The 110,634-nt window shown below is 66.5% G+C and carries 106 protein-coding genes, 2 tRNA genes and 2 pseudogenes (1 of these 110 only partly in view); 73 read left to right on the forward strand and 37 right to left on the reverse strand.

Features of this window, described 5'->3' with window-relative positions; genetic code table 11:
• Positions 1-421 precede the first annotated feature (421 nt).
• From AC3XQU_RS19285 to AC3XQU_RS19295, 3 genes are all read left to right on the forward strand, one after another.
• A complete protein-coding gene (locus AC3XQU_RS19285) occupies positions 422-2,623 on the forward strand; it encodes an NADP-dependent malic enzyme (protein ID WP_489875779.1) in 2,202 nt (733 codons plus the stop codon).
• Between the two features lie 109 nt (positions 2,624-2,732).
• Positions 2,733-3,170, forward strand: coding sequence for a universal stress protein (locus AC3XQU_RS19290; protein WP_489875780.1), 438 nt, complete (start codon positions 2,733-2,735; stop codon positions 3,168-3,170).
• A 12-nt stretch (positions 3,171-3,182) separates the two neighbouring features.
• A complete protein-coding gene (locus AC3XQU_RS19295) occupies positions 3,183-3,644 on the forward strand; it encodes a universal stress protein (protein WP_489875781.1) in 462 nt (153 codons plus the stop codon).
• A 35-nt stretch (positions 3,645-3,679) separates the two neighbouring features.
• On the opposite strand, the gene AC3XQU_RS19300 is transcribed toward AC3XQU_RS19295, so the two are convergent.
• Genes AC3XQU_RS19300 through AC3XQU_RS19310 form a run of 3 tightly spaced genes read right to left on the reverse strand, consistent with a single transcriptional unit; the run spans position 3,680 to position 5,651 of the window.
• Positions 3,680-4,453, reverse strand: a complete 774-nt coding sequence (locus AC3XQU_RS19300) for a slipin family protein (RefSeq protein ID WP_489875782.1) — start codon at positions 4,451-4,453, stop codon at positions 3,680-3,682.
• 2 nt (positions 4,454-4,455) lie between these two features.
• On the reverse strand, positions 4,456-5,340 hold the full coding sequence (locus AC3XQU_RS19305; RefSeq protein ID WP_489875783.1) for an NfeD family protein: 885 nt from the start codon (positions 5,338-5,340) through the stop codon (positions 4,456-4,458).
• An 11-nt stretch (positions 5,341-5,351) separates the two neighbouring features.
• A complete protein-coding gene (locus AC3XQU_RS19310) occupies positions 5,352-5,651 on the reverse strand; it encodes a hypothetical protein (protein WP_489875784.1) in 300 nt (99 codons plus the stop codon).
• Positions 5,652-5,838: 187 nt separating this feature from the next.
• On the opposite strand from AC3XQU_RS19310, the gene AC3XQU_RS19315 reads away from it, so the two are divergent.
• Positions 5,839-7,689: a feruloyl-CoA synthase gene (locus AC3XQU_RS19315; protein ID WP_489875785.1), complete on the forward strand. Its 1,851-nt coding sequence runs from the start codon at positions 5,839-5,841 to the stop codon at positions 7,687-7,689.
• Here AC3XQU_RS19315 and AC3XQU_RS19320 read toward each other — a convergent pair.
• Entirely contained in the window at positions 7,665-9,341 is a 1,677-nt protein-coding gene (locus AC3XQU_RS19320) for a putative bifunctional diguanylate cyclase/phosphodiesterase (protein ID WP_489875786.1), read from the reverse strand. The genes AC3XQU_RS19315 and AC3XQU_RS19320 overlap by 25 nt on opposite strands.
• A gap of 126 nt (positions 9,342-9,467) precedes the next feature.
• Positions 9,468-10,361, reverse strand: coding sequence for a LysR family transcriptional regulator (locus tag AC3XQU_RS19325; protein WP_489875787.1), 894 nt, complete (start codon positions 10,359-10,361; stop codon positions 9,468-9,470).
• Positions 10,362-10,461: 100 nt separating this feature from the next.
• Here AC3XQU_RS19325 and AC3XQU_RS19330 point away from each other — a divergent pair.
• Positions 10,462-10,713, forward strand: a pseudogene (locus AC3XQU_RS19330) (MFS transporter); the annotation flags it as partial.
• On the opposite strand, the gene AC3XQU_RS19335 reads toward AC3XQU_RS19330, so the two are convergent.
• Entirely contained in the window at positions 10,710-11,777 is a 1,068-nt protein-coding gene (locus tag AC3XQU_RS19335) for an SDR family oxidoreductase (RefSeq protein WP_489875788.1), read from the reverse strand. The pseudogene AC3XQU_RS19330 and the gene AC3XQU_RS19335 overlap by 4 nt on opposite strands.
• A gap of 169 nt (positions 11,778-11,946) precedes the next feature.
• Between AC3XQU_RS19335 and AC3XQU_RS19340 the strand changes: the two genes are divergently transcribed.
• Together AC3XQU_RS19340 and AC3XQU_RS19345 are read left to right on the forward strand one after the other, a co-directional pair.
• Positions 11,947-12,366, forward strand: coding sequence for a CopG family transcriptional regulator (locus AC3XQU_RS19340; RefSeq protein WP_489875789.1), 420 nt, complete (start codon positions 11,947-11,949; stop codon positions 12,364-12,366).
• 10 nt (positions 12,367-12,376) lie between these two features.
• Positions 12,377-13,555, forward strand: a complete 1,179-nt coding sequence (locus AC3XQU_RS19345) for an extracellular catalytic domain type 1 short-chain-length polyhydroxyalkanoate depolymerase (protein WP_489875790.1) — start codon at positions 12,377-12,379, stop codon at positions 13,553-13,555.
• On the opposite strand, the gene AC3XQU_RS19350 is transcribed toward AC3XQU_RS19345, so the two are convergent.
• The gene (locus AC3XQU_RS19350) at positions 13,552-14,487 is read right to left on the reverse strand and encodes a methyltransferase (RefSeq protein ID WP_489875791.1); all 936 of its coding nucleotides are present in this window, start codon (positions 14,485-14,487) and stop codon (positions 13,552-13,554) included. The genes AC3XQU_RS19345 and AC3XQU_RS19350 overlap by 4 nt on opposite strands.
• A 177-nt stretch (positions 14,488-14,664) precedes the next feature.
• Here AC3XQU_RS19350 and AC3XQU_RS19355 point away from each other — a divergent pair, with 177 nt between their 5' ends.
• From AC3XQU_RS19355 to AC3XQU_RS19370, 4 genes are all read left to right on the forward strand, one after another.
• On the forward strand, positions 14,665-14,847 hold the full coding sequence (locus tag AC3XQU_RS19355) for a hypothetical protein (protein ID WP_489875792.1): 183 nt from the start codon (positions 14,665-14,667) through the stop codon (positions 14,845-14,847).
• A 50-nt stretch (positions 14,848-14,897) separates the two neighbouring features.
• A complete protein-coding gene (ypfJ, locus tag AC3XQU_RS19360; RefSeq protein ID WP_489875793.1) occupies positions 14,898-15,773 on the forward strand; it encodes a KPN_02809 family neutral zinc metallopeptidase in 876 nt (291 codons plus the stop codon).
• A gap of 179 nt (positions 15,774-15,952) precedes the next feature.
• Positions 15,953-17,137, forward strand: a complete 1,185-nt coding sequence (locus AC3XQU_RS19365; RefSeq protein WP_489875794.1) for a zinc-dependent alcohol dehydrogenase — start codon at positions 15,953-15,955, stop codon at positions 17,135-17,137.
• A gap of 9 nt (positions 17,138-17,146) precedes the next feature.
• Positions 17,147-17,809 carry a hypothetical protein gene (locus tag AC3XQU_RS19370; protein ID WP_489875795.1) on the forward strand — a complete coding sequence of 221 codons (663 nt, stop codon included), beginning with the start codon at positions 17,147-17,149 and terminating at the stop codon, positions 17,807-17,809.
• Here the strand turns inward: AC3XQU_RS19370 and AC3XQU_RS19375 are convergent.
• Positions 17,800-19,050: a PepSY-associated TM helix domain-containing protein gene (locus tag AC3XQU_RS19375; protein ID WP_489875796.1), complete on the reverse strand. Its 1,251-nt coding sequence runs from the start codon at positions 19,048-19,050 to the stop codon at positions 17,800-17,802. The two genes, AC3XQU_RS19370 and AC3XQU_RS19375, sit on opposite strands and share 10 nt — an antisense overlap.
• A gap of 99 nt (positions 19,051-19,149) precedes the next feature.
• On the opposite strand from AC3XQU_RS19375, the gene AC3XQU_RS19380 reads away from it, so the two are divergent.
• Both AC3XQU_RS19380 and AC3XQU_RS19385 read left to right on the forward strand, forming a co-directional pair.
• Positions 19,150-21,303 carry a TonB-dependent receptor gene (locus AC3XQU_RS19380; RefSeq protein WP_489875797.1) on the forward strand — a complete coding sequence of 718 codons (2,154 nt, stop codon included), beginning with the start codon at positions 19,150-19,152 and terminating at the stop codon, positions 21,301-21,303.
• A 104-nt stretch (positions 21,304-21,407) separates the two neighbouring features.
• Positions 21,408-23,189, forward strand: a complete 1,782-nt coding sequence (locus tag AC3XQU_RS19385) for a M4 family metallopeptidase (RefSeq protein WP_489875798.1) — start codon at positions 21,408-21,410, stop codon at positions 23,187-23,189.
• A gap of 12 nt (positions 23,190-23,201) precedes the next feature.
• Here the strand turns inward: AC3XQU_RS19385 and AC3XQU_RS19390 are convergent, their stop codons facing one another.
• Together AC3XQU_RS19390 and AC3XQU_RS19395 are read right to left on the reverse strand one after the other, a co-directional pair.
• A complete protein-coding gene (locus AC3XQU_RS19390) occupies positions 23,202-23,897 on the reverse strand; it encodes a M23 family metallopeptidase (RefSeq protein WP_489875799.1) in 696 nt (231 codons plus the stop codon).
• 38 nt (positions 23,898-23,935) lie between these two features.
• A complete protein-coding gene (locus AC3XQU_RS19395) occupies positions 23,936-24,997 on the reverse strand; it encodes a L,D-transpeptidase family protein (protein WP_489875800.1) in 1,062 nt (353 codons plus the stop codon).
• A 113-nt stretch (positions 24,998-25,110) separates the two neighbouring features.
• Here AC3XQU_RS19395 and AC3XQU_RS19400 point away from each other — a divergent pair, with 113 nt between their 5' ends.
• Complete coding sequence (locus tag AC3XQU_RS19400; RefSeq protein ID WP_489875801.1) at positions 25,111-25,416, forward strand: 2Fe-2S iron-sulfur cluster-binding protein; 306 nt, start codon at positions 25,111-25,113, stop codon at positions 25,414-25,416.
• Between the two features lie 59 nt (positions 25,417-25,475).
• Here AC3XQU_RS19400 and AC3XQU_RS19405 read toward each other — a convergent pair whose 3' ends face one another.
• Both AC3XQU_RS19405 and AC3XQU_RS19410 read right to left on the reverse strand, forming a co-directional pair.
• Positions 25,476-26,810, reverse strand: coding sequence for an NHL repeat-containing protein (locus AC3XQU_RS19405; protein WP_489875802.1), 1,335 nt, complete (start codon positions 26,808-26,810; stop codon positions 25,476-25,478).
• A 111-nt stretch (positions 26,811-26,921) separates the two neighbouring features.
• A complete protein-coding gene (locus AC3XQU_RS19410) occupies positions 26,922-27,824 on the reverse strand; it encodes an alpha/beta hydrolase (protein ID WP_489875803.1) in 903 nt (300 codons plus the stop codon).
• Positions 27,825-27,993: 169 nt separating this feature from the next.
• On the opposite strand from AC3XQU_RS19410, the gene AC3XQU_RS19415 reads away from it, so the two are divergent.
• Both AC3XQU_RS19415 and AC3XQU_RS19420 read left to right on the forward strand, forming a co-directional pair.
• Entirely contained in the window at positions 27,994-28,176 is a 183-nt protein-coding gene (locus AC3XQU_RS19415; protein ID WP_489875804.1) for a hypothetical protein, read from the forward strand.
• Positions 28,177-28,270: 94 nt separating this feature from the next.
• On the forward strand, positions 28,271-28,462 hold the full coding sequence (locus tag AC3XQU_RS19420; RefSeq protein WP_489875805.1) for a hypothetical protein: 192 nt from the start codon (positions 28,271-28,273) through the stop codon (positions 28,460-28,462).
• A gap of 27 nt (positions 28,463-28,489) precedes the next feature.
• On the opposite strand, the gene AC3XQU_RS19425 is transcribed toward AC3XQU_RS19420, so the two are convergent.
• Both AC3XQU_RS19425 and AC3XQU_RS19430 read right to left on the reverse strand, forming a co-directional pair.
• On the reverse strand, positions 28,490-28,903 hold the full coding sequence (locus AC3XQU_RS19425; RefSeq protein ID WP_489875806.1) for a hypothetical protein: 414 nt from the start codon (positions 28,901-28,903) through the stop codon (positions 28,490-28,492).
• 172 nt (positions 28,904-29,075) lie between these two features.
• Positions 29,076-29,267 (reverse strand): hypothetical protein, encoded by a 192-nt coding sequence (locus AC3XQU_RS19430; RefSeq protein ID WP_489875807.1) that lies wholly within the window; start codon positions 29,265-29,267, stop codon positions 29,076-29,078.
• A gap of 153 nt (positions 29,268-29,420) precedes the next feature.
• On the opposite strand from AC3XQU_RS19430, the gene AC3XQU_RS19435 reads away from it, so the two are divergent.
• Positions 29,421-29,558 carry a hypothetical protein gene (locus AC3XQU_RS19435; RefSeq protein ID WP_489875808.1) on the forward strand — a complete coding sequence of 46 codons (138 nt, stop codon included), beginning with the start codon at positions 29,421-29,423 and terminating at the stop codon, positions 29,556-29,558.
• 69 nt (positions 29,559-29,627) lie between these two features.
• The gene (locus tag AC3XQU_RS19440; RefSeq protein ID WP_489875809.1) at positions 29,628-30,005 is read left to right on the forward strand and encodes a hypothetical protein; all 378 of its coding nucleotides are present in this window, start codon (positions 29,628-29,630) and stop codon (positions 30,003-30,005) included.
• A 25-nt stretch (positions 30,006-30,030) separates the two neighbouring features.
• Here AC3XQU_RS19440 and AC3XQU_RS19445 read toward each other — a convergent pair whose 3' ends face one another.
• The 3 genes from AC3XQU_RS19445 to AC3XQU_RS19455 form a co-directional block, all read right to left on the reverse strand.
• The gene (locus AC3XQU_RS19445; protein WP_489875810.1) at positions 30,031-30,252 is read right to left on the reverse strand and encodes a hypothetical protein; all 222 of its coding nucleotides are present in this window, start codon (positions 30,250-30,252) and stop codon (positions 30,031-30,033) included.
• A 129-nt stretch (positions 30,253-30,381) separates the two neighbouring features.
• The gene (locus tag AC3XQU_RS19450) at positions 30,382-33,222 is read right to left on the reverse strand and encodes a bifunctional diguanylate cyclase/phosphodiesterase (RefSeq protein ID WP_489875811.1); all 2,841 of its coding nucleotides are present in this window, start codon (positions 33,220-33,222) and stop codon (positions 30,382-30,384) included.
• A 130-nt stretch (positions 33,223-33,352) separates the two neighbouring features.
• Positions 33,353-34,132 (reverse strand): spermine/spermidine synthase domain-containing protein, encoded by a 780-nt coding sequence (locus AC3XQU_RS19455; RefSeq protein WP_489875812.1) that lies wholly within the window; start codon positions 34,130-34,132, stop codon positions 33,353-33,355.
• 103 nt (positions 34,133-34,235) lie between these two features.
• Here AC3XQU_RS19455 and AC3XQU_RS19460 point away from each other — a divergent pair, with 103 nt between their 5' ends.
• The 4 genes from AC3XQU_RS19460 (at position 34,236) to AC3XQU_RS19475 (ending at position 37,319) form a co-directional block, all read left to right on the forward strand.
• A complete protein-coding gene (locus tag AC3XQU_RS19460; RefSeq protein WP_489875813.1) occupies positions 34,236-34,511 on the forward strand; it encodes a hypothetical protein in 276 nt (91 codons plus the stop codon).
• Between the two features lie 18 nt (positions 34,512-34,529).
• Complete coding sequence (locus AC3XQU_RS19465; RefSeq protein WP_489875814.1) at positions 34,530-35,702, forward strand: GGDEF domain-containing protein; 1,173 nt, start codon at positions 34,530-34,532, stop codon at positions 35,700-35,702.
• An 81-nt stretch (positions 35,703-35,783) separates the two neighbouring features.
• A complete protein-coding gene (locus AC3XQU_RS19470) occupies positions 35,784-36,743 on the forward strand; it encodes a Ppx/GppA phosphatase family protein (RefSeq protein ID WP_489875815.1) in 960 nt (319 codons plus the stop codon).
• Positions 36,744-36,878: 135 nt separating this feature from the next.
• Positions 36,879-37,319: a hypothetical protein gene (locus AC3XQU_RS19475; RefSeq protein WP_489875816.1), complete on the forward strand. Its 441-nt coding sequence runs from the start codon at positions 36,879-36,881 to the stop codon at positions 37,317-37,319.
• 5 nt (positions 37,320-37,324) lie between these two features.
• Here AC3XQU_RS19475 and AC3XQU_RS19480 read toward each other — a convergent pair whose 3' ends face one another.
• The 6 genes from AC3XQU_RS19480 to AC3XQU_RS19505 all read right to left on the reverse strand — a co-directional run bounded on the left by AC3XQU_RS19480 (position 37,325) and on the right by AC3XQU_RS19505 (position 41,779).
• The gene (locus tag AC3XQU_RS19480; RefSeq protein WP_489875817.1) at positions 37,325-37,612 is read right to left on the reverse strand and encodes a hypothetical protein; all 288 of its coding nucleotides are present in this window, start codon (positions 37,610-37,612) and stop codon (positions 37,325-37,327) included.
• A gap of 166 nt (positions 37,613-37,778) precedes the next feature.
• Entirely contained in the window at positions 37,779-38,423 is a 645-nt protein-coding gene (locus tag AC3XQU_RS19485; RefSeq protein WP_489875818.1) for an ABC transporter ATP-binding protein, read from the reverse strand.
• Between the two features lie 12 nt (positions 38,424-38,435).
• Positions 38,436-39,227 (reverse strand): phosphonate ABC transporter, permease protein PhnE, encoded by a 792-nt coding sequence (gene phnE, locus AC3XQU_RS19490; protein ID WP_489875819.1) that lies wholly within the window; start codon positions 39,225-39,227, stop codon positions 38,436-38,438.
• Complete coding sequence (locus AC3XQU_RS19495) at positions 39,224-40,054, reverse strand: PhnE/PtxC family ABC transporter permease (RefSeq protein ID WP_489875820.1); 831 nt, start codon at positions 40,052-40,054, stop codon at positions 39,224-39,226. The genes phnE and AC3XQU_RS19495 overlap by 4 nt, the downstream gene beginning before the upstream one ends.
• Entirely contained in the window at positions 40,054-40,872 is an 819-nt protein-coding gene (locus tag AC3XQU_RS19500) for a phosphonate ABC transporter ATP-binding protein (protein ID WP_489875821.1), read from the reverse strand. The genes AC3XQU_RS19495 and AC3XQU_RS19500 overlap by 1 nt, the downstream gene beginning before the upstream one ends.
• 19 nt (positions 40,873-40,891) lie before the next feature.
• The gene (locus AC3XQU_RS19505) at positions 40,892-41,779 is read right to left on the reverse strand and encodes a putative selenate ABC transporter substrate-binding protein (RefSeq protein ID WP_489875822.1); all 888 of its coding nucleotides are present in this window, start codon (positions 41,777-41,779) and stop codon (positions 40,892-40,894) included.
• A gap of 188 nt (positions 41,780-41,967) precedes the next feature.
• Here AC3XQU_RS19505 and egtD point away from each other — a divergent pair, with 188 nt between their 5' ends.
• The 7 genes from egtD to AC3XQU_RS19540 all read left to right on the forward strand — a co-directional run bounded on the left by egtD (position 41,968) and on the right by AC3XQU_RS19540 (position 47,398).
• Entirely contained in the window at positions 41,968-42,951 is a 984-nt protein-coding gene (gene egtD / locus AC3XQU_RS19510; RefSeq protein ID WP_489875823.1) for an L-histidine N(alpha)-methyltransferase, read from the forward strand.
• Complete coding sequence (gene egtB / locus AC3XQU_RS19515) at positions 42,951-44,177, forward strand: ergothioneine biosynthesis protein EgtB (RefSeq protein WP_489875824.1); 1,227 nt, start codon at positions 42,951-42,953, stop codon at positions 44,175-44,177. The genes egtD and egtB overlap by 1 nt, the downstream gene beginning before the upstream one ends.
• Positions 44,174-45,106 (forward strand): YihY/virulence factor BrkB family protein, encoded by a 933-nt coding sequence (locus AC3XQU_RS19520; protein ID WP_489875825.1) that lies wholly within the window; start codon positions 44,174-44,176, stop codon positions 45,104-45,106. The genes egtB and AC3XQU_RS19520 overlap by 4 nt, the downstream gene beginning before the upstream one ends.
• Before the next feature lie 115 nt (positions 45,107-45,221).
• Positions 45,222-45,452, forward strand: a complete 231-nt coding sequence (locus AC3XQU_RS19525; RefSeq protein WP_489875826.1) for a hypothetical protein — start codon at positions 45,222-45,224, stop codon at positions 45,450-45,452.
• An 18-nt stretch (positions 45,453-45,470) separates the two neighbouring features.
• On the forward strand, positions 45,471-45,980 hold the full coding sequence (locus AC3XQU_RS19530; RefSeq protein ID WP_489875827.1) for a DUF2589 domain-containing protein: 510 nt from the start codon (positions 45,471-45,473) through the stop codon (positions 45,978-45,980).
• A gap of 54 nt (positions 45,981-46,034) precedes the next feature.
• A complete protein-coding gene (locus AC3XQU_RS19535; RefSeq protein ID WP_489875828.1) occupies positions 46,035-46,715 on the forward strand; it encodes a DUF2589 domain-containing protein in 681 nt (226 codons plus the stop codon).
• Between the two features lie 44 nt (positions 46,716-46,759).
• Entirely contained in the window at positions 46,760-47,398 is a 639-nt protein-coding gene (locus AC3XQU_RS19540; protein WP_489875829.1) for a DUF1906 domain-containing protein, read from the forward strand.
• Here AC3XQU_RS19540 and selD read toward each other — a convergent pair.
• The 4 genes from selD to AC3XQU_RS19560 form a co-directional block, all read right to left on the reverse strand.
• Positions 47,391-48,446 carry a selenide, water dikinase SelD gene (gene selD, locus AC3XQU_RS19545; protein ID WP_489875830.1) on the reverse strand — a complete coding sequence of 352 codons (1,056 nt, stop codon included), beginning with the start codon at positions 48,444-48,446 and terminating at the stop codon, positions 47,391-47,393. The two genes, AC3XQU_RS19540 and selD, sit on opposite strands and share 8 nt — an antisense overlap.
• Complete coding sequence (gene senB, locus AC3XQU_RS19550; RefSeq protein WP_489875831.1) at positions 48,430-49,446, reverse strand: selenoneine biosynthesis selenosugar synthase SenB; 1,017 nt, start codon at positions 49,444-49,446, stop codon at positions 48,430-48,432. The genes selD and senB overlap by 17 nt, the downstream gene beginning before the upstream one ends.
• 117 nt (positions 49,447-49,563) lie before the next feature.
• Positions 49,564-51,117: a DEAD/DEAH box helicase gene (locus AC3XQU_RS19555; RefSeq protein WP_489875832.1), complete on the reverse strand. Its 1,554-nt coding sequence runs from the start codon at positions 51,115-51,117 to the stop codon at positions 49,564-49,566.
• 391 nt (positions 51,118-51,508) lie between these two features.
• The gene (locus tag AC3XQU_RS19560) at positions 51,509-52,861 is read right to left on the reverse strand and encodes a transglycosylase SLT domain-containing protein (protein WP_489875833.1); all 1,353 of its coding nucleotides are present in this window, start codon (positions 52,859-52,861) and stop codon (positions 51,509-51,511) included.
• Positions 52,862-53,219: 358 nt separating this feature from the next.
• On the opposite strand from AC3XQU_RS19560, the gene AC3XQU_RS19565 reads away from it, so the two are divergent.
• Positions 53,220-53,795, forward strand: coding sequence for a DUF1415 domain-containing protein (locus AC3XQU_RS19565; protein ID WP_489875834.1), 576 nt, complete (start codon positions 53,220-53,222; stop codon positions 53,793-53,795).
• Positions 53,776-53,994 carry a DUF1289 domain-containing protein gene (locus AC3XQU_RS19570; RefSeq protein WP_489875835.1) on the forward strand — a complete coding sequence of 73 codons (219 nt, stop codon included), beginning with the start codon at positions 53,776-53,778 and terminating at the stop codon, positions 53,992-53,994. Before AC3XQU_RS19565 ends, AC3XQU_RS19570 begins: the two co-directional genes overlap by 20 nt.
• 89 nt (positions 53,995-54,083) lie before the next feature.
• On the opposite strand, the gene AC3XQU_RS19575 is transcribed toward AC3XQU_RS19570, so the two are convergent.
• A complete protein-coding gene (locus tag AC3XQU_RS19575; RefSeq protein WP_489875836.1) occupies positions 54,084-54,593 on the reverse strand; it encodes a DUF1993 domain-containing protein in 510 nt (169 codons plus the stop codon).
• 189 nt (positions 54,594-54,782) lie between these two features.
• On the opposite strand from AC3XQU_RS19575, the gene AC3XQU_RS19580 reads away from it, so the two are divergent.
• Together AC3XQU_RS19580 and AC3XQU_RS19585 are read left to right on the forward strand one after the other, a co-directional pair.
• The gene (locus AC3XQU_RS19580) at positions 54,783-57,977 is read left to right on the forward strand and encodes a bifunctional diguanylate cyclase/phosphodiesterase (protein WP_489875837.1); all 3,195 of its coding nucleotides are present in this window, start codon (positions 54,783-54,785) and stop codon (positions 57,975-57,977) included.
• On the forward strand, positions 57,934-60,246 hold the full coding sequence (locus AC3XQU_RS19585; RefSeq protein WP_489875838.1) for a xanthine dehydrogenase family protein molybdopterin-binding subunit: 2,313 nt from the start codon (positions 57,934-57,936) through the stop codon (positions 60,244-60,246). The genes AC3XQU_RS19580 and AC3XQU_RS19585 overlap by 44 nt, the downstream gene beginning before the upstream one ends.
• A 41-nt stretch (positions 60,247-60,287) precedes the next feature.
• Here AC3XQU_RS19585 and AC3XQU_RS19590 read toward each other — a convergent pair whose 3' ends face one another.
• Positions 60,288-60,707: a thioredoxin family protein gene (locus AC3XQU_RS19590; protein WP_489875839.1), complete on the reverse strand. Its 420-nt coding sequence runs from the start codon at positions 60,705-60,707 to the stop codon at positions 60,288-60,290.
• 100 nt (positions 60,708-60,807) lie between these two features.
• Here AC3XQU_RS19590 and tsaB point away from each other — a divergent pair, with 100 nt between their 5' ends.
• Genes tsaB through AC3XQU_RS19610 form a run of 4 tightly spaced genes read left to right on the forward strand, consistent with a single transcriptional unit; the run spans position 60,808 to position 63,731 of the window.
• Entirely contained in the window at positions 60,808-61,515 is a 708-nt protein-coding gene (gene tsaB / locus AC3XQU_RS19595) for a tRNA (adenosine(37)-N6)-threonylcarbamoyltransferase complex dimerization subunit type 1 TsaB (protein ID WP_489875840.1), read from the forward strand.
• Complete coding sequence (gene rimI, locus AC3XQU_RS19600; RefSeq protein ID WP_489875841.1) at positions 61,512-61,982, forward strand: ribosomal protein S18-alanine N-acetyltransferase; 471 nt, start codon at positions 61,512-61,514, stop codon at positions 61,980-61,982. The genes tsaB and rimI overlap by 4 nt, the downstream gene beginning before the upstream one ends.
• A complete protein-coding gene (locus tag AC3XQU_RS19605; protein ID WP_489875842.1) occupies positions 61,979-62,809 on the forward strand; it encodes a uracil-DNA glycosylase in 831 nt (276 codons plus the stop codon). The genes rimI and AC3XQU_RS19605 overlap by 4 nt, the downstream gene beginning before the upstream one ends.
• A complete protein-coding gene (locus tag AC3XQU_RS19610; RefSeq protein WP_489875843.1) occupies positions 62,793-63,731 on the forward strand; it encodes a DUF1853 family protein in 939 nt (312 codons plus the stop codon). The genes AC3XQU_RS19605 and AC3XQU_RS19610 overlap by 17 nt, the downstream gene beginning before the upstream one ends.
• On the opposite strand, the gene lplT is transcribed toward AC3XQU_RS19610, so the two are convergent.
• Positions 63,732-64,994: a lysophospholipid transporter LplT gene (gene lplT, locus AC3XQU_RS19615; RefSeq protein WP_489875844.1), complete on the reverse strand. Its 1,263-nt coding sequence runs from the start codon at positions 64,992-64,994 to the stop codon at positions 63,732-63,734.
• A 169-nt stretch (positions 64,995-65,163) separates the two neighbouring features.
• Between lplT and alr the strand changes: the two genes are divergently transcribed.
• The 10 genes from alr to phoR all read left to right on the forward strand — a co-directional run bounded on the left by alr (position 65,164) and on the right by phoR (position 75,076).
• Positions 65,164-66,270, forward strand: coding sequence for an alanine racemase (gene alr / locus AC3XQU_RS19620; RefSeq protein ID WP_489875845.1), 1,107 nt, complete (start codon positions 65,164-65,166; stop codon positions 66,268-66,270).
• Positions 66,263-67,639, forward strand: a complete 1,377-nt coding sequence (gene radA / locus AC3XQU_RS19625) for a DNA repair protein RadA (protein WP_489875846.1) — start codon at positions 66,263-66,265, stop codon at positions 67,637-67,639. The genes alr and radA overlap by 8 nt, the downstream gene beginning before the upstream one ends.
• 53 nt (positions 67,640-67,692) lie before the next feature.
• On the forward strand, positions 67,693-68,013 hold the full coding sequence (locus AC3XQU_RS19630; RefSeq protein WP_489875847.1) for a PilZ domain-containing protein: 321 nt from the start codon (positions 67,693-67,695) through the stop codon (positions 68,011-68,013).
• A gap of 503 nt (positions 68,014-68,516) precedes the next feature.
• Positions 68,517-69,554: a phosphate ABC transporter substrate-binding protein PstS gene (gene pstS / locus AC3XQU_RS19635; RefSeq protein ID WP_489875848.1), complete on the forward strand. Its 1,038-nt coding sequence runs from the start codon at positions 68,517-68,519 to the stop codon at positions 69,552-69,554.
• A gap of 107 nt (positions 69,555-69,661) precedes the next feature.
• The gene (gene pstC, locus AC3XQU_RS19640; protein WP_489875885.1) at positions 69,662-70,660 is read left to right on the forward strand and encodes a phosphate ABC transporter permease subunit PstC; all 999 of its coding nucleotides are present in this window, start codon (positions 69,662-69,664) and stop codon (positions 70,658-70,660) included.
• On the forward strand, positions 70,660-71,517 hold the full coding sequence (pstA, locus tag AC3XQU_RS19645; RefSeq protein WP_489875849.1) for a phosphate ABC transporter permease PstA: 858 nt from the start codon (positions 70,660-70,662) through the stop codon (positions 71,515-71,517). The genes pstC and pstA overlap by 1 nt, the downstream gene beginning before the upstream one ends.
• Before the next feature lie 19 nt (positions 71,518-71,536).
• Positions 71,537-72,331 (forward strand): phosphate ABC transporter ATP-binding protein PstB, encoded by a 795-nt coding sequence (gene pstB, locus AC3XQU_RS19650; protein WP_489875850.1) that lies wholly within the window; start codon positions 71,537-71,539, stop codon positions 72,329-72,331.
• 51 nt (positions 72,332-72,382) lie between these two features.
• Positions 72,383-73,084: a phosphate signaling complex protein PhoU gene (phoU, locus tag AC3XQU_RS19655; protein WP_489875851.1), complete on the forward strand. Its 702-nt coding sequence runs from the start codon at positions 72,383-72,385 to the stop codon at positions 73,082-73,084.
• Positions 73,085-73,086: 2 nt separating this feature from the next.
• On the forward strand, positions 73,087-73,773 hold the full coding sequence (locus AC3XQU_RS19660) for a response regulator (protein ID WP_489875852.1): 687 nt from the start codon (positions 73,087-73,089) through the stop codon (positions 73,771-73,773).
• A gap of 10 nt (positions 73,774-73,783) precedes the next feature.
• Positions 73,784-75,076 carry a phosphate regulon sensor histidine kinase PhoR gene (gene phoR / locus AC3XQU_RS19665; RefSeq protein ID WP_489875886.1) on the forward strand — a complete coding sequence of 431 codons (1,293 nt, stop codon included), beginning with the start codon at positions 73,784-73,786 and terminating at the stop codon, positions 75,074-75,076.
• 401 nt (positions 75,077-75,477) lie between these two features.
• On the opposite strand, the gene AC3XQU_RS19670 is transcribed toward phoR, so the two are convergent.
• Positions 75,478-75,780: a hypothetical protein gene (locus AC3XQU_RS19670; RefSeq protein WP_489875853.1), complete on the reverse strand. Its 303-nt coding sequence runs from the start codon at positions 75,778-75,780 to the stop codon at positions 75,478-75,480.
• Between the two features lie 178 nt (positions 75,781-75,958).
• Here AC3XQU_RS19670 and AC3XQU_RS19675 point away from each other — a divergent pair, with 178 nt between their 5' ends.
• The 6 genes from AC3XQU_RS19675 to AC3XQU_RS19700 all read left to right on the forward strand — a co-directional run bounded on the left by AC3XQU_RS19675 (position 75,959) and on the right by AC3XQU_RS19700 (position 83,130).
• Positions 75,959-76,876 carry a patatin-like phospholipase family protein gene (locus AC3XQU_RS19675; RefSeq protein ID WP_489875854.1) on the forward strand — a complete coding sequence of 306 codons (918 nt, stop codon included), beginning with the start codon at positions 75,959-75,961 and terminating at the stop codon, positions 76,874-76,876.
• Positions 76,877-76,897: 21 nt separating this feature from the next.
• On the forward strand, positions 76,898-77,308 hold the full coding sequence (locus tag AC3XQU_RS19680; RefSeq protein ID WP_489875855.1) for a GlcG/HbpS family heme-binding protein: 411 nt from the start codon (positions 76,898-76,900) through the stop codon (positions 77,306-77,308).
• Between the two features lie 323 nt (positions 77,309-77,631).
• Positions 77,632-78,819, forward strand: coding sequence for a glutamine-hydrolyzing carbamoyl-phosphate synthase small subunit (carA, locus tag AC3XQU_RS19685; protein WP_489875856.1), 1,188 nt, complete (start codon positions 77,632-77,634; stop codon positions 78,817-78,819).
• Positions 78,812-82,042, forward strand: a complete 3,231-nt coding sequence (gene carB / locus AC3XQU_RS19690; RefSeq protein WP_489875857.1) for a carbamoyl-phosphate synthase large subunit — start codon at positions 78,812-78,814, stop codon at positions 82,040-82,042. Before carA ends, carB begins: the two co-directional genes overlap by 8 nt.
• Positions 82,043-82,168: 126 nt before the next feature.
• Complete coding sequence (gene greA / locus AC3XQU_RS19695) at positions 82,169-82,648, forward strand: transcription elongation factor GreA (protein WP_489875858.1); 480 nt, start codon at positions 82,169-82,171, stop codon at positions 82,646-82,648.
• Positions 82,648-83,130, forward strand: coding sequence for a DUF4149 domain-containing protein (locus tag AC3XQU_RS19700; RefSeq protein ID WP_489875859.1), 483 nt, complete (start codon positions 82,648-82,650; stop codon positions 83,128-83,130). Before greA ends, AC3XQU_RS19700 begins: the two co-directional genes overlap by 1 nt.
• A 51-nt stretch (positions 83,131-83,181) precedes the next feature.
• On the opposite strand, the gene yhbY is transcribed toward AC3XQU_RS19700, so the two are convergent.
• The gene (gene yhbY / locus AC3XQU_RS19705; protein ID WP_489875860.1) at positions 83,182-83,652 is read right to left on the reverse strand and encodes a ribosome assembly RNA-binding protein YhbY; all 471 of its coding nucleotides are present in this window, start codon (positions 83,650-83,652) and stop codon (positions 83,182-83,184) included.
• Between the two features lie 42 nt (positions 83,653-83,694).
• Here yhbY and AC3XQU_RS19710 point away from each other — a divergent pair, with 42 nt between their 5' ends.
• From AC3XQU_RS19710 to AC3XQU_RS19760, 11 genes are all read left to right on the forward strand, one after another.
• Entirely contained in the window at positions 83,695-84,342 is a 648-nt protein-coding gene (locus AC3XQU_RS19710; RefSeq protein WP_489875861.1) for an RlmE family RNA methyltransferase, read from the forward strand.
• A gap of 217 nt (positions 84,343-84,559) precedes the next feature.
• The gene (gene ftsH, locus AC3XQU_RS19715) at positions 84,560-86,446 is read left to right on the forward strand and encodes an ATP-dependent zinc metalloprotease FtsH (protein ID WP_489875862.1); all 1,887 of its coding nucleotides are present in this window, start codon (positions 84,560-84,562) and stop codon (positions 86,444-86,446) included.
• A 93-nt stretch (positions 86,447-86,539) separates the two neighbouring features.
• Positions 86,540-87,388, forward strand: a complete 849-nt coding sequence (gene folP / locus AC3XQU_RS19720) for a dihydropteroate synthase (protein ID WP_489875863.1) — start codon at positions 86,540-86,542, stop codon at positions 87,386-87,388.
• Positions 87,389-87,412: 24 nt separating this feature from the next.
• Entirely contained in the window at positions 87,413-88,753 is a 1,341-nt protein-coding gene (gene glmM / locus AC3XQU_RS19725) for a phosphoglucosamine mutase (RefSeq protein ID WP_489875864.1), read from the forward strand.
• A 74-nt stretch (positions 88,754-88,827) separates the two neighbouring features.
• Positions 88,828-88,904 (forward strand) — tRNA-Pro (locus AC3XQU_RS19730).
• A gap of 64 nt (positions 88,905-88,968) precedes the next feature.
• A tRNA-Arg gene (locus tag AC3XQU_RS19735) sits at positions 88,969-89,045 on the forward strand.
• A gap of 139 nt (positions 89,046-89,184) precedes the next feature.
• The gene (locus AC3XQU_RS19740; RefSeq protein WP_489875865.1) at positions 89,185-89,517 is read left to right on the forward strand and encodes a DUF5710 domain-containing protein; all 333 of its coding nucleotides are present in this window, start codon (positions 89,185-89,187) and stop codon (positions 89,515-89,517) included.
• A gap of 120 nt (positions 89,518-89,637) precedes the next feature.
• A complete protein-coding gene (locus AC3XQU_RS19745; protein ID WP_489875866.1) occupies positions 89,638-90,591 on the forward strand; it encodes an MBL fold metallo-hydrolase in 954 nt (317 codons plus the stop codon).
• Positions 90,592-91,105: 514 nt separating this feature from the next.
• Positions 91,106-92,404, forward strand: coding sequence for a TonB C-terminal domain-containing protein (locus AC3XQU_RS19750; RefSeq protein WP_489875867.1), 1,299 nt, complete (start codon positions 91,106-91,108; stop codon positions 92,402-92,404).
• A gap of 151 nt (positions 92,405-92,555) precedes the next feature.
• Positions 92,556-93,653: a polysaccharide biosynthesis/export family protein gene (locus tag AC3XQU_RS19755; protein WP_489875868.1), complete on the forward strand. Its 1,098-nt coding sequence runs from the start codon at positions 92,556-92,558 to the stop codon at positions 93,651-93,653.
• 15 nt (positions 93,654-93,668) lie between these two features.
• Positions 93,669-93,818 carry a hypothetical protein gene (locus AC3XQU_RS19760; RefSeq protein ID WP_489875869.1) on the forward strand — a complete coding sequence of 50 codons (150 nt, stop codon included), beginning with the start codon at positions 93,669-93,671 and terminating at the stop codon, positions 93,816-93,818.
• Between the two features lie 140 nt (positions 93,819-93,958).
• Here AC3XQU_RS19760 and AC3XQU_RS19765 read toward each other — a convergent pair whose 3' ends face one another.
• Positions 93,959-95,923: a polysaccharide biosynthesis protein gene (locus AC3XQU_RS19765; protein WP_489875870.1), complete on the reverse strand. Its 1,965-nt coding sequence runs from the start codon at positions 95,921-95,923 to the stop codon at positions 93,959-93,961.
• 411 nt (positions 95,924-96,334) lie between these two features.
• On the reverse strand, positions 96,335-97,285 hold the full coding sequence (locus AC3XQU_RS19770; protein ID WP_489875871.1) for an N-acetylmuramoyl-L-alanine amidase-like domain-containing protein: 951 nt from the start codon (positions 97,283-97,285) through the stop codon (positions 96,335-96,337).
• A 255-nt stretch (positions 97,286-97,540) separates the two neighbouring features.
• Here AC3XQU_RS19770 and AC3XQU_RS19775 point away from each other — a divergent pair, with 255 nt between their 5' ends.
• The 7 genes from AC3XQU_RS19775 (at position 97,541) to AC3XQU_RS19805 (ending at position 104,332) form a co-directional block, all read left to right on the forward strand.
• Positions 97,541-100,504: a TonB-dependent receptor gene (locus AC3XQU_RS19775; RefSeq protein WP_489875872.1), complete on the forward strand. Its 2,964-nt coding sequence runs from the start codon at positions 97,541-97,543 to the stop codon at positions 100,502-100,504.
• A gap of 289 nt (positions 100,505-100,793) precedes the next feature.
• Positions 100,794-100,955 (forward strand): hypothetical protein, encoded by a 162-nt coding sequence (locus AC3XQU_RS19780; RefSeq protein WP_489875873.1) that lies wholly within the window; start codon positions 100,794-100,796, stop codon positions 100,953-100,955.
• 64 nt (positions 100,956-101,019) lie between these two features.
• The gene (locus tag AC3XQU_RS19785) at positions 101,020-101,193 is read left to right on the forward strand and encodes a hypothetical protein (RefSeq protein WP_489875874.1); all 174 of its coding nucleotides are present in this window, start codon (positions 101,020-101,022) and stop codon (positions 101,191-101,193) included.
• A 232-nt stretch (positions 101,194-101,425) separates the two neighbouring features.
• Entirely contained in the window at positions 101,426-101,803 is a 378-nt protein-coding gene (locus AC3XQU_RS19790; protein WP_489875875.1) for a LiaI-LiaF-like domain-containing protein, read from the forward strand.
• Positions 101,793-102,506, forward strand: coding sequence for a LiaI-LiaF-like domain-containing protein (locus AC3XQU_RS19795; RefSeq protein WP_489875876.1), 714 nt, complete (start codon positions 101,793-101,795; stop codon positions 102,504-102,506). The genes AC3XQU_RS19790 and AC3XQU_RS19795 overlap by 11 nt, the downstream gene beginning before the upstream one ends.
• 13 nt (positions 102,507-102,519) lie before the next feature.
• Positions 102,520-103,593: a sensor histidine kinase gene (locus AC3XQU_RS19800; protein ID WP_489875877.1), complete on the forward strand. Its 1,074-nt coding sequence runs from the start codon at positions 102,520-102,522 to the stop codon at positions 103,591-103,593.
• Positions 103,594-103,603: 10 nt separating this feature from the next.
• The gene (locus tag AC3XQU_RS19805; protein ID WP_489875887.1) at positions 103,604-104,332 is read left to right on the forward strand and encodes a LytR/AlgR family response regulator transcription factor; all 729 of its coding nucleotides are present in this window, start codon (positions 103,604-103,606) and stop codon (positions 104,330-104,332) included.
• Here the strand turns inward: AC3XQU_RS19805 and AC3XQU_RS19810 are convergent.
• From AC3XQU_RS19810 to AC3XQU_RS19820, 3 genes are all read right to left on the reverse strand, one after another.
• Positions 104,329-106,605, reverse strand: a complete 2,277-nt coding sequence (locus AC3XQU_RS19810) for an ATP-dependent DNA helicase (protein WP_489875878.1) — start codon at positions 106,603-106,605, stop codon at positions 104,329-104,331. The two genes, AC3XQU_RS19805 and AC3XQU_RS19810, sit on opposite strands and share 4 nt — an antisense overlap.
• Positions 106,602-108,248, reverse strand: coding sequence for a VRR-NUC domain-containing protein (locus AC3XQU_RS19815; RefSeq protein ID WP_489875879.1), 1,647 nt, complete (start codon positions 108,246-108,248; stop codon positions 106,602-106,604). Before AC3XQU_RS19815 ends, AC3XQU_RS19810 begins: the two co-directional genes overlap by 4 nt.
• 102 nt (positions 108,249-108,350) lie before the next feature.
• Positions 108,351-109,148, reverse strand: a complete 798-nt coding sequence (locus AC3XQU_RS19820) for a hypothetical protein (RefSeq protein WP_489875880.1) — start codon at positions 109,146-109,148, stop codon at positions 108,351-108,353.
• 95 nt (positions 109,149-109,243) lie between these two features.
• On the opposite strand from AC3XQU_RS19820, the pseudogene AC3XQU_RS19825 reads away from it, so the two are divergent.
• Positions 109,244-109,795, forward strand: a pseudogene (locus AC3XQU_RS19825) (AAA family ATPase); the annotation flags it as partial.
• Between the two features lie 8 nt (positions 109,796-109,803).
• Positions 109,804-110,634, forward strand: partial view of a type VI secretion system protein TssA gene (gene tssA, locus AC3XQU_RS19830; RefSeq protein WP_489875881.1) — the 5' portion only. 150 nt of this gene lie beyond the right edge of the window; 831 of the gene's 981 nt are visible here — the first part of the coding sequence; it begins with the start codon at positions 109,804-109,806; its stop codon lies beyond the right edge, outside the window.

Genomic DNA, 110,634 nt, shown 5'->3' on the forward strand with positions numbered 1-110,634 from the left:
CGTGGGATTCGAAGCCTCGCGCATATTTGCGCGAGGGCGGCCCGCAGCATGTGGGCGAATCCCACCCTCTCCGCCAGTAGTCATAAAAAAGCTCCCGCACGGGAGCTTTTTTATTGCGTATGCGGAAGGAGTAAGCCGCCTGCGCGGCTTACGCGTGGGGTTCGAAGCCTCGCGCATATTTGCGCGAGGGCGGCCCGCAGCATGTGGGCGAATCCCACCCTCTCCGCCAGGTAGTAACGAGAAGGCTCCCCGATCGGGAGCCTTTTTCGTTTTCGCGTAAAACTCATTTTTTCCGTACGGATATCAAAGCCATCCAATGTGATGGCTTTTCCCGTTTCGTGTTGCAATGATGGCTTTCCGACAGGTAGGCTAGTTGGCAGGCGCAAGGCCGCTCCCGCATCCGACAACGACAGGAGACAAGATGAGCACGGAATCGAGCAACGACGAATCCCGCGACACCCAGCTGCGCGCCGACGCGCTGGAATACCACCGCAGCCCGACGCGGGGCAAGATCGAGGTGGTCGCCACCAAGCCGCTGTCGAACCAGCGCGACCTGTCGCTGGCCTATTCGCCGGGCGTGGCCTATGCCTGTGAGGAAATCGCCGCGGACCCGAACATGGCCGCCGAATACACGTCGCGCGCCAACCTGGTGGCCGTGATCACCAACGGCACCGCGGTGCTGGGCCTGGGCAATATCGGTCCGCTGGCCTCCAAGCCGGTCATGGAAGGCAAGGGCTGCCTGTTCAAGAAGTTCGCCGGGGTCGACGTGTTCGACCTGGAGCTGGACGAAATGGATCCGGACAAGCTGGTCGACGCCATCGCCATGCTCGAACCCACCGTCGGCGGCATCAACCTGGAAGACATCAAGGCGCCCGAATGCTTCTACATCGAGAAGAAGCTGCGCGAGCGGATGAACATCCCGGTCTTCCACGACGACCAGCACGGCACCGCGATCATCTCCACCGCCGCGCTGCTCAACGCGCTCAAGGTGGTGGGCAAGGACATCGGCAGCATCAAGCTGTGCGCCTCGGGCGCCGGCGCGGCGGCGATTGCCTGCCTGGACATGATGGTGCTGCTGGGCGTGAAGCGCGAGAACATTTTCGTGACCGATTCCAGGGGCGTGATCTGGGCCGGCCGCGAGGACAACATGGAAGCCAACAAGGCGCGCTACGCGCAATCGACCGATGCGCGCACGCTGGCCGACATCATGGTGGGCGCGGACGTGTTCCTGGGATGCTCGACCGCCGGCGTGCTCACCGGCGCCATGGTCAAGACCATGGCGGACCAGCCGGTGATCCTGGCGCTGGCCAACCCGGAGCCGGAAATCCGCCCGGAAGTGGCGCGCGCCGCGCGGCCGGACTGCATCGTCGCCACCGGCCGCTCGGACTATCCGAACCAGGTCAACAACGTCCTGTGCTTCCCCTACATCTTCCGCGGCGCGCTCGATTGCGGCGCTACCCGCATCACCGACGAGATGAAGCTGGCCTGCGTCACCGCGATCGCCGAGCTGGCCGAAGCCGAAGCCAGCGACGTGGTGGCCTCGGCCTACGAGGGCCAGGACCTGTCCTTCGGTCCCGAGTACATCATCCCGAAACCGTTCGATCCGCGCCTGCTGGCGGCGATCGCCCCGCGCGTGGCCGAAGCCGCCGCCGCGTCCGGCGTGGCGGCCCGCCCGATCCAGGACATGGACGCCTACCGCGACAAGCTGGCCCAGATGATCTACCACACGGGTTTCTTCATGAAGCCCGTGTTCGCCCAGGCCAAGGCGCATCCGCGCCGGGTCGCGTATGCCGAAGGGAGCGACCGCCGCGTGCTGCGCGCGGTGCAGACCGTGGTGGACGAGGGCATCGCCTATCCGGTGCTGATCGGCGAGAAGGACCAGGTCGAACGCGCGATCCGGGACGCGGGCCTGCGCCTGCAGCCGGACGTCGACTACACGCTGGCCGAGCAGGAAGGCGAGGCCAGCCTGCAGGGCGCGCGCCTGCTGGCGGCGGGGAAGGTCGATGCGCTCATCTGCGGCATGCAGGGCAGCTACGACAGCCACCTGGTGCACGTGCAGGAACAGATCGGCATGGCGCCCGGCGTGGGCGTGCTGGCCGCGATGAATGCCCTGGTGCTGGACAAGTACACGCTGTTCATCACCGATACCTATGTCAACGACCAGCCGACGGCGCCGGAACTGGCCGAGATCGCCCGCCTGGGCGCGGCGATGCTGCGCCAGTTCGGGCTGGAGCCGCGGGTGGCGCTGCTGTCGCATTCCTCGCTCGGCTCGTCCAACCGGCCTTCGGCGCGGCGCATGCGCGAAGCGCGCGCGCTGCTCAGGGAGACGGCGCCGGAGCTGTCGGTGATCGGCGAGATCCACGGCGACGCCGCGTTGTCGGAAGACATCCGCGCGCTCTACCAGATCCCGGACGGCTACGCGGGCAGCGCCAACCTCTTGGTGATGCCGTCGCTGGACGCGGCCAACATCCTGTTCAATGTGCTCAAGGTCGCGGCGGGCAAGGGCGTGACCGTCGGCCCGATCCTGCTGGGCGCGGCCAAGCCGGTGCACATCCTGAGTCCGAGCGCGACGGTGCGGCGCATCGTGAACATGACGGCGCTGGCGGCCGCGGCCGTGGATTGAGGCTCGCTCTGTTGGGCGTTTGATCTGCATCAAATCGCCCACCAATCAGCCAGAACAGACCCGGCGCGTTTCCACTCGAATGTGCACGGGCCGACTTCTGGAGCTTGTCATGTACAAGAGGATTTTGCTGCCAACCGACGGCTCGGAAGCCTCCGGGCGTGCCATCCAGGCCGGCGTCGACTTCGCCAGGAGCGTCGGCGCCGACGTGGTCGGCATGACCGCCACGCCGTCCTTCCATACCTTCACCACCGATGCGGAGATGCTCGAGCAGACCAGGGACGAGTACGCCGTCGCCGGCCGCGAGCGCGCCCAGCGCATGCTCGACGAGGTGGCCGCTGCCGCGCGCGATGCGGGGGTGGCCTGCAGCTGCGTGCAGCTTGAGTCCGACAACCCCTACGAAGCGATCATCTCCACCGCGCGCCAGCACGGTTGCGACCTGATCGTGATGGCCTCGCATGGCCGCAAGGGCGTCAAGGGCCTGCTGCTGGGCAGCGAGACGCAGAAGGTGCTGCTGCACAGCGCCATTCCCGTGATGGTGCACCGCTAGCAGGACCACGCCATGTACAAGCGCATCCTGGTGCCCACCGACGGCTCGTCGATTTCCCTGGGCGCCGCCGATTCGGCGATCGAACTGGCCCGTGCTTTCGGCAGCGAGATGGTGGCGCTGTCCATCGCCGTGCCCGAGCCGGTGTTGCAGTCGCTCGACGGCGCCATGGTGCTCGATCCCGGCCAGCAGGTCGACACACTGCTCGAACGGGCGAACGGCTTTGCCACGGCACTGGCCGCGCGCGCGCAGGCCGCCGGCGTGCAATGCCTGCCCGTCACCGCCTTCTCGCTCGACCCTGGCCTAGCCATCGTCGACGCGGTGCGCGAGCACGGCTGCGACCTGGTGGTCATGGGCTCGCACGGCAGGCGCGGCCTGAGCCGGCTATTGGCGGGGAGCGTGACGCAGGCGGTGCTGGCGTATGCGCCGGTGCCGGTCATGGTCTTGCGGCCCTCGCCGGGGGGCGAGGACGGGTAAACGCGCCCCTTCGTTGCAAGGCGCTTCAAGCGATGCTATTTCGCCGCCGGGCTGCGCGCCTGCGCCGCCACCACGTCCAGCAACTCGATCGGCAGCGGAAACACGATGGTCGAGGACTTGTCGCCCGCGATCGCGCCGAGCGTCTGCATATAGCGCAGCTGCATCGCGCCCGGCTGCTGGGCCAGCACGTAGGCGGCCTGCTGCAGCTTTTCGGAGGCCTGCAGCTCGCCCTCGGCATGGATCACCTTGGCCCGCCGCTCGCGTTCGGCCTCGGCCTGGCGGGCGATGGCGCGCACCATCGATTCGTCCAGGTCGACGTGCTTGATCTCGACATTGGCGACCTTGATGCCCCAGGCGTCGGTCTGGGCGTCGAGCACCTGCTGGATGTCCAGGTTCAGGCGCTCGCGCTCGGCCAGCATTTCGTCGAGCTCGTGCTTGCCGAGCACGGCGCGCAGCGTGGTCTGGGCCAGCTGGCTGGTCGCTTCCATGAAGTTGGCGACCTGGATGATGGCGCGCTCGGGGTCGACCACGCGGAAGTACAGCACCGCGTTGACCTTCACCGACACGTTGTCGCGCGAGATCACGTCCTGGGTCGGCACATCGAGCACGATGGTGCGCAGGTCGACCCGCACCATCTGCTGCAGCACCGGGACGATGATCACCAGCCCCGGCCCCTTCACTCCCCAGAAGCGCCCCAGCTGGAACACCACGCCGCGCTCGTATTCGCGCAGCACCCGGATCGCCGAGGCCAGCAGCGCCAGCAGCAGGAAGAACAGGCCGCCAAGGCCGAGTCCGATACCGGAAAACATCGTCATTCTCCTTTGGTGGGTGCGACGGGGACGACTTCCAGGGTCAGGCCGGCCCGCCCGACCACGTGTACGGTTTGCAGCGGATGCAGCGGCTCGACGCTGACGGCCCGCCACAGCTCGCCTTCGATGCGGACCCATCCTTCCCGGGCATTGCGCACGGCGACATTCTCCACCGCGCACAGCGCGCCGACCAGGCCGGCCGCGCCGCTGGTGACGGGGCGCCGGCGCGTTTTCAGGGCCAGCCGCGCCGTGCCGAACAGGACCAGGGCGCTGGCCACGGCCAGCGTGCCCACCAGGCCGGGCGGCACGCCGTAACCCGGCAGTTCGGTATCGATCAGCATCAGGGCGCCGGCGACGAATGCGGCGACGCCGCCCAGCCCGAGGATGCCGAAGCTGCGCAGGTAGGCTTCGCCGACCACGAAGGCCAGCCCCAGCACGATCAGGGCCAGGCCCGCGTAGTTCACCGGCAGCAGCTGCAGCGCGTACAGCCCCAGCAGCAGGCAGATGGCGCCGATCACGCCCGGCGCCACCGCGCCCGGGCTCATGAATTCGAACACCAGGCCGTAGATGCCGATGGTCATCAGGAGCAGGGCGACGGCGGGATTGGTGATCGCCGCCAGCACGTCGGTGCGCCAGTCCGGCAGGAACTCCACCAGGGCCGCGCCTTTGGTCGCGAGCTGGCGCTCCTGGCCCAGCACGGCAAGCTTGCGGCCGTCGAGCTGGGCCAGCAGGGCCGGCACGTCGGCGGCGACGAATTCGATGACGTCCTGCGCCAGCGCTTCGTCGGCGCTCAGGCTGACGGATTCGCGCACCGCGCGCTCGGCCCAGTCGGCATTGCGGCCGCGCAGTTGTGCCAGTCCGCGCAGGTAGGCTGCGGCGTCGTTCATGACCTTGGCCTTCATCGCCGATGGCGGCTCGGCCTTGCCGGCGCCAGCGTCTCCTTGCCCGTCCTTTTTCGGCGGCGCGCCCGGGGCAGGGTCGCCGGGGCCCGGCTGCTGCTGCCCGATCCCGATTTCCACTGGCCGAGCGCGCCGTCGATCGTCAGCAGGCCGATGCCGGCGGCCGCCCGGGCAGGGCGGGGCAGGAGCAGCGCAAGAAAGACGAGCAAGACGAGCACGGCGACATTCGCCGGCCTGCGGCAGGCGAGCCTGCCCCAATGCGTGATCCCTGGCTGGCGATATTCCCGGATAATCGACATGGCAGACCGTTCCCTGGGCGGCTACGTGATGAGTGACACCCGAACGTTCGCGAAGTTCATCGGGTCCGCTCCCATCGGCGCGCTCGGCGACGGCGCGGCCAACAGGAATATGCAAGAATCAATATCAAGCAGGACAATGCGGCGCCGCCCGGCGCCGGCTGATCGAGGAACAAAGGGAGGCAGGAGCATGGATGCACACGCCCGCTACCGCCCGGTGGCGTTCGGCGACGACGCGGTTCAGGTGCGCAGCGCCGGCGGCGCGACCTATGTGAAGGCAGTGGCGCCGCTGGACGCCTATGCCCTGCGCACGACCGACCGCCTGCACCATTGGGCGACGCAGGCGCCGGAGCGCAGCTTCATCGCGCGGCGCGGCGCCGGCGGCGCCTGGCGCCACGTCAGCTATGCCGAGGCGCTGCGCCAAGCGCAGGCGATCGGGCAGGCGCTCCTGCAGCGCGGCCTGTCGGCCACGCGGCCGGTGATCATCCTGTCCGGGAACAGCATCGAACACGCCATGCTGGCCCTGGCCTGCCAGTACATCGGCCTTCCCTACGCTCCGCTGTCCCCGGCCTATTCGCTGGCCTCGCCCGACTTCGGCAAGCTGCGCCACATCATGAAGCTGCTCGATCCCGGCCTGGTGTTCGCCGCCGACGGCCCCGCATTCGGTCCCGCGGTGGAGGCGGCCTGTGGCTGCGACGTCGAGTTCGTGGTGGTGGACGGCATGCCCGCGGGGCGCCCGGCGACCCCCTTCGCGGCGCTGGTGGACTCCCGTCCCGGGGCCGCGGTGGATGCGGCCATGCAGGCCGTGGGACCGGACACGATCGCCAAGTTCCTGTTCACCTCGGGTTCGACCGCAGCGCCGAAGGCCGTGGTGAATACCCACCGTATGTTGTGCAGCAATATGCAGGCGCTGCTGCAGGCCTGGCCCTTCCTGGCCGACGCGCCGCCGGTGCTGCTCGACTGGCTGCCATGGAACCACACCTTCGGCGGCAACAAGAGCTTCAACCTGGTCTTGTTCAACGGCGGCACCCTGTATATCGACGACGGCAAGCCGACCCCGGACGGGTTCGGGCAGACCATCGCCAACCTGCGCGAGATCGCGCCGACCATCCACTTCAACGTGCCCAAGGGATGGGACGACCTGGCGCACGCGCTCGCGCGCGATCCCGCCCTGCGCGAACGTTTCTACAGCCGCCTGCAGTTGCAGTTCCACGCCGGCGCCGCCCTGGCGCAGCCGGTCTGGGACATGCTCGACGCCAGCGCGGAAAGCGCCTGCGGCCAGCGCGTCCGGATGGCGACGGGCCTGGGCATGACCGAGACCGCGCCCTGCGCCCTGTTCACGATGCGCGAGGACGCGCGCGCGGGCGAAGTGGGTGTGCCCAGCCCCGGCCTGGAAGTGAAGCTGGCGCCGTGCGGCGACAAGCTCGAACTGCGCTACCGCGGCCCCGGCGTCACGCCAGGCTACTGGAAGGCACCGGCCGAGAACGCGCGGATGTTCGACGACGAGGGCTTCTTTTGCTCGGGCGACGCCGTCCAGTGGCGCGACGCCCGCCAGCCGCGGCTGGGATTCGTGTTCGACGGGCGCATGGGGGAAGACTTCAAGCTGTCGACCGGCACCTGGGTCGGCGTCGCCGCGCTGCGCGGCCGCGTGGTGCATGAGGGCGCGCCCTATGTGCAGGACGCGGTGGTCGCCGGCCATGACCGGGCGGAGGTCGGGCTGCTGATCGTCCCGAACCTGGCGCACTGCCGCAGCCTGGCCGGCTTGGGGGAATCGTCCAGCGCGGCGGAGGTGCTCGCCGCCGCACCGGTGCGCAGGGTGTTCGAAGGCCTGGTCCGGGGCCTCGGCCAGGGGGGCGGCAGCGCAAGCCGGGTAGCGCGCGCGCTGGTGCTGGCCGAGCCGCCCTCGGCCGAGCGCGGCGAAGTCACCGACAAGGGCTCGGTCAACCAGCGCGCCGTGCTGCGCGAGCGCGCCGCTTTGGTCGAACTGCTGTATGCGGGGCAGGACCCGGGCATCCTTTACCCGGGCTGGGCGGTCACATAGGCCTGCATCTGCGCGGCCGATAGGGGATGCGAGAAATAATAGCCCTGCACCGCGTCGCAGCGCTGCTCGCGCAGGAACGCGAGCTGCTCGGCCGTCTCCACGCCTTCCGCGACGACCGCGATGCCCAGCGTATGGGCCAGGGTGATGATGGCGCTGACCACGGTGCGCATCTCGGCGCTGTGCGCCAGCGGGCGGACGAATTCGATGTCGAGCTTGAGCACATTGATCGGCAAGTTGGTCAGGTGGCTCAGCGACGAATAGCCGGTGCCGAAATCGTCCAGCGCAATGGACAGGCCGCGCATGCTCAGCGCGTCGAGTACGCCGCGCCCGATCTCGTGGCTTTCGAACAAGGCGTGCTCGGTCAGTTCGATCGAAATGCCGTCGGCTCCCATGCCCGTGCGGTGCATGGCGGCGTCGATCAGCGCCACCATGTGGTAATCGGACAGCTCGCGCGCGCACAGGTTCAGGCCAACCGGATAACGTACCTGGCCGTCGGTGAACCCGATTGCTTCCTCGCACACGCGCTGCACGATCCACCGGCTCATGTCGGGGATCAGCCCGGATTTGCGAATCAGCTCGATCACTTCGGGAATCGGCCGTCCGGCCAGGCCGGGGTGGTCGCAGCGCAGCAGGGCTTCCACCGAGCGCAGCTTGCCGCTGTCGGTGGCGATGATCGGCTGGTACAGCAGGTGGAAGCTTTCGTCGCATACCGCCTGGCGCACCGCCGCCATGTCGCGGCCGTAGTTGCGCGATTCGACGTCGAGCTCGGGCGTGTAGTAGCCAAAATGATTGCGCCCGTTGTACTTGACCCGGTACAGCGCCACGTCGGCCTTGCGCAGCAGTTCGGCCGGAACCCAGCCATCGAGCGGGGCCACCGCGATGCCGATGCTGGCCGTGATCCGGACCTCGTGGCCCATCACCACCATCGGCTGCGCGAGCAGCGTGATCAGCTTGTTGGCCAGCACTGCGGCATCGATCGGCGAGCCGGCCCCGGTTTGCAGCACGGCGAATTCGTCGCCGCCGAAGCGGGCGACGGTGTCGGATGCGCGTGTCACGCTGGTGATGCGCTCGGCCACGATGCGCAGCACGTCGTCCCCCGCGCAATGGCCAAGGGTGTCGTTGACCTGCTTGAACAGGTCCAGGTCGATCAGGTGCAGGACCAGGGTGCCATTGGTGCGGATGCCCAGCGCTGCGGTTGCCGCGAGGCGTTCGTCGAAGACACGCCGGTTGCTCAGGCCCGACACGGTGTCGGTTTCGAGTTCCTGCAGCATCGCCTGGTCGTGCTGGTACCGTTCGGTCACATCCTGTGCGATGCGCATGAACCCGATATGTGCCTCGCTCGTGTCGAACATCGGCGTCAGGCGGCTTTCGATCCAGCGGCCATAGCCCGCTTCGAGCGCGTGATGCACCCGGGTGGCCTTGACTTCACCCTGTGCCAGGGCATTGTGCATCTCCTGCTGCGGCACGCCAGCCGCGCGTTCGCCTGGCGTGAACATCATGGCGCTGTCGGCGCCGACCATGCTATTGGACAGCCCGAACAGCGACTTTGCGCCCACGTTGCAGCTCACGAGAAGTCCCTCGCGGTCGGTGACCACGATCGCCACGCTGGAAGCGCTGGTGAGCATGGCGCGCAGCAGCTCGGGGCCCGTCATGACAAGTGTGCTCCTTGTGGCGGTGGGGATCCGGGGACAGACCAGTCTTCCGATTGTACGCCGCGCCGCGCCCGGTGTCGCGCCGTATTGGCGGAACAAGCAACGGCCGCGCCGCCGGGGCGCCGCCTAGCCCTTGTGGCGGATGGCGTCGATCACCAGGGCCAGTGCGCGCGACGCGTGCCTGCGGCTCGGGTAGTAGGCGTGCAGGCCCGGGAATTTCGGGCACCAGTCCTGCATCACGCTTACCAGGCGCCCTTCGCGCACATGGTTGGCAACCAGGTCTTCGGTGAGATAGGCGATGCCGCAGCCGCTCAGCGCAGCGCCCAGCATGTGGTAGCCGGTGGTGAACATCGACTGGCCGCGTACGCGCAGCTCCAGCGCCTGGCCTTCGCGCTCGAGCTCCCAGGCGTAGATGCCGCCGCTGCTGGCCAGGCGCAGGGTGATGCAGTTCTGCTTCATCAGGTCCTGCGGCGTGGCGGGGACGGCATGCCAGGCGAAATAGGCAGGGGAGGCGACGATCATGGTCTGCACGTCGGGCGTGAGGCGCACCGCGACCATGTCCTTCTCCACCTGGTCGCCATAGCGCACGCCGATGTCGTAGCGGTCGGCCGCGATGTCGACCATGCGGTAGTCGGCGGTGATCTCGACATGCAGGTCGGGGTAGTGCGGCAGGATGGGCGCGAGCCGCGGCCACAGGACGTTGTCGATGACGTTATCGATGGCGGTGATGCGGATGGTGCCGGCCGGCTTGTCGCCCAGGTCGCTCACCGCCGCGATCTCCGCCTCGATCTCGTCGATGCGCGGGGCCACGTTCAGCATCAGCCGCTCGCCGGCTTCGGTGGGCGAGACGCTGCGGGTGGTGCGGGTGAGCAGGCGCACGCCCAGGCGCGCTTCGAGCGAGCGCACGATATGGCTCAGCGCCGACTGGGTCATGCCGAGTTTCGCCGCCGCGCGCGTGAAGCTGCGTTCGCGGGCCACGGCGATGAAGACGAGGATGTCGTTGATGTTTTCGCGGGCCATGGGTGTCTGTGGTCGTTCATGATGGGGTGTATTCAATACTAGCAGCGATTGATGATCTGCGTTCATAAGCCCATGCGAATGCCGGCCCGTTCGTGCTGCAGCTTTGCCACTACCATGCTGGACGTGGCTGGCCACGACCCTGCCCAGGCACGCCGGAGCGGGCGGCGGCCTGATGGTGGCGGCGGTGCAGCTGGCCATCATGCTCGGCGCACTGGTGGGCGGGGTGTTGTTCGATGCCAGCGGCTATCGGGCGACCTTCGGGCTGAGTGCGGGCCTGCTGGTGGTCGCTGCCGTGTTCGCGGCGCTCGCGGCGCGCGCGGGCCGCGCGCCGGTTCATGCGTCGATCGCTTAAGGAATCAGGCGCTGCGCCCGCAGCCGCGCAAACAAATCGAAGAACGACGCATCGGTTGCCTGGTAGGCCGTAAAGCCCAGGCGCCGGCTGTTGGCCATGTCGGTCATCACCTCCAGCGGCCGGCCCAGGTCCAGGTCCGTATGCCAGGCGGACGCCAGCCGGTCGAGATTGGGCTCCACCAGATCATGGCGCCCCGCGATCTCGCGCCACAGCCCGGCATCGTTCGCCATCGCTGCCTCCAGCGGACGAACCGTACCGTCGAAGCCCGCGGCCTGAACGCCGAACCATTCGGCCAGCTTCGGCCACAGCCAGCTCCAGCGGAACACGTCGCCGTTGACGATATTGAAGGCTTCGTTGCGCGCCGCGTCGGTGTCGGCCGCCCACACCAGCTGCCTGGCCAGCATGCGCGCGTCGGTCACGTCCGACAGGCCCTTCCACTGCGCCTCGGAACCGGGGAACTGGAAGGGACGCCCGGTCTCCTTGCAGATGGTGGCGTAGACGGCCAGCGTGGTGCCGAGGTTCATGGCGTTGCCCACGGCCAGGCCGATGATCGTGTGCGGGCGGTGCACGGACCAGGTGAAGCGGTCGCGTGCGGCCGCGGCATAGACTTCGTCTTCCTGCGCATAGTAGAAATTCTCCAGCGGCAGGCGGGGCTGGCTTTCGCGCAGCGGGGTGTCGGGCAGGGTGCCGGAGCTGGCATAGGCTTCGAACGGGCCGAGGTAGTGCTTCAGGCCCGTGACCAGGGCCACATGGCGCAGGCTGTTTTGCGGCGACAGGGCATCGAGCAGGTTGCGCACCAGGGCCGCATTGACGCGGATGTTCTCGGCCTCGGTGTCCTGGCGCATCCAGGTGGTGATGAAGACATGGGTCGGGGCGACGCCGGCCAGGGCCTGCGCGAGCCCCGCCGCATCGAGCAGGTCGGCGGCGACGTGGCGCACGCCCGGCAGGTCTTGCGGCGCGCGGCGCGACAGGCCGATTACTTCCCATCCTTGCGCCAGCAATTCGCGGGCCAGGTGGTTGCCGCCGATGCCGGTGATACCTGCGATGAGGGCGCTGCGTTTCATGGAATGCTCCTGATCAGAATGGGCATTCATTCTACGTGGCGGCCCTGGAAGCTGCGCACCGTTGCCGATTCAACATGGTCTGCCGCCAGGAGACCACAACGCAATGTAAATCGTCGGCGGGCTTGAAATACTCCGGTTATACTCCATTTAGAGTATAAGGAGCCCAAACATGAAACTCGTCCCATCCCCGCAGCGCCTGCCCGACAGCGATAAAGTCACCGTCAACGTCGGCCTGGTCGACCTCGCCCAGATGGATTTGCTGGTCGGCGAAGGCTTTTATTCGAACCGCACCGATTTCGTTCGAACGGCCATCCGCAACCAGCTGCAGGTGCATGCCGAATCGATCCGGCAGACCGTGGTGCGCAAGCGCTATGTGCTCGGGCAGCACCGCTATTCGCGCCGCGAGCTGGAAGAGGTCGTGGCCTCCGGCCAGCGCCTCGAGATCCACGTGCTGGGCCTGGCCGTCATCGAAGACGACGTCACGCCCGAGCTGGCCGACCAGGCGATTGCCTCGGTCCAGGTCCTCGGCGCATTCATTGCCGCACCCGCCACCCGGCAGGTGCTGGCAGACCGCCTACTCTCGCAATAAAGGAATTCCCATGAAACAACTAGACCAGTTCGTCCAGCACATGATGGAGTCAGCCAAGCTGGTCCGTTCGAATAACCCGTCCGGCGCGGCCGACGTCATCCAGCGCGCCCTGCAGCAGGCCGGCCTGGCGCCGCAGATGGAAGCGACGCGCGAGTCCGCGCAGGCCGGCTTCGGCGCCGATGCGCAGCCCGCCTTCGTCGACCTGAATCCACCGCCCGCCTTCGGCCGCGGCGCCGCGCCGCGCAAGCCCGCCCGCAAGCGTCCCTTGCCCAAGGGCGCCGACTTCTGGAAGCAGCGGCCGCCGGCGGCGCCCGAAGAGCTGGCGCCCGGCACGGTCGTCGACGGCAGCTTCGCCTGCAGCGCCGGCCAGCGCCGCTACAAGCTGTATATCCCGGCCAAGGCGGCCCAGGGGCCGCGTCCATTGATCGTGATGCTGCACGGCTGCACCCAGAACGCGGGCGACTTCGCCGCCGGCACCGGCATGAACCTGGTGGCCGAAGAGCAGGGCTGCCTGGTGCTGTATCCGGAGCAGGACCGCAGCGCCAACCATAACGGCTGCTGGAACTGGTTCGACGCTGCCCAGCAGCTACGCGACCAGGGCGAGCCGGCGATCCTGGCCGGCATGACGCGCAAAATATTGGCCGAGCAGGGCGCCGACGGCAAGCGGGTGTTCGTGGCCGGCCTGTCGGCGGGCGGCGCGATGGCGGCCATCCTCGGCGCCGAGTACCCGGACTTGTACGCGGCAGTCGGCGTGCATTCGGGCCTGGCCGCCGGCAGCGGCAAGGACATGATCTCGGGCCTGCACGCCATGAAAAAGCCCGGCAAGGCCGCGAACCTTGCGAAGGCGGTCCCGGTCATCGTCTTCCACGGCGACGCCGACCATGTGGTCAGCCCGGGCAATGGCGACGCGGTGCTGCGCCAGTTCGCCGACGCCCACCCGAAGTCGGGCAGCGGCGCCTTGAGCAAGGAGTCGAGCCGCGGCCAAACGGGGCGCGCCTATACCAGGACCAGCTGGCGCGACGCCGGCGGGCGCCGCCACGCGGAGCAGTGGGTGGTGCACGGCGCGGCGCACGCCTGGATGGGCGGCAAGCCGGCCGGTTCGCATACGGATGCGAACGGCCCCTGCGCCTCGACCGAGATGCTGGCCTTCTTCCTGGAGCAGGGCGGCCAGTCAGGAAAAGCGCGCTAACGCCGGACCGCGTGCAGCCACACCGCCGCGATCCGTTCGACGTCTTCGTAGCCCGGCTCGCCGAGCTGGCCGCCGAAGATGTCCGGATCGAGCTCGTCGTACTTCCAGTGGTCGCACAGGGCGTCGAGATCCGGCCGGATCGCTTCCAGGAATTCGTCCACCGGGCCGGCGATCGCTACGCCCGTGTACAGCATCAGGCAGCCGCCCGGGCGCAGCCGCGCCAGGCTTTCCTTGACGATGCGCACCGACAGCTCGGCGCCGCGCATGCCGCCGCCGTGGCGGTAGGGCAGCTCGCACGGGTCCAGCACATAGGGCGGGTTCGACACCACCAAATCAAAATCGCCCTCGACCCCGTTGAACAAATCGCTTTTCACCGCCGTGAGGTTGCGCACCCCGGCCAGTTCGGTGTTGACCACGGCCAGGGCCAGCGCCTTGGTGTTGATGTCGGCCGCCACCACGTCGGCATGCGGGAAGGCGCGGGCGATCGCCAGCGCGCCGGCTCCGCCGCCGCAACCGAGGTCGATCGCCCGCACCGGGCCCGAACCCAGCCAGGGAAAGGCGCGTTCCATGGTGCCCACGAAGCGGTAGGTGTCGGGGCCGAAGAAGACGGCGTCGTCGTCCTTGGTGGGGTAAGCCGAGTGGAATACCAGCAGCTCGCCCAGGCTGGAGGCGCGCAGCGTCGAGCGCAGCAGGCTGCCATCGCGTTCGAGGATGCCCGCTTCGCGCATCAGCGCCAGCAACTCGGGCGCGATGTCGTTTTCGGCGAAGGGCCGGCTCCAGCCGAAGATCCCGCGCAGGTCGGCGCTGCGTTCGTTGCCGGGACGGCGGTTGATGCGGCGGTGGGTGGCGGGGGTGACCGTGATGAAACGGTAGGCTTGGGCGCGCAGGTAGCGTCCCAGTTCGACCAGGGCGGTGGCATGGGGAGTCGTCATGGCAGAAGTTTCGCATGCGCCGCGCAGCTGCACCGTGCGCGACCGCACTTAGGCTCCCGGCGCCATCTATATCAGAGCGGATATTTCCCCTGCTATGTGAGCACTCGAACATACCGAACCCGGCCCCTTGTCCATACTCGAACAGACAACATTCAACGCGCGAGCGGGGGTAACAGCATGGGCAACAAGGGCATCGATTCACCGGCGGGCAGGCTCGAGCGGGAAGTCGCGCGCGAGCGCCATGAGCGCGAGCTGCAGGACGAGGCGAAGGCCGGGCTGGCCACGCACGACGATTTCCGTACCAAGGATGCGCGCGAGCGCGACGATACGAGCACGCTCAGGCGCCATCCGGGCCGCTGATGCGGCCCCAGGCAGCGCCCGGCAAAAAACAGACATGAGGAGGCAGGACAATGAAGTGGGAAGGTGACCGGCAGAGCGACAACGTGGAGGACCGCCGCGGCGGCGGCGGCGGCGGAGGCGGAGGCTTCGGCGGCTTTGGCGGCAAGTCGATCGGGATCGGCACCCTGGTGCTGGCGCTGATCGGCAGCGCCGTGTTCGGCATCGACCCGAGCGTCTTCCTCGGCGGCGGCGGGCCGGTGCAGGTCCAGCAGCCGCCCCAGGGACCGGCCGCCGCGCCCGCGAACGACCGCGAGACCCAGTTCGTCAAGACCACGCTGGCCTATACCGAAGACGTCTGGGCGCAGATCTTCAAGGAGCAGGGCGCGCAATACCAGCCGGCCCGGCTGGTGCTGTTCGAGCGGGGCACCGATACCGCCTGCGGCAGGGGACAAAGCGCCACCGGGCCGTTCTATTGCCCGGCCGACCGCCAGGTGTATATCGACCTGAGTTTCTTCCGCCTGATGCAGCAGCGCTTCAATGTGGAAGGCGAATTCGCCCAGGCCTATGTGATTGCCCATGAGGTGGGTCACCACGTGCAGAACCTGCTGGGCGTGTCCGGCCAGGTCCATAACGCCCAGCAGCGCGCTTCCGAAAAAGAAGGCAATGCGCTGTCGGTGCGCCTGGAACTGCAGGCCGACTGCTTCGCCGGCGTGTGGGCCAACCGCACCAACCAGCGCGAACAGATCCTGGAGAAGGGCGACGTCGAGACCGCCCTGGCGGCGGCCACCGCCATCGGCGACGACGCCCTGCAGCGCCAGTCGCAGGGCCAGGTGGTGCCCGATTCGTTTACCCACGGCAGCTCGGCCCAGCGCGTGCGCTGGTTCACCCGCGGCCTGGAAAGCGGCAAGGTCGAGCAGTGCAATACCTTCGACGCGCGACAGCTGTAGGTCGTTCGCTGTAGGACTAGTTCCCGACGGGCGCCATTGGCGCCCGTTTTTGTTCAAAAAGCGTCGTTCGTTTCCGTGCGCGTATCGCCTTCCTTAGCAATCTGACATAACGTAATTGTCCCATGCCTGCCAAGCGGCAGGCGCCGTAATCCGACCAAGACCTATATCAAGGAGGACTTATGCTGGCTATGAACTACCGCGGGCCGTACCGCGTCCGCGCCGAACACAAGCCCGATCCCGTCATCGAGCACCCCGGCGACGCCATCGTGCGCGTCACCCGCTCGTGCATCTGCGGCTCGGACCTGCACCTGTACCATGGCCTGGTGCCCGACACCCGCGTCGGCCACACCTTCGGCCACGAGTTCATCGGCGTGGTGGAAGAAGTCGGCCCCGGAGTCCAGAAGCTCAAGGTGGGCGACAAGGTGCTGGTGCCGTTCAACGTGTTCTGCGGGTCCTGCTTCTTCTGCGACCGCGAGCTCTACGGCAATTGCCACAACATGAATGCGCAGTCCACCGCGGTCGGCTCGATCTACGGCTATTCGCATACGGCCGGCGGCTACGACGGCGGCCAGGCCGAACTGGTGCGCGTGCCGATGGCCGACGTCGGCCCGATGATCATCCCCGACGACATCCATGACGACGACGCCGTGCTGCTGACCGACGCGGTGCCGACCGGCTACCAGGCCGCCGAGATGGGCGACATCAAGGAAGGCGATACCGTGGTCGTGTTCGGCGCCGGGCCGGTCGGCATCTTTGCCGCCAAGTCGGCCTGGCTGATGGGGGCGGGGCGCGTGATCGTGGTCGACCACGTCGAATACCGCCTCGAATTCGTCAAGCGCTATGCCCAGTGCGAGATCGTGAACTTCAAGGAAGTGCGCGACATGGCCGAGCACATCAAGAAGATGACCGACTGGATGGGCGCCGACGTCTGCATCGACGCGGTCGGCTGCGAAGCCTCGGGCAATGCCATGCAAACCCTCACCGGCCGCTACATGATGGCGCAGGCGGGCTCGGCCACGGCGCTGCACTGGTGCATCAACTCGGTGCGCAAGGGCGGCAACGTGTCGATCGTCGGCGTGTATGGACCGACCTTCAATGCGGTCCCGATCGGCAATGCGCTGAACAAGGGCCTCACCCTGCGCATGAACCAGGCCAGCGTGCGGCGCCACCTGCCGCGCCTGATCGAGCACATCCGCGCCGGGCGACTGAATCCGAAGGAAATCATCACCCACCGGGTCCCGCTGGAAGAAGTGTCGGATGCGTATCACATCTTCTCGGAGAAGCTCGACGAGTGCATCAAGACCGTCCTGATCCCGCCCAACGCCAACCAGGTGCGCAAGGTCGCGGCCAGCGCCACGAATTAAGGAGCGAAAATGGAACACGATATGGTTGAACACAAGCACATGGATGAGAAAAAGCGCGATCACGACCACGATCACGGCCACATCCAGCAGCACCCGGGCCAGGGCCACATCGCCCCGCGCCGTCCCTCGCGCGACGAGCTGCAGCACATCAACGGCTGGGGCGCCGACCTCGACCGCAAGGACCGTCCCGGCGTGCCGATGGAACGCACCCCCCCGCGCTTCATCAACCAGCCTGCCGGCGACCCGCCGCAACAGCAGGAAAAGGTCGAGGTGCTGGTCTCGAGCGAGCGCCCTGGCATCACCCAGCTGTTCGGCACGGTGCAACCGCCGTCGGGCCTGTCGGGCATGATCCGGCGCGCGGCCTTCAAGGCCAGCGAGAACGACCTGCGCCACTGGCTGCTCCTGCTGCTGGCCGACCGCGTGAACGTGGTCGAGGGCATTGCCCAGGACCTGGCGCGCGGGCATATCCCGAACGTGCTGGGCGAGATGGGGATCAAGGCCGAGATGAAGCACAACCCGGCCGGGCTGGCCAAGAAGGTGGCGATTGCCGCGGCCGTGGTCGGCACGGCGGTCTACCTGATGAACCGCCGCGACCGCGACGATGACGACCGCTACGTGGAGTACGAGCGCAGCGACCGCGACGGGCGCGAGCGCTACCGCAGCTACCGCTGAGCGACGGAGGCGGCCACGCCCGTGGCCGCCTCTTCGATCCGGACCGGCGCGCCAGGGGAGCGAGGGCGGGGCGCTGCCGGCTTGCCCTTGGCCGGCTTGCGGCGGAACTTGATCCAGATAACCAGGCCGGTGATGAAGAAGCCCAGCGGCGTCAGGCCGGCCGCGCTCACCAGGATCCGCCCGGCCAGCCCGAAGGCTTCGCCGGTATGCAGTGGATACAGGGTGCTCACCACCCAGTCGCCGCCGCGCGCGGCCAGCGGGTCCAGCACGCGCAGCACCGCGCCGCTGCCGGCATCGACGCTCACGCGGGTGGCGCCGTCGCCGTGGCGCAGCTCGCCCGGCTGGCGTACCCGCACCTCGAAAGGCTGCCCGGGCTTGCCAGGGAATCCGATGCGCGAGACCCGTCCTTCCGGATAGCGCGCCTGCGCCGCCGCGGCCGCCTCGCCCGCGTCGATGCGCGGGGCCTCATTGCTGCTCAGGTTCGCCACCTTGGCATTGGGCGTGACCGGCCCGGCCACCTGGATGGCCGGCAAGACCCAGGCCGGCATATTGAAATACACCCCCGAGAAGGCCAGCACCAGCAAGACCGGCGCCGTATAGAAACCGGCCGCGCGGTGCAGCTGGAAGCTGAACTTTGGCCAGTTGCCGCCGCGCCGCACCGTGACGGCGTGTACGAAGGCCTTGAGCGTCGGCTTGGGCCACCACACCACGATGCCGGTGAGCGTGAGCAGCATCAGCGCCACGCCCTGCACGGCGATGACCAGTTTGCCCGCCTCGCCCGACATCAGATAGCGGTGCAGGTGGAACAGGGTCGGCATCAGGAGCGGGCGCGACAGGCCTGCCTCGCCCCAGTTGCGTTCGCCCAGGACGCGCGCGTCGAACGGGTCCAGCATCACCTGGCGCGTGACGCCCTGTTCCCAGCTCGATGCCGGCTTGGCGGCCCGGTACCAGGCCACATACACGTCGCCATGCACCGCGGGCAGGAACAGGGTGTCGGGACGGCCGTAGGCCGGGTCGTTCGCCAGGCGCGCCGCCACCGCGGCGATCGCAGCGGGCGCCGGGCGGGCCGGCGCGCCCGCCACGGTTCCCGGCGGGGCCGCCACCTGCAGCAGGCCCGGATTGAGCCAGGCGTCGAGTTCGTGGCGCCAGCCGATCACGGCGCCGGTCAGGCCCTGCAAGACCAGGATCGTGCCGAACACGAGGCCGGCCCACAGGTGGATGGTGCGGATGGATGCTTTCATGGACGAGATCATAAACCGAAATGAGAATGATTCCTATTGTGTTAATACATGAGAATCGTTATCATCTGCGCCTGTTTCCGTCCGAGACCCGAATCCCTTATGCGCAAGTCGATGTTGATGAAGCCGGTTTCCTTCGCCGTGGCTGGCGCCTGTCTGCTCATGGCGGCGCCGCAGGCCGCCGCCTGGCAGGCTTCCGGCGAGCCGGGGCAGGAGGCCGAGCAGGCCACGGTGGTCGTCACCGCCACCCGCACCGCCAAGGCCGTGGACAAGATCCCGGGCGCGGTCTCGGTCATCACCCAGCAGGAATTGTCGACCCAATACCTGATCGCGGACGACCCGTCGCAGGCGCTGGCGACCTATGTGCCGGGCTATGCGCCGAGCCGCCAGAAGATGACCTCGACCGGCGAATCGCTGCGCGGTCGCCAGCCGCTGATCCTGCTCGACGGCATCCCGCAATCGAACCCGCTGCGCGCCGGCATGCGCGAAGGCTATTTTGCCGACAGCGCCATCATCGAGCGCATCGAGGTGATCAACGGCGCCTCGGCCATGCAGGGCATGGGCGCAACCGGCGGCATCATCAACTACATCACCAAGACCCCGCGCGCCATGGGCACGGCCTATACGGTCAATGCGCGCCTGGCCAGCCAGTTCGAGTCCGACAGCCTGGACTGGAAGACCGGCCTGGCGGTCACCCACAAGTCGGCAGCCTTCGACCTGCTGGCCTATGCCAGCGTGCAGCGGCGCGGCATGGGCTACGACGGCAGCGGGCGCCGCCTGGGCATCGACAGCGTGCAGGGCGACACCCTCGACTCGCACGGCGACGACCTGTTCCTCAAGATGGGCAAGGATTTCGGCGCCCAGCGCCTGCAGCTGAGCCTGAACCGCTTCAACCTGAGCGGCGACGGCGACTACCGCAATGCCCCCGGCGTGGTGGCCGAGGGCGTGCCCACCAGCTCGCTCCCGGGCACCCCGCCGGGCGCGCCGGCGCGCAACAGGGTGCGCAGCGCCAGTCTCGACTACCGCCACGCCGAGCTGGCCGGCGGCCTGCTGTCGGCGCAGTTCTTCTCGCACGATTTTTCCTCGCTCTACGGCGCTACCAACACCTCGACCTTCCAGGACCGCGGCATCGCGCCGGTCGGCACCCTGTTCGACCAGTCGCAGGTGGTGGCCGACAAGATCGGCTCGCGGATTACCTGGTCGCGTCCCGACCTGCTGGTGCAGGGCCTGGAGCTGACCGCCGGCCTGGACTGGCTGCGCGACCATACGCAGCAGCGCCTGGCCGCCACCAACCGCACCTGGGTGCCGGAACTGAAATTCCGCTCGCTCGCGCCCTTCGCCCAGCTCGAATACGAGTTCGGGCCGGTCACGCTGCGCGGCGGCGTGCGGCGCGAAGACGCCAAGCTCGAAGTCGACACCTACACCACCCTGGCCGCCTACGGCAGCCGCCGTGTGGAAGGGGGCTCGGCGGAGTTCACCAAGGCGGTCAAGAACATCGGCGCCGTGTGGCGCTTCGCGCCGCAATGGTCGGCCTTTGCCGCCAGCTCGGAAGGCTTCGGCCTGCCCGACGCAGGCCTGGTGCTGCGCGGCGTGACCCTGGCCAACCAGTCGGTCTCCAGCCTGATCAGCCTGCAGCCCATCGTCACCCGCAACAACGAGGTCGGCATCAACTGGCGCGGCGCGTCCGGCCAGTTCGGCCTGTCGCGCTACGATTCGCGTTCCAAGCTGGGCAGCGTCATCCGCATCAACTCGGCCGGCATCGGCCTCGTCGAGCGGGTGCCGACCACCGTCAAGGGCTGGGAAGCGAATGGCGAATGGCGCCCGCACGCCGACTGGACCGTCTTCGGCACCTGGGCCCGCACCGATGGCAAGACCGCCGCGGCGCAAGGCGCGCCGCTCGACCTGGACCTGGGCGCGCGCTCGCAGGGACCGAACAAGGCGGTCGCAGGCGCCAACTGGCGCCTGGCCCCTGAAGCCCAGCTGCGGCTGCAGGCCGTCCATTTGCGCGACCGCGACATCAACGTTGGACGCCGTGTCGGTACCAGCAATCTCGAGGAGCACTTCAAGGGCTATACGCTGGCCGACGCCGCGCTCACCTGGGAGAGCAGCCTGGGACGATTCGGCCTGTCCATCGAGAACCTGTTCGACCGCCAGTACGTCGGCTATTACTCGCAATCGGCCGCCGCGGTGGACGCCGCCAATACCTACGCCGGCCGCGGCCGTACCTTCGCGCTGAGCTGGAGCCGCAGCCTCTAAGTCCGCGCAGTCATTGCGTTTGAGCAAATCCGTCCGGCCGGGCTCGTCCACACTGGTCGATGCACGGCCCGTTTGGGGGCCGTGCTTCCACGGACGGAGACGAGATGACCCCGCACACCACCTTCCCGGCCGCGCTGCTCGGCGCTGCCTTGCTGCTTGCGCACCTGCCGCTGGCCGCGGCGCCCACCATGAGTCCCCCCACCACGCTCAGCGCCAAGGCGAAAGCCTCGGTGCTCGGCCAGCTGGCGGGGCAGCGCCAGGCCAAGGGCCTGGACCAGGACCATCATTACAAGCTGACCGCCCAGCATCCGGGCGCCAACGGCACCCAGGTGCTGCGCGCCGCGCACACCTACAAGGGCTTGCGCGTGTTCGGCTCCGACTCGGTGGTGGTGCTCGACAAGAGCGCGAAGGTGCTGTCGGAATCGGCCTCGGAACGCCGCCTGCACCTGGGCAAGGGCAGCGCCAACCGGTTCGGCGCGCTCACCGCCAGCTTCAGCGTGCAGCCGCAGATCTCGACCAAGGCCGCGATGGCCGCGGCGCTGGCCACGCAGGTGGAGGGCGCGGTGCACGTGGTGGCGCCGCGCGCCGAGCTGCTGATCTATCCGGTGATGCGCATGCAGCGCGTGGTCGGCGCCGGCGCCAAGGAAGACGCCGAACTCAATGCGCTGGACGTGCAGGACACGGTCGACCGCTACGAGCTGGCCTACCTGGTCAGCACCCGCATGCTGCTGAAAGACCGGCCGGTGTATGTCGATACCGTGGTCAGCGCGCGCGACGGCGCCGTGCTCGACCAGTGGAACATGCTGCAGACCGTGCTCGGCACGGGAAAAAGCCAGTACAACGGCGAGGTGCCAATCAGCACCACGCTATCCAACGGCAGCTACCAGATGCTCGACCCCGAGCGCGGCAAGGGCGGCACGTTCGGGGCGATGGCGATCACCAATGCCAACAACGGCAGCAGCGCCGGCAAGGTCTATACGAACGCCACCAACATCTGGGGCGACGGCAAGCAGTTTGTCGAAGGCGGCAGCACCACGGGCGCCAATGGCCAGACGGCGGCGGTGAACGCGATGTGGGGACTGATGAACACCTATGACGCGCACAAGAACACGCTGGGCTGGCGCTCCCTCGACGGCCGCGACACCGCCACCTATATCGCGGCCCACGTCAACCGCGGCTATGACAACGCCTATTACAGCGATACCTGCCGCTGCATGTTCATCGGCGACGGCACCTATTTCACCAGCCTCGGATCGATCGACGTGATCGGCCACGAGATGGGGCACGGGATCACCGCGGCGACCTCGGACCTGATCTATACGGGGGAATCGGGCGGGCTCAACGAATCGTCCTCGGACATCTCGGGCGAGGTCGTCGAAGCCTATGCGCGCGCGGGCGGCAAGGGCGAGACCTTCCCGGACGAGGGCAACGACTGGCAGCTGGGCACCGAGATCAGCCGCAATGCGACGCCGCTGCGCTGGATGTACCGCCCGAGCAAGGACGGCAGCAGCCTTGATGCCTGGAGCAGCGCGCTGCGCCGGCTGGATGTGCACTACAGCAGCGGTCCGAACAACCGCATGTTCTATTTCCTGGCCAAGGGTTCGCGCGCCGACAGTGCGGGCGACTACTACAGCAAATACCTGGTGAAGCAGCCAAGCGCGATGACCGGCATCGGCATGGACAAGGCTTTCCGCATCTGGTTCCATGCGAACACGACCAAGTTCACGTCCTCGACCAATTACGCCGACGCCCGCGCCAAGATGATCGAGGCGGCCGAAGAGCTCTACGGCAAGGACGGGAAGGAAGCGATCGCCGTGCAGCGCGCTTATGCGGCGATCAATGTCGGGGCGGACGTGGACGAGCCGGCGCCGCCCCCGGGGACCTGAGTTACTGGTGGCTCAATCCGTCATCAGGGGATGCGGGTTGAGCGGCGTACCTTTCCACCACTGCTTCTCGGGCGTCAGCTCGACCACCGAGAAGTGCAGGTGCGGCGCGTTCGGGTCGGAATTGCCGGTCACGCCGACATAGCCGAGCACGTCGCCGCGCTTGAGCTCCATGCCTTCCTTGATGCCGTCGGCGTAGCGGTCCAGGTGCGCGTAGTAATACGCGTACTTCCCGCTCGGGTCGAACTGGTACAGGGTCGTTCCGCCTGGTTTACTCTGGAACAGCTTCTCGACCTTGCCGTCGGCCGCGGCCACGACCGGCGTGCCTTTCGCGGCCATGATGTCGAGTGCTTCATGGTGGCGCTGGTTGCCGCGCGGCTGGTCGAAGGTGTCGGTGAGGCTGGCTGCCTTGACCCCCTGCACCGGCACCAGGAGCTTGCCCGGTCCCGCCACCGCATCGGCCGGGGCCTGGGCGTTGGCGGTCGACTGCGCGCTCGATGGCCGCAGCGGCAGGTCCGCCTCGGCCAGGTCGGTCTGCACCACCGAGCCCGACGCCGCGGCGTCAACCGGCGGCGCGGCGGGCGCGACCACCGGCGCCGGCGGGGCGGTCGCCACCACCGGGGCCGGATCGTCCGGAATCTCGCGCAGCCACAGGAACAGGCCGCTGGCGCCGACCAGCACGCCCAGCAGGAAAGTCATCAGCCATTTCATTCTTGTTCTCCGATCACTTCGTTAAGGAATAGTAGGGGTTACTCCTGCAGCACGACTTCCAGGCCCTTGGCAACCGCACCGGCCACTTCGGCGGCGCTCCAGTTGGTCAGGCGGATGCAGCCGTGCGATTCGGTCTTGCCGACGTGGCCCGGCACCGGAGTGCCGTGGATGCCATAGTGCGGCTTGGACAGGTCGATCCAGACCACACCGACCGGATTGTTCGGGCCGGGCGCGATCTTGGCCTTCTTGTCGCCCGGTTCGGCATCCCAGAACAGTTTCGGGTTGTAGTGGTAGGTCGGGTTGGCGTGCACGCCCTCGATCTTCCAGGTGCCGATCGGCAGCGGGTCGTTGGCGCTGCCGGTCGAGACCGGGTACTGGGCGAGCATGGCGCCGCTTGCATCGAACAGCTGCAAGGTACGGGCGCTGCCGTCGACGACGACCTTGGTTGCCTTGGCCAGCGGCGGCTTGCCGATCACGTTCGGCACCTGGATCTGCGTCCCGGCGGTGTTCAGGTCCTTGCCCTGGTTCAGGCTCGCGATCATGGCCGGCTTGGCGTGGAATTTCTCGCCCAGGCCTTCGAGCACGTTTTCATAGCCCAGGGTCTTGAGCGAAGCCTTGTCCATCATCTCGGTCGGGATGGTCTCGAAGGGACCGGCCACGTCGGACTCGGCCAGGGTATAGGTGGTGAGGGTCGGGCTGTTGTCGGCATTGAGCGCATTCCAGGTTGCCTCGTCGAGCTTGCCGGTCACGGGCAGCTTGCGCGCGGCCTGGAAGCCGCTCAGGGCCTGGCGCATGTTCGAACCATAGGCGCCGTCGATCTCGCCCGGCGAGAAGCGGGCGCGGTCGAGCAGCACTTGCGCGCGCAGGTTGCGCTCGAATTGCATCTGCTTGGCGCTGGCTGGCGTGGCGCGCGCAGGCGCTGCCGTCGCCATGGCGGCGGCTTGCGGCGCGGCGGGTGCGGCCTGCATCGGCGCGGCCGGGGTGGCTGGCTGCGCCGGCGAAGCCTGTGCCGGCACCAGCACGGCCTGCTGGGCCTGGGCGATTGGAAGGGCTGCCATCAGGCTGGCCAGGAGGAGGGGGGCGGTAGGGAATTTTTTCATTTGATTTCCTGCAATGCTTGCGTTTGGAAACCTCAGAGTAGTGTGGCGCCGGGGGCGGGTCTGTGCGTCACCGAACTCTACGGAAAGAGCCTGGCGGCGCTACAATCGCGGCCATGACCAGCCCTATCATCGTGCTCCAGCCCAGCGGTCTCGCCTTCGCGGCGCAGCGCGGCGCCAGCATCCTGGCGGCAGCAGAGGCGGCAGGCATTACGTTGCCGAGCTCCTGCCGCAACGGTACCTGCCGCACCTGCATCTGCCGCGTGCGCAGCGGGCAGGCGGCGCATACCATCGAGTGGCCCGGCCTGTCGTTCGACGAAAAGCGCGGAGGCTATATTTTGCCGTGCGTGGCGGTCGCCGTCACGGACCTGGAAATCGAGGCGCCGCTGGCGCGGCGGGTCGAACCGGCCGGGGATGCCTGAGCAAGGCGTTCAGCAAAGGCGCCGCCGGCGCAAGCAAGCGCAGGCTTTCCCATGTTGGATCATTCAACGCGGACCTTGCTCAGCCGAGCATACGACTGCAGCACCACGACGCCGGGCATGCCGGCATACAGCGACACGATGGCGTTCTGGGGTTGGGCGCCAGTGAAACCCAGGGAGGTCGCCACGGTGCTTGCGACACCGGACGGCGTGATTTTTCTCAGCTGCCCCCTGTCGCCGAGTTTGTACAGGTTGCCGGCCGCATCGATGGCCATCGGGCTGTTACCGGAGAAGACGGCGGCGCTGCCCGTGCCGTCGATATCGTTGACGAAGTCAAAATTACGGCTTGTTCGACCGGCCAGCGTCGTGACCGCGCCTGCCGCGGTGACCTTCCGGATCAGCGCGACGTCGCTCACGTACAAGTTGCCGGCCTGGTCGGCGACGATGGCAGCCGGACCCATGAATCGAGCCTGCGTGCCCAGGCCGTCGACAGCATTCCTCCGGTCCAGGCAGGTCGACCCGGGCGGGGCGCCAGCTTCGCACCCGCCTCCCGCCAGGGTCGAAAACGAACCGTCCGGCGCGATCCTGCGCACCCTCGACCCATCGGTTGCGTAGACGGCGCCGTCCGGCGCCACGGCGAGGTTCAAGGTATAAGCGGTCGCAACGCCGGAGGGACCGTCGACCGTTCCTGTCGCGGCATCGTAGGGCGCGGTTTGCGTCAGGATCGACACCGTGCCGTCCTCTGCGATGCGGCGGATCGCATAGGCGGAGGCGCTCAGCTTGTCCACCACGTACAAGACCCGGTTCGGGCCGTAGGCGAGCGAAATCGGTTCGCCTACCTTCGCATGGGTCGTGATGCCGCCATCCGTCGCCACCTTCTTGATTTCCGACACGGGCGACGAATAGGCGAGATACAGGTTGCCGGCTTGATCGGCTGCCGAGGCAACCGGCCGCGCTCCCGTCAGGAAGGGCGGGTCGCCGAAGGCCACCTGCCATGTCACCGGCAGGGTGATCCAGGGCATGGGCACCGGCGAAGGCTTGACGTTCAACTCGACCGAACTCGAGATGCCGCCTGCGGTGGCCGTGATCGTGACCTTGTCCGACGCGAGATCGAAAGGGGGCGCGTAGGCGGCGATCGGCTTGTCCGCAAGCGTGTACAAGGTGGTGCCGATGCTGGCCTTGGGTGTCACCGACCAGCTGACCGGCCCTGTGACGCCCGTCAGCGTCGGCGTGATCTCGACCGCCGCGCCGTTTGGCATGAGTGAGGTCGTCGAAGGCGCCAGCGCGATCGTCGGCGGCGGAGGTGGAGATGGCGCGGGCACCTTGTCGCCGCCGCCACCGCCGCATGCAGTCAGGAGTACCACCAGGCAGACGGGAAGTTGGCGTGCACCGATCATGGCAATTCTTTCGTTAAATGTCACTCGCATGCATTTTACACATGCGGTACGGGGGCAATATTCACGAAAACTTGCACTGCCCATCGGCAGCGCCCCGCTGCCTGGGCGTGCTTATTTCGCCGGCCGCCCCAGCGCCCGTTCGATCACGTCCAGCACCTGCGGCCAGGCGGCCGAAGTAGCCGCCACCTCGTCGTAATGGCTGGCGCCCGCCAGGATCACCACTTCCGCGCTATCCCCCGCCTTGCGCGCTTTCGCGGCGTAGTCGTGGGCCACGCGCGGCGGCGAGATCGTGTCGAGTTCGCCCGTGACGAGGAAGGTGCGGCTGCCGTTGGGCATGAGTTCCGCGGCATTGGTGTCGACGAACACGTCCGGCCGTCCGGGACCGGGCAGGCCGGCCAGTTCCGCGGTGTCGCGGCCGCAGCTGGCCTTGATCAGGGCCGCTTCGCCGCGCAGGTCGGCCAGGCCGCCCAGGCTCACGATGGCGCGCACCGGCAGGGGTTTAGCGCGGTAGAGCGGGCTGCTGGCAGGAATGTTCGCTCGGCCTGCCATCCATTGCACCAGTTGTCCGCCGGCCGAATGGCCGACCGCGACCAGGCGCTCCATGTCGAGCCGGTGCGGCCCGGATTGTTTTTTAAGCAGGTCGAGCGCGGCGTGCATGTCCTGGTAGGTGCCGGGATAGCCGCCGCCGGGCTCGTCGCTGCGGCGGTATTCCACGTTCCACACGGCGATGCCGCGCGCGCTCAATGCGCCGGCCATGTTGCGCAGCTGGGTGATGCCGCCGAACTTGCTGGTCCAGCAGCCGCCGTGCACCAGCACGGCGACGGGGAAGGGGCCGCTGCCTGCGGGCACGAACAGCTCGGCGAATTGCGAGGGCGCCTCGCCGTAGGCGTAGCGCGCGGTCGGCGCGGGGCCGGTGAGGGCGAGGTAGTCGGCGAGCTTCATCGGGGGGGCGGCGGTGGCGCCGGCCATGGCGCCGGCGAGCAGGCCGGCGAGCAGGATGCGGTGCAGTTTCATGGTCGGCAAGGAAAGAAAAGGAGCGATTACTATAGCCGAGGAAAGCGTGTTGCCGGGGAAATTCGGCGCGCACGATTGAAGTTCCGGCATTGTCATTCATGCTAGGCTGTTCCCAACGCAGAACCGGCCACCCCTGGCCATCCATGCACGTACTTCAAGGAGAATGACGATGACCCAATCCAAATCCGGCGGTACCCAGGACAACAAGCAGTCCGGCAACATGTCCGAAGAAGACCTGGCCAAGCAGCGCGCAGGCAAGACCGACAAGAGCAGCCACGACCACATGTCGCGCGAAAAAGCGGGCAAGGACGAAGGCGCGGGCGGCGGCGCCAAGCAGCAAGAGCGCCACTAAGCCCCAGCAGGCTTGTTGGCTGGCGGACGGCGCATGCCGTCCGCCGTTTTACCGGGCTTCCAGCAACACTGCCCTCCCTGACGAGAGGACGACCATGAGCATGCTTGACGACACCAAATTGCAGGGTTCACCGCCCGTGCACGCCCACAGTACCCCCGACCCGGACACGCCCAACGGCACACCGACACCCGATCCGCGGCCGCCCGTGCCCGACGACGTGCCCGATCCGGTCAATGCGCCGGTGCAGGAGCCCCGCTTCCCCGAGCCGCCGATCAAGGCCGGCTAGTTCTGCCCGCGCGGCTCCCCTGGCCGGTCAAGCCGGCCTGCTGCGGGCATGCAGCCTGTAGCCGGCCGGGCTGGCCTTGTACAGGTAGCCGAACAGTGCCGAGAACAGCAGGAAAATCCCCACGTTGATCCAGCCCGAATCGGGCGCGCCGGCGTGCGTGAGCTGCCGGACCAGGGTCACGATAAAGGACAGCACCAGCGATGCCAGGTTGCCCAGCAAGACGTAGTGGATCTCCACGATGTCCGGCGCATTGCTGGCGGCCCAGTTCATCACGGCCCAGCCCAGCAGCATGGCGCCCGCCAGCATCGCGAAATACATCCTAGATGCTTCGACCGCTTGCGAGCCATACATGGACATCAAGGTGTTCGGCGCGAAGACCAGCATGAGGCCGTAGAGTGCCGAGACGACCGCGGCGCTTTTCAGGATAGTGCGATGGTTCATGGTTTCCTCCCTCCCTGTCGAAGCACTGCCGGCGCGCCAGGCGCGGCAGGGCGCAGCCGATGGCGACGGGCTATTGAAGCTTAGGACGAAACGCAGGGTGTGCAAGCGGCCCGGGGCGGGCGCCTGCCAATGCGCCGCCGCGCCCGGAGGCGGGCGCGCGGCGCGGGACGGGTCAGGCGCCCGGGGTGCCTGGCTGCTGGGAAGGCTCGGGCTGCTTGCCGGAAGCGGGCAGGGGTGGGATCTCGCGGATCATTTCCTCGGTCTCGGCTTCGCCCGGGGATTTCTCGCCGCTGCCGATATCGGCTTCGTCGTACAGGGGACGGCCAGTTGCCGCGGGATCGACTTGTCGCGTCGGTTGATTCATGCTGTGCTCCGGTAGGGTTGTCGATGTCGTATGATCGTAACAGGCCCACCCCGGCATCGGCGCGCGCCACGCGACGCGCCGGGCGATCCATGTCATGCGCCTGACACGATGCGCTGCCTATAATGGGCCTGTCCTGTGACGCCGGAGAAAACAATGGGCCATACGCTATACAACACGATTTACCTGGGCCGCCGCCCGCTGGTGTCTTCGCGCCGCGCACGGCTTGCGCTGGCCTTCGGGCTGGCCGCCAGCGCCGGGCTGGGCTTGCTGGCGCTGCGCCTGATGCGCTAAAAGGCGGCAAGGCTTGCCCTCGGTCGGCGCGGCGGGTACCATGGCGCGCCCAGATCGAAGAAAGCAGGAATGAAGAACGAACAACTGACGACGGACGAATACGACGCACTCGAGCTGGTGCGCCGTGGTGTCAAGCGCGATTCCCCCGGTGCCTGCGTGGGACGCAATATCAAGCGCCTGTCGGGACTGAAAATGATGGAAACCACCCGCGACGGGCGCATCGCCCTCACGGAAAAGGGACAGACCGTGCTGTTCCTGCGCCGCTGCGTGCGGGCGCTGACGGCGCTGGCCCTTGACCCTGCCGCGCCCATCGACAACGACGTCGCCCGTTTCCTGAGCGCCAAGTCGCATATCGCCCCGCTCGAAGGCGGCGGACATGAGCTGACCGAGCGCGGCCGCGAATCGCTGGCCGATATCAACCAGCAGCAAGCACAACAGCGCCGCTAGGCGCTGTCATTGACCGGGCGTTGCCTTAATTAGCGCGGCGCCGGTTTGGATACACCAGCACCCGCACCGCCACTTCGGCCGGCACGTTCATGGTCGCGAGGAATTCGGCTGCGCGCTGCAGCCCGAGGGTCGGCACCGAGGCGATGGCCTGGTTGATCAGGTCGCACGTACGGTTGTCGGTACGCTGCCGGCGGGTCGCTGTCGGGTTGTCAGCGACGGCCAGGTCACCCGTGTCATTCATCATCATATATATCCGTAGGTCCAAGATTGCCAAAGAGACACAGGTATTCTAAGACCAAGGATAGTGATTTAGCTATAAATAAATAGCTTTTTATGTAATTACATTAGATTTTTATCAATTCGCAGCCGATTTGGCTCAGGCCAGGGCCGGTTCGATTTCGTTCTCGAGCGGTGCGGGCAGGCAATGACGGCGGCGTAGCATGGCCTCGAACTCGTCGGCAGGCAGCGGCTTGCTGAAATAATAGCCCTGCATTTCGTCGCAGCCGTGGCTGCGCAGGTAGTCGAGCTGCTCCAGGGTCTCCACGCCTTCGGCAATCACCGCCAGCTTCAGGTTGTGGGCCAGGCCGATGATCGAGGTGACGATCGCCGCATCGTTGGCGTCGACCGTGATGTCGGCCACGAAGGAGCGGTCGATCTTGAGCACGTCGATCGGGAAGCGCGAGAGGTAGGACAGGCTCGAGAAACCGGTGCCGAAATCGTCGATCGACAGGTTCACGCCCAGCGACTTCATCCGGTGAAGCAGTTCCACCGCCGGCGTCACGTCGCTCATGAACAGGCTCTCGGTGAGTTCGATCTCGAGGCAGTCCGGGTCCAGCATGGTGTCGTGCAGGACCGATTCCAGCCCGGCGATCAGGTCGGGGGCGCCGAACTGGCGCGCCGACAAATTCACCGCGACCCGCAGCTTGCCCAAACCCGCATCCTGCCAGGCCTTGTTCTGGGCGCAGGCCGTGCGCATCACCCAGGCGCCGATCTGGACGATCAGGCCGGTTTCCTCGGCGATGCCGATGAAGCGGATCGGCGGCACCATGCCCAGCTCCGGATGCTTCCAGCGGATCAGGGCTTCCATGCCGACGATCTGGCCGGTTTTCAGGTCCACCTGCGGCTGGTAGTGCAGCACGAATTCGTTGCGCTCGAGGGCGTTGCGCAATGCGCTTTCGATGCGCACCCGCTCCATCGATTCCTCGTTCATGGCCGGGGTATAGAACTGGAAGTTGTTGCGGCCGAGCTTCTTGGCGCTGTACATCGCGATGTCGGCGTGTTCGATCAGGCTGTCGGCCGGCGTGCCTTCGCTCGGGTACACCGCGACCCCGATCGAGCAGGTCACGAAGAATTCCTTGGGACCGAGCATGACCGGCTGGGCCACCGAATCCATTACCCGCTGCACGATGTCGCTTGATAAGGGCGCGTCGTGCTGCTCGGACAGGATCACGACGAATTCGTCGCCCGACAGGCGCGCCACGGTATCGGTGTCGCGCAGCGACGAGGTCAGGCGCGCGGCCACCGTCATCAGGAGCACGTCGCCGGCCTTGTGGCCCATCGAATCGTTGACGAACTTGAAGCGGTCCAGGTCGATGAGCATGACCCAGATCGGGCGTCCGCTGCGGTTGGAATGGGCGATCGCCTGGCCCAGGCGGTCCTGCAACAGCGAGCGGTTCGGCAGGCCGGTCAGCACGTCGTGCTGGGCCACGTGGTGCACGCGCTGCTCGGTGAGCTTGCGCTCGGTGATGTCGCTGCCGGTGCCGCGGTAGCCCAGCAGGGCGCCGCCGTCGTCGAACACCGGCTGGCCGTGGACGCAGAACCAGCGCGTGTCGCCATGCTCGTCGACCACCTGGTATTCGAGGTTGGCGAAAGGTTCGTGGGCGCGCACCTGGGCGATGTGGGCGCGGCCCGCTTCGCTCTCGAGCAGGGCCGGCACATATTCCCAGCGCGTCTTGCCCAGCAGGCTTTCCACCGACACGCCGGCTTTTTCGGTAAAGCCGCCGGTGACCATGGTAAAGCGCAGCTCGCGGTCCTGTTCCCAGTACCAGTCGGAGGACATCGACACCAGCTGGCGGAAGCGCTGCTCGCTTTGCTGCAGCGCGCGCTCGGCGCGCTCGCGCGCGGCCATGTCCTCGACCAGGCGGCGGTTGGTGCGGCGCAGGTCGGCGGTGCGCTGGCGCACCAGCTGCTGCACCTTGCGCGCGCGCCGGCCGGACGCGTTCACGAAGGCCGTGCTCATCAGGGTCATCAGGATGCCGCCCACCAGCAGGGCGGTCGAAGCCATGTGGTCCGGCAGGAAGGGGCGGGGGGCGGCCGCCACTTCGATCCGCCAGGGCTTGCCGGCGATGCGCAGTATGTCGCTGCTGTGGCCGGTATGCACGGAGGCGACGAAGCCGTTCAGCCAGCTATCTTGCGGCTTGCGGGTGTCGCCGGTGGAAAACAGCAGGGCTTCGGGTCCGCTGCGCTCGCCGGCATAGACCGACACGAAGATATCGCGCGAATCGAGCAGGCCGGCACTGGCCAGCGAGGCGCGCACCAGTTCCGGGCCGCGGATCACGACCGCGGTGTCGCCGGCCAGCACGCCATGGCGGTCCAGCACCGGCATGATCAGTTCGAAGGCCGGCTGGCGGCTCGGGTCCTGGGCCAGCTGGAACAGGTCGGTGGCGGCGGCGCGCCCTTCGCCGCGGGCGATCTCGAGCGCGCTCATCACCTGCACGTTCTCGGTGATGTTCAGGCCGAAAGCGCGCTCGTTGCCGGCGATCGGCTCGATGTAGTCGACGATGTGGTAGCGGGCGCGGACCGGCGCGGGTTTCAGGCCCGCAGGCGTAAGCTCGGTGAAGACGGTGCCCGGCCGGATGCGCTGCAGCTCGGCCTCGACGGCGGTGCGCGCTTCGCCCGGTACGGAGCGGTGGTAATTGAACGCCTGGATGTAGCGGTGGCGCTCGAGCAGGGCCGCGGTGAAGTCGCGGAAGCCTTCGCGGGAGACCGGTTCGCCGCGTGCGAACAGCTGGTTGGTCACGGTCAGCAGTTCGACTGCCTGGTTCACGCCCTGGCGCACCGCCGCGACGCGCTCGTCGGAGCGCTGGGCGAAGGCCAGCGCCATGTTGTCGTACTCGAGGTGGCAGACACCCAGGAACAACGCGCCGGACACGGCGAGGCCGCCCCCGAGCGTAAGGGCCGCCGCAAGGGTAAGCGACAAGGGCAGGTGACGCGGCATTGGAATAATCCGGATGGTGACGAGAGAAGGCTTGCCAACAGGCATCAATACGTGAAGTGTGTCACATGCGCGTGGTTTTCCGCAAACGAAATGTCGCGCGCAGGGCACGCTTGTGCGCGCCAGCCGCGGGTCAGCGCGTGGAAAACCGGCCACGCCGGCCCAGCCATGCCACCACCAGCCGCGCCAGTAGCCGATTGAGCAGGCCCGCGCCCAGCCCCCGGTTGCCGAGGGCGTCGCGCAGCAAGCGCAGGGCGCGCCCGGGCTGGCCGCCGGCGCGCAGGGGCCGCTGAGCGAACAGGATCTGGTTGTTGCCGGCCATGCCGGACAGCCAACAGACGGCGCCGCCGAATGCGTCCTGCAGGCGTTGCACCGCAGTCACATAGCCGGGATCATAAGTAAAGATGTTCGCCGCCAGCACGCCGCCGGGCCGCAGGGCGCGCCTGCAGTCGGCATAGAAGGCCGCGCTGGACAGGGCGGCGGGCAGGCCGCCGGCGTCGAAGCCGTCGACCAGCAGCACGTCCGCAATTTCCGCCTGGCCGGCCAGCCAGGCGGCGGCATCGGCGTGCAGCACGCGCAGGCGGGCGTCGTCCGGGGGCACCTGGAACTGTTCGCGCAGGGCGATCACGTCGGCGCGCACCTCCAGTACCGTGATGCGGGCCTGCGGAAAGTGGCGGTGGCAGAACTTGGCGAACGAGCCGCCGCCCAGGCCCACCATCACGATATGGCGCGGGCGCGGCGCCAGCAGCGCGAAGCACATCATGGCGCGCGCATAGGCCAGCACCAGCGCGCTGGGGCGCGACAGGCGCATCTCGCTCTGGATGGCGCCAGGCGTGAATTCCAGGGTGCGGCGGTCGCCCACGGTCGTGACGATGGGGGCAGGCGGGGAAAGTGGGTCGCGCGGTTCGGCCATGGCGCCAGTGTAAGGGATGTCATCGGCGCCGGAGGGACCAACGCAGCTTGTTGCCGGGCATCGCTTTCTGATAAGCTGACCATTCGAACAACTGGAAGATCCCATGTTCCTGGACCATCCCTCCATTACTGCCACCAACGCCCAGACCGAGCCGGACCGGATCGAGCGCCTGCAGCGCGTGTACGGCTATGCCATGGCCATGGCCGACATGGCCGGCAATGCCGGCTTCGTCGACAAGCTGACCCAGCTGCACGACCACAAGGGCACCCTGATCGTGTTCTGGCACGCGCCACCGGGCCTTGAAGAGCAGGATTATTTTGTGCGCGCCTGGGCCAGCAAGATCGGCGACGGCAGCCAGCGCGTGGAACACGAGTTCTAGAGCGCCCGGCCCCGAACGATGACGAACCTCGACGCGACCACGATGGTCATGGTGCTGGCCCTGGGTAACCTGGCCCTGTGCGCCGTGCTGACCTTCTACGACCACGGGCCGGTGCGCCCGCCGGCGCTGGCTGCCTGGGCGCTGTCGAAGCAGGTGCAGGCCGGGGCCTGGACCCTGCTGGCGCTGGGCGGCTTCGGCGTGGTGCCGGAAGCGCTGGCGCTGCCCGGCGGCTATGCGCTGCTGTTTGCCGGCGTCGCCATCGAGGCCGGCGCCGCATGGGAAACCAATGGCCGCGAAGGCTGGCGCCGCCCCATGCTGCTGGCGGCCGCGCTGGGCATCCTCGCCTTCTTCATCTGCTACCTGATCGACGAGCAGGGCTTGCGCAGCGTGGCCTCGTCGCTGCTGCTCGGCGCCTTCTACCTGCTCGGCGCGCTGGCCCTCGGCGCGAACTGGCGCACGGCCAGCCTGCTGCAGCGCTTCCTGGCGCTGCTCACCGCCGTGCTGGCGCTGGTGGTGGCGCTGCGTGGCCTGTCGGTGCTGGTGCTGCCGGGCGGCTGGCGCTGGCTCTCGAGCGAATTGCTGCGCCAGCTCTCCAGCGCCGCGCTTTATGTGCTGATGCTGGCCAACGGCTTCGGCATGCTGCTGCTCGGGCGCGAACGCGCCGGGCGCGAATTGGCGCGCCTGGAACTGGTCGACCCGCTCACCAATGTGCCGAACCGGCGCGGCTTCTTTAACGCGCTGGGGCCCTGGATGGCGCTGGCGCGCCGTCCGGGCCTGCCCACCGCGCTGGTGGTGCTCGACCTGGACGGCTTCAAGCGCGTCAACGACAGCTATGGCCATCCGGCCGGCGACGCCGTGCTGCGCAACGTGGTCGAGCTGTGCAAGCGCCAGCTGCGCGACTCGGACCTGGTGGGCCGCCTGGTCGGCGTCGAGTTCGCGATCCTGCTGCCGCGCACGAATGTCGACGAAGCCCTGCTGGTGGCCGAGCGCATCCGCGCCGCGATCGCCAGCACCCCGGTCAAGAGCGAACGGGCATTGATCACGATGACGGCCAGCTTCGGCGTGACCGTGCTGCGCCCGGAAGACAGCACCGTGACCCTGTTCCAGCGCGCCGACGACGCCCTGCAGGCGGCCAAGAGCGGCGGGCGCAACCGGGTCAGCCAGGCAGTGGCCAGCCCGGTCGAGGCCTGAGGCCCCGGCGGGCCAGTAGTCCCGTCATATCGCTGTCATATCGCGGACGTATCCTGCGGCATCTTTGCAGCAGGATTGTCCATGACACCAGCACACGAATCCCCGCGCTACGCCGCCGTCGAACTCGGCTCCGACAGTTTCCGCCTGCATGTCGGGCGCATCGAGCACGGTGAACTGCTGCTCGAGGCCAGCCTGTGCGAGCGGGTCGGCCTGGGCGCTTCCTTCGAAGAAGACGGTAGCCTGTGCGAAGCGGCCATGCGCCGCGCGCTGGCCTGCCTGCGCGAATTCGCCGTCACGCTCGACGCCTGGCGCCCGCAGGCGGTGCGCGTGGTCGCCACCTCGGCCCTGCGCATGGCGCGCAACGGGGCCGTGTTCCTGCCCGCCGCCCAGGCCGCGCTGCGCCGGCCGATCGAACTGATCGCCGGCGACGAGGCAGGGCGCCTGGTCTACATGGGCGTGGCCAGCACCCTGGGCGACGCCGATGGCGGCCGGCGCCTGGTGCTCGACATCGGCAGCGCCTCGACCGAGCTGGTGCTGGGCCGCGGTCCGGCCATCGAGCGTATCGAATCGTTTGCGGTGGGCGCGGTGCGCCAGAGCCTGAGCTTTTTCGCCGACGGCCGCATCGACGCCGCCTGCTTCGAGGCCGCGCTGCATTCCGGGCGCAGCCGCTTTGCCGAGGCGACCCTGGCAAGGCGCCACCCGCTGGCCTACGGCGCCTGCGGCACGGTAAGGGCGCTGGCCGAGATCGCGCTGGAAGAAGGTATCGCCAACGGGCGCCTGAACCTGGAGGGCCTGCATGAACTGCGGCGGCGCTTCATCGAGGCCGGCCACGTGGCCCGCGTACGCCTGGCCTGGGCGCCGGCCGCGCGCGCGCCGCACCTGGCGGGCGGGCTGGCGCTGCTGCTGGCGCTGATGGAGGAGTGCGGCATCGCCGAAGCGGTACCGGTGCATGCCGGCCTGCGCGTGGGCGCGCTGTGGGACCTGCACCGGCGCAGCCTTGCCGTGCCGCCGCGGCTGGCGCGGCATCCTGGCATGGCTTGACAGCTTGCGCGGCGTCTTGGCAGTCAGGGCGCAAATCGACTATATTGTTTAGCTTGTTGAACGATGGAGTCGGTAATGCCCAGGAAGTCGGCCGCTGTTGCAGTGGCAGCGAAAGCAGGAACGCGCGCGAAAGCCGTGCCAGTCAAGACGGGCAAAGCCCCGGTTCGCGCGGCCATCCCTGCCGCAGCCAAACGCGCAGCACCCGCTGTCAAGCCGGCCGCCAAGGTGGCGGCAAAACCGGCCGCCAGGACCGGCGTCAAGTCTGCCGTGAAAGCCGCGGCGAAAGCGCTGGCGCAACCGGCTGCGAAGAAAGCCGTGCGCAGGGCGCCGGCGCCGCAAGCGGCCACGCCCCTGCGTCCCGTGCTGGTGCGCGACAGCTTCACCATGCCCGAGCAGGAATACGCGGTATTGGCCGAAGTGAAGGGCGCCTGCCTGCGCGCCGGCGTCGATGTCAAGAAGAGTGAACTGCTGCGCGTGGGGGTGGCCTTGCTGGGACAGGTCGACATCGCCACGCTCAAGGCGGTGCTGGCCGCGCTGCCGCAACTGAAAACCGGGCGGCCGCCGGCGGCGGCCTAGCCGCTTCAGTGGATCGAGGCGCTGGTCAGCTCCTTGAGTTCGCGGATCGGGATGTTCGATTTCTCGTGCATCCGCAGCAGGATCGTGGCGCCCACATTGAGCTTGCGGTGGCGGATCTTGCTGATGATCGGCGGCTGCACCTCGAGCACGCGGCACAGCTCCGCATCGTTCTTCAGTTGCATGCGCTCGATCAGCGTGTCGAGCAGTTTGTTGGGCACAAAGCTGGGCGGTTCCATGGCACGGGCCCGATGCATTGCCGCGAGCATTTCCTGTTTTTTCTGTCGTACGCTCATGTTGCTTCTCCGAATATAAATGCATGGATTCGGGACAGATCGACTATTTTGGAAGAGCCCTGCCTCTTATTCGGTGGCGGGTCGTTGTGATATTACTACGATTACGTCACGCACGATTCACGGATACAACGTAAAACCGCTTAATTTGTGTCTTTCTTCGCGGAATTTACGCTAATTTCAATCCGGAACGACTCAAGACCAGCACCTTGTCGGCCATCGCGGCCGCGGCGTGGGAGTGGGTGACCATGATGGCGCCGGCGCCGCTGGCGCGGGTTTCCTGGCGCAGCAGGCCGAGGATGACGGCGGCGGTCTCCGGGTCGAGGTTGCCGGTCGGTTCGTCCGCCAGCAGCAGGGCCGGGCGGTGCACGAGGGCGCGTGCGATCGCCACGCGCTGCAGTTCGCCGCCCGAGAGCTGGCGCGGGAAATCGTCGCCGCGTCCCCCCAGGCCCACCGCATCGAGCATCGCGTCGGCACGGCCGGCGGGTTCCCGGTTGAGCAGCAGCGGCAGCGCCACGTTCTGGCGCAGCGTCAGGTGGGGCAGCACGTGGAAGGCCTGGAAGATGAAGCCCATGCGGGTGCGGCGCAGGCGCGTGGCGGCGGCATCAATCAGCGCCGACATCGGCGTGCCGTCCACGATCACCTGGCCGCCGTCGGGCGCGTCCAGGCCCGCTATCAGGTTCAGCAGGGTCGACTTGCCGACCCCCGATTCGCCCATGATGGCCACGAACTCGCCGCCCTGGAAGCTGTGCGACAGTTCGGCCAGCACCGTGCGCCCGCCGTAGGATTTACTGAGTTTGTCGAGGATGAGCATGGCTTTCCTGGTTCAACGGGTGAGGGTGCGGCGCAGCGCGTAGCTGGCCGCATCGACCAGCGCCACCAGCAGCAGCATGGCGATGATCACCGTGGCCGCGCTGGGCATCTGGAACAGCGACAGGTGGTACTTGAGCATCTGGCCCAGGCCCCCGGCCCCGACCACGCCCAGCACGGCGGCGGCGCGGATATTGTTCTCCCACCGGTACAGGGCGTAGGACAGCATCTGCGGCAGCGCCTGCGGCAGGGTCGCATACAGGAAGGCCGCCAGCGGCGCCGCGCCATTGGTGCGCAGGGTCGCTTCCGGCAACGGCTCGACGTTCTCGAGCGCGTCGGCGAACAGCCGCCCCAGCACGCCGGTGGTGTGCGCGGCCAGCGCCAGGGTGCCGGCGAAGGGACCCAGGCCCGCCGCCACCAGCAGGATCGAGGCCCACACCAGTTCCGGAATCGAGCGCAGGACATTGAGCAGGGCGCGGACGGCGCCGCGCGCGGGCCCTGTCATGCGGCCCGACGCCGGCAAGGCCAGCGCCAGGCCGCCGGCCACGGCCAGCAGGGTGCCGACCAGGGACATGGCCAGCGTCTCCCACAGCGCCCAGAAAGTCTTCGCCAGGAAGGCCGGCGCGGTGTCGGGCGGCGAGAAGCCGGCCAGGAATTCGGCGGCCGAGCCCAGGGCCTCGGGCGCGATGAAGGCAGCCCACTGCAGCGGCAGCGAGGCGAAACTGGCCGCCACGAGCAGCACCAGGCCGGCCAGCAGCACGATGGTGCCGGGCGAGCGCGGCGGGGCGGCAGGCATCGCGGGCTTCATCCGAGCCTCCGGCGCAGCAGTTTGGACACCAGGTCGGCCAGCGCCACCAGCAGCACGAACATGACCAGCATGGTGGCCACTTCCCCGCCGGCCATCATCTTGGTCGACTCGTCCATGCGCTGGCCCAGGCCGCCCGCGCCGACGAAGCCCATCACCGCCGAGCCGCGGATCGCGCACTCCCAGCGGTAGACGGTGTAGGACACCAGTTCGGTGGACGACTCGGGCAGCGCGCCGTACAGCAGCGCCGGCAGGCGCCCGGCGCCATTGGCCAGCAAGGCTTCGGTGGCATGGGCGTCGCTTGACTCCAGGATCTCGGCGTACACCTTGGCCAGCATGCCGCAATAGCTCAGGGCGATGGCCAGCACGCCGGCGGTGGGCCCGAGGCCGGCAATGCGCACGAACAGCAGCGCCCAGACCAGCTCCGGCACGCTGCGCAGCAGCACCAGGATCCAGCGCAGCAGCTGGCGCACCAGCATTGCGCCCGGGCGCATGCGGCCGGTGCCCAGGCTGGAAATCGACAGGCGCCGGGTGATGACGAAGGTGGCTGGAATCGCGCCCAGCAGGGCCAGCGTGAGGCCGGCGGTGGCGATGGCGACCGTCTGCCAGGTCTCGCGCAGCACCATCGCCAGGAACTCCATGCCCAGCGCGGGACGCAAAAAATCGGACAAGAACATGCCTGCTGCCGAGAGGCTTTGCGGGTCGAATAAAATCCACGGCTTGAATTCGCTCGCCACCAGCATCGGCCACAGGATGGCCAGGCAAACGATGGCGGCGACGACGCGTCCGCGCCAGGCCGGATCAGGGTGCGCCGTGCGTGGGCCGGCCATCAGAAGCAGGCGCCGACCGCGATCCGGTCGGGCGACTCGTGCGGATGGACGGGCGGGGGCTGGACGTGTTCGTTGTCGTAGAGCGCGGCGATCATGGCATCGGTCACCGCTTCGCGCGGCAGGTCGAACACGATGCGGCCTTCGCGCAGGCCGACCAGGCGCGGGAAGTGCTCGCGCGCCATCTCGACCTGGTGCAGGCTGCACACCAGCGTGGCACTGCGCCCGGCGGCTTCCTGCTGCAGCGTGGCCAGGGTGTGCCGGGCCAGGGCCGGGTCGAGCGCGGAGATCGGCTCGTCGACCAGGAAGACTTCGGCGCTGGAGAGCATCAGGCGTGCCAGGGCGCAGCGCTGGCGCTCGCCGCCGGAGAGGCGGTCGACCCGGGCATACAGCTTGTCGCCCAAACCGAAGCGCGCCAGGGCGGCATGGGCGGCGTCCGGATCGCTCGGGCGCACCAGCGAGGCCAGGGCCTGCCAGAAGCCCAGTTGCGGCAGGCGCGCGGCCAGCACCGTGCTCACCACGCGCTGGCGCGGCGGCAGCGGCGGCGTTTGCGGCGCCAGGAACAGGCGCGCGCGCAGGCGGTGCCGGGCCGCTTGCGACAGGCTCCACGGGTCTGTCCCGAAGAGGGAAAAACTGCCCTCGCTGGGCCGGTGCGCGCAGGCGAGGGTGGCGAGCAGGGTGGTCTTGCCGGCGCCCGAAGGGCCGATCAGGGCCAGCTGCTCGCCCGGTTCGATGACCAGGTCGAGCGCATGCAGGGCGGGGGCGGCGCCCGCCCCCGCCACCAGGTGGCGTACCGTCAGTTGCGCGAGCCGGTAGGTCATCGATGAGGCAGGACAGCGATTACTTCAGCAGGCCCGCGTTGCGCGCCGCCGCTTCGATCTCAGCGTAGTTCGACACCTTGGTCGGGATGAACTTCGTGGCGCGCTGCAGCTCCAGGATTTCCTTGCCTTCAGGGGTGGAAGCGTCCAGGGCCAGGAAGGCGTCGGTGATTTTCTTCTTCAGCGCCGCATTCATGTCGCTGCGCACGGTCCAGTTGTAGTCGAAATAGCCTGGCGTCGTGTAGAACACGCGCACGGCTTTCGGGTCGACCTTCTTCGCTTCGACCAGCTTGTCCCACACCGAGATGTTGAGCGCGCCGGCATCGACCTTGCCGCCCGCGACAGCGGCAACGGTGGCGTCGTGTGCGCCCGAGAAGGCGATGCGCTTGAGGTCGGTGTCCGGGTTGACCTTGGCGCGCAGCAGGAAGGAGCGCGGCATCAGGTGGCCCGAGGTCGACGATTCCGAACCGAAGGACAGGGTCTTGCCTTTCAGGTCTTCCAGCTTGGTAATGGCCGGGTTGGTGGTAATGAAGACCGAACGGAATTTCTCGTCCTCGACGCGCTGCACCAGCGGCGTGACCTGGCCCTTGCTGCGCTCGTTGGCCTGCACGAAGGTGAAGCCACCGAACCAGACCATGTCGACCTTGCGGTTGACCAGGCCTTCGACCGAGGCTGCGTAGTCGGTCACCGGGGTGAACTCGACCTTCAGGCCGGTCGCCTTGGCCAGGTAGTCGCCCAGCGGCTTGAACTTGCGCTGCAGTTCGGTCGGCGCTTCGTCCGGAATGGCCGAGACGCGCAGCACGCCCGGCGTGTTCTGGGCGGTGGCAGCCCCGGCGGCGAACATCAGGCCGGCGGTGGCAGTCGCGGCAAGCATGGTTTTCAAGGCACGCGCAGGCGAAAACGAAGTCATGTCAGGCTTTCTTGTCAGGTATTGGAAATGGGATGAACCGGAGACGTCACGCAGGACGTCCCGTTTGCGCGCTACGCGAATGCGGCGAAAAACGGTAATCCGCTATGATAGCCAAAACGGCAACTTCAGAGCAGTAACCCCTTTGCCATGACGCATGGTGCGAAGTGGCGGCACGAATGATAACGCTTATGCACACCTCCTGCACGCAAGATGCGCCGCGCGCCGCCAATGCCCATGTCGCCGACGAACTGCATGCCGGGCTCGACGCGGAGCAAGCGTGGATCTCGCCCAAATTCCTGTACGACGCGCTCGGCTCCAAGCTGTTCGAGGCCATCTGCGAGCTGCCCGAGTACTACCCGACCCGCACCGAGGCCGCCATCTTCGCGCGCCACGGCGCCGAGATCGCGCGCGTGGCCGGCACCGGCACCACCCTGGTGGATCTCGGCGCCGGCAACTGCGCCAAGGCGGCCGCGCTGTTCCCGCTGCTGGCCCCCAGCCAGTACGTGGCGGTCGACATCTCGGCCGAGTTCCTGAGCGACGCCCTGATGCGCCTGCGCCAGCGCTTCCCGCAGATCGCCATGCAGGGACTGGGCATGGATTTCTCCAGCCGCTTCGAGCTGCCGCCGTCGGTCAATGCCGAGCGCCGGCTGTTCTTCTATCCAGGCTCTTCGCTGGGCAATTTCACGCCCGACGAGGCGCAAGGTTTCCTGCGCCGCCTGCGCGGCCAATGCGGCGACGATGGGGCGGTGCTGATCGGCATCGACCTGGTCAAGGAGAAATCCATTCTCGACGCCGCCTACGACGACGCGCTGGGCGTGACCGGCGCCTTCAACCTCAATGCGCTGCGCCACGTGAACCACCTGATCGGGGCCGACTTCGACGTCAGGGCATGGCGCCACCATGGCTTCTATAACGAAGCGCGCGGCCGCGTCGAGATGCACCTGGAATCCACCCGCGCGCAAGAGGTGCGCTGGACCGGCGGCGGGCGCAGGTTCAAGGCGGGCGAGACCATCCACACCGAAAACAGCTACAAGTACCAGCAGGCCGACGCGATCGCGCTGCTGGAGCGTTCCGGGTTCGAGGCCACCCACGTGTGGACCGACCCGCAGCGCTGGTTCGCGGTGATCCACGCGCAGGCGCACGCGCGCACGCAGTCGAAGGTGGTCCACTGATGGGTATCGGGCAGCGCGAAGACCTCCAGCACGCGTTTGCGCGTGTGCGGCAGCGCTCGCTCGAGATCGCGGCGCCGCTCTCGCCCGAGGACTGCTGCGCGCAATCGATGCCGGACGCGAGCCCCGTGAAATGGCATCTGGCGCACATCACCTGGTTCTTCGAAACCTTCATCCTCGAGCCGCACGAAGCGGGTTTCGTTCCCTTCCACCCGGCCTTCCGGGTGCTGTTCAATTCCTATTACAACGGTGTCGGCGCCAAGCACCCGCGCCCGCAGCGCGGCCTACTCACGCGGCCTGCGCTGGGCGATGTACTGGCCTACCGCGCCGACGTCGATCGCCGCGTCGCGCAGCTCCTGGCCGGCAATGGCGAGCCGGCCATCGGCAGGCTCGTCGAGCTCGGCCTGCAGCACGAACAGCAGCACCAGGAGCTGATGCTCACCGACCTCAAGCACCTGCTGGCCCAGAATCCCCTGTACCCGGCCTACACCCCGCAAGACATGGAAGCCGGCGCGCCCGACGGCGGCGCGTCCTGGATCGAATTCGACGGCGGCCTGGCCGAGATCGGCTATGGCGGCAGCGGCTTTTGCTTCGACAACGAGTTGCCGCGCCACAGCACCTATATCGCGCCCTTCGAGCTGGCTTCGCGCCTGGTCACGAACGGCGAATACCGTGCATTCATCGAGGCCGGCGGCTACCGCGACCCGGCGTTGTGGCTGGCCGAAGGCTGGGACCGCGTCTGCACGGGCGAGCTCGCGCATCCGCTGTACTGGATCGACAATGGCAGCGGCGCCTGGCTTGAATTCACCCTGCACGGCGTGCAGCCGCTCGACGACGAGCGCCCGGTCACGCACCTGTCGCTGTACGAAGCCGATGCCTATGCGCGCTGGCGCGAGGCGCGCCTGCCGACCGAAGCCGAATGGGAATTCGCCGCGCGCCAGGCCGCGCTGGCCGGAGGCGGCCTGCACCCCGCCGCCGCCAATGGCGACGGCCTGCAGCAAATGTTCGGCGCATGCTGGCAATGGACCAGCAGCAGCTATGGGGCTTACCCCGGCTATGCCCCGGCGCCGGGCGCCATTGGCGAATACAACGGCAAGTTCATGGTCAACCAGTACGTGTTGCGCGGCTCGTCCTGCGCCACGCCCGATGGCCATGCGCGCGCCAGCTACCGTAACTTCTTTCCGGCAGGTGCCCGCTGGCAGTTTACCGGGGTCAGGTTGGCCCGATGAACCGCCGCAGTTGGCGCGAACACCTGTTCGACCAGCGGGCCAACGCCCATATCCTGGCCCATCCGCTGGCCTTTACCCTGCAGGTGCTGCGGGGTTTCCGCGCCAACCAGGGTTTGCTGCTGGCCGGCGCCGTGGCCTATTACGCGTTGCTGTCGATCGTGCCCTTCCTGATGCTGGTGGTGGTGGCGCTGTCGCACTTCATCCCGCAGGGCGAACTGCTCGAAACCCTGCACCGCTACCTGAAGCTCCTGATGCCCGGCCAGTCCGACTCGATCGTGGCCGAGGTGGCGAACTTCCTGGAGAACCGCGACCTGATCACCTGGCTGCTGGGCGGCACCATGCTGTTCTTCAGCTCGTTTGCCTTCACGGTGCTGGAAAACGCCATGAGCGTGATCTTCAAGCACCGGGTCGAGATCACCCGCCGCCACTTCCTGGTCTCGGCCGTGCTGCCTTACTGCTACATCCTGGCGCTGGGCTTCGGCGTCATGATCGTCACCCTGGTGGCCGGCACCCTGGAAGTGATGGGCGAGGAAAGCGTCTGGCTGTTCGGCTACCAGTGGTCGCTGGACGGCGTCTCCGGCGTGCTGCTCTACCTGCTCGGGCTGCTCGGCGAAATCTTGGTGCTGACCTCGATCTACCTGGTGATGCCGGTCGGCCGGCTGTCGGTCTGGCATGCGCTGATCGGCGGCGTCACCGCGACCTTGCTGTGGGAAATCGCGCGCCATGTGCTGGTCTGGTATTTCTCGACCCTGTCGCAGGTGAACGTCGTCTACGGCTCGATGACCACCGCCATCGTGGTGATGTTCAGCCTCGAGATCGCCGCGACCCTGCTGCTGCTGGGCGCCCAAGTGATCGCCGAGTACGAGCGGGTCGGGCGTGGCCATGCCAACAAGCCGCCCGAACCCTTGATTACCCATCCTCCTGCTTGAATCTTCCTGTTTGCAACTGGTTGCGCTTCATCAATTTCCCTCGTTTAGGGCGATGGCACAGTAGGCACTTGCGCTAAGTTAATCGGGCGCGAGATCAACCTCATCGGGAGATGTCATGAGCCAAACTGTCGCCCTCGTACTGCCCCTGCCGGTCGCGCTCGCGCTGGTCTTGCTGCTGCTGGTGCTGGTGGTCCTGAGCGCCGTGGCGCTGTCGCTGCGCCAGCCGGTGGCGGTGCGCCATCCGGATGCCGCGGACGAGGGCAGGGATGCCGAGCTGTTCCGCCTGGGCCGCCTGCAGATCGATGGCATCGGCGAGTTGTCGTCCCCGCAGCGCCGCACGCGCTGATCAGGGAACCGCGCCATCATGTCGATCAAGCTGGGCGGGCTCATCGCCGGCATCAAGCGGGCTGTCGTGGACGCGCACCGCAGCGTCGCCGAGCAGCACCTGGAAGAACTGGCGCAGTATTTCGTGCCCGCGCCCGGCCAGGCGGCCGGCCTGCAATTCCCGGATGGGCAGTGGGAAGCGCGCAGCGTCGCCATGCAGGTGCCGCACGAGGTCAGCCGCAACGGCAAGGTCGGCATCGAGCCGCACACCATCCAGGTGCCCCTGATCACGCTGCTGCCGCTGCGCAGCCACGTCATCGAGCGGGTCGAGCTGCTCACCACGCTCGACTTCGGGCTGGCGCCGCCCCTGGCCGACGACGTCGCGCGCGGCGAGGCCGACCTGCCGCCGGAAATCACCGTCAACCTGGGCCACAAGGGCCCGCACAGCGCCGAGGTCAAGATCGTGGTGCATGCGGCCGAGCTGCCGCCCGGCTATGCGCGCCTGGTCGGCGCCTACGAAAAAGTCCTTAACGCGCAACTACCTACTTGAGGCGCGCATCACCGAGGGATCGACGGATCTCGCAACCACACTAGGAGAGTGACAATGGCAGACAGCATCGATGGCGGCCTGGTAAGCATGGCCCAGCAGTTTTCCGGCTTGCCGATGGACACGCTGATCGGCGGGCCGCTGCAGGCGGCCGCCAGCGCCCAGCAGGGCCTGGCAATGACCCAGACCCAGTACATCCTCAACACCGGCTTCAACCAGGTCAAGGACGCCAGCGGCCAGATCACCTACACCCCGATCACCGCCAGCATCGCCATGGGCCAGAGCCAGCCGGTGATCGGCACCGACGGCAAGGTGACGACGGCCGACTCGCACCTGAGCGTGGACTTCCCGATCATCACCATGGTGCCGATCCCCTCGCTGTCGGTGACCTCGGTCGACATCAGCTTCGACATGGAAGTGAAATCGAGCTACAGCCACGAGACCGATGCCGAGACCTCGTCCAAGACCCAGGAGCAGGGTTCGTTCGACGCCAAGGCGGGCTGGGGCTGCTTCTCGGTCGAGGTCAAGGGCTCGGTCTCGCACGACTCCTCGCAGTCGAACTCGGACAAGCAGACCTACCAGAAGAGCAACGACGCGAAATACCACGTCGAGGTGAAGGCGGAGCAGCAGCCCATCCCCGAGGGCATCAAGATGCTGCTCAAGATGTTCGGCGACAACATGACGATGAAGCCGATCACGGTCGCTTCGCAGCAGTCGATCCCGGCGCCGCACGCATAAGCGGCCAGCGCCACATTTAGCTCATCACGGAGAGGGGAGAACACATGGCCGCTTTGACAGGCTTCGACACCGCGTTGCAGATGACCCGCCATGCGCAGGCGCTGCGTCGCCAGGGGATCGACTTCGTGATGCGCTACTACAGCCATAACGCCGCCAAGAACCTGGGCGCGGAGGAAGCCCGCGCCTTGGGCGCGGCGGGGCTGCAGATCGGGACGGTGTGGGAAAGCGCGGGCACCCACGCCGGCTTTTTCAGCCGCAACCAGGGGCAGCTCGATGGCGCGGCCGCCTTGTCGGAGGCGCGCGCGGTGGGGCAGCCGGCCGGGTCGGCGATCTATTTTGCGGTGGATTACGATCCCTCGCAGTCCGACATCGACGGCGCGGTAACGGATTATTTTGCCGGCGTGGCCGCCGCGCTGGGCGGCGCCTACCGCATCGGCGTGTATGGTTCGGGCCTGTGCTGCGCCAGCCTGCTGGATAGGAAAGCGGCGTCGTGCAGCTGGCTGTCGCAGTCCACGGGTTTTGCCGGGTCGAAGGCCTTTGCCGGCGCCCGCCGCTATGACCTGATCCAGGCCATGCCGTCGACCATCGCGGTGGACGGCGGGACAATCGCGGTCGACCCGGACACCACCAATCCCGACGGCGATCCGGGCCTGTTCCAGCCCGGACAGGCCGTCCTTAAATGACGGTGACGCGTGCTTCGCCGTCGCCCATGCTGCCGATGATGGCGGCGTCGCCGAAGCCTTCGCGCGCGAACAGCGCCATCACTTCGTCGCTGCTGGCCGGGTCGCAGGCCACCAGGAGGCCGCCCGAGGTCTGCGGGTCGGTCAGCAGGGCCTGCTGCGCCGGCGTGATGTTGGCGCGGAAGGTGACGTCCTTGCCATAGGCGTCCCAGTTACGCCCGGAGGCGCCGGTGAAGAAGCCATCCTGGGCCAGGCGCAGCACGTTCGGCAGCAGCGGCACCCGGCCCATTTCCACCCATGCCGACAGCTTGGCGCCACGCGCCAGTTCCAGCAGGTGGCCGAGCAGGCCGAAGCCGGTCACGTCGGTCAGCGCATGCACGCCTTCCATCTCGGCCAGCGCCTTGCCCGGCTTGTTGAGCTTGGTGGTGTTCTCGATCATCGCGGCATAGCCCGCGGCGCCCAGCGCATCCTTCTTCAGTGCGGCCGAGAGCACGCCCACGCCCAGCGGCTTGCCGAGGATCAGCACGTCGCCAGGGCGCGCCCCGGCATTGCGCTTGACCTTGGACGGGTGCACCAGTCCCAGTACCACCAGCCCGTAGATCGGTTCGACCGAATCGATGGTGTGGCCGCCCGCGATCGGGATGCCAGCCTCCGCGCAGATCGATTCGCCGCCGCGGATGATCTCGCCAATGGTTTCCAGTGGCAGCTTGTTGACCGGCATGCCGACCAGGGCCAGCGCCATGATGGGCGTGCCGCCCATCGCGTACACGTCCGAGATCGCATTGGTGGCCGCGATACGGCCGAAATCGAAGGGATCGTCCACGATCGGCATGAAGAAGTCGGTCGTGGCGATCAGGGCCTGCTCGTCGTTGAGCTTGTACACGGCCGCGTCGTCCGCGGTCTCGATGCCGACCATCAGCTCCTTCGGGATCGGGAAACCCTTGGACTTGCCGAGGATCTCGGCCAGCACGCCGGGCGCGATCTTGCAGCCGCAGCCGCCGCCGTGCGAGAAGGAAGTGAGTTTGATGGGTTGGTCAGGCGTCGTGCTCATGGGGGTGTCCAGTCGTTGTCAGGTGCGCGCCGGGCGCGGCAAGGAGGAGATTATCCACCAGTTCGCGCAGCGCCGCTTGTTCGGCGGCTGGCGCGAACAGGGCGGCGCGCGCCGCGCACTGGCGCCGCAGCAGGGCGTCGAAGGCGGCGTCCTCGATCGAGCGGTCGATCAGCCTTGCCAGCGCGGCCGCGTCGCCAGGGGCGAAATAGCCGGCGTAGTCCTCGCCCAGCATGCCGCGGTTGCCGCTGATGTTCGAGGCCAGCACCGGCACGCCGCTGGTGACGGCTTCGATGATGACGTTGGCGCCGCCTTCCATGCGGGAGGCGATCGCCATGGCATGGCAGCGCTTCAGGCGCTGGCGCGCGGCCGCGTGCGGCAGGGCGCCGAGCCAGCGGTAGCGGGAGTTGTCCGCTTGCGCCGCTTCGGCGGCCGCGCCAAGTGCCGGGTCGAGCGCGCCGCCGATGTGCAGCAGGCGCGTACCTGGCGCGGTGACCAGGCCGGCCGCGTGGATGTAGGTCAGCGGGTCTTTTTCTTCGCGCAGGTGCCCGACCATGCAGATGTCGGCAAAGCGCCGCTTGCCGGTGCGGCGCGAGGGCTGCAAGGGCGGGGCGGACTGGTAGATGACGCGGGCTTTGCTTCGCAGGCCAGGCGGCAGCAGGTCCAGTCCAGCCGGCTGCAGCAGTACGAGGGCATGCGCGCGCACCAGGGACGCGCGGGCAGCCGGATCCGTGTCGATGTCGCGGTACAGGTCGGTGCCGGTCAGGACCAGCACCGAGGGCCGGTCCGGATGCGTATCGGTGAAAGCGGCCAGCGGCGCGGCCGAGCGGCGCGCGTGCAGGGCGACCATCAGGTCGGGCGCTGCGTCGCTGGTAGACCAGTCGCCCGCGATCCGAACCTCGTACGCCCCGCGCAGGAAGCGCGCCCAGCGGCTGGCCGTCTGCCAGTTGCCATTGTTTTCGCGTCTGCCCGCGGGACTGACGATGAGGATGCGCTTGCGCACTGCCGGATACTCCAGGAAGCGGGAACGCGATTATACGGCCCGGTGGCTGGAAACGAAAAACGGCTGCCGAGGCAGCCGTTTCTCATGGGAGAGCGGATGCTCCCCTGTGTGCAGCGATTAATACTCGCCGAAGGTGCGGCGTACGCCGTCGCCCGAACGCGGATGCGCCGATGGCTTGGCGAAACCGCTGTCGCGGCGTGGTGCGCCTTCGGTGCGATTGCCGCGGTAGCCGCCTTCGCGCGGGGCGCCGGCTGCCGGTGCACGGCCGGCTTCGCGCGCTGCGCCGAAACCTTCACGCGGGCCGCGGTCTGCATAACGGCTGTCGGCAGGACGGGCGGCGCGGTCGGCGTAACCGCCTTCGCGCGGCGCGCCTGGTTTCGCGAAGCTGCGCTGGCCCGGCTTGGCGGCGCTGCGGCCGTCGCCTGGTTTCCAGCCTGGACGCGGACCGCTGCGGGCAGGGGCCGAACGCTTCGGCTCGAAGCCTTCCACGACATCGACCGGGATCAGCTGCTTGGTGAAACGCTCGATGCGCTTCACGTTCATGCCTTCGGCATGGTTCACCAGCGAGATCGCCAGGCCATTGCGGCCGGCACGGCCGGTACGGCCGATACGGTGCACGTAGTCCTCAGGGAACTTCGGCAGGTCGTAGTTCACCACGTGGGTGATGGTCGGAACGTCGATACCGCGGGCGGCGACGTCGGTCGCCACCAGCACGCGCACCTGGCCGCGGCGCATGCTGTCCAGGGTGCGGTTGCGCGCGCCCTGGTGCATGTCGCCGTGCAGCGCAGCGGCTGCGAAGCCGGCGATGTTCAGGCGGTCGGCGATGGTGTCGGCGTCACGCTTGGTGGCGGTGAAGACCACAGCCTGGTCGACCGATTCGTCGCGCAGCAGGTGGTCCAGCAGGCGGTTCTTGTGCGACAGGTCGTCGACGAAGTGCACGCGCTGGGTGATGTTCTCGTGGCGGTTGGCCGCGCTCATGATCTGGATCGTCTGCGGATCCTTGGTGATGCGGCGCGCCATGTTGCCCACGACGCCGTCGAGCGTTGCCGAGAACAGCATGGTCTGGCGCGACGACGGGGTGGCGGCGACGATCTTCTCGATGTCGTCGATGAAACCCATGTCCAGCATGCGGTCGGCTTCGTCCAGCACCAGGATTTCCAGTTGCGAGAAGTCGATCTTGCCCGATTCCATATGGTCGATCAGGCGGCCAGGAGTCGCCACCAGGATCTCGGGATTCTTGGCCAGCAGTTGCATCTGCTTCGGATAAGGCATGCCGCCCAGGATCGACACTGCGCGAATGCGGCGCATGTCGGAGGTGTATTGCTCGGTCGCGCTGGTCACTTGCAGTGCCAGTTCGCGGGTCGGGGTCAGGACCAGCATTTTCGGCTGGGCTGCGGTGAAACGGACTTTTTCGCCGCGGGCGCGCGCCGACTGCGCGCTCTGCGCGGTGGTGCGGCCAGCTTCAGGCTGCTCGGCATTGGCCAGCTTGTTCAGGGCCGGCAGCATGAAGGCTGCGGTCTTGCCCGAGCCGGTCTGCGACGACACCAACAGGTCGCGACCGGCGATGGCGGCAGGAATTGCCTGCGCCTGCACCGGGGTCGGCTGGGTGTAGCCGGCGGCGGCAACTGCTTTGACGAGGGACGCGTGTAAACCTAGTGCTTCAAAACTCATGTGGATTTTACTTTCGAATTAAATCGTGATCACGCGTGTCAAAGAGACGTGCGCGAAATAGCAACGCGAACCAACACTACGAAATGACTCAGAATAGAAAGAAATTTCGGCACAAAAGCTTTGCGCCGGGACGGTGTCTTGGTGCTGACACACAGGGCGGGAGGGCTTTATGGGGGGCGACCAATTTGTCGCCAAGGGTTGCGATGCTGCTTGTTGTGTTACTTGTGATGCTGCTTGCTGAGCTGACTGATCAACTGCTGCGTCCAGTCTGTTCGGACGTTCTATTGCAGCGCACAAACGACACTATACAACAGTTTGGAAAACTCTGCACGCACCTGTTCGGAAGTGCGGATGGGACGAGGCCGGCGCGAAGCCGGCCCCAGGGAAGGAATCAGCGGTGCTTGCGCTTCGAGGTGGTGTTGCGGGCGATACGGCCGCCCTTGGAGGACGTGCGCGCCGCGGCCTTGGCCTTGTAGCGCGAGTTGGCGCTTGCCTTGACGCGCTTGCTGCTGATGCGTTCGGCTTCGAAGGCCACCACGGCATTGTCGATGATGTTCTCGGCGATGTCGCCGGCGTTCGAGGCCGAGACCTTCGGCACCAGGATGGTCGAGCCGGCCGAGACCGTGGACTTGGCCGGGATGTTATTGGCCTGGCGGATGACTTCCGGGGTGGTGCCGAACTTCGAGGCCAGCGAGGCGATCGTCACGCGGGCGCCGGTGATCTTGTGGGTGGTCCAGGTGGACAGGTTGCGGCCCCACTGCGCGAGGTTCACATGGAACTTCTCGGCGTTTTCCTTCGGCAGCAGGATCTTGGTCTTTTCGCCGCCGGTAATGACCGGTTTCTTGAACTGCGGGTTCAGGGCGCGGAATTCGTCGAGCGACATTTCGGCCAGCTGGGCGGCGACGGCGACGTCGATGTCGCTGGTCTTGTCCACGGCGGTGAAATAGGGCTGGTTGTCGATGACCGGCAGGGCAACGTTGTATTGGGACGGGTTGGCGACGATGTTCTTGACTGCCTGCAGCTTCGGTACGTAGTTGCGGGTTTCAAGCGGCATCAGCTCGGCCAGGCTTTCGAAGTCGGTGCCCTTGCCCAGCGCCTGGTTCTTCTTGATGGCGCGCTGCACATTGCCTTCGCCCCAGTTATAGGCAGCCAGGGCCAGCTGCCAGTCGCCGAACATCGTGTACAGGCGCTGCAGGTAGGTCAGGGCGGCATCGGTCGAGGCCAGCACGCCGCGGCGCTCGTCCTTGAACATGTTCTGCTTGAGGTCGTAGTCCTTGCCGGTGCCCGGCACGAACTGCCACAGGCCGGCCGCGCTGGCGGTGGACAGGGCTTGCGGATTGAACGCGGACTCGATCACCGGCAGCAGCGCCAGTTCGGTCGGCATGCCGCGCTTCTCGAGTTCCTGCACGATATGGTAGAGATAAGGCGAGGCGCGGCCCGAGATACGCTTGAGGCTGTCCGGGCGGACGCTGTACGCCTGGGTATGCCGGTTGACCAGGCTGTTGTCGATGTCGGGAATCGCGTAGCCGCTGCGGATGCGGCCCCAGACGTCGGTTTCCTTGAAGTCGTCAGCCTTGAGCAGGATGGGTGCGCTCGCCAGGGCGGGGCGCAGGTTGGCTGCGGAAACCGCAGGCACTGCAGCAGCCACGGGGGCGCTTGGCGCGGTTTCCATCGCGTAGGTCATCGGGGCGGCCAACAGGGCCAGCGCGGCAGTCGTTAAGGTCTTGAGGATCATATCGTGCATCGCTTTCCAGTGTTGCGTCCAGGAACGAACGGACTAGGTAAGGGGGCAGTGTACGTAGGCATGCTCTGACACGTCAAGAAGTAAGTCCAGCTCGTTACAAATTATTTTCCGATTGTCATTTTGATAAATTGCCGCCTTGAACACGAAAGATGGCTGCAGAATGGCGGTGGATGACGGCAATAGGCGTTGGAACCCTTGCCGTTTTCGCTGCATATGGCTGGGCCCCGAGGGGCATGCCCCCGGCATGCACTACCCGGCGCGCATGACCAGCCTATTCCTGCCGGATACCCGACCTATGAGGGCACGCAAAGAGTGCGTACAATCCGGTTTTTCGCTTCCCGCACCCCGGAATACCACCATGAGTACTGCACAACCGAACCTCAATGCCGACGACGACGCGGTCGTTGCCGCCACCCGCGGCTGGCTGGAACGGGCCGTCATCGGCCTGAACCTCTGTCCCTTTGCCAAGGCTGTCTATATAAAGGAGCAGGTGCGCTACGTGGTGTCGAACGCGACCACGCCGGAAGCGCTGCTCGAGCAGTTGATGGACGAACTGCAGCGCCTGTCGGATACCCCTGCCGAGGAAGTCGACACGACGCTCCTGATCCACCCCTTCGTGCTGAACGATTTCGAAGACTACAACGAGTTCCTGGACGTGGCCGACGCCGCCGTCGAGGACATGCAGCTGGACGGCGAGCTGCAGGTAGCCAGCTTCCACCCGGACTACCAGTTCGCCGACAGCGACCCTAACGACATCGCGAACTACACCAACCGCGCGCCTTACCCGATCCTGCACCTGCTGCGCGAGGACAGCATCGACCGCGCGGTCGAGGCCTTCCCGGAGGCGGCCGAGATCTTCGAAAAGAATATCGCCACCATGGAAAAGCTGGGCCACGATGGCTGGGACAAGCTCGATGTCGGCCCAGCCCGCTGATCCCGGGGCGCCGGGCAAGGCGCCGGAGCGGGCAGATACGCCCTGCGTGGCGGTGTGTTCCACCACTTTCGACGACGTTTGCCGCGGATGCGGACGGACCGTGGCCGAGGTGGCGCACTGGGTGTCGATGAGCGACGAGGACAAGGAAAAAGTGTGGGTGCGGATTTTGTCCGAGGGCTACCCAAGACGCAATACGTGATAGCAGGCGTGCAGGCGCGCACGCCTGGGTTGGACGCGTGGGCAAGGAACTTGCCCACCCTACGAAGTGAGGCTACTCGACTTTTGCGATCAGCTCACGCCTAAAAAATCGCGCTTGCCGATCGGGACGCCGTTGTGGCGCAGGATCGCATAGGCAGTCGTGACATGAAAGTAGAAGTTGGGCAGCACGAAGCCGGTCAGGTAGGCGTCGCCGCTGTCGAAATGGCGGGCGCGCTCGCCGGCGCCGTGGGTCACGGGGCGGGTGTCGGCGCCGTCGAAGGCTTCCTGCGGCAGCGAGTCGATGTAGCCCAGGGTCTTGGTGATGCGCTGCTGGAGCTCGGCGAAGGTCTGCTCGGTGTCTTCATAGCGCGGCACTTCCTGGCCGGCCAGGCGGGCGCTGGCGCCCTTGGCGAAGTCAGTGGCGACCTGCACCTGGCGAAGCAGCGGGAACATGTCCGGGAACAGGCGCGCCTGCAACAGGGCGGCGGGCTCGATCTTGTGCTGCTGGGCGTGGGTCTCGGCGGTTTCCAGCAGTGCGGCCAGGCTGCCGAGCATGCGGCGCAAGACCGGGACCGAGGCGGAATACATGGACAGGCTCATCGTGTCTCCTCTGAAAGATTCAATCATAACAAGTCTTGTCGCGTCCTGCCGACAGCGGGTAGTCCGCCCATCAGGCGCACTCCGCAAATGCGTGACGCCTTGCTATCTAACATGCATAATCAAGGCATTCCCTTGCCATAGATAAATGGGTGTTGCCTTGCGCAAGCGCAGGGCCGCACCGACCACCCCATGCCCCTGCCACGCTTTACCTTCCGCGGATTGCCAGCCCGGCTGCGCCGACTCTATGGGCGTTCGATCTACGGCGCGCTGCTGCTGGTGGTCTTCGCCAGCCTGGCGGTGCCGGCCGTGGTTGGAGGCGTGTTCCTGATCGGGGTGCAGGAACGCGAAGCGGCGGTCGAGCGCCTGAACGATGCGCTGCAGCGCAATGCCGACATCCTGGCGCTCGGGATCCAGGAGTCGCTCTGGGACATGAACCTGGAGGCGGCGCGCTCGCTGGTCGATTCGTTCATGCGCGACCCGGCCGTGGTGCACGTCGAGGTACGCGGGGGACTCGAAGCCGGGATCATCAACCGCCGCGCCGTCTTGCTGCCGGGCGCGCGCGCCTACCGCGCCGAGCGCGACATCGTGGTGCAGGGCCAGAAGATCGGCCGCGTCGCGATCGAGATGGGCGACTACCTCAGCCAGCAGGAGTTGCGTGCCAAGCAGCGCAACTACGCGCTGGTGCTGGCGATCCAGCTCGGCATCTCGCTGCTGCTGATCGCGCTGCTGCTGCGCCGCCGTCTGCTCTCGCCGCTGCGCACGCTCACCGGGTTCTCGGACCGGCTGGCGCGCGGCGACTTCGATACGCCCCTGGTGCTCAGCGCCGACGACGAGCTGGGACGCCTGGGCAGCCAGATGGAGCGCATGCGCATGGCGATCGGCGAACTGTTCGCCGACATCGGCCGGCGCGAAGAGCAGTTCCGGACCATCGTCACCCAGGTGCCGGGCGCCGTGTTCCGCGCCCGTCCGGGCGGAGCGATCGATTTCGTCAGCGACGCCATCGAGGAAATCTCGGGCTATCCGGCCGAGCGCTTCATGCTGGCCACCACCGACGACTGGGCCAACATCATCCATCCTGAAGACCGCCGCCTGCAGCGCCACGCGGCCAAGGACGCGCTGCTGGCCGGGATCCCGTATGAAATCGAATACCGCATCATCGACGCCGGCGGCATCGAGCGCTGGGTGCTGGAAAGCGGCCAGCCGCAGGGCGAATGGGGCAGCGAAGCCTTCCGGGTGGACGGCATCGTCTACGACATCAGCGCGCGCAAGCACGACGAGATGCGCATCGAGGCGCTGCTGACCGAGCAGGGCGCGATCCTGGACAACGTCATGTTCGGCGTGCTGTTCGTGCGCCAGCGCCGCATCGTCTCTGCCAACCGCCGCGGCGAAGCGCTGTTCGGCTATCCCGATGGCGGCATGGTCGGCAGCTCGACCGAGATCCTGTTCCCGGGGCGCGCCGACTACGAGCAGGGCTGGCTCGAGAGCTACCCGGCGCGCGCCGGCAGCCCGCACACCGGCGAAGAGATCCAGTTCCGGCGCCGCGACGGCACGCCGTTCTGGCTGCTGGTGAGCGGCAGCGCGCTCGACCCGCTGCGGCCGAACGACGGCAGCATCTGGGTGTTCGCCGACATCACCGAACGCAAGCAGGCCGAGGAAAAGCTGCGCCTGGCCGCCACCGTGCTCGAACACATCGCCGACGGGGTGATGGTGCTGGACGTGTTCGGCCGCATCATCGCCACCAACCCGGCCTTTACCCAGATCACCGGCTATACCGAGCGCGAAGCGCTGGGCCAGCATTCGAGCCTGACCCGCTCGACCCGCCACGACGACGGCTTCTACCAGCAGCTGTGGGGTGACCTGGCCGATACCGGCTTCTGGCGCGGCGAGATCTGGGACACCCGCAAGAACGGCGAGGTCTACCTGGAGTCGCTCACCGTGTCGGCCGTGCGCAGCGACGACGGCGGCGAGCAGGACGCCGTCACCCACTATGTCTGCGTGTTCAGCGATATCACCAAGGTCAAGGAATCGCAGGACAAGCTCGATCACCTGGCCCACCACGATCCGCTCACGGCGCTGCCGAACCGCCTGCTGTTCCATGACCGCCTGCAGCACGCGATGATCCGCGCCGCCCGCGCCGACGAGCAGCTGGCCGTGCTGTTCATCGACCTGGACCGCTTCAAGAACGTCAACGACACGCTCGGCCACCATGTCGGCGACGAGCTGCTCAAGCAGGTGGCGGCGGCCTTGACCAGTTGCCTGCGCGAGGGCGACACGCTGGCGCGCCTGGGCGGCGACGAATTCATCGTGCTGCTGGAAGACGCCAGGGGCGAATTCGGCGCCGGCCATGTGGCCGGCAAGCTGATGACCCTGTTCGAGCAGCCGTTTACCGTGTCGGGCTACGAACTGTTCGTCACCGCCAGCATCGGCATCAGCCTGTTCCCGCAGGATGGCCTGGACGTGAACATGCTGGTGCGGAACGCCGACGTGGCGATGTACCAGGCCAAGGCGCGCGGGCGCAACGGCTACCAGTTCTATGCCGCGTCGATGAGCGGCGAGGGCGTCGAGCGCCTGCGCCTGGAGACCATGCTGCGCCGCGCGATCGACAAGCACGAGATCTTCCTGCACTACCAGCCCCAGGTCGATATCCTCACGGGCCGCCTGGTCGGCGTGGAGGCCCTGGTGCGCTGGCAAAGTCCGGAGCTGGGGCTGGTGCCGCCGACCCGCTTCATCCCGGTGGCCGAGGACACCGGCTTCATCGGCCAGCTGGGACAGTGGGTACTGGCCGAGGCCTGCCGCCAGATGGTATGCTGGGAAATGGATGGGCTGCGGGTGCCGAAGATGGCGGTGAACCTGTCGGTGCGCCAGTTCGACCGCGGCAGCATGGCGCCGACAGTGGCGGCGGTGCTGCAGGACGCCGGCCTGGATGCGGCGCGGCTGCAGCTGGAAGTGACCGAGTCGGTCATCATGAATACCGGCGACGCGCTCGAGTACATCAACGACCTGCGCGCAATCGGCGTCGGGCTGGCGATCGACGATTTCGGCACGGGTTACTCCTCGCTGGCCTACCTGAAGCAGCTGCCGGTGCAGACCCTGAAGATCGACCGCAGCTTCATCAAGGACATCTCGACCGGCGCCAGCGACGAGGCGATCGCGGTGGCGATCATCCAGCTCGGCAAGAGCCTGAACCTGTCGGTGATCGCCGAGGGCGTGGAGTCGCAGGAGCAGGCCGCCTTCCTGCTGCGCCATGGCTGCAGCCATGCGCAGGGTTATCTATACAGCCGGCCGGTGCTGCCGGCGGAGATACTGGCACGCTGGGGCCAGGAACACGACAAAGAACGCGATGACGCAAACGAGGCCGCAGCAAGCAACGCACACGACACCTGATCACAAGCCCAGGCGCAGCCGGCGGCGTTTCCTTGCCGGAGGCCTTCTGGCAAGCGGCGCCTTGCTGGTCGGCTGGGGCTTCCAGCCGCCGCGCCAGCGCCTGCATGCGGCCGAACCCCTGCCGGTCGAAGGCGGTGCGGTCGGCCTGAACGGCTGGGTCGCGATCGACCCTGGCGGGATCGTCTCGGTGGTGGTGCCCAGGAGCGAAATGGGGCAGGGCGTGCACACCGCGCTGCCGATGCTCGTGGCCGAAGAGCTCGACGTGCCGCTGGCCAGTGTGCGCATCGTCCAGGCCCCGATCGACAAGATCTACGCCAACCTCACCGTCCTGCGCGAAACCCTGCCTTTCCATCCAGATGACGACGGCCGCACCCGCCAGGGCGCGCAGTGGCTGGCCGCCAAGCTCGGACGCGAGCTGGGCATCATGTTCACGGGCGGCTCGACCAGCGTCAAGGATGCCTGGCTGCCGATGCGCGAAGCCGGCGCCGTCGCGCGCGCCATGCTGGTCAAGGCGGCGGCCGAGCGCTGGCGGGTGCCGCTGGCCGAGTGCGCTACCCGCGACGGTTTCGTCATCCACGCGCGCGGCGCACGCCTTGCCTACGGCGAGCTGGCGCAGGATGCGGCAAGGGTCGGCGCGGGCATCGACGCCGGCGACGTGCGCCTGAAAGAACCCAAGGATTTTCGCCTGATCGGCAAGCCGGTGCCGCGCCTGGACAGCCGCGCCAAGGTGACCGGCGCCGCGCGCTTCGGCATCGACGCGCGCGTGCCCGGCATGGTCTATGCGGCGGTGAAGATGTCGCCGGTGGTCGGCGGCGCGCTCGCAAGCTTCGACGCGGCGGCGGTGGCGTCGATGCCGGGCGTGCTGCAGGTGGTCGCGCTTCCCGGCGCACCTGGCGAGCGCACCGGCGCCGGGGCCGGCGTGGCGGTGGTGGCCGCGACCTGGTGGCAGGCGCGCCAGGCGGTGGCGGCCCTGCCGGTGACCTGGAACGAAGGGGCGGCGGCGCATCTCTCCACCGAAGCGGTGTTCGACGAGTTCGCGCGCGCGCTGGACGAGGACAGCGGCTATGTCTACCACGAGGCCGGCACCCAGGACGTGCGCGGCGTGGCGCTCACGCTCACGGCGGAATACCGCGCGCCTTATCTCGCGCATGCGGCGCTCGAACCGGTGAACTGCACCGCCCAGGTCGAAGGCGGCAAGGTGCGCCTGTGGGCCTCGACCCAGGTGCCCAGCATGGCGGTGGACGTGGCCGCGCGCGTGGCGGGCGTGGCGCGCGAGGACGTGGCCATCGAGGTGATGCTGCTGGGCGGCGGTTTCGGGCGCCGGCTGGAAGCGGACATGGTGGCGCAGGCGGTGGCGGTGGCCATGGCGGCCAGGGGCAAGCCGGTGCAGCTGGTCTGGACCCGCGAGGACGATACCACCCACGACGTCTACCGCCCGGCGGCGCTGGCGCGCTTCCGCGCCCATCTCGACGCCGACGGCGCCATCCTGGCCTGGGATAACAAGTCGGCCGGCGGCGCCATCGGCCACCAGTATTTCGCCCGCAACCTCGGCCTGCCGGGGGTGGGGCCGGACAAGACCACGGCCGAAGGCGAATACGACATGCAGTATGCGATCGCCAACCAGCGCATCGCCCACGTCACCGTGGACAGCCCGGTGCCGATCGGCTACTGGCGCTCGGTGGGGCATTCGCACAATGCCTTCTTCAAGGAAGGCTTCATCGAGGAGGTGGCGCATGCGGCCGGGCGCCCCGGAATCGCGTTCCGGCGCGCGCTATTGAAGACGCAGCCGCGCGCGCTGGCCGTGCTCGATGCGGCGGTGGCGCGCGCCGGCACCGCGCCGGAGGGCCGCGCCCACGGCGTGGCCCTGCACCGCTCCTTTGGCAGCACGGTGGCCCAGGTGGCCGAGGTGTCGGTGGAGGGCAAGCAGATCCGCGTGCACCGGGTCTGGTGCGCGATCGATTGCGGCATCGTGGTCAACCCGAACATCGTGGCCCAGCAGGTGGAGTCCGGCGTGCTGTTCGGCCTGTCGGCGGCGCTATATGGCGAGATCACGCTGAAGAACGGGCGCATCGAGCAGTCGAACTTCGGCGACTACCCGGTCCTGCGCATGAGCGAGGCGCCGCAGGTCGAGACCGTCATCATGCCGAGCGCCGCGCATCCGGAAGGGGTGGGCGAGCCGGCCACGCCGCCGATCGCGCCGGCGGTGGCCGCGGCCGTGTTCACGCTGACCGGGCAGCGGCTGCGCAGTTTGCCGCTGCGGCTAAGTTAAGAAAAACTGATCGATGCTCGAAAAGCTTAAGCAGAGCTAATCTAGGCGGCCAGCAGGGTGCGCAAATTGCAGTCGCGCTGCCAGGCGCGCCGTTCTTCGCTCGAATTGGCCCAGCAATGCATTTCTTCCGGCGTCTGCGCGGCCTGGGCCTGCACCAGGCGGTCGGCCACGAGCGCGTCCGGCACCATGGTGCCGAAAAAGCCCACCGTGTCGCCGCGCTGCACGAGCAGGGTCGGGAAGTTGTCGACGTCGAGGTCGCCCACGATATCGGCCTGGTCCTCGATGTCGATCCACACAAACGTCTTGTCCGGATGCCGGCTGGCCAGGGCTTCGAACGTGGCGCGATAGCCCGCGCAGGTGCCGCACCAGGCGGCGCACAGGCAGGCGACGGTCAGGGCGTCGCCTTCGATGGCGGCGGCGATGGCTTCGCGGTTGGCGGAATCGAGTGTCAGGCTTTGCATGAGGCGAATTCTACCGCGTGTTGCGCAGTTCTTGTGCATCGCGGGAAATGCCGGCGCCCGGAACGTAGTCGATGCGCGGCCGAGCGGGTAAAATGCCGGCATGCCCACCATCCTTGCCATTGAAACCTCGTCCGAGCTCGCCTCCTGCGCGCTGCTGGCCGGGGACACCGTCTTCGCCCGTTCCACTACCGGCGTGCGCACCCATTCGCAATCGATCTTGCCGATGGTGCAGGAACTGCTGGCCGAAGCCGGCATCCGGCTGGCCGACTGCGACGCGGTGGCCTTCGGCGCCGGTCCCGGCTCGTTTACCGGCGTGCGCACCGCCTGCGGCGTGGCCCAGGGCCTGGCCTTCGGGGCCGGCCTGCCCGTGCTGCCGATGGTGACCTTGGCGGCGATGGCCGAGGCCTGCCGCGCCCGCACCGGCGCAACCGAGGTATTGGCGGTGCTCGACGCGCGCATGAACGAGGTGTACTGGGCCCAGTACCGCTACGACGGCGGGTGGACCGAGGTCGTGGCGCCGGCCCTGTCGGCCCCGGAAGCCGTGCAGCCCGTCGCGGCCGATGGCCTGGCCGCCTGCGGCAATGGCTTCTCCGCCTACCCGGAGGCCTTTGCCGGCGCGGCCTTTGCCGCCGGCGCGTTCGGCGACATCCTGCCGCAGGCGCGCGAGATGGCGCTGCTGGCGGTGCCGGCATTGGCCGCCGGCCTGGGCGTGCCCGCGGCCCAGGCCCAGCCGCTCTACCTGCGCAACAAGATCGCCTTCACCAGCGCCGAGCGCCTGGCGATCAATGCGGCCAAGGCGAACGCATGACGGTCGCGAACGCGCTCGGCGAGCTGGCCTTCGCGCCGATGACCCCCGGCGACGTCGACGAGGTGCATGCGCTCGAATGCAGCGTGTTCCCGCACCCCTGGAGCCGCACCAACTTCAGCGATTCGCTCGCCAGCGGCTACGATGCCTGGACCGTGCGCGATGCCGGCGGCGCCCTGGCCGGCTACTACCTGTTGATGTACGCGGTCGACGAAGCCCACCTGCTCGACGTGGCGGTGGCTGCCGGGCGCCAGCGCCAGGGGCTGGGTCGCCACCTGCTCGAGCGCATCGGCGCGCGTGCGCGGGAAGCCGGCATGGAATCGATTTTGCTGGAGGTGCGCCCGTCGAACGAGCGCGCGCTGGACGTCTACCGCCGCTACGGCTACCGCGAGATCGGCCGCCGCAAAGGCTATTACCCGGCCCATGCCGGCCTGCGCGAGGATGCGATTGTGATGAGGCTGGACCTGTGAACGAATTGAGCAAGCGCGATGCGGCCTTCCTGGCCGAGATGGGCATCGGCCCACTGTGGAGCGTGCGCGCGGCGCCTGCTTCGGTAGACGCCGTCGCCGTCGAGGACATCCCGGCGCCTGCCCCGGCCGCGCCGCCGGCGCCGCTGGCGCCCCCGCCGATGCCGCGCCAGGTCGCCGAGCCGGCCGCGGCGCGCAGCTGGAACCCGCCGGTCGCCGAACCCATCCCCGCGCCGGAACAGGTCGACGTCTCCGCGCTCGACTGGGACGATCTGCGCCAGGCCGTGGCCTCGTGCAAGCACTGCAGCGCCTGCAGCCAAGGCCGCAAGCCGGTGTTCGGCGCCGGTGCCAGGGCTGCGCGCTGGCTGGTCGCGGCGGGCACCGCCAGCGCCCTCGACGAACAGGCCGGCGAGCCGATGACGGGCGAGCCCGGCAAGCTGCTCGACAACATGCTGCAGGCGGTAGGCCTGTCGCGCGAGGCCGACGTCTATATCACCAGCCTGGTCAAATGCCGTCCCGCCAACCGCAATGGCGGCGATCGCGCCCCGACGCCGGACGAAGTGGCGGCCTGCCGGCCCTTCCTGGAGCGCGAGCGCGAACTGTGCGGCGCCGCGGCCATCCTGACCCTGGGCCAGGTGGCCACCAACGGCCTGCTGGGCAAGCCGCTGTCCGAACCGCTGGCCGGCTCGCGCGGCGCCATCCACCGGGTCGGGACCGTGCCGATGGTGGCGACCCTGCATCCGGGCGAACTGCTGCGGCGCGGCGCCGACAAGGCGCTGGCCTGGAGCGACTTGTGCCGGGCGAAGGCCATGGATGGACGCGGCGGCTGAGAGCTACCAGCAGGGCTTCCACCGCCGTTGGGGCCACCTGCGGCGGGCCCGGGTGCGGGCGCTGGCCTGGCTGCTCGACGCGCCGGGCCTGCTCGACGCGCAGCACCCGCTGTGGGCCGGCCGCATCGCCACCGTCGGCCCGGCCACGCCGGACACCGCCGCCTGGCTGGCCCGGCTCGACCACGATCCTTCCGCGCTGGATGCGGCGCTCGGCCCCCGCGTCTACACGCGCCTGGGCCTGTACGCCGAAAAGCTGATGGCCTTCTATTATGCGCAGCACGGCATGCTGGTCGCCCACGGCCTGCAGGTGCGCGCCAGCCGCAACGATACCGTCGGCGAGTTCGACTTCCTGCTGGAAGACGGCCCGGACGCGGTCGAGCACATCGAGTTCGCCACCAAGTTCTACCTGCTGGAAGGAGAGGGCGGGCGCGAGATGGATGCCCTGGTCGGCCCCAACCTGGCCGACAGCCTGGGCGCGAAGATGCGCAAGGTCTTCGAGCGCCAGCTCGGCCTGGGCCGACATCCGGCCGCGCAAGTCTTGCTGCCGCGCCCCGTCCTGCATGCGCGGGCCCTGGTCAAGGGCTGGCTGTTTTATCCCGCCGGCAGCTGGCCCGCGATGCGCGGCATCGCCGCCGGCCATTGCCGCGGCTTCTGGTGCGCGCTGAACGAGATCGATACCCTGGCCGGGGAAGGTTTTCTGATCCTGCCCAAGCTGCAGTGGCTGGCCCCGTTCCGCGCCGGTTCGGCCGAGTGGATGATGACCGGCGCGCAGCTGCATGCGGAACTGGAGGCGCAGTTCGAGACCAACCCCACGCCGGTGCTGGTGGCGGCGGTGCGCCAGCTGCCGGGGGCGATCGAGGAAATCGAGCGTGGGTTCATCGTGCCGGGCGACTGGCGCGCACGCGCCGCGGCACGCCGCTGATCAGTGCTTGTGTTCGCCGATCAGCGCGAGCGAATCATGCTCGCGCTGGTTGGCCGCGTGCTTGCGCCCGATGAAGTACATGATGCCGGCCACCGACAGGCCGAACATGACGACGATGATGTCCAGGTCCAGGTTCAGCGTGATCATGATCGCGTACAGCGCCAGCATGGTCAGGATCGACAGGTTCTCGTTGAAGTTCTGGACCGCGATCGAGTGGCCCGCGCTCATGAGCACGTGGCCGCGGTGCTGCAGCAGGGCGTTCATCGGCACCACGAAGAAGCCCGACAGGAAGCCGATGAGCGTGAGCAGCGGGTAGGCGAAGGTCACCGAGGTGACGAACACCATGCTGCACACCACCAGGCCCATGATGATCCCGAGCGGGATCACGGTCAGCGATTTGCGCAGCGGGATCATGCGCGCCGCCATCACGGCGCCCAGCGCCACGCCGATCGCCACCACGCCGATCAGGTTGGTCGCTTTGTCGAGCGGCATGTGCAGCGAGCGCTCGGCCCATTTCAGCACGATGAATTGCAAGGTCGCGCCGGCGCCCCAGAACAGGGTGGTCACGGCCAGCGAGATCTGGCCCAGCTTGTCGCGCCAGAGCGTGGCCGAGCAGTTGGCGAAATCGGCGATCAGCTTGGCGGGGTTGCGTTCCTGGTGCTCGTAGCGCGCGCCGGTGTCCGGAATGCGCAGGTTGAACAGGGTCGCGAGGATATAGATGACCACCACCACCGCCATTGCCGCTTCGGCGCCGGTGTCGATGCCGGTTTCATAGCCGGGGATGTCGAAGCCGAGCAGCCAGGCGCTGCCGCGGGTGCTGACCAGGGTGCCGCCCAGCACGGTGCCGAGGATGATCGACATGACCGTGAGCCCCTCGATCCAGCCGTTGGCCGGCACGAGTTTTTCCGGCGGCAGCAGTTCGGTCAGGATGCCGTATTTGGCGGGGGAGTAGACGGCCGCGCCGAAACCGACGACGGCATACGACAGCAGCGGGTGCACGGTCAGGAACATCAGCGCGCAGCCGAACACCTTGATCAGGTTGGCGATGAACATCACGCGGCCCTTGGGCAGCGAATCGGCAAAGGCGCCCACGAACGCAGCCAGCAGCACGTAGAAGAGCACGAATGAAAGCTTCAGCAGGGGAGTCAGCGAAGCCGGGGCATTCATCGACGTCAGCAGACTGATCGCAACAAACAGGAGCGCATTGTCTGCCAGCGACGAGAAAAACTGCGCCGCCATGATGGTATAAAAACCACGGTTCATTCTAAAAGAGTAAAAGCTGGTCCGAGTTGCTTTATACCATGAATGCTCGCCGGTCCAAAAGAAAACCCGGCTTGTCAGCACGACGCGGCTGGGCACGCCCCGGCCCGCTCCGGTAAAATAGACCCCTTCCCAGCCTTTGCACGCCGGCCCCAAAACGCCGGTATTGACGATGCCACGCCCGCTCTCCGCCACCATCCATCTCGATTCCATGCAACACAACCTGACGCGCGCGCGCAGCTGCGCGCCGCAGGCGAAGATCTGGGCCGTCGTCAAGGCCAACGCCTATGGCCATGGCCTGGAGCGCGCCATGCGCGGCTTCGCCCAGGCCGACGGCCTGGCCCTGATCGAAACCGAGAATGCGGTACGCCTGCGCGCGAGCGGCTGGATCAAGCCGGTGCTGCTGCTGGAAGGGATCTTCGATGCCTCGGATGTGCCGCTGCTGGCCGAGCACAATATCAATAGCGCGGTCCACAACATCGAGCAGATCAAGATGCTCGAGTACACCCAGCTGTATCGCCCGATCGACGTGCACCTGAAGATGAATACCGGGATGAACCGCCTGGGCTTCCAGCCGGGCGAGTACGCGGCCGCCTTCAAGCGCCTGCGCGCGATTCCCGGCGTGCGCAACATCACCCACATGACCCACTTCGCCAATGCCGACGAGCTGGAGCACCCGCGCCTGACCATCGCCGAGCAGGTGCGCCGCTTCCAGCATGGCGCGCAGGGCCTTGCGGGCGAGCGCAGCCTGTCCAATTCCGGCGGCGTGCTGCACCAGCCGGAGCTGGGCGACGCGCTGTCGAACGACTGGGTGCGGCCCGGCGTCATGCTGTATGGCGGCACCCCGGGCGGGCGCAGCGCCCAGGACTTCGGCCTGCGTCCCACCATGACGCTGCGCTCGGAGATCATCGGCATCCAGGAATTGGTCGCCGGCGACACGGTCGGCTATGGCAGCCGCTTCGAAGCGACCGGCCCGATGACGGTGGGCGTGGTGGCTTGCGGCTATGCCGACGGCTACCCGCGCCACGCGCCGCACGGCACCCCGGTGGTGGTCGACGGCGTGCGCACCACCCTGGTCGGGCGGGTGTCGATGGACATGATGACGGTGGACCTGACGCCGCTACGCAATGCGCGCATCGGCAGCAAGGTCACGCTGTGGGGCGACGGCTTGCCGATCGACGAAGTGGCCCAGAGCGCCGGCACGATCGGCTATGAATTGATGTGCGCACTCGCCCAGCGGGTGCGCGTACAGGAAGGACGGATGGGAACCGATGGCTAAATCACGCACCGTTTTTGTCTGCACCGAATGCGGCGCCACCGCCAGCCGCTGGGCCGGCCAGTGCCCTGACTGCAAGGCCTGGAACACCCTGGTCGAGAGCGTGGCCGAGGCGCCCGGCGTGAACCGGATGTCGCAGGTCCAGCACAAGAGCCTGGCCCAGACCGCGCCGGTGCTGTCCTTGAAGGACATCGACGCGCTGGACGTGCCGCGCTTCGGCACCGGCATCGAGGAATTCGACCGCGTGCTCGGCGGAGGACTGGTGGCCGGCGGGGTGGTGCTGATCGGCGGCGACCCCGGCATCGGCAAGTCGACCCTGCTGCTGCAGGCACTGGCCAATCTTGCGGCCACGCGCAACACGCTCTACGTGTCGGGCGAGGAATCCGGCTCCCAGATAGCGCTGCGCGCACGGCGCCTGTCGGTCGACTCGTCCGAACTGAATTTCCAGGCCGAGATCCAGCTCGAAAAAATCCTGGGTACCCTGGCCGACCTGAAGCCCGAAGTGGCGGTGATCGATTCGATCCAGACCCTGTATTCGGACGCACTGACCTCGGCTCCCGGCTCGGTGGCCCAGGTGCGCGAATGCGCGGCCCAGCTCACCCGGGTGGCCAAGCAGACCGGCATCACGATCATTCTGGTGGGCCACGTGACGAAAGAGGGCGCGCTGGCGGGACCGCGTGTGTTGGAACACATCGTCGACACCGTGCTGTATTTCGAGGGCGACACCCAGTCGAGCTTCCGCCTGGTGCGGGCCATCAAGAACCGTTTTGGCGCGGTGAATGAGCTGGGCGTGTTCGCGATGACCGAGAAGGGCCTGAAGGGCGTATCCAACCCGTCGGCGCTGTTCCTGTCGCAGCACGACAGCCAGGTGCCGGGTTCCTGCGTGATGGTCACGCAGGAGGGCACGCGCCCGCTGCTGGTCGAGATCCAGGCCCTGGTCGACGCCAGTCACCTGCCCAATGCGCGCCGCCTGTCGGTGGGCCTGGAACAGAACCGCCTGGCGATGCTGCTGGCCGTGCTGCACCGGCATGCCGGCATCGCCGCGTTCGACCAGGACGTCTTCATCAACGCCGTGGGCGGCGTGAAGATCGCCGAACCGGCGGCCGACCTGGCCGTGCTGCTGGCGATTAACTCCTCGATGCGCAACAAGCCGCTGCCGCGCGGCCTGGTGGTGTTCGGCGAAGTCGGCCTGGCCGGCGAGATCCGCCCGGCGCCACGCGGGCAGGAGCGCCTGAAGGAAGCGGCCAAGCTCGGGTTTTCGCACGCCCTGATCCCGAAGGGGAATGTGCCGAAGCAGAAAATCGAGGGCATGACCATCATCGCGGTCGAGCGCATCGACCAGGCCTTTACCAAGCTGCGCGAACTGGACTGAGCGTTCCCGCGTCCTTACCATCCACCTGTTTATTTCATTGATATTGGCATAACGTGTTTTCAGAACAAAGGCTATCCGAACGCAAGCCCTTGCGCACCCGTGCCCGCGTGGCGATGGAAGGCCAGGCCCAGGTGGTCGGCCGCACCAACGACCTGAGTGCGAATGGCGTCAGCATCAACCTGCCGGACCCGCTGCCGGTCGGCCAGTCCGGGCAAATCGGCTTCGACCTGCTGATCGACGGCAAGCAGGTGGCGGTCAGCGCGCGTGCGCGCGCGCTCTATTGCATCTTCAGCAATGGCGAATTCAAGGTCGGGTTCCAGTTCCTGAACCTGGAGCTGGCGGCGATGACGGCGGTGGCGCGCTACCTGCGCTGATCCGGCGGCCACCATGCAAAACGGCGAGTGCCCTCCGGGCCTCGCCGTTTTGTCGCTTTATGACATGATCCGAGGAATCGGATCGGCACTATTCGTGATAGTGATCGGTTAGGCTTTCCTTGCTGCCTTTGACCTCTTGGAAGATCTCGAAAGCAACGAGGCCAGCCAAGCCACTCAGGATACCAAATACCATAATACTGAACATAACCGTCAACGCCTTTCAGCATCCCTCCCTGTGAAGAACCTGTCTTCAGCTTAGCAGAAGGCGCTGTCTTTACAAGGCGGACGGAGGGGCAGGGTCGTAATATATTTGCATCGGTTGGGGCCGCCTGGAACCGGGCCTGGCGTGGTAGAGCCAATCGTGTGCGCCCGAGGCCGAAACCGGGGCAAGCTACGGCCGGCGCGCCCGATTATTACATCTGTCATGAACTTGTCATAATCGGGCAGTAGACTTCGCAGCGTCAATGAAACGGGTTCGCCCGGCCTCTTCGAAAGGATCCACCATGCGTATGAAGCATCTGTTCATCTCCGTCGCGCTCGCAGCCTCCAGCCTCGCTGCCAGCGCCCAGGCCGCCAACATCACCGGCGCCGGTGCGACCTTCCCGTATCCGATCTATGCAAAATGGGCCGAAATGTACAAGGCCACGTCGGGCAATGGCCTGAATTACCAGTCGGTCGGCTCGGGCGCCGGCATCAAGCAGATCAAGGCCAAGACCGTCGACTTCGGCGCCTCGGACATGCCGCTGCCGGCTGCCGAGCTGGATGCCGCCGGCCTGTTCCAGTTCCCTGCGATCATGGGCGGCGTGGTGCCGGTCGTGAACCTGCCGGGCACCGCTCCCGGCCAGCTCAAGCTGACCGGCGCCGTCCTGGCCGATATCTTCCTGGGCAAGATCAAGACCTGGAATGCGCCGCAGATCGCCGCGCTCAACCCTGGCGTCAAGCTTCCCGCCGACGAGATCACCGTGGTGCACCGCGCCGACAGCTCGGGCACGTCCTACCTCTGGACCGATTACCTGTCCCAGACCAACGCCGAATGGAAGTCGAAGATCGGCTCGGGCACCGCGGTCAAGTGGGCCGTGGGCGTGGGCGGCAAGGGCAACGAAGGTGTCGCGGCCAACGTCCAGCGCATCAAGGGCTCGATCGGCTATGTGGAATGGGCCTACGCCAAGAAGAACCGCATGCAGCACACCCAGCTGCAAAACAAGGACGGCGTGTTCCTGCAGCCGGATGACGCCAACTTCAAGGCCGCCGCTGCCGGCGCCAACTGGACCGGCACCCCGGGCTTTGCCGTGGTGCTGACCAACCAGCCGGGCAAGGCCAGCTGGCCGATCACCGGCGTGTCCTATATCCTGGTGCACAAGAGCCAGGCTGATGCGAACAAGGGCAAGGAAGTGCTGAAGTTCTTCGATTGGGCATACAAGAATGGCGACGCCGCTGCAGCCGAGCTGGACTATGTGCCGATGCCGGACACCGTCACCAAGCTGGTGCAGGATGCCTGGCGCGCAAACATGAAGGACGCTTCGGGCAAGGCGCTCTGGTAATTTCCCTTCCACAGCGAAGGGAAGGGCTGGCAGTATTACGGTACGCCAGCCCTTTCGTTCGCCAGCAAGATTGACAAAAAGTTATGAGCGTACAACCCTCCGTCGCGATGCCCGACCTGTCCAAGCAGAAGGACGATGCCAACGGCTTTCACTCCGCCGCCCTGCGCAACACGATGCGCAAGCAGCGCATCCAGGATTTCTTCTTCCATAAAGTCACGCTGCTGTTCGCGGCCTCGGTCATGCTGGTGCTGGTCGGGATCATCGTCTCGCTGGTGATCGGCGCGGCCCCGGCCTTCCGCGAATTCGGGCTCGGGTTCATCACCCGCGTCGAGTGGGATCCGGTGGGCGACCAGTTCGGCGCCCTGATTGCGATCTGGGGCACGCTGGCCACCTCGATCATCGCCCTGGCGGTGGCCTTTCCCATCAGCTTCGGCATTGCGCTGTTCCTGACCGAGATCTGCCCGGTCTGGCTGCGCCGCCCGCTTGGCACCGCCGTCGAGCTGCTCGCCGGCGTACCCTCGATCATCTACGGCATGTGGGGCTTCTTCGTGTTCGCGCCGCTGTTCGCCGACCATGTCCAGCCGCTGCTCAAGAGCACCATCGGCCAGGTACCGGTGATCGGCCAGCTGTTCCAGGGCCCGATCATGGGCATCGGCATCCTGACCGCGGGCCTGATCCTGGCCATCATGATCATTCCTTTCATCGCATCGGTGATGCGCGACGTGTTCGAGATCGTCCCGACGGTGCTCAAGGAATCCGCCTACGGCCTGGGCTGCACCAAGTGGGAAGTGGTGCGCAAGATCGTCCTGCCATACACCCGCAACGGCGTGGTCGGGGGCGTGATGCTGGGCCTGGGCCGCGCGCTGGGCGAGACCATGGCCGTGACCTTCTTGATCGGCAATGCGCACGACCTGTCCTGGTCGCTGTTCTCGGCAGGTAACTCGATTTCCTCGACCCTGGCCAACGAATTCAACGAAGCCACCACGCCGCTGCATACCTCGTCCCTGTATGCGCTCGGCCTGATCCTGTTCGCCATCACCTTCATCGTGCTGTCGGCAGCCAAGCTGATGCTGGCCGGGATGTCGCGCAAGGAAGGAACCAAATAATGAGCACTCCTGTGAAGAACCCCGTCTACCGCAAGCGCCTGCTGGCCCACCGTTTCGGCATCGCGCTGTCCGTGCTGGCAATGGGCATCGGCCTGGCCTTCCTGGCCTGGATCCTGGCCACGCTCCTGATCAACGGTGTCGGCGCCTTGTCGACGACCCTGTTCACGGGCGACACCCCGGCGCCGGGCAGCCCCGGCGGCCTGCGCAATGCGATCGTCGGCAGCCTGATGATGGTGGGTCTGTCGACCCTGGTCAGCACCCCGGTCGGCATCCTGGCCGGCATCTACCTGGCCGAATACGGCGAAGGCAACCGCTTCGCCCAGGCGACCCGTTTCGTGACCGACATCATGCTGTCGGCGCCCTCGATCGTGATCGGCGTCTTCGTGTACGCCCTGTACGTGACCAGGACCGGCAACTTCTCCGGTTTCGCCGGTTCCATCGCGCTGTCGCTGATCGCGGTGCCCGTGGTGGTGCGCACCACCGACAACATGCTGCGCCTGGTGCCGACCAGCCTGCTCGAGGCGGCCTACGCCCTGGGCGCCCCGCACTGGAAAGTCGCCACCATGGTGCGCCTGCGCGCCGTCAAGGCCGGCGTCATCACCGGCGTGCTGCTGGCCGTGGCCCGCGTCTCGGGCGAAACCGCGCCGCTTCTGTTCACCGCGCTGAACAACCAGTTCTACAGCAATGACATGAGCCAGCCGATGGCCAACCTGCCGGTCGTGATCTACCAGTTCGCGATGAGCCCTTACGACGACTGGCGTTCGCTGGCCTGGGGCGGCGCACTGCTCGTGACCTTTACCGTGCTGTTGCTGAACATCCTGTCGCGCACCCTGTTCAGCCAGAAGACCCCGCGTTAATTTTTTCTAGAACATACCGATGACCCAACTCATGCCGAACCAGGCCGCAGGCAGCGCCAAAGCCAAGACCATCGAAATCGAAGGCCTGAACTTCTTCTACGGTAAAACGCAGAGCCTGAAGAACGTGTCGCTCGACATCCACGACAAGCAGGTGACGGCCTTCATCGGCCCGTCCGGCTGCGGCAAGTCGACCCTGCTGCGCACGCTCAACCGCATGTACGACCTGTACCCGGGCCAGCGCGCGGAAGGCTCGATCATGTACCACGGCCGCAATATCCTGGAGCCGGGCGTGGACGTGAACATGCTGCGCGCGAAGATCGGCATGGTGTTCCAGAAGCCGACGCCGTTCCCGATGTCGATCTACGACAACATCGCCTTCGGCGTGCGCCTGTACGAGAACCTTTCGAAAGGCGAGATGGACGAGCGCGTGGAATGGGCGCTGAAGAAAGCGGCGCTGTGGGAAGAAGCCAAGGACAAGCTCAACAAGAGCGGCCTGTCGCTGTCCGGCGGCCAGCAGCAGCGCCTGTGCATCGCGCGCGGCGTGGCGGTCAAGCCGGACGTGCTGCTGCTCGACGAGCCGACCTCGGCCCTGGACCCGATCTCGACCGCAAAGATCGAGGAACTGATCAGCGAACTGAAGCAGGAATACACCATCACCATCGTGACCCACAACATGCAGCAGGCCGCGCGTTGTTCAGACTACACCGCCTACATGTACCTTGGCGAGCTGGTGGAATTCGGCGAGACCGACCAGATTTTCATGAATCCGGCGCGTAAAGAAACGCAGGACTACATCACCGGCCGCTTCGGATAAAGGGTGCCGTTGTGCCCCGTGACGATAACAATAGTATTAGGAGAATGCGAAATGACAGGCGAACACTCATCCAAGCAGTATGACCAGGAACTCGAAGCGATCCGTTCCAAGGTCCTCTTGATGGGCGGCATGGTCGAGAACCAGTTCGAGGCGGCGCTGGAATGCTTCCGCATGGACGACCCGGCGCGCGCGGATCGCGTGATGGCCGAAGACCAGGCGGTCAACCAGCTCGAAGTGCAGCTCGACGACGCCTGCAGCCACCTGATCGTGCGCCGCCAGCCGACCGCGAACGACCTGCGCACCGTGATGGCCAGCATCAAGGTCATCACCGACCTCGAACGCATCGGCGACGAAGCCTCGAAGATCGCACGCACCGCCAAGGGTTTGTACGAGCGCGGCAATACCTCGTTTGCGCACTACGACATGATCCGCACCATCGCCAAGGCCACCGGCGAACTGCTGCACAATGCGCTTGACGCATTTGCCCGCCTGGACGGCAAGCAGGCGCTCGAGCTGATCGCGGCAGACGAAAGCATCGACCACGAGTTCCGCACCATCCTGCGCAACCTGATCACCTTCATGATGGAAGACCCGCGCACGATTTCGTCGGCGCTCGACACGCTGTGGGTGGCCAAGGCCATCGAGCGTATCGGCGACCATGCCAAGAACATCGCCGAATACGTGATCTACGTGGTCGAAGGCCGCGACATCCGCCACAGCAAGCCAGTGGCCATCGAGCAGCCGGCAGGGTAACGATGGCCGATAACACGCGCGTGCTGGTGGTCGAGGACGAGCCGGCGATCGTCGAGCTGGTGAAGTATTCGCTGCGCGAGGCCGGCTGGGACATCCGCACTGCCGACACCGCGAATGGCGCCTGGGACACCATCACGCACGGCAAGCCCGACCTCTTGCTGCTGGACTGGATGCTGCCCGACCAGAGCGGCCTGCGCCTGCTGTCGCGCCTGCGCGCCGACCGCGACTTCCAGGACATCCCGGTCATCATGCTCACTGCCAAGAGCATGGAAGAAGACAAGCTTGCCGGCCTTAATTCCGGCGCGGACGACTACATCACCAAGCCGTTCTCGCCGCGCGAGCTGCTGGCCCGCTCGCGCGCGCTGCTGCGCCGCAAGAGCCCGCACCTGTCGGAAGCGCCGCTGCGCGCCGGCGGCGTGGTGCTCGACCCGAACAGCTGCACGGTCAGCGTCGACGACCAGCAGATCGACATCGGCAATGCCGAATACAAGCTGCTCAAGTTCCTGCTGGCCCACCGCGAGCGCGTGTTCTCGCGCGCCCAGCTGCTCGACAAGGTCTGGGGCGACCATGCCGTGATCGAGGAGCGCACGGTGGACGTGCATGTGCTGCGCCTGCGCAAGGCGCTCAAGGGTGCCGACGGCTTGATCCGCACGGTGCGCAGCGTCGGCTACATGTTGTCCGAAAAATAGCGTGCGCTCGATGAACCCGAAACTGCTGTTCTGGGTGCCGGCCGTCCTGCGCCTGGGGATGGTGTTCGTCGCCGCCCTGGTGGTCTGGTGGATGTCGAGCGTCGTCGAGGCCCTGGTGTTCGCGCTGGCGGCCGTGATCATCGCGCTGTTCGTCCAGCTGCGCTACCTGCACGAGCTGGGCGAATGGCTGAACAACCCCCACTCGAGCCGTCTGCCGGACGGGTGGGGCGCGTGGACCGATGTGTTCGCGCGCCTGTACCGCCTGCGCCGCGAGGACGAGCGCCACCAGGCCGAAATGGCCGAATGGCTGGCGCGCTTTCGCCAGGCGATGCAGATGCTGCCCGAAGGCGTGGCCATCATGGACGACGTGCTCTTCCTGGAATGGTGCAACGAGGCGGCCGAGCGCCACCTGGGCCTGACCATGGCGCGCGACAAGGGGCTGCGCGTGACCAACCTGGTGCGCCACCCCGAATTCATCGACTACGTGATCCTGGGACGCTACGAGACGCCGCTGACGCTGTCCTTCCGCGGCCGCAAGCTCGAATGCCGCATCATCCCGTTCGAGAACCGCCGCCAGATCCTGGTGACGCACGACGCCACCGACACCGAGCGCATCGAGGCGATGCGGCGCGACTTCATCGCCAACGCCTCGCACGAGCTGCGCACGCCGCTCACCGTGATCGTCGGCTTCCTGGAGATCGCCATGTCCGACCCGGGCCTGGACGTGGCCACGCGCACCAGCCACTTGACCCTGATGACGGAACAGGCACAGCGCATGCAGCGTCTGATCGGCGACATGCTGACCCTGTCGCGCCTGGAGTCCGACGAATTCCCGCTCAAGCGCGAGCGCATCGACGTGCACGCGCTGGTCGAATCGGTCGCGCTCGAGGCCCGCGCCCTGTCGGGCGGGCGACATACCATCGAGGCGGAAGTCGACGGCCCGGACGTGATGGGCAGCGTCGAAGAACTGCGCAGCGCCTTTGCCAACCTGGCTTCGAACGCGGTGCGCTACTCGCCCCAGGGCGGCACCATCCGCCTGAAATGGACGCGCGGCAACGACGACCTGCGCTTCTCGGTGCAGGATTGCGGTATCGGCATCGAGCCGATCCACATCTCGCGCCTGACCGAACGCTTCTACCGCGTCGACAAGAGCCGCTCGCGCGAGACCCAGGGCACGGGGCTGGGGCTGGCCATCGTCAAGCACGTGCTGCTCAGGCACGGCGGACGCCTGATGATCAGCTCGGTGCCGGGGCAGGGAAGTTGCTTTACGGCGGTGTTGCCGAACACCTCGCTGCCAGGCTGAGCCACCAAAGTCATTGGGGTCAGAGTGGAATTAATCGGAAAGATTGTTAAGTTTCCGAATAATTCGACTCTGACCCTGATTGCGTTTAAGCATTGGCGTTGCAAATTAATTAGGGTCAGAGTCGAATTGTGGGAAATATTTGCCCACGGACTTCGAATGTGCGTTCGATTTTGTTCTTGGGAAAAGATCAAGTGCCCGCAGACGTTTTTTCTTTCGCAGCGGCATGAAAATCGCTCAAAAATAAATAGGGTCAGAGTCGAATTACAGGAAATTTCGAAAAGTTGCTCAACAATTCGACTCTGACCCTAATTAAGACTCAACAATTCGACTCTGACCCTAATTAAGAAGCATGCTCCGGACGAACATTCCAATTAATTCGACTCTGACCCCGGTAGGTGGTCTTACGGGCATTGTTGGTGCAGCAGGCCGCAATGAGCGAGCGCATTGGATTGGGCAAGCAGTGCATACGTTTCCTCGACGATCCGGTCGCGTTCGGATGGCTGCCGGTCCAATGTCTGAAGTTCATCGAGCTCGTCGTAGCTGAGCAGTCCCTGTTCGACCATCCAGGCAAGCTGATGGGAAGGGTCGGGATGCTGCCTGATGTCTATCCATTGCGGATGAGAGAGAACTGCGGTGCGATGTGCGGCGCTGATGAGCCTTAGCGCGACAGGAAGTGAATCGATTGCGGTGTTCCTGCTCGCCATGCCAGCCTCCCGATCTCATATCGAAGAGCAATGCTACCGATAAATATCCCGGCTCAATAAGCGCTGGCGCAAGGCCCGGCTCTGTGGCCTGTCGATTGATCTACGCCTGTTTAGCCATACTGGACGGTTTGCCGAGGAGTCGGGGTACAATCGTGCCTCGCTCTTTTCCTGACCGTCTATGTTCTCTCGCCGTAGTTCCCTGATTGCCTGCACCGCGCTGTTCCTGAGCGCCTGCGGCAGCACCCCGACACCGCCCCCCGTTGCCCCGGTTGCCCAGCAGGCCATGCCACCGGTCGCGCCGCGCAAGGTCCGCATCGGCCTGGCCCTCGGCGGCGGCGCCGCGCGCGGCTTTGCCCACATCGGCGTCATCAAGGCGCTCGAAGCGCAGGGCATCGTGCCGGAAATCGTGGTCGGCACCAGTGCCGGCTCGGTGGTCGGCGCGCTCTACGCATCCGGCCTGAACGGCTTTGCGCTGCAAAAGACCGCCATGGCAATGGACGAGGCGACGATTTCCGACTGGGCCTTGCCGCTGTTCGGCAAATCCACTGGCGTGCTCAAGGGTGAGGCCCTGCAAAGCTACGTCAACAAGGCCGTCAACAATGTGCCGATGGAGCGCCTGAAGATCCGCTTCGGCGCCGTGGCCACCGATTTGCGCACGGGCCAGCCGATCCTGTTCAACAAGGGCAATACCGGCATGGCGGTGCGCGCCTCGTCGGCAGTGCCGAGCGTCTTCCAGCCGGTCAAGATCGGCGCCAATTCGTACGTGGACGGCGGCCTGGTGGCGCCGGTGCCGGTTAAGTTCGTCAAGGACATGGGCGCGGATTTCATTATTGCCGTCAACATCTCCAGCGCGACCGAAGGGGCGGCCACCGCCAGCTCGCTCGACGTCCTGATGCAGACCTTCAGCATCATGGGCCAGCGCCTGAATCATTTCGAGCTGAAGGAAGCGGATGTCGTCGTCACGCCGGCGCTGGGCAACATGGGCAGCAGCGATTTCGGCAGCCGCAACCTGGCGATCCTCGCCGGCGAGCAGGCGGCCGCAGCCCTGATGCCGCAGATTAAGGCCAAGCTCAAGGCCAAGCAGCAAGCCAACTAAACCAGGAATACGGGAACCGACATGCAATCGAAACCTTACCTCACCCTCGAGGACGTCAAGAAAATCGCCGCTGCTGCGGAAAGCGAAGCCTTGAATAACAACTGGGCCGTGTCCATTGCCATCGTCGACGACGGCGGCCACCAGTTGTGGTTCCAGCGCCTCGACGGCGCCGCGCCGATTTCCTCGCACATCGCCCCGGCCAAAGCAAAGACGGCAGCGCTGGGACGGCGTGAATCGAAGATCTACGAAGACCTGATCAATAACGGCCGCACTTCCTTCCTGTCTGCGCCCGAGATCGAAGGCATGCTGGAAGGCGGCGTGCCGGTCATCATTGACGGCCACGTGATCGGCGCCGTTGGCGTGTCGGGTGTGAAGTCGACTGAAGACGCGCAGATCGCAAAGGCAGGCATTGCCGCCCTTGGCAACGGCTGAGCCAGGCAGCGGGACTGCGCATGAAGGCGCCCGCGTGGCGCCTTTTCTTTTATGTCGCCAGGGCACCAGCGCTTTGTTTCCGCGCCGACTTCCCCGACCTGTCCCGGCAAAAATAGCGGCACTTCTATAAAATTGCTGCATTGCCGAATACAGCGGTTTCGCGCTATAATTTGGAAGTTTAGCCATTCACACATCAGCCGTAGCGCCTACCCATCATCCCTCATTCAACTTGATATCCATTTCCCGGCACGTTCAGTCCGCCCGGGCACTTTGGATGTCGGTCTGACGTGGCGCAGCTACGGTAACTTTATTGGGAGTTACCCTTGCCGCCATTTTTTTCTGGCCCAGCCGTCCCGGCCATCCTGGCCCTCGCAGACGGAACGATTTTCAGAGGACATTCCATTGGCGCTGCCGGCCACACGACCGGCGAGGTGGTGTTTAACACTGCGATCACCGGCTACCAGGAAATCCTCACCGATCCCAGCTACTCGCGTCAGATCGTCACCCTGACCTACCCGCACATCGGCAACTACGGCGTCAACGCCGCCGACGTCGAGGCGTCGAAAGTCCACGCCGCCGGCCTGATCATCCGCGACCTGCCGCTGCTGGCATCGAACTTCCGTTCCACCATGTCGCTGGCCGACTACCTGAAGGCAGAAAACGTGGTCGCCATCGCGGGCATCGATACCCGCAAGCTGACCCGCATCCTGCGCGAGAAGGGCGCGCAGGGCGGCGCCATCCTGACCGGCACGCAAGGCAACCAGCCCTCGGAAGCACAGGCGCTGGAACTGGCGCGCTCCTTCCCTGGCTTGTCCGGCATGGACCTGGCCAAGGTGGTGTCGGTGAAGGAGTCCTACGAATTCACCGAAACCGAGTGGAAACTGGGCTCCGGCTTCGGCAAGCAGGAAAATCCCCAATACCACGTGGTCGCTTTCGACTACGGCGTCAAGCGAAACATCCTGCGCATGCTGGCCGAGCGCGGCTGCAAAGTGACGGTGCTGCCCGCGCAAGCCACGGCCGCCGACGCGCTGGCCTTGAACCCGGACGGCATCTTCCTGGCCAATGGCCCGGGCGACCCGGAACCCTGCGACTACGCCATCAAGGCAAGCCGCGAGCTGATCGAGAAGGGCATCCCGACCTTCGGCATCTGCCTCGGCCACCAGATCATGGCGCTGGCTTCCGGCGCCAGGACGATGAAGATGAAATTCGGCCACCATGGCGCCAACCACCCGGTGCAGGACCTGGATTCGAAGAAGGTGCTGATCACCTCGCAGAACCACGGTTTCGCGGTCGACCCGGAAACCCTGCCGGCCAACTGCCGCGTGACCCACGTGTCGCTGTTCGACGGCTCGCTGCAGGGCTTCGAGCGCACCGACAAGCCAGCCTTCTGCTTCCAGGGCCACCCGGAAGCCTCGCCAGGACCGACTGACGTCGCCTATCTGTTTGACCGTTTCATCGGCTTGATGCAAGCGGCGGAAAAAAAAGAACATGCAGGAGAAGTAAATGCCTAAGCGTAGTGATATCAAAAGCATCCTGATCATCGGCGCCGGCCCGATCGTTATCGGCCAGGCGGTCGAATTCGACTACTCGGGCGCCCAGGCCTGCAAGGCCCTGCGCGAAGAAGGCTACAAGGTCATCCTGGTGAACTCCAACCCGGCGACCATCATGACCGACCCGGAAACGGCGGACGTCACCTACATCGAGCCGATCACCTGGAAGGTCGTCGAGACCATCATCGCCAAGGAGCGTCCGGACGCGATCCTGCCGACCATGGGCGGCCAGACCGCGCTGAACTGCGCGCTCGACCTGCACCACAATGGCGTGCTCGAAAAATACAAGGTCGAGCTGATCGGCGCCACGCCGGAAGCCATCGACAAGGCCGAGGACCGTTCCAAGTTCAAGGACGCGATGACCAAGATCGGCCTCGGTTCGGCACGCTCGGGCGTGGCGCATTCGATGGATGAAGCCTGGACCGTGCAGCGCGAGCTGGGCTTCCCGACCATTATTCGCCCGTCCTTCACGATGGGCGGCAGCGGCGGCGGCATCGCCTACAACGAAGAAGAATTCGAAGCGATCTGCAAGCGCGGCCTGGAAGCCTCGCCGACCAACGAGCTCCTGATCGAAGAGTCGCTGCTGGGCTGGAAAGAGTATGAGATGGAGGTCGTGCGCGACAAGAACGACAACTGCATCATCATCTGCTCGATCGAGAACCTGGACCCGATGGGCGTGCACACCGGCGACTCGATCACCGTGGCGCCGGCGCAGACGCTGACCGACAAGGAATACCAGATCATGCGCAACGCGTCGATCGACGTGCTGCGCGAGATTGGCGTGGACACCGGCGGCTCGAACGTGCAATTCGCGATCAACCCGAAGGACGGCCGCATGATCGTCATCGAGATGAACCCGCGCGTCTCGCGTTCCTCGGCGCTGGCGTCGAAAGCCACCGGCTTCCCGATCGCCAAGGTTGCAGCCAAGCTGGCCGTGGGCTTCACGCTGGACGAGCTGCGCAACGAGATCACCGGCGGTGCGACCCCGGCCTCGTTCGAGCCGTCGATCGACTACGTCGTCGTGAAGATCCCGCGCTTCACCTTCGAAAAATTTCCGACCGCCGACAAGCACCTGACCACGCAGATGAAATCGGTGGGCGAAGTGATGGCGATGGGCCGCACCTTCCAGGAATCCTTCCAGAAGGCCCTGCGCGGCCTGGAAGTGGGGGTCGACGGCCTGAACGAGAAGACCCGCGACCGCGAGAAGATCGAAGAAGAACTCGGCGAGCCGGGCCCGGACCGCATCTGGTACGTGGGCGACGCCTTTGCCCAGGGTTTCACCCTGGACGAGGTGCACAACCTTACCAAGATCGACATGTGGTTCCTGGTGCAGATCAAGGAGATCGTCGACATCGAGCTGTGGCTCGACCACCAGAAGCTCGAGAGCCTGGACAAGCCGACCTTCTACAAGCTCAAGCAGAAGGGCTTCTCGGACCGCCGCCTGGCCTTCCTGATGCAGACCACGCCGGCCGCCGTGCGTGCGCGCCGCCATGCGCTCGGCATCCGCCCGGTGTACAAGCGGGTCGATACCTGCGCGGCCGAGTTCGCGACCAATACCGCGTACATGTATTCCACGTACGACGAAGAGTGCGAGTCCAACCCGACCGACAAGAAGAAGATCATGGTGCTGGGCGGTGGCCCGAACCGCATCGGCCAGGGCATCGAGTTCGACTACTGCTGCGTGCACGCGGCCCTCGCGATGCGCGAAGACGGCTACGAGACCATCATGGTCAACTGCAATCCCGAGACCGTATCGACCGACTACGATACCTCGGACCGCCTGTACTTCGAGTCCCTGACGCTGGAAGATGTGCTGGAAATCGTCGAGCTGGAAAAGCCGGTCGGCGTGATCGTGCAGTACGGCGGCCAGACGCCGTTGAAGCTTGCGCTCGACCTGGAAGCCAACGGCGTGCCGATCATCGGCACCTCGCCCGACATGATCGACGCCGCCGAAGACCGCGAGCGTTTCCAGCAGCTGCTGCAACAGCTCGGCCTGCGCCAGCCGCCGAACCGCACCGCGCGCACCGAAAGCCAGGCGCTCGAACTGGCCCAGGAAATCGGCTATCCGCTGGTGGTGCGTCCTTCCTACGTGCTGGGCGGGCGCGCGATGGAGATCGTGCACGAGCAGCGCGACCTGGAGCGCTACATGCGCGAGGCGGTCAAGGTCTCGCACGATTCGCCGGTGCTGCTGGACCGCTTCCTGAACGACGCCATCGAAGTCGACGTCGACTGCATCTCGGACGGCGAAGCCACCTTCATCGGCGGCGTGATGGAACACATCGAACAGGCCGGCGTGCACTCGGGCGACTCGGCCTGCTCGCTGCCGCCTTACTCGCTGTCCTCGGCGACCATCGAGGAACTCAAGCACCAGACGTCCTTGATGGCGAAAGCCCTGAACGTGGTCGGCCTGATGAACGTGCAGTTCGCGATCCAGCAGTCGGAAGTGGACGGCAAGACGGTCGATACCGTGTTCGTGCTGGAAGTGAACCCGCGCGCCTCGCGCACCGTGCCTTTCGTGTCGAAGGCCACCGGCCTGCAGCTGGCCAAGATCGCTGCGCGCTGCATGGTGGGCCAGACCCTGGCGCAGCAGGGCATCCTGAAGGAAGTCGTCCCGCCGTTTTACAGCGTCAAGGAAGTGGTGTTCCCGTTCGTGAAATTCCCGGGCGTCGATACCATCCTCGGGCCGGAAATGAAATCGACCGGTGAAGTCATGGGCGTGGGCATGACCTTCGGCGAGGCGTTCGTCAAGTCGCAGCTGGCGGCCGGCATCATCCTGCCGACCAAGGGCACCGTGTTCCTGTCGGTGAAGGCCTCCGACAAGCCGCGCGCAGTGGGCGTGGCGCGCGAGCTGGTGGCGCTGGGCTTCTCGCTGGTGGCGACCAAGGGCACGGCGGCCGTGATCGCGGCGGCCGGCATGCCGGTGCGTGCGGTGAACAAGGTCATGGAAGGGCGCCCGCACGTGGTCGACATGATCAAGAACCGCGAGATCGTCATGGTCGTCAATACGGTCGAGGAAAAGCGCTCGGCGGTGACCGACTCGCGCACCATCCGTACCTCGGCGCTGCAGTCGCGCGTGGTGACCTACACGACGATCGCCGGCGCGGAAGCGGCGATCGAAGGCATGCGCCATATCGACGAACTCCAGGTGTACGATTTACAAGGGCTGCATAAAACCTTAAACTAGGCGTGAAAGCAGCAATGCAGTAAGCTGGAAGCAGTACCCCGTCAAACCACAGAGCTCGTGCGCCCTTGGGCGTGCGTACTCTGTGGTTTTCACTTGGTACCTCTAAAAACGCACACATAGACTGACATGAACAATACCGTCCCATTGACCAAATACGGCGCTCAACTCCTGAAAGAAGAGCTGCACCAGCTCAAGACCAAGGAGCGCCGTATCGTGATCGACGCGATCGCCGAGGCGCGCTCGCATGGCGACCTGTCCGAGAACGCCGAATACGATGCCGCGAAAGAGCGCCAGGCCTTCGTGGAAGGCCGTATCGCCGAACTGGAAAGCAAGCTCTCCGCTGCGCAGATCATCGACCCGGCCACGCTCGATGCCGAAGGCCGCGTGGTGTTCGCCTCGACCGTCGACCTCGAAGACCTGGACAACGGCGCCAAGGTCACCTACCAGATCGTCGGCCTCGATGAAGCCGACCTGAAACTGAGCAAGGTCTCGGTGACCTCGCCGATCGCGCGCGCCCTGATCGGCAAGTATGCCGGCGACGTGGTCGAAGTGCAGGCGCCGTCCGGCCCGCGCGAATACGAAATCCTGGAAGTGCGCTACATCTGATGAAGGCAGCCGCCGCTCCCGTGCCCGCGCGCCCGGCTGCGCGCCTGGCCGGTGCACGGCTTCTGGTGGCAGTGCTGTGGGCCGGCAGCCTGTGGGCCCTGGGGTATGTCGCCGCGCCCGCGGTGTTTGCCTCGGTGCCGAGCAGCGTGGCGGGTGACGTCGTCGCCAGCCTGCTGGCACGCCTGGCCTGGGTGTCCTTCGGCTGCGCGGCCCTGATCCTGGTGCTGGTGCGGTTCTCGCCCGACCTCGATCCGGCGCGCCGGCGACCGCTCTACCTGCTGGTGCTGGCCATGCTGGCCTGCGCGCTGGTGATGTATGTCGGCCTGCAGCCGGCCATGGCGCAGATGCGCGTGCTGGCGGGGGAGGGTGGGGTGCGTGCCTCGCCCTACTGGACCCAGTTTGCCGTCATGCACGGGGTGTCGCAGCTGTTCCACGTGATCGAAAGCGTGCTGGCGGCCTTCCTCGTCCTCAAGAGCCGCTGAACAGGCGAAAAAAAACCGGGTCGCCCCGGTTTCTGCCTCGCATGGCGAACATTACTTGTTCAGCGAATTCTTCTTGGTGCTGGCCTGGCGCGGCTTGGCGCGCTTGATGTTGCCGCCCGCGGTCACGCGCTCGTTCCCCTTGATCATGACCTTGGTGACGCTCGGCTTCTTGGTGCCGCTGGCGCTGGCCTTGACGATGGTGACTTCGCGCATGCCCTTGCCGGACTTGGTGCTGCGTTCCTTGACCACTTCCTTCTTCGGGCGGTAGACCACCAGCAGCTTGCCGATATGCTGGACCGGCGCGCAATCGAGTTCGGCGCAGATCTGTTCGTACATGGCGATGCGGGCTTCGCGGTCGTCGCCGAAGACGCGGACCTTGATCAGGCCATGCGCGTCGAGGCTGGCAGCAACTTCTTTCATGACCGATTCGGACAGGCCGGATTCGCCGATCATGACAACGGGATTCAGTCCATGGGCTTCGGCGCGCAGTGCGCTGCGCTCGGCCGGGGTGAGTTTAAGCATAATAATTTTTAGATGTACCTTTAAAAGCAGTATTCTACGCGAATGGCCAAGAACAAATCCAACCAAAACTGGTTACACGACCATATTAACGACCCATACGTCAAACTGGCCCAGAAAGAAGGCTACCGCGCCCGCGCGGCATTCAAGCTCAAGGAAATCGACGAAAGCGAAAAACTGATCAAGCCGGGCCAGGTCATCGTCGACCTCGGCTGCACGCCCGGCAGCTGGGCGCAATACACGCGCCGCAAGCTGGCGGGCAAGGACGGCGGCGGTATCCACGGCACCATCATCGGGCTGGACATGCTGCCGATGGAACCGATTGCCGACGTTTTATTCATCCAGGGCGACTTCCGCGAAGAAGAAGTGCTGGACCAGCTCGATGTGGTGCTGCAGGGGCGCCAGGTCGACCTCGTGCTGTCCGACATGGCGCCCAACCTGTCGGGCATTCCAACCGCGGACGCTGCGCGGATGGAACACTTGATCGATCTGGCTATTGAGTTCTCTCAACATCATTTGAAACCGGCCGGCGGATTGCTGGTGAAATGCTTCAAAGATATGGGATTTACCCAGATACTGGAGAAATTCAGGATGGAATTCAAGACTGTGAAACAGGTCAAACCCAAGGCGAGCCGCGACAAGTCGTCCGAAATTTTCCTGCTTGGGCGTGGTCTGAAAAATCCCGCAGCGTAAAAAGCACTGATTGAGGCCGTTTTAGCCCTTGATATTCGGCGCGGCAACCGCACATCTGCCGCGTGAGGCCGGTATCGCACGCAATTGCGCTGCTTGTTGAACATGCAAATATGACGTTTTGGCACTATTGCCGACCTTGCGTGGCAGTGTCGGCTTATTGCGGTTAAAATCGCGATACTGATATCGGTAGAGATGCAATCGCATCGGAGGAGTTTTCGTGAATAATATGTTTTCCAAATCCGCCATCTGGGTGGTCGTTGCGCTGCTGTTGTTCATGCTGTTCAAGCAGTTCGACAACCATAGCGTTGCCGGCGGCAGCAAGACCATTGCTTATTCCGAGCTGCTCGACGATGTGAAGGCCCGTCGCATCAAGGACGTGGTCATCGAAGGTTCCAACATCACCGCGACGCGCCAGGACGACACCAAGGTGCGCGCCACCGCCACCATCCTCGACCGCGGCCTCATCGGCGACCTGCGCGAGAACGGCGTGCGCTTCGACGTCAAGCCTCCGGAAGAGCCTTCGTTCCTGCAGCAGGTCTTTATTTCCTGGTTCCCGATGCTCCTGCTCATCGGCGTATGGGTGTTCTTCATGCGCCAGATGCAGGGCGGCGGCAAGGGCGGCGCTTTCTCGTTCGGCAAGAGCAAGGCGCGCATGCTCGATGAAACCAACAATACCGTCACCTTCGCCGATGTCGCCGGTTGCGACGAAGCGAAAGAAGAAGTCAGCGAGATCGTCGACTTCCTGAAAGACCCGACCAAGTTCCAGAAACTGGGCGGCCGCATTCCGCGCGGCGTGCTGATGGTCGGTCCTCCGGGTACCGGTAAGACCCTGCTGGCGCGCGCCATCGCCGGCGAGGCCAAGGTGCCGTTCTTCTCGATCTCGGGTTCCGACTTCGTCGAGATGTTCGTCGGCGTGGGTGCGTCCCGTGTCCGCGACATGTTCGAGAACGCCAAGAAGCATTCGCCTTGCATCATCTTCATCGACGAGATCGACGCCGTCGGCCGCCACCGCGGCGCCGGCATGGGCGGCGGCAACGACGAACGCGAACAGACGCTGAACCAGCTGCTGGTCGAGATGGACGGCTTCGAAGCCTCGTCCGGCGTGATCGTCATCGCCGCCACCAACCGCGCCGACGTGCTGGACAAGGCGCTGCTGCGCCCGGGCCGTTTCGACCGCCAGGTGATGGTGGGCCTGCCGGACATCCGCGGCCGCGAGCAGATCCTCAACGTGCACATGCGCAAGGTGCCGATCGGCACCGACGTCAAGGCCGACATCCTGGCGCGCGGCACCCCGGGCTTCTCGGGCGCCGACCTGGCCAACCTGGTCAACGAGGCCGCGCTGTTCGCCGCGCGCCGCAGCAAGCGCCTGGTCGAGATGATCGACTTCGAAGACGCCAAGGACAAGATCTACATGGGTCCGGAGCGCAAGTCGATGATCATCCGCGAGGAAGAGCGCCGCAACACGGCTTACCACGAGTCGGGCCACGCAGTGGTGGCCAAGCTGCTGCCGAAAGCCGATCCGGTGCACAAGGTCACGATCATGCCGCGCGGCTATGCCCTCGGCCTGACCTGGCAGCTGCCCGAGCACGACAACCTGTCGGGCTACAAGGACAAGATGCTGGAAGAAATCTCGATCCTGTTCGGCGGCCGCATTGCCGAAGAGATCTTCGTCGGCCAGATGTCCACCGGCGCATCGAACGACTTCGCCCGTGCCACCAAGCTGGCGCGCTCGATGGTGACCCGCTTCGGCATGTCCGAGAGCATGGGCGTGATGGTCTACGAAGACAGCGAGAACGAAGGCTTCTTCGGCGGCGCCACCAAGACCATCTCGGAAGCGACCCAGCAAAAAGTCGACGCCGAAATCCGCGCGATCCTCGACACGCAGTACGCGCTGTCGCGCCGCCTGCTTGAAGAAAACCGCGACAAGGTCGAAGCCATGACCAAGGCGCTGCTCGATTGGGAAACGATCGATGCCGAGCAGATCAACGACATCATGGCCGGCCGCGAGCCACGCCAGTCGCCAACCAGCATCCTGACCAAGCGCACCCCTCCGGGCGACGGCGGCTCGGGTGGCGTGGCGCCGAACGCCACTGCGCCGGCTTGATCGCTTGAATTGATCGCCTGATTCACCCCCGCAAAAGGCATCCCTCCGGATGCCTTTTGTCCGTTAACGCATCCCGCCCGCGTCTTTCCCTCCATGCCAAAGAATTTGCAATGCGGCCAGTTCAGCTTCGCGCTGGACGGCCCCGCCGCCAGCCATCCGGTCGTGATGGGCATCCTCAATGTCACGCCGGATTCGTTCTCCGACGGCGGGCGCTACCAGGGTCTCGAGTTCGCGCTGTCGCACGCCGAGCAGATGATGCTCGAGGGCGCAACCATGATCGACATTGGCGGCGAGTCCACGCGGCCCGGCTCGCCCAGCGTGCCGCTGGGAGAAGAGCTGGCGCGCGTGATGCCGGTGCTGTACGCGCTGCGCACGCTCGAGGTCGCGCTGTCGGTCGATACCTGCAAGCCGGAAGTGATGCGCGAAGCGATTATTGCCGGGGCCGACATGATCAATGACGTCAATGCCTTCCGCGCGCCGGGCGCACTCGATGCGGTGCGCGACAGCGATTGCGGATTGTGCGTGATGCACATGCAGGCCACGCCGCAAACCATGCAGCAAGCGCCGGCCTATACCGATGTGGTGGGGGAGGTGATTGCCTTCCTGCAGGCGCGGGTCGACGCGATGGTGGGCGAGGGCATTGCGCGCGAGCGCATCTGCGTCGACCCCGGCTTTGGCTTTGGCAAGACGGTCGAACACAACTATGCCTTGCTGCGCGGTTTGAAGCGGATAGGCGACGACGTCGGTCTGCCGGTGCTGGCCGGCCTGTCGCGCAAGTCGATGATTGGGGCCGTCACTGGGCGGCCAGTTGAACAACGTATTGCAGGCAGTGTCGGTGGGGCATTGGCTGCGGTAGCGCATGGCGCTAGAATCGTGCGTGTGCATGATGTAGCAGATACGGTCGATGCCCTGAAGGTATGGCACGCGGCCAACAACGAATAATCACGGAAAGAAAAGAGAACAAGAATGGCACGTAAATATTTCGGTACGGATGGCATTCGCGGTTTGGTAGGCACCGCGCCGATTACTCCCGACTTCGTCATGCGCCTTGGCTATGCGGCTGGCAAGGTGCTGGCCAAGGGCAGCAAACCGGCCAGTGGCCGTCCTGTCGTCCTGATCGGCAAGGACACCCGCATTTCGGGCTACATGCTCGAAGCCGCGCTGGAAGCGGGCTTCTCGGCAGCCGGCGTGGATGTCATGCTGGCCGGCCCGATGCCGACCCCGGCCATCGCCTACCTGACACGTGCGCTGCGCCTGCAGGCCGGCGTCGTGATCTCGGCCTCGCACAATCCTTTCCAGGACAACGGCATCAAGTTCTTCTCGGAACACGGCACCAAGCTGCCAGATGCGGTCGAGATGGAAATCGAAGACGCCATCGACCAGCCGATGGGCTGCGTGCCCTCGGACAAGCTCGGCCGCGCCACCCGCCTGCGCGACGCCCAGGGCCGCTACATCGAATTCTGCAAGAGCACTTTCCCGAACGAGCTCGACCTGCGCGGCCTGAAGATCGTGGTCGACAGCGCCCACGGCGCCGCCTATAACATCGCTTCGCACGTGTTCCACGAGCTGGGCGCGGAAGTGATCGCTATCGGTAACCAGCCGGACGGCTTCAACATCAACGCCGGCGTTGGCGCCACCGCGCCGAAAGCGCTGTCCGAATCGGTCGTCGCCAACAAGGCCGACCTCGGCATCGCGCTGGATGGCGACGCCGACCGCCTGATCATGGTCGACGCCACCGGCCGCGTCTACAACGGCGACGAGCTGCTCTACCTGATGGTGCGCGACCGCATGTCGACCGGCCCGGTGGCAGGGGCCGTCGGCACCTTGATGACGAATATGGCGCTGGAAGTGGCCTTCAAACAACTCGGCGTGGGCTTCGCACGCGCCAAGGTCGGCGACCGCTATGTGCTCGAAGTCATGCAGGAGCGCGGCTGGCTGTTCGGCGGCGAGAGCTCGGGCCACCTGCTGGCGCTGGACAAGCATTCGACCGGCGACGGCATCGTCTCGGCGCTGCAGGTCCTGTCGGCGCTCAAGCGCAGCAACCGCTCGCTGGCCGAATGCTGCAGCGAACTGACCCTGTATCCGCAAACGCTGATCAACAAGAAAGTGGCGCCGGGCTTCGACTGGACCAGCAACAGCGCCGTCGTCGCCGAGAAAGAAGCCGTCGAGCGCGAGCTCGGCGATACCGGCCGTGTGCTGATCCGTGCGTCCGGCACCGAGCCCTTGATCCGGGTGATGGTCGAAGCCAAGGAAGCCGAACTCGCCGAAAGCATGGCGCGCAGGATTGCCGACAAGCTCGCTGCATAAGGGGCAACAGCCGTCGCCAAACCGGGCACGCCGATTTGACGTAGTCCCTCCGGGGGAGTATCATTCAGCTTATTCGGAGTGTAGCGCAGCCCGGTAGCGCACCTGGTTTGGGACCAGGGGGTCCAAGGTTCGAATCCTTGTACTCCGACCACAGTTTTTCCTGCGGGCTGTCTTCGGACAGCCCGTTTTGTTTTTGCCTTCGGGCATTGCAGTTTCTGCCCATAGCTCAGTTGGATAGAGCATCAGCCTTCTAAGCTGAGGGTCGCAGGTTCGATTCCTGCTGGGCAGGCCACCTCCCGTCACGTCCTTCCTTGCAGGCAAGCCTGGCGTGCACCCGGCTCGGGCTTCGCGATTTCTTCCCCTTGCAGTAAGATCACGGTCCGGACCCCGGCCTCCCGCCGCGGTCGCTCATCTGGACGCTTTTCGACACCATGCTTTTCCTGACTGTTCCCTATGCCGAGAAGGACGAAGCCAAGGCGCTCGGCGCCCGCTGGAATCCCACCAAGCGCCGCTGGTATGTTCCCGACGGCGTCGCCACTGCCCCTTTCGAAAAATGGGCGGGCCAAGGCGGCGAGACCGCCGCACCGGCTGGCGGCGGACGGGTCGACAGCTACCAGGGCAAGACCGTGGTCGGGACCAATTATGTGGCGCTGGAACATGGCTGCAATCCCTTCGAGCCGTGCGAGCGCTGCGGCGCGGCCCTGAGCGGCACGCCATGGCAGAAGGCGCGCCAGCAACTGGCCGGCGTGGTCGCCAAGCTCTAGCCCGGCTGCCCCCGCGCCAGTCGATCGTTCCGGCAAGCGAACGGCGGTTTCTTACCTGCCGTGTTAACGTTCCGTCAAGCGCGGACCGCTCCGGGACGCGCATGTTCCGGAGACCGTTCCATGCCTGCCGTACGATTGTTCCCTACCTGTCTCCTGTTGGCCGCGCTGTGGGCCCCGTTCGGCCAAGCCCAGGCCGACGCGACCGCGACGCCGGCGCAGGGCGAGAACTTTAGCTTGCAGCTGCCGGCCGGCGCGCTGCCCCAGGACGCGAATGCGGGCACGGTGCAGTTCATCGGCACGGCCACCGTCATCATCCGCTTCCAGGGCTTCACCATCCTGACCGACCCGAATTTCCTGCACAAGGGCGAGCACGTGCACCTGGGCTATGGCTTGACCTCGGAGCGCCAGACCAATCCAGCCATTCGCTTCGAAGACCTGCCGCCAATCGACCTGGTCGTGCTGTCGCATTTCCATGACGACCATTTCGACAAAAAGGTGCAGGAGCGGCTCAACCGCGCCACGCCCATCATCAGCACCAAGGAAGCCGGCGAACGGCTCAAGCGCATGGGCTTCACGCGCACCTATGGCTTGAGTACCTGGGATCGCGTCGACGTGAGCAAGGGTGCATCGCGCCTGCGCATCACGGCCGCCCCCGGCCGCCACGGTCCGGCGGGCGTTGCCGCACTGCTGCCGAAAACCATGGGCTCGGTGCTCGATTTCGGCGCCAATCCGGCCGTGCCCGACTACCGCATGTATATCAGTGGCGATACCCTGGTGTACGACGACATCCGCGCCATCCCGCAACGCTTCCCGAATATCGACCTGGCTCTGCTGCACCTCGGCGGCACCCGCATCCTTGGCGTAGTCAAGGTGACGATGGACGGCAAGGACGGCGTGCGCATGATGCAGGTGGTGCGGCCGAAAAAGACCGTGCCGATCCACTACAACGATTACGACGTCTTCAAGTCGCCGCTCGAGGAGTTCGCGCGCGAGGTCAAGGCGGCCGGCCTGGAAAAGGACGTCGTCTACCTGGCGCATGGGCAGACCTACGGGTTCGCACCGGTGCAGCGCTGACCCGGGAACCGTCGGACGATATTGACGCAGCCTGCCGCCGTGGGCGATTCCTATCGTGCGCGCTTCCCCATACTGCTGAGTAAACGCTAAGATGCCAGCTTGACAATGTTGCATCAGGACCGGCATGCCTCCAGCGAACGCAAGCAGTCGACACCCGTCCCATGGCCATACCGACCGGCGCCTCGCGGCCGGGGTGGCGGTGTCGGTCTTGCTGCACGCGCTGCTGCTGTCGCTGCAGTTCGGACTGGCAGGTAGCAATGCCGGCGGAGGTGGCCCGATCACGGTGGTGCTGGCGCCGCTACCGCCTGTCGCCGAAGTGCCGCCGTCGCCGTCTGTAGCGCAAGAGCCGTTGCCGCCCACTGTCGTGCCCCCGGCTCCCACGCCGCCACCCGCCGCCGGCGGCCTGCAACTGGTTGACCCCCTGGCGCCAAAGCCTGTCGATCCGGTGGTGGCCAGCCGGCCGGCCACGTCCCGGCCACCCAAGCGCAGCCGGCCTGCCACGCCCAAGCGCCGGATGCTTCCCGTCCCGACACCCTTGATCGCAGCCGACGCACGGCCCGACTCCGCTTTTACCGTACCGCTCCCCGAAGTCGACGCCGCGCCGGAATCCTTGCTCGCGGATGCCGCACCGGAAGCCGAGACTGAGGAAATTACGCCCGCGCCGGCGCCGGTTGACACGCCAGACAGCCCGGATCCGGCGCTGTTGGCCCGTGAAGCCGCCGAGCAGGCCGAGGCTGCGCGCCTGGCTGCCCAGGCGCAGGAGGGCGAGCGCCTGGCCGCAGCCGAAGGCGAGGCCGAAGCGCGGCGCGCGCAACAGCAGGCCGAGCAGCAAGCTGTCGACCTGCGGCTGGCCCGGCAGCGCCAGCAGCAACTGGAACGGCAGCGCGAGGACGACGAGCGCCAGCGTCTGGACACCGAAGCGGCGGCGCAGCGGCAGCGCGAACAGGACGCACTGCTGCGCCGCCAGGCCGAACAGCGGCTGGCCGACGAAGCCGCCGCTCGCGACGCCGAGCTGGCCGAGCGCAGGCGCGCGGAGCAGGCGCGGTTGGTAACGGAACAGCTTGTCCAGCGCCAGCGCGAGGAAGCACTGCGGCAGGCGCAGGAACAGGCCGAGCGCGCACGGCTCGACGAACTTGAGCGTCGCCGCCTGGCCGAGGAGCGCGCGCGCCGCGAGGCCGACGAACGTGCCCAGGCAGAACGGCTGGCCCGGCAGGCCGGCGAAGCCGCGCGCCAGGCTGCCGCCGAGTCCGCCCGCCGGCAAGCGGCGCTCCCCCCAAGCGGCGCACAAGCAGGCGCCGGCCCGGCCACGGGCCCCGGCATCGGTGGCGGCAGCGGGGCAATCCCGTCCGGCGCCCTGGCCGGCAACGTCGGCAGCCGCGCGCGCGAACTGCTGCGCGGGGTCACCATCCCGGGCGTAGCTCCCCCGGCCCGGCCGCCGCAAGCGCAGCCGGACGGGCGCCGCGTCGTCGCCGACGGCGCCGAGCGCGACGTGCCCTTGCGCCTGTACGTCGACAGCGTGCGCCAGAAGCTCGAACGCAATGCGGTGCTGGGCGGCGCGCGCTTCGCGTCGCGCGAGGTGCGCATCGATCCCCTGGTCAGCGTGTCGCTGCGCAGCGACGGCAGTATCGATGAGGTGACGATCGTGCGCTCGAGCGGCCGCGCCGACATGGACGAGGCGGTGCGCCGCTTCGTGCGCCTGAACGAGCGCTACTCGGCCTTTCCCCCGAATGTCGCGGCGCGCTTCGACGTCATCGAGATCCGCCGGGTCTGGGCCTTTGCCGATGGCCTGAAGCTCATGGAAGAGTTGCGCTGATCCGCTACCAGTACCGGGCCGGGCTGCCAAGGCTCGACCTTTGATGCGCTGCAAAGCCAAGCCTGATGGACCCCGTACGCTGAGCTGAACGGCTCAAGTAACGGCCCATTTTTGATAGGCAACAATCATGGCTTTGTTTTGTTTGAGTGCAATGAAGGGAGGCTGTTCGGCCGCGCTGGTGCTGGCGCTGGCCGGATGCGCTACCGGTATCGGCTTCGATTCTCCGGCGGGTGGAGACAGCGCGGACGGCAGCGCCGCGCCGCCTACCGAGCTCATCACCGACCAATTGATCGCAGCGGAGCGCCAGGCCACGGCCGGGCAGGCGCGCCAGGATCTCAGCCCGCTGTTCGTCGCCAAGCCGCCTCCGTATACCATCGGGCGCGGCGACATCCTCTCGATCGTGGTCTGGGACCACCCCGAGCTGGCGGCGGGGGGCATGAACACGGTCACCTCCGCGAACCCCGGCACGGCGCCGCCGAATGCCGCCACGCCCGGCTTCGGAGTAGACCATTTGGGGCGCATCCAGTTTCCGCTGGTTGGCCTGCTGAGCATGGAAGGCCTGACCGAAGAGCAGGCCCGCGACCTGCTGGCCAAAAAACTCGCACGCTATCTGGCCCAGCCGAATGTCACGCTGCGCGTCCAGTCCTACCGCAGCAGGCGGGTCTATGTCGACGGCGAGGTGCGCACGCCGGGCCTGCAGGCAATCGACGACATTCCCATGACGCTCGTGGAAGCGCTCAACCGCGCCGGCGGCATGCTTCCCAATGCCGACCAGAGCCAGATCGTCCTCGAACGCGGCGAGCGGCGCTATACGGTCAACCTGCGCGAGCTGGTCCAGAAAGGCGTCAACCCCGGCACCATCCTGCTGGCGCACGGCGACGTGGTGCGCGTCCACTCGCGCAACGAGAGCAAGGTCTTCGTTTCCGGCGAGGTCATCACGCCCAAGGCGCTCACCATGCACAACGGCCGCCTGACCCTGAACGAGGCCCTGGGCGAAACCGGCGGCATCAGCCCGCTGAGCGGCGACGCGCGCCAGGTCTATGTCGTGCGCAAGACGCCGGAGCGCACGCGCGTGTTCCGGCTCGACGCCCGCGCCAGGGGGGCGCTCGGCATGGCCGAAGCCTTCGAACTGCGTCCCAAGGACGTCGTCTACGTCGCCGCTTCCCCGCTGGCGAACTGGAACCGCCACCTGAGCATGCTGTTCCCGGGCGCGCTGACCTCGGCCGTCGGCGTCACCACCAGGCCTTGACCGGAGAAGTCCGCCATGACGACCCCGCACGATCCCCATCCGCACCCCCTCAGCCCCGTCTACCAGCGTCCCCTGGTACTGTCGGTGCCGTTCGATCCGCGCCCGGCCGAGCCGCTGGCCGAAGAGCCGGCAGTCGACCTCAAGGGCTACCTCAATACCCTGTAGCCGAGGCCGACAATGCCGATGACGGCGGTGCGGTCCTGCAGCTTGGCCAGCAGCTGCTCCAGGTGAGGGGAAGTGTTCTCGTCGCGCATGGGTATCCTCGTCAGTCAGTCAGTGACAGTGGGTAGGGCAGGGTTCAGGACCTAGATCCGAAACGGTACGAACTTCTTGATCAGGCTCGGGCGGGGCGTATCGGCCACCAGCGGCGGCGCCAGGTTGGGCGAGGTCGGCACGTACTCGGCGACGATGGCCTTGACCATCGATTCGATCGTGCCGCGCTCATGGGTCTCGCAGGCCATCATCAGGCAGGTGATGCAGGTCTCGAGCACGCTGGGACGCAGGGCGCTTTCCTTCATCCGCATGATGCGCGGGTGCTCGCTGGGGAAGACGGTGCCGTCGGTGAGCAGCTCTTCGTGCAGCTTCTCGCCCGGGAACAGGCCCACGAACTGGACTTCGATGTCGCCGCGCGGGTTTTGCGGCGTGCGCTCGGTCAGGCCGGACATGGCGATCATGGTGCGCGCCAGGTCGACGATCTTGACCGGCTCGCCCATGTCGAGGACGAACACGTCGCCGCCCTTGGCCATGGCGCCGGCCTGGATGACCAGCTGGGCCGCCTCGGCGATGAGCATGAAGTAGCGCGACACTTCCGGATGGGTAATGGTCATGGGGCCGCCGCGGGCGATCTGGCGCTGGAACAGCGGAATCACCGATCCGGACGAACCGAGCACGTTGCCGAAGCGGACCATGCAGAAGGTGGTGTGGGCGCCGTGGCGCACGGCCGCGGCCTGGAAGATGAGTTCGGCGATGCGCTTGCTGGCGCCCATGATGTTGGTCGGCCGCACCGCCTTGTCGCTGGAAATGAGCACGCAGGTCTCGACTTGGTGCTTGGCGGCGGCGCTGGCCACCACCTGGGCGCCCACCACGTTGTTGCGCAAGCCTTCGACGATGTTGGTCTCGACCAGGGGCACGTGCTTGTAGGCGGCCGCATGGTAGATGGTGTTGACCTTGCCTTCGCGCAGGACCCGCTCGACCAGGTCGCTGTTGCAGACGGACCCCAGGTGGGCGTGGATGGTAAGCGCCGGGAAGCGCGTGGTCAGCTCCTGGCGCACCGTATAGAGCGCGTATTCGGAGTGGTCGAGCAGGTGCAGTTCGCTCGGGGTCAGGGTGACGATCTGGCGACACAGTTCGCTGCCGATCGAGCCGCCGGCGCCGGTGACGAGCACGCTCTTGCCGCGCACGCAGCGGGCGAACAGGTCGAGCCGCGGCGGCACCGGCGGGCGGCCCAGCAGGTCTTCGAATTTCAGTTCGCGGATGGAGCCGCGCGCCGGCGGGCGGTCGTCGGCCAAATCGACCACCCGGCTGAGGATCTTGGTGGGGACGCCGGCCTGGCCCAGGCGCTGCATGATGTCGCGCAGGCGTTCGGGCGGCACCGAGGGCAGGGCGATGACGATGGTGCGGATGCCTTGCGCTGCCACCAGTTCGGCCAGCCGGGAGGTATTGAAGACGCGCAGCCCGGCGATGGTGCGTTCGTTCAACGCGCGCTTGTCATCGAAGAAGCAGACCGGGCGGTATTCGTCGCTGTGGCGCATGGCCTGCACCAGGCGCGCGCCGGCTTCGCCCGCCCCGTAGACGGCCACGGCGTCGGATTTGCTGGTAACGCGCCCGCTGCGCGCCCGCAGCAGGTTGCGCAGCCCGATGCGCGACATGACGACATACGAAAAAACGACAAACCAGTAAATTGCCAGTGCGCTACGCGGAAAACGCGGCTCGTTAATCACGATTAATACAACGTAAACACATAATATGGCGAATGCCAGCGCCGCACCGGTCAGGCTCAATAAGCGCTGGTCGATAAACCGGATCACCGCGCGGTAAAGATCGGAAATGGAGAATGCCGCGATGGTGACTACGGCAACCAATACATAAGAGGCCGGCCCGTAATTCATTGCGAGTTGCAAATCTCCACCGCGTAATATCATCGCAATCAGGAAACACACCGGCAAGGCGAGCAGGTCGGCCGTTACCATCAGGGCGATCTTGCTGGTGCGGCTCATTGACACCATCCTGGTGCACAACTGGCTAAAATGATCGAAGCTAGAATTCGACATGGCGATCCGCTGGTGGTTGATAAAAATTAGTGACGCTGCATTTAATTGATGGGCGGAGATTATTTGAGAATAATGAATAGAGTCTCAGCGCCAAGCTTCGTATCGGCATTCAATAAATTTTGTAAATTTATTATCTGGCGACCACTACGAGTGGAGCTTGACTTGACTCAACGGCAAAGAGTGAATTAAAACGAAAGGGGCTGGAATTAAATATAGGAAATGTAAATAGGAAATAAATCACGTATTTAATTTCCATTGATTATTTAATTGTTGTGTCAGCGCCTGAACGGCAGGGCGTCTGGCGCAAGACAAGGCCAGTCGAAAAGCGGGGAGAGGGATGAGGCGGGCGTGGAAGCACGCCCAGAAGGAAGAACAAGGCGCCGCCGGCGTGCACCGGCGGCGGAAAAACAATCAGGCGCCGTGCGGGCGGCCCGGGCGCGGCTGCGGCGCCATCGGCGGCACCACGACCTGTTCATTCAGACGCAGGAACTTGAAGCCGGCCAGCACCTGGCCCGGCTTGCCCTCGCGCGCGTTGCGTGCTTCGCGTTCTTGGGCGCGGGCGATGAAGGAGTCGAAGCTCTCTTCGCGTACCTGCGGCGCCTGCGAATGCAGGAAACGGCGCTCGCCATCCGGCCCGAGCACCACCAGGCCGACGTGCGAAGCCCAGTATTCGCCATTGCGGGTGGAGATCACGTTGACAAAGTCGCCCTCCTGCAGCCGGGAGGCGACGGCGGCCACCGCCTCCTTGGCCACGAAGGCCTGGCGGCTGCTTTCCACCGGGATGTCGCGCACCGTATGGTGGCGGGTGCGCAGGAAGCGCGCCCGGTCCACCGTCATCGAATACGAGGGCCCGCCGGCGCCGGCCAGTTCGGCGCTGATATCGGTCACCAGCCAGCGGTTGGCCACGTTCCAGTCCATCTCGGTGTAGTGGTTGCGGGTGGCCACGCCGATCACGCCGTCGCGGTAGCGGATCCGCTGCAGCATCCAGAAGAATTCTTCCCACGACCCGGACAGCGCCATCGCATAGGTATGTTCGGCAAACACCACGCAGTCGCTTTCCTTCAGGCTGAACAGGGGCAGATTGTCGTGGATTTCATAAGGGAACTCGCCCAGCAGGTGCAGCGAATAGGGCTGGCTGAGGTTCTTGCGCCCGATCGCGGCGATGCGCTTGCGCAGGTCGGGTTCGGTTGCCTGTACATGGGCGATGTAGCGGCCGGCTTCCTGCGGCGTCATCTGGAAGACCTGCTTTTGCAGCAAGGCCGCGAGCGGGATTTCGGCCGGGGGCGGCGAAGGCGTGGTCTGCGGGGCGCTGGCGCAGCCGGTGAGGGCGGCGGCGGCCAGGAGGGTGAGGGCAAGGCGCATGGTGGTCGGAAGAAGAGTGTCGTCAGGCTGCCAACGCTACTCCCGCGCGCGCGATCGCGGGTAATGAAATTTGATGCACCCCATATAACTTTCGCAACGCCAGAATATGTACATTCCTCAAAGTTATATAGCGTCTAAAACAAGTGATTATTCAGCAAGGGCCTACTTCATCAATACTCCGAGGATGGCAGCAATGGCGCCCGCCCCGGCAGGCCGGTTGCACCTCACTAAAGCTAAAATCATCAGGAGAGACACATGTTCAAGCAGAAGCCGCTCGCCGCGGCCGTATCGATGGCGGTATGGAGCCTGGCAGCCGTGCCGGCCATGGCGCAAGATGCACCCGCGGGCCAGATCCAGACCGTCGAAGTCACGGGCATCCGTGCCTCGATGGCGAAATCGCTGGCCGTCAAGCGCGATGCGGGCGCGAACGTGGAGGTGATCACCGCCGAAGACGTGGGCAAGATGCCAGACAAGAACCTGGCCGACTCGCTGCAGCGCCTGGCCGGCGTGGCCGTGCGTACCGACTACGACGAAGCCGAGAAGGTCGCCATGCGCGGCTCCAACCCGGACCACACCCTGATCCTGTTCAACGGCCACACCGTCTCGGGCGGCGACTGGTACGTCGCCGACCAGCTCTCCAGCAGCCGCTCGACCAGCCTGTCGCTGATGCCGTCCTCGGTGCTGAACCAGGCCATCGTCTACAAGACCTCGCAGGCCAACCTCGTCGATGGCGGCATGGCCGGCACCATCAACGTCACCACCCGCAAGCCGCTGGCGCAAAAAGAGCGCCTGACCGGCGTCGTCAACCTCGGCGCCGTCTATTCGGAACTGCCGGGCAAGGCCGCGCACGACACCAATGCGTCGATGAACTGGAAGAACGAGTCGAACACCTTCGGCTTCATCCTGCAGGGCTTCGCCGAGAAGCGCCACGTGCGCCGCGATTCGGCCTCGCGCTTCGCCTATGCGGGCGGCAGCGGCTGGGACGTCATCAATACCTCGACCATGCTGGGCATCACCGACGCCTCGCTGGCCGGCACCGGCTTCAAGGCCTCGGACCTGAACGGCGTGCGCATCCCGGGCTCGATGAGCACCGAGTTCGTCGAAAGCGTGCGCGACCGCAAGGGCGGCATGTTCTCGGCCCAGTTCAAGCCGAACGCCGACCTGGACATGACCATGACCGGCTTCCATTCGGAAATGAAGGCCGATAACTTCGGCCGCCTGAACGCCGGCGCCATGTTCAGCATGCTGCGCGGCCAGGGCGGCGTCCAGGGCGGCGCCGCGCCGACTTCGTCGAACGGCCAGCGCGTCTATGCGCAGATCAAGAACCCGGTCATCGTCAACGAGCGCACCATCTACGGCCACGACCTGCGGGTGCTGAAATCGGCCGACATCGTCTACCCGGCCGGCACCACCCCGCAATACATCGGCGAAACCGAAGGCGCCTACCGCGAAGGCGCCAAGGCCACCAGCGCCTTCCTCGACCTGGATGTGAAATACCGCGTCAGCCCGGACCTGACCGTCAAGGGCCTGCTGTCATCCACCCGCGGCGTCGGCCAGACCGGCCTCGACCAGGGCTTGACCTACACCCGCTACGGCACCGGCGTGCGCTATGCGCTGGGCGACCTGCGCGACGCACCCTTCGTCCAGTACCTCGGCACCGGCCCGAATGTCCCTGGCCGCAACGCCGACGGCAGCGGTTTCGTGCTCAGCGGCCGCGCCGCCTCGGGCGTGAAGACCACCGACAAGGAAACCAGCCTGAACATCGATGCGGAATACAAGCTCGACCGTGGTTTGGTCAAGTCGCTCGATTTCGGCGCGCGCCACGCCGACCACCGCCGCGAAAGCGCACGCCGCTTCCCGCAGCTGCGCTCGAGCGCCCTGTCGGCCAACGAACCGACCGCCGCATCGAACTTCATCGCCTATCCATCGGACTTCGGCGCCGACCTCGATGGCCCGGCCGGCTGGGATAACACCAGCTGGACCCTGACCCCGGAAGCGCTCAAGACCTATTTCGCCGCCAACTACAAGCCGACCAATGCGGACTGGGAGCGCCGCGTTTCCACCGAACTGGACATGCGCGAGCGCCAGAGCGCGGCCTTTGTCATGGCCAACCTCGAGGGCGACCGCTGGTCGGGCGACGTCGGCCTGCGCTACGTGCGCACCAAGATCAACGCCGCGGTGCCGTCGCCGATCCCGGCCGGCCTGTGCCCACGCACCGAGCCAGGCAAGCCGGTGACCACCTGCGCCGCGGTGCCGGGCGCGATCACCACCGCCAGCGACGGCGTGCAGTACTACGACAACGTGCCGTTCGTGATCAACTCGGGCGTCATGTACTTCAAGGAAGCCAAGGAAAGCACCTTCAACAACCTGCTGCCTAGCATGAACATCCGCTACGAGCTGAAGAAGGACCATATCCTGCGCTTCGGCGCCAGCAAAACGATCGCGCGCCAGAACTACAACCTGCTCGGCGCCGGCTACGGCTCGCCGGCCTGTACCGACGGCATCTGCCAGGTCACCGGCCCGAACCCGAACCTGGAACCGCTGTTCTCGAAGAACCTGGACCTGTCCTACTCGTGGTACCTTGGCAGCCGTTCGATGTTCGGCTTTAACCTGTTCGCCTCGAACATCACCGGCTATCCGAAGACCGGCGTCGCCGGCCAGGACACGGTGCAGCTGCTCGATCCGCGCGATTCGCAGATCAAGAACTTCGCGGTCAATTCGGCCTCGCAGCAGGGCGCCCGCATCCGCGGCATCGAAGTGATGTACGAGCAGCCGTTCGGCGACACCGGCTTCGGCTTCACCTCGAACGCCAGCAAGTCGCGCACCCGCGTCGACGACGGCCGTCCGATGGTGGGCGCGTCGGAGTACGCCGCCAATCTGGGCGTGTACTTCGAGAACGACAAGCTGTCGGCCCGCCTGGTCGCCAACTACCGCAGCGAGTACATCAACACCTCGACCGCGCCGGCGCCGAACGCCAACAGCCAGGGCCTGTCGACCATCAACGGCATCCTGATGCCGGTTGCGCCGACCATCGCGGCGCCGGTGACGACGCTGGCCTTCAACGCCAACTACAATCTGACGCAGAACCTGCAGCTGCTGTTCAGCGCGACCAACCTGACCAACGTCAAGCGCGCCTACTACCGTTACAGCGAAGAAGAGCAGCAGAAGCTGGACGTGTCGGGCCGCATCTACTACCTGACCCTGAAGTATCGCTTCTGATCGCGTCAAGGCAGGCCTGAAAGGGGAGCTTCGGCTCCCCTTTTTTCATGCGCGAGCAAGACGGCTTTCCATTGCCGCCAACGGCCTTGTAGGATGCGGCCTATCGAAAAGTGTGTGCTACCTAACGGTCGATCTGCCAGGTCATCGTTAAGATGAACCTGTGTGAGTGAGGACCTGCGCGACGAGCGCGGCGCCAACAGCTCAACAGGTTAGCCGGTCGCCTCGAGGACCGGCACCAGATCCGGGCCGGCGCGCATAGCGAAGGCCCCCAACACAAGCGGAGGATGCCATGTCCGAGATCAAGCACCCACCCAAGCATGTGGTACGCGAATACCTCGAGCGCCGCTCGCGGGACTCCGCACCGCCCCCGACGCCGGAAGAAATCCGGCGCCAGCTGGGCTGGGGCATGCTGATGCCGGCCGATCTCAAGATGGGCAGCACCCGCTCTTAATGTCAATCCGCGCCAGGACGGGGCGGCCATCACCGCAAGCGCGGTGTCAAACCAGGAGACGTTCATGACCCAAAAGATCGGCAACAAACACGAAGCACAACACCGCGGCAAACAGGAACGCCTGGAAATCCGCCGCACCAATATCGCGCGCGAAGCCGTGAAAATGGCGGAAGCACGCGGGAAATACCGCAACCAGGTCAAGGGCCGCCCACAGATGGACCTGTTGGCGCAAGCCTGACCAACCGTACCGGCCACCCAGCCCGCCCTTCGAAGGCGGGCTTTTTTTCGTCCATCGGCCGCAGTTCCTGCCTTCTTTCGCCGTTTGCGGCCCGCCCGCGCCGCGGCGCGCCATCCGCCGAATTCTTCTCCGTTCACCGGCTCCGGGCCGCCGTTCGCCGATTCGCGCTTTTCCCGGGCCTTGCCACTGCCGTATCGTGTGTCCATTCCGATCACACACGAGGAGACGCAACATGAACAACGAAGACACATACCGCTGGCGCAAGCAGGTCGTCTGGGGCCTGCTGCTGATCGTGGTGGGCACGGTCATCCTGCTCGACCGCCTGGACTATCTCGACTCCCGCGCGCTGTGGCATTATTGGCCGCTGCTGCTGGTCGTCGTGGGCATCAACCAGACCATCGGCTACCCGAGCCCGCGGGAATTCGGCAACGGCCTGTGGACCGTCTTTATCGGCCTGTGGCTGTTTGCCTGTTTCGAGCACGTATTCGGCTTGACCTTCCGCAACAGCTGGCCGCTGTTCATCCTGGCCTGGGGCGTGAAGATGGTTGCCGAGCCTTTCATCGTACGCCGCCTTGCCCTGAACCATCCGGAGAACGACCATGCAAAATAAACTCCAGCGCAGGGGCGTGACCAGTCAGGTCGTGCTGGGCCTGCTCGTCATCTTCGTGGGCTTGCTGTTCCTGCTCGATAACCTGGACATCCTCGGCACCCGCCGCGCCGTCTCGTTCTGGCCGATGTTGTTCATCATCGTCGGCACCGTCAAGCTGTGCGACACCCAGACCCGCGGCGGGCGCCTGCTCGGCACCGGCTTCATCGGCCTGGGCGTGGTGATCATGCTCGACCGGATGGACATCATCGATTTCAACTGGCGCGTCCTGTGGCCGCTGTTCTTCATCGGCTTCGGCATCTATACCCTGGTCAAGGCCCGCACCGGTCGGCGCGCGATCTCGATCGACGGCGTCAAGGGAGAAAAGGATCTTGGCGGCGAAGGCGTGGTCGACATCACGGCCATCCTGGGCGGCTTCGAGCGGCGCGTCTTCACGCCCGATTTCCGCGGCGGCGAGATCACGGCCGTGATGGGCGGCTGCGCGCTCGACCTGCGCAACTCGTCGATCCAGGGCGAAGCGGTGATCAATGTGTTCGCCTTCTGGGGCGGGGTCACGCTCAAGGTGCCGCCCGACTGGACGGTGATCCTGGACGGCACGCCGGTCATGGGCGGCTTCGAGGAAAAGACCGTCGCCCCGCCGGACAACAGCAAGCGGCTGGTCGTGCGCGGCTACGCCATCATGGGCGGCGTGGAAGTGCGCAACTGATGGCGATTGGGCGATGAACGGCGGATCCTGGGCGCGGCGCAGCGTCGCGCTCTACCTGCTGGCCTGGCTGATGCTGGGCGTGCTGCTGGCGGGCCTGATCAATGCGACGACCGGCGCCGGCGCCGCCGCCAGCCTGCTGTTCGCGCTGCCGCTGACGCTGTTCTATGCGAGCGCCTGCGGCTTTTCCGCCTTCTACCTGTGCCGCGCCTATCCGCTGGGCCAGCGCCCCTTGGGCGCGGTGCTGTCGGTATTCTTCTTCAGCGCCCTGAGCGCCGCCGTGCTGTGGTGCGCCGCGGCCAGCGCCTGGGCTTACCTGTGCAGCGCGATGCTGGCCGAAGCCGTCGACGTGACGCGGCCTTTCGTGGCGGTCATGATCGGGATCGGCATGCTGCTGTACTGGATGACCGCCGTGGCCCACTACCTGGTGCTGGAGTTCGAGCGCGCCCGCCGCGCCGAGACCAGCGCGCTGGAGTCGCGCCTGCTGGCGCAGGATGCCGAGCTGCGCATGCTGCGCACCCAGATCGACCCGCACTTCCTGTTCAACAGCCTGAACTCGATCAGCGCGCTCACCGCCATCGATGCCGGGCGCGCGCGCGACATGAGCCTGCAGCTGGCGGGGTTCTTTCGCCAGACCCTTGGCCTGGAAGCGCACCGCAAGGTGGCCCTGGGCGAGGAGGTGGCGCTGGTCGAACGCTTCCTGGCGATCGAGCAGGTGCGCTTCGGCCCGCGCCTGGCCTTCGTGCATCAGGTCGGCGAGGGCGCGTCAGCGTGCCTGCTGCCGCCGATGATCCTGCAGCCGCTGGTGGAGAACGCGGTCAAGCACGGGATCGGCCAGCGGCTCGATGGCGGTACCATTACGGTGACGGCCGAACGCGCGGGCTCGCAGCTGCGCATCCGGGTCGGGAACGACATCGATCTCGAGGACTCGGGCAGGCAGCAGGCCGGCAAGGGCATCGGCCTGGTCAACGTGCGCCAGCGGCTGGCGGCGGCCTACGGCAGGCAGGCCAGCGTGCACTGGACGCGCGACGAGAATACATTCAGGGTGGACCTGGTGCTGCCCGCGGAGACGGACAAGAATGAACATTGAAGACAGACCGATGCGCGTGCTGATCGTGGACGACGAACACCTGGCGCGTGCGCTGCTGCGCGAATTCCTCGCCGCGCATCCCGACGTGGACATCGTCGGCGAATGCGCGAACGGCTTCGAAGCGGTCAAGGCCATCGGCGAACTCGATCCGGACCTGGTCTTCCTCGATATCCAGATGCCCAAGCTCGACGGTTTCGAAGTGGTCGAACTGGCGGGACCCAAGCCGCACTATGTTTTCGCCACTGCCTACGACGGCTTCGCGCTGCGCGCCTTCGAGGTGCATGCGATCGACTACCTGCTCAAGCCCTTTTCGCGCGAACGCCTGGCCCAGGCGCTGGCGCACGCGCGCAGCCGCCGCACGCCGCCGGCACAGCTGCACGCGGTGGTGGCCGAAGCGGCGCAGCGCCACGGCTACCTCGAGCGGGTCTTGATCAAGGACGGCAGCCGCGTGCACGTGGTGCCGGCGTCCACCATCGACTATGTCGAAGCCCAGGACGACTACGTGCAGGTCACCGGCGCCGGCAAGGCCTGGCTCAAGAACCAGCGCATGGCGGAGCTCGAAGCCCAGCTCGACCCGCAGGTCTTCATCCGTATCCACCGCTCGTATATCGTCAACCTGGGGTCGATCGCGCGGATCGAACCGAGCAGCAAGGATAATTTCTGCGCCGTGCTCAAGGATGGCGCCAGGCTGCCCATCAGCCGCAGCGGCTACCAGAAGCTGCGCGAGCTGATGCGCTAGGCCGCCATGTCGTCGCGGCCGTCGACCTTCCACCATGCCGGCAGCAGGGCCAGCACGTCGGGCTTGCCGAAGCGGTCGTCGATCAGCCACACCACGCCGCGATCCTGCTCGGTGCGGATCACGCGGCCGGCCGCCTGCACCACCTTCTGCATGCCGGGATAGAGATAGGTGTAGTCGTAGCCCGAGCCGAACATCGCCCCCATGCGTTCGCGCAGCTGCTCGTTCACCGGGTTCACCTGCGGCAGGCCGAGCGTGGCGACAAAGGCGCCGATCAGGCGCTCGCCCGGCAGGTCGATGCCTTCGCCAAAGGAGCCGCCCAGCACCGCGAAGCCGACCCCGCGCCCGCCAGGGGTGAAGCGATCGAGGAAGGCGGCGCGCTCGGGCTCGCTCATGCGCCGCTCCTGGCGCCAGGCCGGCACGCTCGGGTGGCGCGCCTCCAGCTGCGCCAGTACCTGCTCCATGTAGTCGAAGCTGCTGAAGAACGCCAGGTAGTTGCCTTCGCGTTCGAGGTACTGGCGTGCGATCAGGTCGGCGATGGGGACTAGCGAGGCGGCGCGGTGCTGGTAGCGCGTCGAGATGCCCCGGGCGATGTGCACTTCCAGCTGGCAGGCGGTAAACGGCGAGGCGACGTCGGCCCAGGCGGTGTCTGCCGGCATGCCGAGCAGGTCGCAGAAATAATGCCAGGGACTGAGGGTGGCCGAGAACAGCGTCACCGAATGCGCCTGCGCGAAGCGGGGTGTCAGGAAAGGCGCCGGCACCACGTTGCGGATGCTGATGACGGAATCGCGCAGGCCCGCGCGCGCCACGTCGCACAGCGAATGCTCGCCGAAGGATTCGGCCAGGCGCAGGAAGCCCATGGCGTCGAAATGAAAGCGCTGCAGGTCGGGGTCGAGCGGCCCCGGGCTCTCGACCAGGAAATCGTTGACGGCGCTGGTCGCGTTCTGCAGCGCGTCGACCAGCTTGGACGGGACTTCCGGCAGCACCTGGTAGGGCGCGGGCGCTTCCTTGTCGACGCCGGTCCAGGCGCGGCCGACGCGCTCGAGCGCCTTCTTCACGAGCTCGGGCGCGTTGGCGCGCGCAATGCGCAGGTTGCCGCGGTCCAGCTCCGCGCTGTACATCGAGCGCGCACGCGAAACCATGTTGTGGGCTTCATCGACCAGCACACTGGTACGCCAGCCGTTGTTCAGACTCAGCGCGTAGAGCATCGCGCCGCCGTCGAAATAATAGTTGTAGTCGCCCACCACCACGTCGGACCAGCGCGCCATCTCGCTGCCCAGGTAATACGGGCAGACATCGTGCGCCAGCGCGACCTCACGCAGGGCTTCGCGATCGAGCACGCTTACCTGGGCGGCGCTTGACCGCGCCGCCGGCAAGCGGTCGTAAAAGCCCTTCGCAAGCGGGCAGGCGTCGCCCTGGCAGGCCTTGTCGGGATGCTCGCAGGCCTTGTCGCGCGCAGTCAGTTCCAGCACGCGCAAGGGGATCCCGGCCTTGGCCGTCAGGCTGGCGGTGGCGTCCAGCGCCAGGCGGCGGCCGGGCGTCTTGGCGGCCAGGAAGAACAGCTTGTCCAGGTTCTGCTGCGGCATGGCCTTGAGCACCGGGAACAGGCTGCCGATGGTCTTGCCGATGCCGGTCGGCGCCTGCGCCAGCAGGCAACGGCCGCTGGTGTTGGCGCGGTAGACGTTTTCAGCAAGCTCGCGCTGGCCGGGGCGGAATTCGGCATGCGGAAAACGCAGCGTGGCCAGGCCCGCGTCGCGCGCCGACCGGTGCGCGGCCTCCTGCGCGGCCCAGCTCGAGAAGCGCTGGCACAGGTCCGTGAACAGGGCGGCCAGGTCTTCGGCATTGCGGGTCTCGCGCAGTACGGTTTCAACCCCGCTGCCGATGTCGTAATAGACCAGCGCCAGGTTGACCTGCTCCAGAGCGAGTTGCCGGCACAGCAGGTGGCCGTAGACCCGTACCTGGGCCCAGTGCAGGTGGCGGTGGTTATCGGGAATCGAGGTGAACTTGCCGCGGTGGGTCTTGATCTCTTCGACCAGGTTCCGGTCCGGGTCGTAGCCATCGGCGCGGCCGCGCACATGCAGGTCGCCCCAGCTGCCTTCGAGCGAGACCTCGGTGCGGTAGTTGCCGCCGCGCCGGCCCTGCACCACGGCGTGCCCGGCGATGCCTTCCTGGGCGGTGGGCGAGGGCGTGAAGCGCAGGTCCAGGTCGCCCGCCTTGGCGGTGAATTCGCACAGGGCCCGTACGGCGACGGTGTACTTCAGCCCGTCCTCGGTCAAGCGGCCTGCTCCCACTGCAAGTAGCACACCGACACCGGCATGTCGTGCGCCGCGCAGTAGTCGATCCAGCGCAGCTGGTTGTCCTGCAGGCGGTCGCCCGGGCCCTTCACTTCGATCATGGTGTAGCGCTGTTCGCCTGGCCAGAACTGGATCAGGTCCGGGAAGCCCGTACGGTTTTCCTTGACGTCGGCCAGGATCCGCTCGCACCATTTGCGCAGGTGCGCGGCCGGGATGCAGGCCAGCGCCAGCTCGAGCAGCTCGGGGCTGAGCGCTTCCCAATGCACGAAGGGCGAGGCGATGCCCGCCTTTTCCACGACGGTGCGGCGGATGGCGTCGCGGTAGCTGCCATCGTCCAGGGCGGCCAGGCAGTGCGCGAACTCGGCCTCGCGGCGCTGGTGGAAGTCGGGGCTGTACAGGTCGGCCGGGCCGCGGTGGAAGGGGTGGAAGAAAGCGCCCGGGATCGCCGCGAAGATCGCGCGCCAGCACAGCAGTCCAAACAGCGAATTGGCCAGCGCATTCTCCACATAGAACACGGGCGCGTCTTCGCCTGCCAGGTGGTCGCGCACCACGCCCTCGACCCACCAGTCGCCGGCCGGCATCGGCAGGCACAGGTCGAGGCGATGGGGGGCCGGCGCGCGGCGCGGCGCCAGCTTGGCGTGGCCCAGGCGCCGCGCCAGGCGTGGAGCGACGCGCAGCAGGTGCTGGCGTTCGGCTTCGCTTTCCGGGGCGGCTTGCGCGAGGCTCAGGAGGGCGTAGGCCTCGTCGAAGCGTTCGTGCTTTTCCAGCACCCGGATCGCGCGGCCGCGCGCGCCCGGGAAGCGGCAGCGCGCATAGACCGCGTGGGCCTTGTCCCAGTCCTTGGCTTTTTCGTATTGCTGGCCGATCTGGAACAGCAGCTTTTCGCGCCGGCTCACCAGCCAGTCGTTGTCGAAGGCATGCGCGGGCAGGTCGCGCACCACCTCGTCGAGCGACTCGCCGGCGTAGAAGCGCTCCTTGCAGGCGTGCAGGACGACGTAATGGTCGATGTCGCCGCGCGAGCGAAAACCGCGCGACGCCTGCGAGATCTCGACCTGCTCGTAGCGGAACATGCCCAGGTCGGACAGCACGAATTCGGTCCAGTCCTGGCGCAGGTTGCCGAAAAAGAGCAGGCGCAGGCGGTCGCACAGCGGCTTGACCAGGATGCGCAGAGCCAGGTCGGTGCAGCCGCGGTACCAGTCGCCGAAGGAACGCTGTTCTGGAAAGGCCGGGCGCAGGACTTCGAGCTGGTCGCCCTTGCGCGCGTTCTTCTGTTCCAGGTGGTCGCGGAAGGCGGCAGCGATCTCGGGTTTGGACAGCAGGTCGAAGACTTCGTCGAGGGAAAGCGCCGGGTTGGTATCGACCCAGCCGGTAGCCAGCAGGTGCTGCGAGGCGTCGACCGGGCAGCCGATCTCGGCGTAGATCAGTTTGCTGGCGCGGAACAGGTTTCCCTTGCGCAGGACCATGCGCACGAACAGGGCGCGCGCATTCTGGGGCAGGGCGGGGAAGGCAGCGATGAAAGCGAGCTCATCGTCGCCCAGCAGGTCGCGATAGCGCTCGCCTATCCAGTCGAGGACACGCTGGAAATTGTCCAGATAATAAAACTCGTTTTCCAGAACCCTGATCATCTCGTGTTGCCGTACTGTGCTTATGTACAGTATAGCTCCACGGAGCATCAACCACCCAGCAATATCCTGGATTTTTGCAGGGGATGGTGGCTTTTCGCCACGCTATTGGGTGGCGGGTTTTGCCTTGCAGGCATCGTTCGGGCACAGCAGTTCGGTCATCTGCGAGCCTTCGGGCGCGTGGCCATTGGCGTGCACGATCACGGCCGAGATCAGGGCGACGTCCGCATCGACCTGGCCCTCGGCGCCTTTGGCGATCGGACCGGCGCTGCGCGGGGACTTGGCCGGGGCCGACCGCACGGCATTGCGGGCAAGGACCGTCGGCCGGGGACGGGCGGTGGCGGAGGGACGCGCGGCCGGGCGGTGAGCGGACGCGGCCAGCGGTGCAGGCTTTAGCGCCGGCGGGCTGCTGCGGGCGGCTGGGCGCGGCTCGGCGGCCGGTACCGGCACGCGCACCGGCGGCAGCGCGGCGGGCTTGGCCGGAGCCGGTTTGAGCAGGCGCATCGGCGGCACGTCGTGGGCCGGCTGCTGGTCGACGATCACCGCGGCCGTGTCCGCGCGCCGCGGTGGCGCCGAGGTGGTGGCCAGGGCGACCTGGCGCAGGGCCGGCGCCGGCGCGGGCAGGGCGGCCGATGGCGGATCGAGGCGGCTGGATGAGGCCGGCGTGCCGGCGGCACTGGCCAGCACCGGCTCGTGCGGCAGCGCGGCCCCGTCGTTGCCGGCGGCCAGCCATACCAGGGTGGCGGTCAGGGCGACCGCGACACAAGCGCTGGCCCCATACCATGCGAGCCGACCGCTCGAGGCGCCGCCCGCGCCGCGCTTGCGCATCGGATCGCGTTCGAGCATCGCCAGGATGCTGTCCTCGCCCGTGGTGCGGCGCGGCGACATCAGGTTCGGACGCATGGACGGGGATTGATTTTCGTCTGGTGGCCGCACGGCATTACTCCTAAGATTGGTTCTTCCAATTCTGATTAGAAACAATCTTGGGGATAGCGATGATGATTTTCCAGGTGTTCGACAAGGGCGTGCTGGACGATGCCGAAGGGCGCCAGATCGACTTTCGCAACACCATCATCATCCTGACCTCGAACGTGGGCTCGAGCCAGATGATGCAGGCCTGCCTGAACAAGCCGGTAAGCGAGGTGCCCGAGCCCGGGCAGCTGGCGGAGCTGATCCGCCCACAGCTCATGAAACACTTCAAGCCGGCCTTCCTGGGGCGCCTGAACGTCGTGCCGTTCTACCCGATCCGCGACGAGGTGCTCACCCGGATCATTCGCCTCAAACTCGACCGTATCAGGGAGCGCGTGATGACCAACCACCGCGCCCGGTTCGAGTACGACGAGGCGCTGGTCGCGGCGGTCCTGAGCCGCTGCACCGAGGTCGATTCCGGCGCGCGCAGCGTCGACAACATCTTGAATGGCACGCTGTTGCCCGAGATCGCCGACAGCGTGCTGGCGCAGATGGCCGAAGGCGGCGCGATCGCGCGGGTGAAGGTGAGCGCGACCCGTGCCGGCAAGTTCAAGTACGCCATCGAGGCCAACGCGGTCTAGGAGGGAGCATGTTCAATCTCGACAAACTGCTGGTCCCGATCAGCATGGACCGCCCCTGCGGCGAAGACCTCGCATTCTCGCCCGAGGTCGACGCCATCAACCGCGCGCGCCAGGCCGACGATCCGTCGATCGAGCAGGGCGCCTGGGTCACGACGCTCAAGGAAGCCGACTGGAAGTTCGTCTCCAGGCGCTGCATCGAGCTGCTGGAGACGCGCAGCAAGCACCTGCAGCTGGCGGTCTGGCTGGCGGAAAGCTGCGCCAGGACGGGCGGGCTGCGCGGGCTGGCCACCAGCCTGCGCCTGGTCGCCGCCCTGTGCGAGCGCTATTGGGAGGGGTTGCATCCACTGCCCGACGAAGACGGCCACGAACGGCGCATCGGCAACCTGGCCTGGATCGCGGCGCGCATCGCGCCCCTGGTCAAGGACATGCCGGTAGCCGAGGGCGTGAGCATCAATGCCTGGGAAGCGGCGCGCGCGCGCGGACCGGAGGCGGTGGCCGAACTCGATGCGCTGCGTTCGCGTGCCCCGCAGGCGGCGCGCCAGGCGCTGCTGCAGGATGCCGAGGACTGCATCGCGGCGCTGGCCGAACTCGAACGCGCGGTCGACGAGCGGCTCGGCGCGGACGGCCCGAGCTTCGGAGCGGGCAGGGCGGCCTTGCGCGACCTGGCCGACCTGGCGGCGCCGCAAGTGGCGACCCCGGTGGCAGCGCCGGTCCAGGTGCAATCGGCAATGCAGGCGGCGGCGGCGGCCGGCGTGCCGCTGCGGGTACTCGATGGCCCGCTGCAAAGCCGCGAGCAGGCGCTGGCGCAATTGCGCGCGGTGGCCGAATTCTTCCGCCGC

The organism is Telluria sp. AZSoR62, from assembly GCF_058111565.1.

Bases quoted from the DNA above. Each gene is read 5' to 3' on its own strand.
- AC3XQU_RS19285 (WP_489875779.1), top strand. From the start codon at position 422: ATGAGCACGGAATCGAGCAACGACGAATCCCGCGACACCCAGCTGCGC.
- AC3XQU_RS19290 (WP_489875780.1), top strand. From the start codon at position 2,733: ATGTACAAGAGGATTTTGCTGCCAACCGACGGCTCGGAAGCCTCCGGG.
- AC3XQU_RS19295 (WP_489875781.1), top strand. From the start codon at position 3,183: ATGTACAAGCGCATCCTGGTGCCCACCGACGGCTCGTCGATTTCCCTG.
- AC3XQU_RS19300 (WP_489875782.1), bottom strand. From the start codon at position 4,453: ATGTTTTCCGGTATCGGACTCGGCCTTGGCGGCCTGTTCTTCCTGCTG.
- AC3XQU_RS19305 (WP_489875783.1), bottom strand. From the start codon at position 5,340: ATGAACGACGCCGCAGCCTACCTGCGCGGACTGGCACAACTGCGCGGC.
- AC3XQU_RS19310 (WP_489875784.1), bottom strand. From the start codon at position 5,651: ATGTCGATTATCCGGGAATATCGCCAGCCAGGGATCACGCATTGGGGC.
- AC3XQU_RS19315 (WP_489875785.1), top strand. From the start codon at position 5,839: ATGGATGCACACGCCCGCTACCGCCCGGTGGCGTTCGGCGACGACGCG.
- AC3XQU_RS19320 (WP_489875786.1), bottom strand. From the start codon at position 9,341: ATGACGGGCCCCGAGCTGCTGCGCGCCATGCTCACCAGCGCTTCCAGC.
- AC3XQU_RS19325 (WP_489875787.1), bottom strand. From the start codon at position 10,361: ATGGCCCGCGAAAACATCAACGACATCCTCGTCTTCATCGCCGTGGCC.
- AC3XQU_RS19335 (WP_489875788.1), bottom strand. From the start codon at position 11,777: ATGAAACGCAGCGCCCTCATCGCAGGTATCACCGGCATCGGCGGCAAC.
- AC3XQU_RS19340 (WP_489875789.1), top strand. From the start codon at position 11,947: ATGAAACTCGTCCCATCCCCGCAGCGCCTGCCCGACAGCGATAAAGTC.
- AC3XQU_RS19345 (WP_489875790.1), top strand. From the start codon at position 12,377: ATGAAACAACTAGACCAGTTCGTCCAGCACATGATGGAGTCAGCCAAG.
- AC3XQU_RS19350 (WP_489875791.1), bottom strand. From the start codon at position 14,487: ATGACGACTCCCCATGCCACCGCCCTGGTCGAACTGGGACGCTACCTG.
- AC3XQU_RS19355 (WP_489875792.1), top strand. From the start codon at position 14,665: ATGGGCAACAAGGGCATCGATTCACCGGCGGGCAGGCTCGAGCGGGAA.
- ypfJ (WP_489875793.1), top strand. From the start codon at position 14,898: ATGAAGTGGGAAGGTGACCGGCAGAGCGACAACGTGGAGGACCGCCGC.
- AC3XQU_RS19365 (WP_489875794.1), top strand. From the start codon at position 15,953: ATGCTGGCTATGAACTACCGCGGGCCGTACCGCGTCCGCGCCGAACAC.
- AC3XQU_RS19370 (WP_489875795.1), top strand. From the start codon at position 17,147: ATGGAACACGATATGGTTGAACACAAGCACATGGATGAGAAAAAGCGC.
- AC3XQU_RS19375 (WP_489875796.1), bottom strand. From the start codon at position 19,050: ATGAAAGCATCCATCCGCACCATCCACCTGTGGGCCGGCCTCGTGTTC.
- AC3XQU_RS19380 (WP_489875797.1), top strand. From the start codon at position 19,150: ATGCGCAAGTCGATGTTGATGAAGCCGGTTTCCTTCGCCGTGGCTGGC.
- AC3XQU_RS19385 (WP_489875798.1), top strand. From the start codon at position 21,408: ATGACCCCGCACACCACCTTCCCGGCCGCGCTGCTCGGCGCTGCCTTG.
- AC3XQU_RS19390 (WP_489875799.1), bottom strand. From the start codon at position 23,897: ATGAAATGGCTGATGACTTTCCTGCTGGGCGTGCTGGTCGGCGCCAGC.
- AC3XQU_RS19395 (WP_489875800.1), bottom strand. From the start codon at position 24,997: ATGAAAAAATTCCCTACCGCCCCCCTCCTCCTGGCCAGCCTGATGGCA.
- AC3XQU_RS19400 (WP_489875801.1), top strand. From the start codon at position 25,111: ATGACCAGCCCTATCATCGTGCTCCAGCCCAGCGGTCTCGCCTTCGCG.
- AC3XQU_RS19405 (WP_489875802.1), bottom strand. From the start codon at position 26,810: ATGATCGGTGCACGCCAACTTCCCGTCTGCCTGGTGGTACTCCTGACT.
- AC3XQU_RS19410 (WP_489875803.1), bottom strand. From the start codon at position 27,824: ATGAAACTGCACCGCATCCTGCTCGCCGGCCTGCTCGCCGGCGCCATG.
- AC3XQU_RS19415 (WP_489875804.1), top strand. From the start codon at position 27,994: ATGACCCAATCCAAATCCGGCGGTACCCAGGACAACAAGCAGTCCGGC.
- AC3XQU_RS19420 (WP_489875805.1), top strand. From the start codon at position 28,271: ATGAGCATGCTTGACGACACCAAATTGCAGGGTTCACCGCCCGTGCAC.
- AC3XQU_RS19425 (WP_489875806.1), bottom strand. From the start codon at position 28,903: ATGAACCATCGCACTATCCTGAAAAGCGCCGCGGTCGTCTCGGCACTC.
- AC3XQU_RS19430 (WP_489875807.1), bottom strand. From the start codon at position 29,267: ATGAATCAACCGACGCGACAAGTCGATCCCGCGGCAACTGGCCGTCCC.
- AC3XQU_RS19435 (WP_489875808.1), top strand. From the start codon at position 29,421: ATGGGCCATACGCTATACAACACGATTTACCTGGGCCGCCGCCCGCTG.
- AC3XQU_RS19440 (WP_489875809.1), top strand. From the start codon at position 29,628: ATGAAGAACGAACAACTGACGACGGACGAATACGACGCACTCGAGCTG.
- AC3XQU_RS19445 (WP_489875810.1), bottom strand. From the start codon at position 30,252: ATGATGATGAATGACACGGGTGACCTGGCCGTCGCTGACAACCCGACA.
- AC3XQU_RS19450 (WP_489875811.1), bottom strand. From the start codon at position 33,222: ATGCCGCGTCACCTGCCCTTGTCGCTTACCCTTGCGGCGGCCCTTACG.
- AC3XQU_RS19455 (WP_489875812.1), bottom strand. From the start codon at position 34,132: ATGGCCGAACCGCGCGACCCACTTTCCCCGCCTGCCCCCATCGTCACG.
- AC3XQU_RS19460 (WP_489875813.1), top strand. From the start codon at position 34,236: ATGTTCCTGGACCATCCCTCCATTACTGCCACCAACGCCCAGACCGAG.
- AC3XQU_RS19465 (WP_489875814.1), top strand. From the start codon at position 34,530: ATGACGAACCTCGACGCGACCACGATGGTCATGGTGCTGGCCCTGGGT.
- AC3XQU_RS19470 (WP_489875815.1), top strand. From the start codon at position 35,784: ATGACACCAGCACACGAATCCCCGCGCTACGCCGCCGTCGAACTCGGC.
- AC3XQU_RS19480 (WP_489875817.1), bottom strand. From the start codon at position 37,612: ATGAGCGTACGACAGAAAAAACAGGAAATGCTCGCGGCAATGCATCGG.
- AC3XQU_RS19485 (WP_489875818.1), bottom strand. From the start codon at position 38,423: ATGCTCATCCTCGACAAACTCAGTAAATCCTACGGCGGGCGCACGGTG.
- phnE (WP_489875819.1), bottom strand. From the start codon at position 39,227: ATGAAGCCCGCGATGCCTGCCGCCCCGCCGCGCTCGCCCGGCACCATC.
- AC3XQU_RS19495 (WP_489875820.1), bottom strand. From the start codon at position 40,054: ATGGCCGGCCCACGCACGGCGCACCCTGATCCGGCCTGGCGCGGACGC.
- AC3XQU_RS19500 (WP_489875821.1), bottom strand. From the start codon at position 40,872: ATGACCTACCGGCTCGCGCAACTGACGGTACGCCACCTGGTGGCGGGG.
- AC3XQU_RS19505 (WP_489875822.1), bottom strand. From the start codon at position 41,779: ATGACTTCGTTTTCGCCTGCGCGTGCCTTGAAAACCATGCTTGCCGCG.
- egtD (WP_489875823.1), top strand. From the start codon at position 41,968: ATGCACACCTCCTGCACGCAAGATGCGCCGCGCGCCGCCAATGCCCAT.
- egtB (WP_489875824.1), top strand. From the start codon at position 42,951: ATGGGTATCGGGCAGCGCGAAGACCTCCAGCACGCGTTTGCGCGTGTG.
- AC3XQU_RS19520 (WP_489875825.1), top strand. From the start codon at position 44,174: ATGAACCGCCGCAGTTGGCGCGAACACCTGTTCGACCAGCGGGCCAAC.
- AC3XQU_RS19525 (WP_489875826.1), top strand. From the start codon at position 45,222: ATGAGCCAAACTGTCGCCCTCGTACTGCCCCTGCCGGTCGCGCTCGCG.
- AC3XQU_RS19530 (WP_489875827.1), top strand. From the start codon at position 45,471: ATGTCGATCAAGCTGGGCGGGCTCATCGCCGGCATCAAGCGGGCTGTC.
- AC3XQU_RS19535 (WP_489875828.1), top strand. From the start codon at position 46,035: ATGGCAGACAGCATCGATGGCGGCCTGGTAAGCATGGCCCAGCAGTTT.
- AC3XQU_RS19540 (WP_489875829.1), top strand. From the start codon at position 46,760: ATGGCCGCTTTGACAGGCTTCGACACCGCGTTGCAGATGACCCGCCAT.
- selD (WP_489875830.1), bottom strand. From the start codon at position 48,446: ATGAGCACGACGCCTGACCAACCCATCAAACTCACTTCCTTCTCGCAC.
- AC3XQU_RS19555 (WP_489875832.1), bottom strand. From the start codon at position 51,117: ATGAGTTTTGAAGCACTAGGTTTACACGCGTCCCTCGTCAAAGCAGTT.
- AC3XQU_RS19560 (WP_489875833.1), bottom strand. From the start codon at position 52,861: ATGCACGATATGATCCTCAAGACCTTAACGACTGCCGCGCTGGCCCTG.
- AC3XQU_RS19565 (WP_489875834.1), top strand. From the start codon at position 53,220: ATGAGTACTGCACAACCGAACCTCAATGCCGACGACGACGCGGTCGTT.
- AC3XQU_RS19570 (WP_489875835.1), top strand. From the start codon at position 53,776: ATGTCGGCCCAGCCCGCTGATCCCGGGGCGCCGGGCAAGGCGCCGGAG.
- AC3XQU_RS19575 (WP_489875836.1), bottom strand. From the start codon at position 54,593: ATGAGCCTGTCCATGTATTCCGCCTCGGTCCCGGTCTTGCGCCGCATG.
- AC3XQU_RS19580 (WP_489875837.1), top strand. From the start codon at position 54,783: ATGCCCCTGCCACGCTTTACCTTCCGCGGATTGCCAGCCCGGCTGCGC.
- AC3XQU_RS19585 (WP_489875838.1), top strand. From the start codon at position 57,934: ATGACGCAAACGAGGCCGCAGCAAGCAACGCACACGACACCTGATCAC.
- AC3XQU_RS19590 (WP_489875839.1), bottom strand. From the start codon at position 60,707: ATGCAAAGCCTGACACTCGATTCCGCCAACCGCGAAGCCATCGCCGCC.
- tsaB (WP_489875840.1), top strand. From the start codon at position 60,808: ATGCCCACCATCCTTGCCATTGAAACCTCGTCCGAGCTCGCCTCCTGC.
- rimI (WP_489875841.1), top strand. From the start codon at position 61,512: ATGACGGTCGCGAACGCGCTCGGCGAGCTGGCCTTCGCGCCGATGACC.
- AC3XQU_RS19610 (WP_489875843.1), top strand. From the start codon at position 62,793: ATGGACGCGGCGGCTGAGAGCTACCAGCAGGGCTTCCACCGCCGTTGG.
- lplT (WP_489875844.1), bottom strand. From the start codon at position 64,994: ATGAACCGTGGTTTTTATACCATCATGGCGGCGCAGTTTTTCTCGTCG.
- alr (WP_489875845.1), top strand. From the start codon at position 65,164: ATGCCACGCCCGCTCTCCGCCACCATCCATCTCGATTCCATGCAACAC.
- radA (WP_489875846.1), top strand. From the start codon at position 66,263: ATGGCTAAATCACGCACCGTTTTTGTCTGCACCGAATGCGGCGCCACC.
- pstS (WP_489875848.1), top strand. From the start codon at position 68,517: ATGCGTATGAAGCATCTGTTCATCTCCGTCGCGCTCGCAGCCTCCAGC.
- pstC (WP_489875885.1), top strand. From the start codon at position 69,662: ATGCCCGACCTGTCCAAGCAGAAGGACGATGCCAACGGCTTTCACTCC.
- pstA (WP_489875849.1), top strand. From the start codon at position 70,660: ATGAGCACTCCTGTGAAGAACCCCGTCTACCGCAAGCGCCTGCTGGCC.
- pstB (WP_489875850.1), top strand. From the start codon at position 71,537: ATGACCCAACTCATGCCGAACCAGGCCGCAGGCAGCGCCAAAGCCAAG.
- phoU (WP_489875851.1), top strand. From the start codon at position 72,383: ATGACAGGCGAACACTCATCCAAGCAGTATGACCAGGAACTCGAAGCG.
- AC3XQU_RS19660 (WP_489875852.1), top strand. From the start codon at position 73,087: ATGGCCGATAACACGCGCGTGCTGGTGGTCGAGGACGAGCCGGCGATC.
- phoR (WP_489875886.1), top strand. From the start codon at position 73,784: ATGAACCCGAAACTGCTGTTCTGGGTGCCGGCCGTCCTGCGCCTGGGG.
- AC3XQU_RS19670 (WP_489875853.1), bottom strand. From the start codon at position 75,780: ATGGCGAGCAGGAACACCGCAATCGATTCACTTCCTGTCGCGCTAAGG.
- AC3XQU_RS19675 (WP_489875854.1), top strand. From the start codon at position 75,959: ATGTTCTCTCGCCGTAGTTCCCTGATTGCCTGCACCGCGCTGTTCCTG.
- AC3XQU_RS19680 (WP_489875855.1), top strand. From the start codon at position 76,898: ATGCAATCGAAACCTTACCTCACCCTCGAGGACGTCAAGAAAATCGCC.
- carB (WP_489875857.1), top strand. From the start codon at position 78,812: ATGCCTAAGCGTAGTGATATCAAAAGCATCCTGATCATCGGCGCCGGC.
- greA (WP_489875858.1), top strand. From the start codon at position 82,169: ATGAACAATACCGTCCCATTGACCAAATACGGCGCTCAACTCCTGAAA.
- AC3XQU_RS19700 (WP_489875859.1), top strand. From the start codon at position 82,648: ATGAAGGCAGCCGCCGCTCCCGTGCCCGCGCGCCCGGCTGCGCGCCTG.
- yhbY (WP_489875860.1), bottom strand. From the start codon at position 83,652: ATGCTTAAACTCACCCCGGCCGAGCGCAGCGCACTGCGCGCCGAAGCC.
- AC3XQU_RS19710 (WP_489875861.1), top strand. From the start codon at position 83,695: ATGGCCAAGAACAAATCCAACCAAAACTGGTTACACGACCATATTAAC.
- folP (WP_489875863.1), top strand. From the start codon at position 86,540: ATGCCAAAGAATTTGCAATGCGGCCAGTTCAGCTTCGCGCTGGACGGC.
- glmM (WP_489875864.1), top strand. From the start codon at position 87,413: ATGGCACGTAAATATTTCGGTACGGATGGCATTCGCGGTTTGGTAGGC.
- AC3XQU_RS19740 (WP_489875865.1), top strand. From the start codon at position 89,185: ATGCTTTTCCTGACTGTTCCCTATGCCGAGAAGGACGAAGCCAAGGCG.
- AC3XQU_RS19745 (WP_489875866.1), top strand. From the start codon at position 89,638: ATGCCTGCCGTACGATTGTTCCCTACCTGTCTCCTGTTGGCCGCGCTG.
- AC3XQU_RS19750 (WP_489875867.1), top strand. From the start codon at position 91,106: ATGCTTCCCGTCCCGACACCCTTGATCGCAGCCGACGCACGGCCCGAC.
- AC3XQU_RS19755 (WP_489875868.1), top strand. From the start codon at position 92,556: ATGAAGGGAGGCTGTTCGGCCGCGCTGGTGCTGGCGCTGGCCGGATGC.
- AC3XQU_RS19760 (WP_489875869.1), top strand. From the start codon at position 93,669: ATGACGACCCCGCACGATCCCCATCCGCACCCCCTCAGCCCCGTCTAC.
- AC3XQU_RS19765 (WP_489875870.1), bottom strand. From the start codon at position 95,923: ATGTCGAATTCTAGCTTCGATCATTTTAGCCAGTTGTGCACCAGGATG.
- AC3XQU_RS19770 (WP_489875871.1), bottom strand. From the start codon at position 97,285: ATGCGCCTTGCCCTCACCCTCCTGGCCGCCGCCGCCCTCACCGGCTGC.
- AC3XQU_RS19775 (WP_489875872.1), top strand. From the start codon at position 97,541: ATGTTCAAGCAGAAGCCGCTCGCCGCGGCCGTATCGATGGCGGTATGG.
- AC3XQU_RS19780 (WP_489875873.1), top strand. From the start codon at position 100,794: ATGTCCGAGATCAAGCACCCACCCAAGCATGTGGTACGCGAATACCTC.
- AC3XQU_RS19785 (WP_489875874.1), top strand. From the start codon at position 101,020: ATGACCCAAAAGATCGGCAACAAACACGAAGCACAACACCGCGGCAAA.
- AC3XQU_RS19790 (WP_489875875.1), top strand. From the start codon at position 101,426: ATGAACAACGAAGACACATACCGCTGGCGCAAGCAGGTCGTCTGGGGC.
- AC3XQU_RS19795 (WP_489875876.1), top strand. From the start codon at position 101,793: ATGCAAAATAAACTCCAGCGCAGGGGCGTGACCAGTCAGGTCGTGCTG.
- AC3XQU_RS19800 (WP_489875877.1), top strand. From the start codon at position 102,520: ATGAACGGCGGATCCTGGGCGCGGCGCAGCGTCGCGCTCTACCTGCTG.
- AC3XQU_RS19805 (WP_489875887.1), top strand. From the start codon at position 103,604: ATGCGCGTGCTGATCGTGGACGACGAACACCTGGCGCGTGCGCTGCTG.
- AC3XQU_RS19815 (WP_489875879.1), bottom strand. From the start codon at position 108,248: ATGATCAGGGTTCTGGAAAACGAGTTTTATTATCTGGACAATTTCCAG.
- AC3XQU_RS19820 (WP_489875880.1), bottom strand. From the start codon at position 109,148: ATGCGTCCGAACCTGATGTCGCCGCGCCGCACCACGGGCGAGGACAGC.